Origin of the sequence: Conexibacter sp. DBS9H8 (assembly GCF_023330685.1) — a bacterium.
Classification (GTDB): domain Bacteria; phylum Actinomycetota; class Thermoleophilia; order Solirubrobacterales; family Solirubrobacteraceae; genus Palsa-465.
The window spans coordinates 618,560-732,768 of record NZ_CP097128.1 but is presented as its reverse complement, the minus strand read 5'-3'; the positions used below and the strand labels follow the sequence as shown (position 1 = coordinate 732,768).

General features: G+C 70.0%; 105 protein-coding genes, 3 tRNA genes and 1 pseudogene (2 of these 109 running past the window's edge). 37 read left to right on the top strand and 72 right to left on the bottom strand.

Going from position 1 to position 114,209, the window contains the following annotated elements:
- On the bottom strand, positions 1-818 hold the 5' portion of the coding sequence (locus M3M55_RS03520) for an MFS transporter (protein WP_249011442.1). The gene continues 367 nt to the left of window position 1, outside the view; only the first 818 of its 1,185 coding nucleotides appear in the window; the start codon lies at positions 816-818; its stop codon lies off the left edge, out of view.
- Complete coding sequence (locus M3M55_RS03515) at positions 815-1,600, bottom strand: acyl-ACP thioesterase domain-containing protein (protein ID WP_249011441.1); 786 nt, start codon at positions 1,598-1,600, stop codon at positions 815-817. Before M3M55_RS03515 ends, M3M55_RS03520 begins: the two co-directional genes overlap by 4 nt.
- Before the next feature lie 131 nt (positions 1,601-1,731).
- Between M3M55_RS03515 and M3M55_RS03510 the strand changes: the two genes are divergently transcribed.
- The 5 genes from M3M55_RS03510 to M3M55_RS03490 all read left to right on the top strand — a co-directional run bounded on the left by M3M55_RS03510 (position 1,732) and on the right by M3M55_RS03490 (position 7,853).
- Positions 1,732-2,514, top strand: a complete 783-nt coding sequence (locus M3M55_RS03510) for an SDR family NAD(P)-dependent oxidoreductase (protein ID WP_249011440.1) — start codon at positions 1,732-1,734, stop codon at positions 2,512-2,514.
- A 576-nt stretch (positions 2,515-3,090) separates the two neighbouring features.
- Positions 3,091-4,818: a methylmalonyl-CoA mutase family protein gene (locus M3M55_RS03505; protein WP_249011439.1), complete on the top strand. Its 1,728-nt coding sequence runs from the start codon at positions 3,091-3,093 to the stop codon at positions 4,816-4,818.
- A 10-nt stretch (positions 4,819-4,828) separates the two neighbouring features.
- The gene (locus tag M3M55_RS03500) at positions 4,829-5,254 is read left to right on the top strand and encodes a cobalamin B12-binding domain-containing protein (RefSeq protein ID WP_249011438.1); all 426 of its coding nucleotides are present in this window, start codon (positions 4,829-4,831) and stop codon (positions 5,252-5,254) included.
- Positions 5,251-6,888, top strand: a complete 1,638-nt coding sequence (locus M3M55_RS03495; RefSeq protein ID WP_249011437.1) for an SDR family oxidoreductase — start codon at positions 5,251-5,253, stop codon at positions 6,886-6,888. Before M3M55_RS03500 ends, M3M55_RS03495 begins: the two co-directional genes overlap by 4 nt.
- Positions 6,888-7,853: a zinc-binding dehydrogenase gene (locus M3M55_RS03490; RefSeq protein WP_371878724.1), complete on the top strand. Its 966-nt coding sequence runs from the start codon at positions 6,888-6,890 to the stop codon at positions 7,851-7,853. The genes M3M55_RS03495 and M3M55_RS03490 overlap by 1 nt, the downstream gene beginning before the upstream one ends.
- A gap of 58 nt (positions 7,854-7,911) precedes the next feature.
- Here the strand turns inward: M3M55_RS03490 and M3M55_RS03485 are convergent, their stop codons facing one another.
- The 10 genes from M3M55_RS03485 to M3M55_RS03440 form a co-directional block, all read right to left on the bottom strand.
- Positions 7,912-8,943, bottom strand: a complete 1,032-nt coding sequence (locus tag M3M55_RS03485; RefSeq protein ID WP_256469036.1) for a phosphotransferase family protein — start codon at positions 8,941-8,943, stop codon at positions 7,912-7,914.
- Complete coding sequence (locus M3M55_RS03480; protein ID WP_249011434.1) at positions 8,940-9,347, bottom strand: Zn-ribbon domain-containing OB-fold protein; 408 nt, start codon at positions 9,345-9,347, stop codon at positions 8,940-8,942. Before M3M55_RS03480 ends, M3M55_RS03485 begins: the two co-directional genes overlap by 4 nt.
- Positions 9,344-10,537 carry a hypothetical protein gene (locus M3M55_RS03475; protein ID WP_249011433.1) on the bottom strand — a complete coding sequence of 398 codons (1,194 nt, stop codon included), beginning with the start codon at positions 10,535-10,537 and terminating at the stop codon, positions 9,344-9,346. Before M3M55_RS03475 ends, M3M55_RS03480 begins: the two co-directional genes overlap by 4 nt.
- Entirely contained in the window at positions 10,534-11,835 is a 1,302-nt protein-coding gene (locus tag M3M55_RS03470; RefSeq protein WP_249011432.1) for a CaiB/BaiF CoA-transferase family protein, read from the bottom strand. Before M3M55_RS03470 ends, M3M55_RS03475 begins: the two co-directional genes overlap by 4 nt.
- On the bottom strand, positions 11,774-12,592 hold the full coding sequence (locus M3M55_RS03465; RefSeq protein WP_249011431.1) for an enoyl-CoA hydratase/isomerase family protein: 819 nt from the start codon (positions 12,590-12,592) through the stop codon (positions 11,774-11,776). The genes M3M55_RS03470 and M3M55_RS03465 overlap by 62 nt, the downstream gene beginning before the upstream one ends.
- Positions 12,589-14,253: an AMP-binding protein gene (locus M3M55_RS03460; protein ID WP_249011430.1), complete on the bottom strand. Its 1,665-nt coding sequence runs from the start codon at positions 14,251-14,253 to the stop codon at positions 12,589-12,591. The genes M3M55_RS03465 and M3M55_RS03460 overlap by 4 nt, the downstream gene beginning before the upstream one ends.
- A 118-nt stretch (positions 14,254-14,371) precedes the next feature.
- A complete protein-coding gene (locus M3M55_RS03455; protein WP_249011429.1) occupies positions 14,372-16,297 on the bottom strand; it encodes a GAF domain-containing sensor histidine kinase in 1,926 nt (641 codons plus the stop codon).
- Positions 16,298-16,344: 47 nt separating this feature from the next.
- Positions 16,345-17,064: a response regulator transcription factor gene (locus M3M55_RS03450; protein WP_249011428.1), complete on the bottom strand. Its 720-nt coding sequence runs from the start codon at positions 17,062-17,064 to the stop codon at positions 16,345-16,347.
- A gap of 104 nt (positions 17,065-17,168) precedes the next feature.
- Positions 17,169-17,996 carry an enoyl-CoA hydratase-related protein gene (locus M3M55_RS03445; RefSeq protein WP_249011427.1) on the bottom strand — a complete coding sequence of 276 codons (828 nt, stop codon included), beginning with the start codon at positions 17,994-17,996 and terminating at the stop codon, positions 17,169-17,171.
- 7 nt (positions 17,997-18,003) lie between these two features.
- Entirely contained in the window at positions 18,004-19,227 is a 1,224-nt protein-coding gene (locus M3M55_RS03440) for a CaiB/BaiF CoA-transferase family protein (RefSeq protein WP_249011426.1), read from the bottom strand.
- Positions 19,228-19,360: 133 nt separating this feature from the next.
- On the opposite strand from M3M55_RS03440, the gene M3M55_RS03435 reads away from it, so the two are divergent.
- Positions 19,361-19,954 (top strand): TetR/AcrR family transcriptional regulator, encoded by a 594-nt coding sequence (locus M3M55_RS03435; RefSeq protein WP_249011425.1) that lies wholly within the window; start codon positions 19,361-19,363, stop codon positions 19,952-19,954.
- An 87-nt stretch (positions 19,955-20,041) separates the two neighbouring features.
- Here the strand turns inward: M3M55_RS03435 and M3M55_RS03430 are convergent, their stop codons facing one another.
- From M3M55_RS03430 to M3M55_RS03395, 8 genes are read right to left on the bottom strand one after another with little or no spacing between them, the layout of a single operon-like run.
- Complete coding sequence (locus M3M55_RS03430) at positions 20,042-20,800, bottom strand: SDR family NAD(P)-dependent oxidoreductase (protein ID WP_249011424.1); 759 nt, start codon at positions 20,798-20,800, stop codon at positions 20,042-20,044.
- A gap of 25 nt (positions 20,801-20,825) precedes the next feature.
- Positions 20,826-21,590 (bottom strand): enoyl-CoA hydratase/isomerase family protein, encoded by a 765-nt coding sequence (locus M3M55_RS03425; RefSeq protein ID WP_249011423.1) that lies wholly within the window; start codon positions 21,588-21,590, stop codon positions 20,826-20,828.
- Between the two features lie 35 nt (positions 21,591-21,625).
- On the bottom strand, positions 21,626-23,227 hold the full coding sequence (locus tag M3M55_RS03420) for an acyl-CoA carboxylase subunit beta (protein WP_249011422.1): 1,602 nt from the start codon (positions 23,225-23,227) through the stop codon (positions 21,626-21,628).
- Positions 23,224-23,739 (bottom strand): acetyl-CoA carboxylase biotin carboxyl carrier protein subunit, encoded by a 516-nt coding sequence (locus tag M3M55_RS03415; protein ID WP_249011421.1) that lies wholly within the window; start codon positions 23,737-23,739, stop codon positions 23,224-23,226. The genes M3M55_RS03420 and M3M55_RS03415 overlap by 4 nt, the downstream gene beginning before the upstream one ends.
- A complete protein-coding gene (locus M3M55_RS03410; protein ID WP_249011420.1) occupies positions 23,739-25,217 on the bottom strand; it encodes an acetyl/propionyl/methylcrotonyl-CoA carboxylase subunit alpha in 1,479 nt (492 codons plus the stop codon). The genes M3M55_RS03415 and M3M55_RS03410 overlap by 1 nt, the downstream gene beginning before the upstream one ends.
- Entirely contained in the window at positions 25,214-27,061 is a 1,848-nt protein-coding gene (locus M3M55_RS03405) for an acyclic terpene utilization AtuA family protein (RefSeq protein WP_249011419.1), read from the bottom strand. The genes M3M55_RS03410 and M3M55_RS03405 overlap by 4 nt, the downstream gene beginning before the upstream one ends.
- Positions 27,058-28,155, bottom strand: a complete 1,098-nt coding sequence (locus M3M55_RS03400) for a nitronate monooxygenase family protein (RefSeq protein WP_249011418.1) — start codon at positions 28,153-28,155, stop codon at positions 27,058-27,060. Before M3M55_RS03400 ends, M3M55_RS03405 begins: the two co-directional genes overlap by 4 nt.
- Positions 28,155-29,837, bottom strand: a complete 1,683-nt coding sequence (locus M3M55_RS03395; RefSeq protein WP_249011417.1) for a class I adenylate-forming enzyme family protein — start codon at positions 29,835-29,837, stop codon at positions 28,155-28,157. Before M3M55_RS03395 ends, M3M55_RS03400 begins: the two co-directional genes overlap by 1 nt.
- A gap of 104 nt (positions 29,838-29,941) precedes the next feature.
- On the opposite strand from M3M55_RS03395, the gene M3M55_RS03390 reads away from it, so the two are divergent.
- Complete coding sequence (locus M3M55_RS03390) at positions 29,942-31,627, top strand: class I adenylate-forming enzyme family protein (RefSeq protein WP_249011416.1); 1,686 nt, start codon at positions 29,942-29,944, stop codon at positions 31,625-31,627.
- Positions 31,624-32,418: an enoyl-CoA hydratase/isomerase family protein gene (locus M3M55_RS03385; protein WP_249011415.1), complete on the top strand. Its 795-nt coding sequence runs from the start codon at positions 31,624-31,626 to the stop codon at positions 32,416-32,418. The genes M3M55_RS03390 and M3M55_RS03385 overlap by 4 nt, the downstream gene beginning before the upstream one ends.
- Before the next feature lie 46 nt (positions 32,419-32,464).
- On the opposite strand, the gene M3M55_RS03380 is transcribed toward M3M55_RS03385, so the two are convergent.
- The 4 genes from M3M55_RS03380 to M3M55_RS03365 all read right to left on the bottom strand — a co-directional run bounded on the left by M3M55_RS03380 (position 32,465) and on the right by M3M55_RS03365 (position 37,237).
- On the bottom strand, positions 32,465-33,139 hold the full coding sequence (locus M3M55_RS03380) for an ABC transporter ATP-binding protein (protein WP_249011414.1): 675 nt from the start codon (positions 33,137-33,139) through the stop codon (positions 32,465-32,467).
- Between the two features lie 2 nt (positions 33,140-33,141).
- Complete coding sequence (locus tag M3M55_RS03375; RefSeq protein WP_249011413.1) at positions 33,142-34,920, bottom strand: branched-chain amino acid ABC transporter ATP-binding protein/permease; 1,779 nt, start codon at positions 34,918-34,920, stop codon at positions 33,142-33,144.
- Positions 34,921-35,057: 137 nt separating this feature from the next.
- The gene (locus M3M55_RS03370) at positions 35,058-35,948 is read right to left on the bottom strand and encodes a branched-chain amino acid ABC transporter permease (RefSeq protein WP_249011412.1); all 891 of its coding nucleotides are present in this window, start codon (positions 35,946-35,948) and stop codon (positions 35,058-35,060) included.
- A gap of 74 nt (positions 35,949-36,022) precedes the next feature.
- Positions 36,023-37,237, bottom strand: coding sequence for an ABC transporter substrate-binding protein (locus M3M55_RS03365; protein ID WP_249011411.1), 1,215 nt, complete (start codon positions 37,235-37,237; stop codon positions 36,023-36,025).
- A gap of 1,126 nt (positions 37,238-38,363) precedes the next feature.
- Here M3M55_RS03365 and M3M55_RS03360 point away from each other — a divergent pair.
- The gene (locus tag M3M55_RS03360) at positions 38,364-39,623 is read left to right on the top strand and encodes a CaiB/BaiF CoA-transferase family protein (RefSeq protein ID WP_249011410.1); all 1,260 of its coding nucleotides are present in this window, start codon (positions 38,364-38,366) and stop codon (positions 39,621-39,623) included.
- Between the two features lie 291 nt (positions 39,624-39,914).
- Here the strand turns inward: M3M55_RS03360 and M3M55_RS03355 are convergent.
- From M3M55_RS03355 to M3M55_RS03345, 3 genes are all read right to left on the bottom strand, one after another.
- A tRNA-Val gene (locus tag M3M55_RS03355) sits at positions 39,915-39,987 on the bottom strand.
- Positions 39,988-40,103: 116 nt separating this feature from the next.
- Complete coding sequence (gene gnd / locus M3M55_RS03350; protein WP_249011409.1) at positions 40,104-41,129, bottom strand: phosphogluconate dehydrogenase (NAD(+)-dependent, decarboxylating); 1,026 nt, start codon at positions 41,127-41,129, stop codon at positions 40,104-40,106.
- Between the two features lie 101 nt (positions 41,130-41,230).
- Positions 41,231-42,322, bottom strand: a complete 1,092-nt coding sequence (locus M3M55_RS03345; protein ID WP_249011408.1) for a quinone-dependent dihydroorotate dehydrogenase — start codon at positions 42,320-42,322, stop codon at positions 41,231-41,233.
- A gap of 41 nt (positions 42,323-42,363) precedes the next feature.
- Here M3M55_RS03345 and M3M55_RS03340 point away from each other — a divergent pair, with 41 nt between their 5' ends.
- Positions 42,364-43,266: a fumarylacetoacetate hydrolase family protein gene (locus M3M55_RS03340; RefSeq protein WP_249011407.1), complete on the top strand. Its 903-nt coding sequence runs from the start codon at positions 42,364-42,366 to the stop codon at positions 43,264-43,266.
- 7 nt (positions 43,267-43,273) lie between these two features.
- Positions 43,274-44,107, top strand: coding sequence for an alpha/beta fold hydrolase (locus M3M55_RS03335; RefSeq protein WP_249011406.1), 834 nt, complete (start codon positions 43,274-43,276; stop codon positions 44,105-44,107).
- A gap of 69 nt (positions 44,108-44,176) precedes the next feature.
- Here M3M55_RS03335 and M3M55_RS03330 read toward each other — a convergent pair whose 3' ends face one another.
- Entirely contained in the window at positions 44,177-45,052 is an 876-nt protein-coding gene (locus tag M3M55_RS03330) for an alpha/beta fold hydrolase (RefSeq protein WP_249011405.1), read from the bottom strand.
- A 115-nt stretch (positions 45,053-45,167) separates the two neighbouring features.
- On the opposite strand from M3M55_RS03330, the gene M3M55_RS03325 reads away from it, so the two are divergent.
- Positions 45,168-46,421: an FAD-binding domain-containing protein gene (locus M3M55_RS03325; protein ID WP_249011404.1), complete on the top strand. Its 1,254-nt coding sequence runs from the start codon at positions 45,168-45,170 to the stop codon at positions 46,419-46,421.
- A gap of 41 nt (positions 46,422-46,462) precedes the next feature.
- Here the strand turns inward: M3M55_RS03325 and M3M55_RS03320 are convergent, their stop codons facing one another.
- Both M3M55_RS03320 and M3M55_RS03315 read right to left on the bottom strand, forming a co-directional pair.
- A complete protein-coding gene (locus M3M55_RS03320) occupies positions 46,463-47,296 on the bottom strand; it encodes a carbohydrate kinase family protein (protein WP_249011403.1) in 834 nt (277 codons plus the stop codon).
- The gene (locus M3M55_RS03315) at positions 47,293-47,940 is read right to left on the bottom strand and encodes a YaaA family protein (RefSeq protein ID WP_249011402.1); all 648 of its coding nucleotides are present in this window, start codon (positions 47,938-47,940) and stop codon (positions 47,293-47,295) included. Before M3M55_RS03315 ends, M3M55_RS03320 begins: the two co-directional genes overlap by 4 nt.
- A gap of 316 nt (positions 47,941-48,256) precedes the next feature.
- On the opposite strand from M3M55_RS03315, the gene M3M55_RS03310 reads away from it, so the two are divergent.
- Complete coding sequence (locus M3M55_RS03310; protein WP_249011401.1) at positions 48,257-50,314, top strand: hypothetical protein; 2,058 nt, start codon at positions 48,257-48,259, stop codon at positions 50,312-50,314.
- 52 nt (positions 50,315-50,366) lie between these two features.
- On the opposite strand, the gene M3M55_RS03305 is transcribed toward M3M55_RS03310, so the two are convergent.
- The 5 genes from M3M55_RS03305 to M3M55_RS03285 all read right to left on the bottom strand — a co-directional run bounded on the left by M3M55_RS03305 (position 50,367) and on the right by M3M55_RS03285 (position 54,277).
- The gene (locus M3M55_RS03305; RefSeq protein ID WP_249011400.1) at positions 50,367-50,522 is read right to left on the bottom strand and encodes a hypothetical protein; all 156 of its coding nucleotides are present in this window, start codon (positions 50,520-50,522) and stop codon (positions 50,367-50,369) included.
- 95 nt (positions 50,523-50,617) lie between these two features.
- Positions 50,618-51,964, bottom strand: a complete 1,347-nt coding sequence (locus tag M3M55_RS03300; RefSeq protein WP_249011399.1) for an NAD(P)/FAD-dependent oxidoreductase — start codon at positions 51,962-51,964, stop codon at positions 50,618-50,620.
- On the bottom strand, positions 51,948-52,358 hold the full coding sequence (locus M3M55_RS03295; protein ID WP_249011398.1) for a hypothetical protein: 411 nt from the start codon (positions 52,356-52,358) through the stop codon (positions 51,948-51,950). Before M3M55_RS03295 ends, M3M55_RS03300 begins: the two co-directional genes overlap by 17 nt.
- A 15-nt stretch (positions 52,359-52,373) precedes the next feature.
- On the bottom strand, positions 52,374-52,676 hold the full coding sequence (locus tag M3M55_RS03290; RefSeq protein WP_249011397.1) for a TMEM175 family protein: 303 nt from the start codon (positions 52,674-52,676) through the stop codon (positions 52,374-52,376).
- The gene (locus M3M55_RS03285; RefSeq protein WP_256469068.1) at positions 52,673-54,277 is read right to left on the bottom strand and encodes an MOSC and FAD-binding oxidoreductase domain-containing protein; all 1,605 of its coding nucleotides are present in this window, start codon (positions 54,275-54,277) and stop codon (positions 52,673-52,675) included. The genes M3M55_RS03290 and M3M55_RS03285 overlap by 4 nt, the downstream gene beginning before the upstream one ends.
- A 271-nt stretch (positions 54,278-54,548) precedes the next feature.
- Here M3M55_RS03285 and M3M55_RS03280 point away from each other — a divergent pair, with 271 nt between their 5' ends.
- Together M3M55_RS03280 and M3M55_RS03275 are read left to right on the top strand one after the other, a co-directional pair.
- The gene (locus tag M3M55_RS03280) at positions 54,549-54,785 is read left to right on the top strand and encodes a hypothetical protein (protein ID WP_305883313.1); all 237 of its coding nucleotides are present in this window, start codon (positions 54,549-54,551) and stop codon (positions 54,783-54,785) included.
- Entirely contained in the window at positions 54,782-55,111 is a 330-nt protein-coding gene (locus M3M55_RS03275) for a type II toxin-antitoxin system PemK/MazF family toxin (RefSeq protein ID WP_249011395.1), read from the top strand. Before M3M55_RS03280 ends, M3M55_RS03275 begins: the two co-directional genes overlap by 4 nt.
- A 241-nt stretch (positions 55,112-55,352) precedes the next feature.
- Here the strand turns inward: M3M55_RS03275 and M3M55_RS03270 are convergent.
- Positions 55,353-55,425: transfer RNA gene (locus M3M55_RS03270), tRNA-Glu, on the bottom strand.
- 84 nt (positions 55,426-55,509) lie between these two features.
- Here M3M55_RS03270 and M3M55_RS03265 point away from each other — a divergent pair.
- From M3M55_RS03265 to M3M55_RS03255, 3 genes are all read left to right on the top strand, one after another.
- Positions 55,510-56,202, top strand: a complete 693-nt coding sequence (locus M3M55_RS03265; RefSeq protein ID WP_249011394.1) for an NTP transferase domain-containing protein — start codon at positions 55,510-55,512, stop codon at positions 56,200-56,202.
- A gap of 60 nt (positions 56,203-56,262) precedes the next feature.
- On the top strand, positions 56,263-57,723 hold the full coding sequence (locus M3M55_RS03260; protein ID WP_249011393.1) for a cytosine permease: 1,461 nt from the start codon (positions 56,263-56,265) through the stop codon (positions 57,721-57,723).
- 137 nt (positions 57,724-57,860) lie between these two features.
- A complete protein-coding gene (locus M3M55_RS03255) occupies positions 57,861-58,700 on the top strand; it encodes a G1 family glutamic endopeptidase (RefSeq protein ID WP_249011392.1) in 840 nt (279 codons plus the stop codon).
- 82 nt (positions 58,701-58,782) lie between these two features.
- Here the strand turns inward: M3M55_RS03255 and M3M55_RS03250 are convergent, their stop codons facing one another.
- Positions 58,783-59,613, bottom strand: a complete 831-nt coding sequence (locus tag M3M55_RS03250) for a GNAT family N-acetyltransferase (RefSeq protein WP_249011391.1) — start codon at positions 59,611-59,613, stop codon at positions 58,783-58,785.
- A 40-nt stretch (positions 59,614-59,653) separates the two neighbouring features.
- Between M3M55_RS03250 and M3M55_RS03245 the strand changes: the two genes are divergently transcribed.
- The 3 genes from M3M55_RS03245 (at position 59,654) to M3M55_RS03235 (ending at position 60,827) form a co-directional block, all read left to right on the top strand.
- Positions 59,654-60,076 carry a hypothetical protein gene (locus tag M3M55_RS03245; protein ID WP_249011390.1) on the top strand — a complete coding sequence of 141 codons (423 nt, stop codon included), beginning with the start codon at positions 59,654-59,656 and terminating at the stop codon, positions 60,074-60,076.
- Positions 60,077-60,101: 25 nt separating this feature from the next.
- Complete coding sequence (locus tag M3M55_RS03240) at positions 60,102-60,395, top strand: hypothetical protein (RefSeq protein WP_249011389.1); 294 nt, start codon at positions 60,102-60,104, stop codon at positions 60,393-60,395.
- Positions 60,396-60,473: 78 nt separating this feature from the next.
- Positions 60,474-60,827 (top strand): hypothetical protein, encoded by a 354-nt coding sequence (locus M3M55_RS03235; RefSeq protein ID WP_249011388.1) that lies wholly within the window; start codon positions 60,474-60,476, stop codon positions 60,825-60,827.
- 27 nt (positions 60,828-60,854) lie between these two features.
- Here the strand turns inward: M3M55_RS03235 and def are convergent, their stop codons facing one another.
- Entirely contained in the window at positions 60,855-61,421 is a 567-nt protein-coding gene (gene def / locus M3M55_RS03230; protein WP_249011387.1) for a peptide deformylase, read from the bottom strand.
- Positions 61,422-61,425: 4 nt separating this feature from the next.
- Complete coding sequence (locus M3M55_RS03225; RefSeq protein ID WP_249011386.1) at positions 61,426-62,079, bottom strand: DsbA family oxidoreductase; 654 nt, start codon at positions 62,077-62,079, stop codon at positions 61,426-61,428.
- Positions 62,080-62,107: 28 nt separating this feature from the next.
- On the opposite strand from M3M55_RS03225, the gene M3M55_RS03220 reads away from it, so the two are divergent.
- Together M3M55_RS03220 and M3M55_RS03215 are read left to right on the top strand one after the other, a co-directional pair.
- Entirely contained in the window at positions 62,108-62,341 is a 234-nt protein-coding gene (locus tag M3M55_RS03220) for a hypothetical protein (protein ID WP_249011385.1), read from the top strand.
- Positions 62,338-62,733 (top strand): type II toxin-antitoxin system VapC family toxin, encoded by a 396-nt coding sequence (locus M3M55_RS03215; RefSeq protein ID WP_249011384.1) that lies wholly within the window; start codon positions 62,338-62,340, stop codon positions 62,731-62,733. Before M3M55_RS03220 ends, M3M55_RS03215 begins: the two co-directional genes overlap by 4 nt.
- A gap of 3 nt (positions 62,734-62,736) precedes the next feature.
- On the opposite strand, the gene hutI is transcribed toward M3M55_RS03215, so the two are convergent.
- From hutI to hutH, 4 genes are read right to left on the bottom strand one after another with little or no spacing between them, the layout of a single operon-like run.
- Positions 62,737-63,924: an imidazolonepropionase gene (hutI, locus tag M3M55_RS03210; RefSeq protein ID WP_249011383.1), complete on the bottom strand. Its 1,188-nt coding sequence runs from the start codon at positions 63,922-63,924 to the stop codon at positions 62,737-62,739.
- A 1-nt stretch (position 63,925) separates the two neighbouring features.
- Entirely contained in the window at positions 63,926-65,269 is a 1,344-nt protein-coding gene (locus M3M55_RS03205) for a formimidoylglutamate deiminase (RefSeq protein WP_249011382.1), read from the bottom strand.
- On the bottom strand, positions 65,266-66,930 hold the full coding sequence (gene hutU, locus M3M55_RS03200; RefSeq protein WP_249011381.1) for a urocanate hydratase: 1,665 nt from the start codon (positions 66,928-66,930) through the stop codon (positions 65,266-65,268). Before hutU ends, M3M55_RS03205 begins: the two co-directional genes overlap by 4 nt.
- Before the next feature lie 54 nt (positions 66,931-66,984).
- Positions 66,985-68,538, bottom strand: a complete 1,554-nt coding sequence (gene hutH, locus M3M55_RS03195) for a histidine ammonia-lyase (RefSeq protein WP_249011380.1) — start codon at positions 68,536-68,538, stop codon at positions 66,985-66,987.
- A gap of 84 nt (positions 68,539-68,622) precedes the next feature.
- Here hutH and M3M55_RS03190 point away from each other — a divergent pair, with 84 nt between their 5' ends.
- Both M3M55_RS03190 and M3M55_RS03185 read left to right on the top strand, forming a co-directional pair.
- Positions 68,623-69,468, top strand: coding sequence for an IclR family transcriptional regulator (locus M3M55_RS03190; RefSeq protein WP_249011379.1), 846 nt, complete (start codon positions 68,623-68,625; stop codon positions 69,466-69,468).
- Positions 69,465-70,622: a zinc-binding dehydrogenase gene (locus M3M55_RS03185; RefSeq protein WP_249011378.1), complete on the top strand. Its 1,158-nt coding sequence runs from the start codon at positions 69,465-69,467 to the stop codon at positions 70,620-70,622. The genes M3M55_RS03190 and M3M55_RS03185 overlap by 4 nt, the downstream gene beginning before the upstream one ends.
- An 85-nt stretch (positions 70,623-70,707) precedes the next feature.
- Here M3M55_RS03185 and M3M55_RS03180 read toward each other — a convergent pair whose 3' ends face one another.
- On the bottom strand, positions 70,708-71,892 hold the full coding sequence (locus tag M3M55_RS03180) for an acyl-CoA desaturase (protein ID WP_249011377.1): 1,185 nt from the start codon (positions 71,890-71,892) through the stop codon (positions 70,708-70,710).
- 18 nt (positions 71,893-71,910) lie between these two features.
- Positions 71,911-72,996, bottom strand: coding sequence for a ferredoxin reductase (locus M3M55_RS03175; RefSeq protein ID WP_249011376.1), 1,086 nt, complete (start codon positions 72,994-72,996; stop codon positions 71,911-71,913).
- A gap of 133 nt (positions 72,997-73,129) precedes the next feature.
- Here M3M55_RS03175 and M3M55_RS03170 point away from each other — a divergent pair, with 133 nt between their 5' ends.
- The 3 genes from M3M55_RS03170 to M3M55_RS03160 all read left to right on the top strand — a co-directional run bounded on the left by M3M55_RS03170 (position 73,130) and on the right by M3M55_RS03160 (position 75,008).
- Positions 73,130-74,275, top strand: a complete 1,146-nt coding sequence (locus M3M55_RS03170; protein WP_249011375.1) for a CdaR family transcriptional regulator — start codon at positions 73,130-73,132, stop codon at positions 74,273-74,275.
- A 101-nt stretch (positions 74,276-74,376) separates the two neighbouring features.
- Positions 74,377-74,613: a hypothetical protein gene (locus M3M55_RS03165; RefSeq protein WP_249011374.1), complete on the top strand. Its 237-nt coding sequence runs from the start codon at positions 74,377-74,379 to the stop codon at positions 74,611-74,613.
- Positions 74,610-75,008: a type II toxin-antitoxin system VapC family toxin gene (locus M3M55_RS03160; protein WP_249011373.1), complete on the top strand. Its 399-nt coding sequence runs from the start codon at positions 74,610-74,612 to the stop codon at positions 75,006-75,008. Before M3M55_RS03165 ends, M3M55_RS03160 begins: the two co-directional genes overlap by 4 nt.
- Before the next feature lie 399 nt (positions 75,009-75,407).
- On the opposite strand, the gene M3M55_RS03155 is transcribed toward M3M55_RS03160, so the two are convergent.
- The 5 genes from M3M55_RS03155 to purF all read right to left on the bottom strand — a co-directional run bounded on the left by M3M55_RS03155 (position 75,408) and on the right by purF (position 79,816).
- Positions 75,408-75,480, bottom strand: a tRNA-Lys gene (locus tag M3M55_RS03155).
- 110 nt (positions 75,481-75,590) lie between these two features.
- Positions 75,591-75,998, bottom strand: coding sequence for a Rid family hydrolase (locus M3M55_RS03150; protein WP_249011372.1), 408 nt, complete (start codon positions 75,996-75,998; stop codon positions 75,591-75,593).
- Complete coding sequence (gene purH, locus M3M55_RS03145) at positions 75,995-77,605, bottom strand: bifunctional phosphoribosylaminoimidazolecarboxamide formyltransferase/IMP cyclohydrolase (RefSeq protein WP_249011371.1); 1,611 nt, start codon at positions 77,603-77,605, stop codon at positions 75,995-75,997. Before purH ends, M3M55_RS03150 begins: the two co-directional genes overlap by 4 nt.
- A 129-nt stretch (positions 77,606-77,734) precedes the next feature.
- Positions 77,735-78,346: a phosphoribosylglycinamide formyltransferase gene (purN, locus tag M3M55_RS03140; RefSeq protein WP_249011370.1), complete on the bottom strand. Its 612-nt coding sequence runs from the start codon at positions 78,344-78,346 to the stop codon at positions 77,735-77,737.
- Between the two features lie 6 nt (positions 78,347-78,352).
- Positions 78,353-79,816, bottom strand: coding sequence for an amidophosphoribosyltransferase (purF, locus tag M3M55_RS03135; protein WP_249011369.1), 1,464 nt, complete (start codon positions 79,814-79,816; stop codon positions 78,353-78,355).
- 237 nt (positions 79,817-80,053) lie between these two features.
- Here purF and M3M55_RS03130 point away from each other — a divergent pair, with 237 nt between their 5' ends.
- Both M3M55_RS03130 and M3M55_RS17400 read left to right on the top strand, forming a co-directional pair.
- Positions 80,054-80,992 (top strand): glycosyltransferase family 2 protein, encoded by a 939-nt coding sequence (locus M3M55_RS03130; protein ID WP_249011368.1) that lies wholly within the window; start codon positions 80,054-80,056, stop codon positions 80,990-80,992.
- Between the two features lie 46 nt (positions 80,993-81,038).
- The gene (locus tag M3M55_RS17400; RefSeq protein ID WP_256469035.1) at positions 81,039-81,161 is read left to right on the top strand and encodes a hypothetical protein; all 123 of its coding nucleotides are present in this window, start codon (positions 81,039-81,041) and stop codon (positions 81,159-81,161) included.
- On the opposite strand, the gene purL is transcribed toward M3M55_RS17400, so the two are convergent.
- The 8 genes from purL to M3M55_RS03090 are packed head-to-tail and all read right to left on the bottom strand — an operon-like array spanning position 81,158 to position 89,607.
- Entirely contained in the window at positions 81,158-83,335 is a 2,178-nt protein-coding gene (purL, locus tag M3M55_RS03125; RefSeq protein WP_249011367.1) for a phosphoribosylformylglycinamidine synthase subunit PurL, read from the bottom strand. The genes M3M55_RS17400 and purL overlap by 4 nt on opposite strands.
- A 13-nt stretch (positions 83,336-83,348) precedes the next feature.
- Positions 83,349-84,023, bottom strand: a complete 675-nt coding sequence (gene purQ / locus M3M55_RS03120; RefSeq protein ID WP_249011366.1) for a phosphoribosylformylglycinamidine synthase subunit PurQ — start codon at positions 84,021-84,023, stop codon at positions 83,349-83,351.
- Positions 84,020-84,274 carry a phosphoribosylformylglycinamidine synthase subunit PurS gene (gene purS, locus M3M55_RS03115; protein WP_249011365.1) on the bottom strand — a complete coding sequence of 85 codons (255 nt, stop codon included), beginning with the start codon at positions 84,272-84,274 and terminating at the stop codon, positions 84,020-84,022. The genes purQ and purS overlap by 4 nt, the downstream gene beginning before the upstream one ends.
- A 1-nt stretch (position 84,275) precedes the next feature.
- Positions 84,276-85,244, bottom strand: coding sequence for a phosphoribosylaminoimidazolesuccinocarboxamide synthase (locus M3M55_RS03110; protein ID WP_249011364.1), 969 nt, complete (start codon positions 85,242-85,244; stop codon positions 84,276-84,278).
- Positions 85,241-86,530, bottom strand: a complete 1,290-nt coding sequence (gene purB, locus M3M55_RS03105; RefSeq protein ID WP_249011363.1) for an adenylosuccinate lyase — start codon at positions 86,528-86,530, stop codon at positions 85,241-85,243. Before purB ends, M3M55_RS03110 begins: the two co-directional genes overlap by 4 nt.
- Positions 86,531-86,561: 31 nt before the next feature.
- Complete coding sequence (locus M3M55_RS03100) at positions 86,562-87,941, bottom strand: hypothetical protein (protein ID WP_249011362.1); 1,380 nt, start codon at positions 87,939-87,941, stop codon at positions 86,562-86,564.
- 11 nt (positions 87,942-87,952) lie between these two features.
- Entirely contained in the window at positions 87,953-89,275 is a 1,323-nt protein-coding gene (purD, locus tag M3M55_RS03095) for a phosphoribosylamine--glycine ligase (protein ID WP_249011361.1), read from the bottom strand.
- Between the two features lie 50 nt (positions 89,276-89,325).
- The gene (locus M3M55_RS03090) at positions 89,326-89,607 is read right to left on the bottom strand and encodes a GYD domain-containing protein (RefSeq protein ID WP_249011360.1); all 282 of its coding nucleotides are present in this window, start codon (positions 89,605-89,607) and stop codon (positions 89,326-89,328) included.
- A 48-nt stretch (positions 89,608-89,655) separates the two neighbouring features.
- Here M3M55_RS03090 and M3M55_RS03085 point away from each other — a divergent pair, with 48 nt between their 5' ends.
- On the top strand, positions 89,656-90,261 hold the full coding sequence (locus M3M55_RS03085; RefSeq protein WP_249011359.1) for a hypothetical protein: 606 nt from the start codon (positions 89,656-89,658) through the stop codon (positions 90,259-90,261).
- Positions 90,262-90,350: 89 nt separating this feature from the next.
- Here M3M55_RS03085 and clpB read toward each other — a convergent pair whose 3' ends face one another.
- The 12 genes from clpB to M3M55_RS03025 all read right to left on the bottom strand — a co-directional run bounded on the left by clpB (position 90,351) and on the right by M3M55_RS03025 (position 107,131).
- Complete coding sequence (gene clpB, locus M3M55_RS03080) at positions 90,351-92,915, bottom strand: ATP-dependent chaperone ClpB (protein WP_249011358.1); 2,565 nt, start codon at positions 92,913-92,915, stop codon at positions 90,351-90,353.
- 78 nt (positions 92,916-92,993) lie between these two features.
- Positions 92,994-95,096, bottom strand: a complete 2,103-nt coding sequence (locus tag M3M55_RS03075; RefSeq protein WP_249011357.1) for a hypothetical protein — start codon at positions 95,094-95,096, stop codon at positions 92,994-92,996.
- Positions 95,096-95,857 carry a glycosyltransferase family 2 protein gene (locus M3M55_RS03070; RefSeq protein WP_249011356.1) on the bottom strand — a complete coding sequence of 254 codons (762 nt, stop codon included), beginning with the start codon at positions 95,855-95,857 and terminating at the stop codon, positions 95,096-95,098. The genes M3M55_RS03075 and M3M55_RS03070 overlap by 1 nt, the downstream gene beginning before the upstream one ends.
- 25 nt (positions 95,858-95,882) lie before the next feature.
- Positions 95,883-96,662 carry a class I SAM-dependent methyltransferase gene (locus tag M3M55_RS03065; RefSeq protein WP_249011355.1) on the bottom strand — a complete coding sequence of 260 codons (780 nt, stop codon included), beginning with the start codon at positions 96,660-96,662 and terminating at the stop codon, positions 95,883-95,885.
- 29 nt (positions 96,663-96,691) lie between these two features.
- Positions 96,692-97,681, bottom strand: coding sequence for a class I SAM-dependent methyltransferase (locus tag M3M55_RS03060; protein ID WP_249011354.1), 990 nt, complete (start codon positions 97,679-97,681; stop codon positions 96,692-96,694).
- Positions 97,678-99,885, bottom strand: coding sequence for a protease pro-enzyme activation domain-containing protein (locus M3M55_RS03055; RefSeq protein WP_249011353.1), 2,208 nt, complete (start codon positions 99,883-99,885; stop codon positions 97,678-97,680). The genes M3M55_RS03060 and M3M55_RS03055 overlap by 4 nt, the downstream gene beginning before the upstream one ends.
- A 103-nt stretch (positions 99,886-99,988) precedes the next feature.
- On the bottom strand, positions 99,989-100,432 hold the full coding sequence (locus tag M3M55_RS03050) for a heat shock protein transcriptional repressor HspR (protein ID WP_249011352.1): 444 nt from the start codon (positions 100,430-100,432) through the stop codon (positions 99,989-99,991).
- Positions 100,432-101,604, bottom strand: a complete 1,173-nt coding sequence (gene dnaJ / locus M3M55_RS03045) for a molecular chaperone DnaJ (protein WP_249011351.1) — start codon at positions 101,602-101,604, stop codon at positions 100,432-100,434. Before dnaJ ends, M3M55_RS03050 begins: the two co-directional genes overlap by 1 nt.
- Before the next feature lie 18 nt (positions 101,605-101,622).
- Positions 101,623-102,432, bottom strand: a complete 810-nt coding sequence (grpE, locus tag M3M55_RS03040; RefSeq protein WP_249011350.1) for a nucleotide exchange factor GrpE — start codon at positions 102,430-102,432, stop codon at positions 101,623-101,625.
- 1 nt (position 102,433) lies between these two features.
- Entirely contained in the window at positions 102,434-104,344 is a 1,911-nt protein-coding gene (gene dnaK, locus M3M55_RS03035) for a molecular chaperone DnaK (RefSeq protein ID WP_256469034.1), read from the bottom strand.
- A gap of 1,196 nt (positions 104,345-105,540) precedes the next feature.
- Positions 105,541-106,209, bottom strand: a complete 669-nt coding sequence (gene nth / locus M3M55_RS03030; RefSeq protein ID WP_249011349.1) for an endonuclease III — start codon at positions 106,207-106,209, stop codon at positions 105,541-105,543.
- Positions 106,202-107,131 (bottom strand): PfkB family carbohydrate kinase, encoded by a 930-nt coding sequence (locus tag M3M55_RS03025; RefSeq protein WP_249011348.1) that lies wholly within the window; start codon positions 107,129-107,131, stop codon positions 106,202-106,204. Before M3M55_RS03025 ends, nth begins: the two co-directional genes overlap by 8 nt.
- 31 nt (positions 107,132-107,162) lie before the next feature.
- Between M3M55_RS03025 and M3M55_RS03020 the strand changes: the two genes are divergently transcribed.
- The 6 genes and pseudogenes from M3M55_RS03020 to M3M55_RS02995 all read left to right on the top strand — a co-directional run bounded on the left by M3M55_RS03020 (position 107,163) and on the right by M3M55_RS02995 (position 112,561).
- The gene (locus M3M55_RS03020) at positions 107,163-107,738 is read left to right on the top strand and encodes a CDP-alcohol phosphatidyltransferase family protein (protein WP_249011347.1); all 576 of its coding nucleotides are present in this window, start codon (positions 107,163-107,165) and stop codon (positions 107,736-107,738) included.
- A gap of 199 nt (positions 107,739-107,937) precedes the next feature.
- Positions 107,938-108,990, top strand: a pseudogene (locus M3M55_RS03015) (inositol-3-phosphate synthase); the annotation flags it as partial.
- Between the two features lie 329 nt (positions 108,991-109,319).
- Positions 109,320-111,251 carry a PHP-associated domain-containing protein gene (locus tag M3M55_RS03010; RefSeq protein ID WP_249011345.1) on the top strand — a complete coding sequence of 644 codons (1,932 nt, stop codon included), beginning with the start codon at positions 109,320-109,322 and terminating at the stop codon, positions 111,249-111,251.
- Positions 111,252-111,295: 44 nt separating this feature from the next.
- Entirely contained in the window at positions 111,296-111,901 is a 606-nt protein-coding gene (locus tag M3M55_RS03005) for a uracil-DNA glycosylase family protein (protein ID WP_249011344.1), read from the top strand.
- A gap of 37 nt (positions 111,902-111,938) precedes the next feature.
- A complete protein-coding gene (locus tag M3M55_RS03000; protein WP_249011343.1) occupies positions 111,939-112,169 on the top strand; it encodes a hypothetical protein in 231 nt (76 codons plus the stop codon).
- Complete coding sequence (locus M3M55_RS02995) at positions 112,166-112,561, top strand: TA system VapC family ribonuclease toxin (protein WP_249011342.1); 396 nt, start codon at positions 112,166-112,168, stop codon at positions 112,559-112,561. The genes M3M55_RS03000 and M3M55_RS02995 overlap by 4 nt, the downstream gene beginning before the upstream one ends.
- A gap of 41 nt (positions 112,562-112,602) precedes the next feature.
- Here the strand turns inward: M3M55_RS02995 and M3M55_RS02990 are convergent, their stop codons facing one another.
- Both M3M55_RS02990 and rlmD read right to left on the bottom strand, forming a co-directional pair.
- A complete protein-coding gene (locus M3M55_RS02990) occupies positions 112,603-113,562 on the bottom strand; it encodes a zinc-binding dehydrogenase (protein ID WP_249011341.1) in 960 nt (319 codons plus the stop codon).
- Positions 113,563-113,587: 25 nt separating this feature from the next.
- Positions 113,588-114,209 carry the end of a 23S rRNA (uracil(1939)-C(5))-methyltransferase RlmD gene (gene rlmD, locus M3M55_RS02985; protein WP_249011340.1) on the bottom strand. 770 nt of this gene lie beyond the right edge of the window, so the window shows 622 of its 1,392 coding nt (coding positions 771-1,392); its start codon lies off the right edge, out of view; its stop codon occupies positions 113,588-113,590.

Here is a 114,209-nt window from a genome sequence, read left to right as displayed (position 1 = left end):
GCGGCGTCCCGGCGGGCGACCGGCGGCGGGAACGCGCCACAGCCGATGATGCCGGCGGCGAGCATGCCGGCGAGCATCAGGCCGGCGCTCGTGGAGGAGATGTGGTTGTGATGGAGGATCGGCTGTAGGTAGGTGGAGAGGGCGACGAACACGCCGACGCCGACGAAGGCGAGCCGGGCGAGGGTCTTGGACAGCGGGACCGCCCAGACTGCTCGTAGCTCGGCGACGCCGATCGCCGCCGGAGGACCGTCCTCCGCGGGCGCGTGACGCGCGAGGACACCGGCGAGGATGAGGAAGGCGATGACGCCGATCGCCGCCTGGACGGGCAGCAGCAGGCCGAGGTGGTGGCGTCCCTCCAGCAGCGGCCCCATCGCGAGCGCGACGATCGAGCCGATGAACTGGCCGGCCGATCCGGTGGCGATCCCAGCCGGCCGCTGGCGGGCGGGCAGATATCCGGTGGCGGTCTTGGTGAGCGCGTTGAGAACGAGCGGCTGGGCGACGGCGACGAGCAGCTGCCCGGCGAGCGCCCACGCGTAGTCCTGGTGGACGAGCCGGAGCAGCCCGCCGAGGGCGGTGAGTCCCGCCCCGGTGAGCAGGCTGCCGCGGAACCAGCGGTCGAGGGCGAGCCCGGCGGGCAGCGCCAGGAGGACGTAGAGGAGCGGGAAGACGTTGGCGAGCCAGCCGACGGCCGCCTGGGAGGTGTGGAAGTCACGGGCGACGTCCGTGTCGATCGGCGCGAAGGTGAGCCACAGCATCTGGGTGACCGCGACGACAAGCGCGTAGGCGATCACGACCGCCCACCCCGAGCGGCGCCTCACGCCGGGGCCCCGATCCCGGCTCGGGTGAGGGTGATCGTCGCGAGCAGTCCATCGTGGGGGTCGACGATCATCCGCAACCGCTCACCGGCGCCGAGGTAGCGGACCGGACCCGGCTGGGCGCCGTCCCGGAACTCGAGCTCCGCGTCCAGGCCGTCGGCGGCGCCGGTGCCGCCGAACTCGGCGGCACCGAGGAGCTCCTCCTCCACCGGCTCCCAGTAGGCGGCGTTGTTGACATGGTCGGCCATGTCGGTATCGACCCGGCGGAACCGCCAGTCGAACAGATGGCCGCACGCCTCCGGGGCGGGGTGGCGGTGGCGGAGGCGGTGTGAGACCCGCCGCTGGCGGGAGGCGGGGGTCGTGTAGGTGGCAAGCTCCTCCACGGTGACGTTCGAGGGCCGGCGACTAACCGGGTCCAAGTGGACCCACAGGGAGACCGTGTCGACGTCATGGCGGTCGGGGTCCTCGGCGGGTCCGATCACCGTCCGCCGCTCCGCGACGAGCTTCCCGACCCCGCTGCAGAAGGTCTGCACGAGCCGCGGCTCGTTGATGATCGGGAAGCGCCGCACCCGGATCCGGGTGCGCCGCAGGATCCAGAAGGCCCGGTCAGCGAGCATGGCGTCGGCAACATCGGCGTAGGCGATGTCCTGACACCAGCGGGCGATCGCGTCGAGGCGCATGCGGCCGTCGGGGGCACAGTCGGCAAGCCCCGGCCGCATCATCTGGGCGAACACGCGGCCTCCCGGGGTCGGGGGAGTGAAGTCCTCTTGCGCACTCGAGTTCACGACAGCGCGGAATCTAAAGGGTCGAGGTGATCGAGCACCGACAGAGGCGCCGCCTCGCGGTATCCGCGAACGGCCGGCCGTGGACGGGATGGGGGTTTCGGCTGGTTGGGGGTTCCGGCTATAAGAGATGGATGACGACGATCGTGGATGAACGCCTCCGGGGCGTGCGCGCCCTCGTGACCGGCGCGTCGAGCGGGATCGGGCGTGCGATGGCGCGGGCCCTGGCGGATGCGGGTGCGCGCGTGGCCGTGTCGAGCCGGAGCGAGGACCGAGCCCGCGCGGCGGCTGACGAGGTGGGGGCCAACGCGCTGGCTGTCGCCTTCGACGTGCGGGACGCCAGGGCGGTCGCGGCGGGCGTCGATGCGGTGTATGGGGCGTTCGGGGGCCTCGATCTGCTGGTCAACAACGCCGGGATCGGGATGCGGACGGTGAATCCACAGTTCATGACCGACCCGCAGCCGTTCTGGACGGTCACCGACACCGGCTTTCGCGACGTGCTCGACACGAAGGTGAGCGGAACGTTCCTGGTCAGCCGCACCGTCGTGCCGCGGATGCTCACGGCCGGTGGTGGTCGGGTCGTGACCGTCTCCATGAACGAGTCGACGATGACCCGCCGTGGCTTTGTCCCCTACGGCCCGTCCGGGGCGGCCGTCGAGGCGTTCGCCCGGGTGATGGCCGCCGACCTGGCGGGGACCCCGGTGAGAGCCAACCTCCTCCTTCCCGGGGGTGCGACGGCGACCGGCATGGTGCCCGACGACCTCAGCGAGGATCTGCGTGCCCGGCTGCTGGACCCGTCGGTGATGGGAGAACCGATCGTCTGGCTGGCGTCTCCCGCCGCCGCGGGGGTGCATGACGAGCGGATCGTCGCCCGGGACTTCACCGGCTGGCTGCGCGCCCGCGGACCGGGGGCATGAGCGCCGACGGCATCGCCCACCCACGCGCGACCTGGCAGCGTCGTTGCTTCGCGTGACCTGCGCGGTTGTGGTCAGTCGCGGTCTTCTCCACGGCCGGTCACCGCCGCTGCTCACTCGTGCCGAGACTCCCTCAGACGCGCTCAACGCACAGCCGAAGCTGAGAGATCGCCATTTGCGTCGGTGACCATTCCGACGACCTGGCGACGACGGCTCGAACCGCCGACATGCTCGGGGTAAAGGATCGACCCTGAAGTCGCGCGTTGGTTGCCGTGCTGAATGTGCCGAGCCCACGGTCGATTCCTGCAGATCACACAACGACGCTGCCATTCCAGTTTTGAACTGTCCATGAACTGCCCACGAACGGAGCCGCACCGTAACTGAGCTGCTCCCTTGCGAGACCATTCCCCATATTCCGCCATACCTTTTCGCGTCATCCCCGAGCTGGGGGCGGCGTGCATGCAGGGATCGAAGCGTGAAGCGGGCCAAGACCTCCTGTCAACGGGCGATCAGTGCATCGGGCAACTAGCTGAATCGCCAGTGTCGAGCGAGCAGCCCGATGCCTACCGTTAGCGCACGATGCTCACAGGCACCAACGACGCCCCGAGGATCAAGCGCTGGCTGTCCGACACGGCCGCCGCAGTTGTGGACTCCGCGGCCGAGCGCTGGCTCGATGCCCGCCACAAGCGCTATGGCGAAGCCACCTTCGAATCAACCAACCGATCAGGCGTTGTGGTCCAACCCGCCTACGGTCCCCAGGACCTAGCCGCCAAGCCTGTTGAGGAGCTGGTCATGCCGGGCCAGTTCCCCTACGACCGCAACCTCTACCCAGTCCACTACCAGTACCAGCCGTGGATGGATCTGCAGATCATCGGCTACGGCGTGGCGAGCCAACTGCGCGAACGCATGGACCTACTCAAGGAGGAGGGCGGCGCCCGCGGCTACTTCGGTGGCGAGGCCTACAACATCATCTTTGACATGCCCACCTCGATGGGCATCGATCCGGACTTCCCGGGCGTACAGGGCGCCATCGGCGACACCGGCGTGTCCATCTCGAAGATGTCGGACTTCGAGACGCTGTTCGATGGCAAGGACCTCACGGCCACACACGTGTCGATGGTCTGCAACGCCGGCTCGCCCGGCATCCTCGCGCTGTATCTGGCGGCTGCCCGCAACCGGGGATTCGATCTCACCAAGCTGGGCGGCAACATCACCAACTATATCTGGGACTTCTTCGGTCATTGCGGCGGCATCAACTTCTCACCGCGCGGCAGTTACCGTCTGTGTGCCGACATCGCCGTCTACTGCGCTGGCGTCGCGCCGCGCTTCAACACGTTGACCGTTAGCGAGCACAACATCTGTGAGGCCGGCGCCAATCACGTCCAGGCGGTCGCCTTCTCGATTGCGACGATCATCGCGCTGAATGAGGAGTGCCGCTCCCTTGGGATCGATCTCGACACCGTCGTTCCCCGGTACGGCTTCCACGTACGCTACGGCGAGGACTTCTTCGAGGACATCGCCAAGACGCGAGCGTTGCGGCGGATGTATGCGAAGGTGAACCGCGACCGTTTCGCCTGTGTGAAAGTGGGCTCGCTCCAGGCGCGCATCCACGCCCAAACCGCTGGCTCACTGTTGACCGTGCAGCAGCCGCTGAACAACCTCATGCGTAACGCCTACGGCGCGATGTCCGCCGTACTGAGCGGCGTCAACGGCATGACGATCAACGCCTATGACGAGGCGTTGGGGATCCCCACCGAGGAGGCGGTGACCCTCTCTCTCAGAACGAGCCAGATCCTCGCCGAGGAGACTGGCGTCACCAAGGTCACCGACCCCCTCGGTGGGTCCTTTTACCTCGAGAGACTGACCGATGAGGTGGAACGGGCAGCGATGGCGGTGATTGATGAGATCGATGAGCGCGGCGGCCTGATCGAGTGCATCGAGTCCGGCTGGATGACCGAGCAGGTTGCCCGCTCGGCCTACCGTTGGCGCCAAGAGGTTGAGTCAGGCGCCCGGCCGATGGTCGGCGTCAACACCCACGTCGTGGATGAGGAGCCAAAAGTCCGTGTCTTCCAGCCGGACCCCGAGGCCGCTCGTCTGGCGCTCGAGGATCTGGCCCGCCACCGAACCGAGCGCGACAACGCGGCGACGAGCGCGGCGCTGGAGAAGCTGCGCAGGGCCGGCCACGCGATCCAGGAGGGCCGCGAAATCGGGTCGGTCACCGCTGCGCTGGTCGACGCCGCCCAGATCGGCGCGACGCTCGGAGAGATGCAGACCGTTTTGCACGAAGTCTTCGGCCGCAACAAGTAGGCCAGAGCGCATGTCCACCGATTTTGTCCCCCGCGTCCTGCTCACCAAGAGCTTCATCGACAGCCACGACCGCGCGATCAAGACGATCGCACTGGCGCTGCGCGATGCCGGCTTTGAGGTGATCCTGATCGATTACGAGATGCCAAGCGACGTGGCGCACGTGGCCGTCGATGAGGATGTCGACGTGATCGGCGTCAGCTTCATGTCCGGCGGCCAGGTGTCGGTCACAGAGGCGATCGTTGGCTCCCTGGCTCAAGCCAACCGCGGCGACATCCCGGTCGTGGTCGGCGGGACGATCCGTCCCTTCGATGTTGAGGGCCTGAACTCCGCAGGCGTGCGTGCGATCTTCCGCGGTGGCGAGAGCTTTGAGCGTGTGATTGAGACCTTCCGTGCCCTCGCGCTCAGCACCCGCGCCGAGCGCAATGCCGCCGCATGAGCACAGCCGTGGTGGGCAGTTCGGAGAGTCTGGCCGCATCGCTGGCCGCGATCGCGGCTGGTGATCGCACCGTCCTGGCCCAGGCGATCTCCCGCGCAGAGAACTCGCCCGCGTTGGCCGGATTGATCGATTCCCAGCTTGCCGCCGCCGGTCAACGAGCGCTACGGATCGGCTTGACCGGCCCGCCCGGGGCTGGCAAGTCAACGCTGTTGGGCGCGGTTGTGCCTGAGTTCGTCCGCCGCAACCACACGGTCGGAGTCCTGCTGATCGACCCCTCCAGCGCACGTACGGGCGGTGCCATCCTGGCTGACCGCGTGCGGATGAAACATCGTCCCCACCCCCGCCTCTACGTCCGCTCGATCGGCTCGCGCCTCGGCCACGGCGGGCTGGCCGAGGTGACCGCGACGGCGATCCGGCTGCTGGAGCACTGGGGTGCCGACGTTGTGCTGATTGAGACCGTCGGTGCCGGGCAGAGCGACATTGACGTCTGTGGCCTGGCGGATGTGACGATGGTCAGCGCGCCGCCCGGCCTCGGCGATGAGATGCAGGTGATGAAGGCCGGCCTGATGGAGGTAGCCGACATCTTCGTCGTGACCAAATCCGACCGCCCGGGCGCTCAGGCACTTGCCGCCGGCCTCGCCGATGCAGGCCCTGGTGGTCGCACAGGGACCGACCGCCCCGTGCTGCTGACCAGCGCGACCAGCGGGGACGGGATCGCTGGGCTGGTTGACCTACTCGAACGCCAGGAGCCAACTCCTGTGGGGGGAACGCCAACGGAGACCGCGCCGCTCTCATCGGCTGACCAGTTGGGCCAGCCGAAGTCGGCGCCGGTGGCGCCCCCCCGCCCGGTGCCGGCGGTCCGCCCGTCGGCCCAAGCGCTCACGCCATTCGACCTGACCGGACGGGTGGCGATCGTGACCGGTGCAACCAGCGGCCTGGGGCGCCGCTTTGCCGAGGTGCTGCACGCGGCGGGCGCCAGCGTCGTGCTGACCGGCCGCCGTGCCGACCGCCTGAATGAGCTGACGGCTACGCTCGAGCGGTCGATCGCCGTAGCGGGCGACATCACGAGGGCTGGGGACCGCGAGTCGGTGATCGCCGCCACGCTGAAGCGTTTGGGCCGCATCGACGTGTTGATCAACAACGCCGGCGTATCTGGCGATCCAGTCCCGGCCGAACATCTTCCGGCTGAGCGCTGGACGACGACGATCGACGTGAACCTCTCATCGGTCTTCTCCATGGCCCAACTGGTGGCCACGCCGATGCTGGCTCAGGCCCATGGCAGCATCGTCAACATCACGTCGGTCTTCGGTCTGGTCGCCAACGCGCCGGTGATGGATGCCGCCTACGCAGCCTCGAAGGCCGGGCTGGTGAACCTGACGCGTGAGCTGGCGGTCGAGTGGGCCAAGCGCGGTGTCCGTGTGAATGCCATTGCGCCCGGCTGGTTCCCCTCCGAGATGACCGCCGACATGGTCGATGACGACTCCTCTCAGCGTTACATCCGGCGCTCTTGTCCGATGGAGCGGATGGGTCGCGAGGACGAGCTTGACGGGGTCCTGCTCTTCCTCGCCTCCGATGCCTCCAGCTACTGCACGGGCCAGACGATCGCCGTTGACGGCGGCTGGACGGCACGTTGATGCGCGCCGCCTACCTGGAGCGCTTTGACGCGGAGGACCCGGCCGCCGCGGTCACCGTTGGCGAGCGGCCAACACCCGATCCACCGGCGGGCTGGACCGTCGTCACCGTACGGGGAGCGTCGATCAACCACCACGATGTCTGGTCGGCGCGGGGCCTGTGCATTCGCGAGGAGGCGCTGCCGATGATCCTCGGCACCGACGCCGCAGGCGACGACGCGGACGGCAACGCGGTGATCATCCACGGCGTGATCAACGCCGAGAACTGGCTCGGGCCGCAGGAGCTTGATCCACAGCTGTCGTTGCTGTCAGAGCGCCACCAGGGTGCTCTGGCTGAACAGGTCGTCGTGCCGCGCGCGAACCTGGTGCCCAAGCCACAGGAGCTGAGCTTCGCCGAGGCGTCCTGCCTCCCGACCGCCTGGCTGACGGCCTACCGGATGCTGTTTGTTCAGGCGGCACTGAAGCCCGGCGAGACGGTGCTGATCCAGGGCGCGGCCGGAGGCCTGGCCAGCGCCGCGATCATGCTCGCCAACGCCGCTGGGCTGATCGTCTGGGTGACCGGCCGCTCTGAGGAGAAGCGTGAGTACGCCCGCTCGCTTGGCGCTGACGCGGCCTTTGAGCCGGGCGCGCGGCTGCCGGCACGCGTCGACGCCGTGCTGGACTCGGTCGGGGCCAAAACTGCCGAACACTCGCTGTACTCAGTGCGCAAGGGTGGGACGGTGGTGGTCGCGGGCGGCACGAGCGGCCTGGCGGCCACCTATGACCTGGGCCGGCTGTTCTCCAACAACGTGCGGATCCAGGGCTCGACCATGGGAACGAGGGACGAGCTCATAAAGCTGCTCGCTTTGATGGTCAAGACCGGCATCCGTCCACCGATCAGTGACACGCTGTCCTTGGACGATGTCCCCGTGGGCATCGCTCGCATGAGCTCCGGTGATGTGCGCGGCAAGCTCGTCGTCAGCCTGTAGGGCCCGCTAGCTCAGAAAGAGCGGTGAAGTGGTTCGGCGGCGGCCGATGCCTGCGCTGTCAGGCGGCACCGCGCGCGACCTCGGTCGCGCGGTGGACGAGGCGAGGGACGATCTCACCAAGGTCACCGGCGGTCTCTGCACCATTCGTCGGGTCGGTGAGCCACCGGCGATAGACCCCCTCGATGATGATCGCGATCTTCCAGAACGCGAGCGCGGTGTAATACTCAAGGCCGCTGGCGTCGCGACCCGAGCGTTGGATGTAGCGCTCGATCAGCTCACCGGGCGTCGGGAACCCGACGAGCGACGTGACGGGACTCGGAAACAGACCGGCGGGCATGGAGGCCTCCTCCCAGTAGGCGAGTGCGAGGCCAAGGTCCGCCAAGGGCGGCCCGGTCGTGCACAGCTCCCAGTCGAGCACAGCGGCGACCGAACCGTCGTCGACGACCAGCAGGTTGTCGAGGCGGTAGTCGCCGTGGACGAGCACGTGCTCATCCGTCGACGGCGCCGCCTCGGCGAGCAGCACCGCAAGCTCGTCCACCTCGGGCAGGTCGCGGGTCCGCGATGCCTCCCACTGTCCGTGCCAGCGACGCACCTGACGCGCGATATAGGGTGTCCGCCGTCTCAGCTGTTCGAGACCGGCGAGGTCCAGGTCGACGTGCTGGAGGTCGACCAACGTGTCGATCATCTCCAGGCCCGCTCGCCGCCGTATCTCCGGAGCGAGGAGCTCCGCGGCGTCACGGTCGAGTAGGACATGGCCCGTTACATGCTCCATCAGGTAGAAGGGCGCTCCAGTCACGGCGACATCGCGGCACAGGGCGATCGGCCTGGGGACCTTCTGATCGGCGCGGTGGAGGCCCGCGGTGATCTCGAACTCGCGGGCCATGTCGTGCGCCGTTTCGAGCACGGCCCCGATCGGTGGGCGACGCAGGACGGTGAAGCCCCCGGTGGCGTCCTCCACCCTGAAGGTGAGGTTCGACTGGCCGCCACCGATACGGGTAAACCTCAGGGGCAGAATCAGGCCGGCCTCGGCTGCAAGCCACCGCGTCACCGCGAAGCGGTCAATTCCGGTGCTTGGGTTCCGCACACTCATGGGTGCTCGACGAAGGTCAGGAACGGGAAGCCGTAGGAGTCCTGCGTGAGCTGCCCCACCATACGGAGACCTGGGCTCAGGACAGCGATGTCCTGTGTCCCATCGGCCCCGATCAGCCGCACGCCCTCATCGAGCTCGACCACGAGCGTCGCGTACGGGAGGCCTTCGGCCCACCCGCGGTCGTACGGGAAGTGGGTGACGGTCCAGGAGAAGAGCGTTCCACGTCCCTCCGAGGGGGTCCAGCGATAGTGCGACGAAAAGCAGACCGGACAGAAGTATCGTGGCGGATGCCGGAAGTGTCCGCAGTCGCTGCACTGCTGAATGTGCAGCGTGCCTGAGGCGGCGTGCTCGTAGAACTCGAGGTTCAGCCCCTCGGGCTGAGGGGCACGTGGCTGGATGCTCATCTGGACTCACTCTCCCGCGCAAGGATCGCGATGCTGCCGTCGCCGAGGTCGCCGTAACCGGTGACGACGCCCAGTCCTGCGTCCTTTACTTGCGCGGCTCCGGCCTCATGGCGCAGTTGCCGCACGGCTTCGATGACGTGGTTGAGTCCCCAGGCGTGCCCCTGGGACAGCAAGCCGCCGTGCGTGTTGAGCGGATACCGTCCGCCGAGCTCGATCGAGCCTCCGGCGACAAACTCTGCGGCGCCACCCGGATCGGCCAATCCGAGTGCCTCGAGCTCGAGCAGCACCACGTAGGTGAAACAGTCGTAGATCTGCAGGAAGTCCGCGTCCTGGATCCGCGCGCCGGCCATCGCGAGCGCCCGGGGAGCGGCGTCGTGCAAGCCGAGGCGTAACGGGTCAGACCGATTGATGACGTCATCAGCGGGGAACGGGTGGCCTTCGGCACCGGCCAGGTAGACGACCGGTGCTGCGCGCAGACTCCGCGCTCGCTCCAGCGAGGTCATCACAACAGCCGCGGCACAGTCGGTCTCCAGGCAGCAGTCGAGCTTGCGGAGCGGCTCGGCCACCCAGGGCGACGCGGCGTACTCCTCAAGCGTCAGCTCCCGGCCGCGCATCAGTGCACGCGGGTTGAGCTGTGCGTGCCGGCGACAGGCCAGAGCGACGGCCGCGGCCGCGTCTCCGGAAACGCCGTAGCGCTGCACGTAGTGCATGAGGTAGAGCGCGTACATCTGTGCGGGAGCCCGCAGGCCGTAGGGTACGTAGAAGTCGGGTGTGACCCCAGCGTAGGCGCCCGGGTCCCTCCGCTTGCGCGGCGGCGTCGTCCCCTCACGGCGTCGGAACGCCGAATAGCCGTTCCAGCCAACTGTGATGAGGACGTTCCTGACCAGTCCGGCCGAGATCGCGAGCGCGGCGCTCTGCAACGAGGCAACGGGGCTCGCGCCCCCCATGTGGGAGGTCACCGAGAAGCGAAGCTCGGAGCAGCCTAGGTGGGCGGCAATCTCCTCGGCGGAGGTGAACCCAGGTGGGGGAATGATCCCGTCGATATCGGCAGGCGAGAGTCCGGCGTCCACGATCGCCGTCGTCGAAGCCTCGAGCATCAGCCGGAGCGGGGAGGCATCGCTGCCACGGACGTAATCCGTCTCCCCGATGCCCACGAGCGCCGTGCTACCCGGCCAGGCGAGCGGCGTCATGGCCAAGCAGCTCGCGCGTTGTCTGGGGTTCCGCCGACGGTCCGGGCAAGCTTGAGCTGCTCGATCTCAACCTGCTCGAGACCGATTTCCCGCAGGACCGCATCGGTGTCGGCCCCGACCTCCGGAGCGGGTCCGCTCGGCCCCACCGGGGTGAGACTGAAGTCGACTGGGGTGGCGACCGCGCATCCCGTCACGCTGCGCTCGGGTGACGCACCGACAAAGGCCCCGGACGCCTGTACCTGAGGATCGCTCAGCAGATCCTCGACCGTGTTGACCGGAGACCACCAAACACCATGCTCAGCAAACCGCCGAGCCCACTCCTCCCGCGGCTGCTGCGCAAACAGCGCGTCGAGCAGCGCGATGAGCTCTCCGGCGTTGCGGCGCCGGTCTCGCGGGGAGCCGAAGCGTTCCTCACCCAGTGCCACGGCCCCGTCGCCAATCGCTGCAACAAGGTTCGGCCAGTGGCGTTCAGACTCCGCGCCCATCAGCCAGAACCACTTGCCGTCTCCGGCCGCGTAGGAGTTGAGCAGTGGGTTGGCGGCGTGCGTCCGCGACGGGGAGGGCGCCAGCCGATCAAGACCAAGCCGCGTCGCCACGTCCATGCTGATGCAATAGATCCCGGTGCGCAGCAGCGATGTCGACACAAGCTGCCCTTGGCCGGTGCGCTCGCGGTGCACCAGCCCGCCCATGATCGCGGCCGTGGCGCTGATAGCCGTAACGATGTCGCCAAAGCCACCGGCGAGTGTGGCAGGCGGCTCCCCTTCGGGCGCACAGCGGCCCGCAACTCCGCTCCGTGCGGAGAAGGCTGCGACGTCGAATCCAGGCGCCCCGCTGTCGGGTCCCTCGAGGCCGTAGCCGGTCAGGATCGCGTAGACCAGGTGGGGATGGCGCTCCAGCATGCCCTGGTGGTCCAGCCCGACGCGCTCAAGGAACGCCGGCCGCATGTTGGACACGAAGACGTCTGCGCTCGCGATGATCCGCTCAGCCAGATCGCGTCCGTGCTCGCTGTTGATGTCAAGCGCGACGCTGCGCTTGCCTCGATTGTGCTGGTCGAACGCGGGAGTCCGGGATTCCTTCGAGCCCGACAGGCGTCCGTACAGGTTGCGCATCGGATCCCCTGACAGCGGCTCGATCTTGATCACGTCGGCGCCCCAATCGCTGAGGATGCCACCGGCCGCCGGCCCAGCGAGCCAGAGGCCCATCTCCACCACGCGAATGCCCTTTAGCAACGTCATCTCATCGTCCATGGAAAACGGGAGCTCGCTTTTCCATGAAGGCCCGCGGGCCTTCCTTCGCATCGTCGGTCCGAGCGTTCTCGCGCGTGCATTGGCTCTCGATCTCAAACGCCTCATCGAGCGGTCGACCGTTGGAGCGTACGATCGCCTCTTTGGTTTTGGCCAACGCGACCGGCGCTCCGAGACTGATCTTGTTCGCGAGTTCCTCAGCCACCGCAATCACCTGTTCGGAGGGGACGACGCGATTGACGAGACCGATCCGGAGCGCGTGTTCGGCGCTGATCGGTTCGCCGGTCAGCGCCAACTCCATCGCATTGGCCCACGAGACTTGGCGGGCCAACCGGGCGAGTGATCCGCCGCCGGCGATCAACCCGCGGCGAACCTCGGTCAACGCAAAGCTCGACTCAGTCGAGGCGACACGCACGTCTGTACTCAGCAGAAATTCAGCGCCGCCACCGAAGGCTTGCCCGCGAACCGCCGCGACGATCGGTTTGTAGAACTCGGCACCGCGCAGCAGCGCCTGGTAGAGCAGGCGCCGGTTGGCGGCGACCTTCTCCTCCCACTCATTCTCGGGCTCCCGGGCCCGCATCATGATCGGGATGAGCGTGCCCAGGTCTCCACCGGTGGAGAACGCCTGATCGCCGGCCCCGGTCACGAGCACGACCCTGACGTCTGAGTCCTCGGCGACCCGTTCCCAGATGTCAACGAGGCGCACCACCATCTCGGGGGTCAGCGCGTTGCGCTTCTCGGGGCGGTTGAGCGTGACGTAGGCGATCCCGTCTCGCTGCTCATACAGGACCTGTGGTGCGTCGTGGCTCATCGCCGGTCACCCGCGTTCGCTGGTTGGGGTTGGCGCATCCACTCGAGCAGTCGACGGCGCACGGCCGGATAGTCGGCCTTGCCGCTGGGGCCGCGCTCAACCGATCCGACGAGCATCACGTGCCGTGGCGTCTTGTAACCCGCCAACCGATCTCGCGTGTGCGCGATCAGCATCGCGGCATCGATTGCGGCTCCGGGCACCGTCTGCACGGCTGCCACCACCACCTCACCGAACCGTTCATCCGGTACGCCGATCACAAGCGCGTCAACGACGTCGGGGTGGCCCCTGAGAACTGCCTCGACCTCTTCGGGATAGACCTTCTCACCGGCGGTATTGATGCTCGTCGATCCGCGCCCGAGCAGGGTGATCGTTCCGTCGAGCTCGACCGTCGCGTAGTCGCCCGGGATCGAGCAGCGCCGACCGCGGATCTCCGTGAACACCTCTGCGGTCTTGACCGGGTCCTTGTAGTAGCCCAGCGGCAGGTGCCCGCGCACGGCGAGCCGCCCTACCTGGCCGGACCCCGGCGCCAGTTCCCTGCCGTCGTCACCGATCACAAAGGCGTTCTCGCCAAGACGAAAGCGAGTCTGCCCGGCCGGGCGCTGGCGCGAGGTGATCGAGCGTCCCATGCCGCTGGCCTCGCTGCTGTTGAGCGTGTCGAGGAGCAGCGCGTCTGGGGCGTGTACCAACAGACGCTCCTTGTTCTGGGCCGACCACACCATTCCGGCCGAGGAGACCGCCGTGAGACTGGAGATGTCCCAGCGCTCGGGCTCCGCGTCAAGCGCGTTGACGATCGGCAGGCAGAACGCGTCGCCGACGATGCAGAGCGCGGTGACGCGCTCACGGTCGATCGTGTCGAGCAGCTCGCTGACGACGAAGCTGCGCGAGGTGAGCGTGACGAGCGTGCCACCACGGCTGAGGATCGTCCCCGCAAAGACAAACCCCGTGCCGTGCATCAGCGGCGCGGCGGGAAGCCCTACCGGGGGCGCGGGACGCTGCTCCAGCAGCCGCTGGCGAACGCGGTCAAGATCGGCCTCTGCCGGATCCCGTGCCGTATCGGACACTCTGTAGAGATCGTGCTGACGCCACATGACCCCCTTGGGCCGCCCGGTGGTGCCGCCGGTGTAAATGAGAATGAGGTCATCGCCGGAGCGCTGACGCCTCGGGTCCGTTGCGGCGCCGCCGGCCAGCGGGGCGGAGTCCGTATCTCTGCCGGAGGCGAGCTGCTCATAGTCGGCGGCCCAGCTCGGTCGCGGGTGGGAGCCGTCGTCAACGTGGATCCAGAGACGGATGTCCGGCAAGTGGTTTCGAGCCGCGGCAACGCTCTCGGTCAGTGCACCGCTGAAGACGACGGCTGCCGTATCAGCGTCGCTCCAGAGATAGACGAGCTCGTCCGGCCCATAGCGATAGTTCGTGTTGACCGGCACGAGGGCACACTTGAGGGCGGCGAAGGCGGTCTCGATGTACTCGGGTCCGTTGTAGAGCAGGAGGGACACCTTGTCCTGGGGACCGAGCCCCGCCCCCACGAGGCCCCGGCCCACGCGGTCGGCGCGAGCTGAGAGTTGTGCCCAGGTGCGCCGGGTCGTGCCGTGTATCAGTGCGAGTCGCTCCGGGACGGTCGCCGCCACGGTCTCCCAAACATCAGCAAAATTCCACAGCTCCACGGCAACGACCCTCAACCCTCACGGTGGTAAATGTCCTCACCGCACGCTAGTTGTCACCTCCGGGCGGCCCAACTGGCACAACCGTCAGTCCTCGAGCGATGGCGCGACGTGCGGTCGCTCAGAGCTCGAGCGGAACCGTTAGCTGTACCTGCGTTCCCCTGATACCCGGACCAGCCGTGATGTCGAGAACACCGCCGATCTCGAGCGCAGCCCGACGCATCGAGTTGACACCGTGGCGGCTCGTAAAGCCAGGCCCGTTCGTCCCTTTGCCGTCGTCACGGACACGCAAGCATAACGCGTCAGCGGCCTGATATAGAGTCAGGCCGATGCGGCACTGACCCGCATGCTTGACGGCATTGATGGTCGCCTCGTGTGCGATCCTCACGACACCGTCAGCAACCGAACGTGGTACCTCGGCGACGCTCTCCGGGTCCGGCAGGCTGAGAACGACAGCGACGTGAAACTGGTCATCGACGGCCGCGATCGTGTTCTCCAGGCGGCGGACCAGGTTCTCCTGAGGTCCCGGGTCGCACTCATCTATCACCGCGCGAATCGCAGCCTCGCCGATCGTCAAGAGACCGCGGATCTCCACGAGCCGCCCGCGCTCCTCGTCACATTCGGTAACGTCAGACTCAAGCAGGGAGTCGAGGCCGATCTGCGCCGCGAACATGATCTGGGCGACGTGGTCATGCAGCTCGTCGGCGATCCGCGCTCGCTCACGTGACCGGGTGAGCTCAAGAACCTGGCGCTGATAGCGGTCCGTCGCCCATGCAAGCGCAGCGATATCGGCCAGCCTGCCGAGTGATTCCTCTTCGTCACTTCCAAACGGCATTCCGTTGCGACGCAACAGGGATACGACGGCCACCAGGTCGTTGGAGAACAACACCGGCGCATGGGCTGCCGCCCAGCCGGGGTCACCGACATCATGCGGATACGCCCCCGCGGCGCGCATCGACATGTTCTGGGCGGCCTTGAGGAAGGCTTGCTCCAGCTCCGCATCGACGCTCGCCCCACGCCACAGAACCGGCGCGGCCGTTCGGCGGCTCAATACCGCGAGCGCCGACCCAGTCGTCGCCCCGAGCTCGCGAAGTGCCGGCCCCAGACAGTCCTCAACGCTCTTGCCCGAGGCAACATCAGTCGCCGCCTGAGCCAGGATTCGCTCCATCCGCTGACTCCGGCGGATCTTCTCGATCGACAGCGCAAACTGCACCGTGGTTGCGATCCGCGGGGCCAGCCGCTCGAGCGCAACAACATCCGCAACGGTGAACGGAGCTGGCTTGTTCGCGACCATCAGAACGCCCACCCGTCGGGCGCCGACCGTCAAGGGGACCGCGAGCACGCGGCGCAATCGGAAGACGTCGACATACTGCTGATGCAGACTCGGGTCAGACGATGCGTCGTTGGTCATGTACGGCTGATCGGTCGCGAAGACCCGCGAGGTCAGGCTGTGGGGGTTTGTCGGCGGACCCGAGATCGAGTCGCTCAACGCGCGGTCTGACGTTCCGAACGCACCAGGCAACGCGCGGAGAATCGAACGCTCACCATCCCACACCACAAGACAACCAGCCGTGACACCGAGCAGCTCCGAGGCGCCGCGGGCAACAGTGGGGGTCAACCGACCAATCGCGTCCGGCAGCGACGGCAGCGCGTCCAGTTCGCTGAGCCAGCCGCCGCCGGTACCGGCTCGCTCGGAATCGACGGCGCCGCAGCCCGGCTTGCACAGCACGAGAGCGATCTGACGGGCGAGAGCTTGAGTATGCTCACTGCGCATGTCTGGCCTGTGGGACCGATCGGGGGGGCCGGCCAGCACGTAAAGGGTTCCGACCGGCTCGCTGTCAGTGAATGTGAGCGGGACGACTTGGATCGAGGCTTCCCGCAACCCCCAGCGGTCAGAACTGTTCGCGAGGCGGGTGAACGCGTCCGGCTGCGCGAGGAGTTCCTCTCTCCGCGGTCCTTCACAGGCGACCAACACCAGTGGGCTTTCGCGCTCATCGACGACAATGACCGCCTCTGCGGCGAGTTGACGCGCACCGAAATCCGCCACGCCACGGAGCTCTGAGCTCAGCCGGCGCCTCACGCGTTCGGCGAGCATCAGCGGGCGGACTGGGCGGTGGCCTCTTCTTCGGGTGAGGAGATCACTCCCCTCCGGAGACATTGGACGATCATCTCCGTTTTGGAATCGGTCCCGAACTTCACCTTCAGCTTCTGAATGTGAAAGCGGACCGTCGATTCGGAGATCATCATCTTCAGCGCGATCTTGCGGTACGTCAGGCCCTGCGCGAGCAGTTCCAGTACCCGAGCCTGCTGTGGAGTGAGTGTCTCGCTGTCGGAACGTCGCTCCACAATCCCGGCCAGGTGCTTGACGATTCGGGGCGCGTTGGCGGACTCACCGTCTGGCTGCCCCGTCCAGAGCCGATCGAGGGTTGCGCGCAGCTCGGGCAGGCCCGCGGACTTCGTGACGTACGCCCATGCGCCCGCTTCCATGGCGCTGCGAACAGCAGCTTCGTTCAGGTATGCGCTCAGCGCGATGACCGTGACCCTCGGCAGCAGTACGCGCAGCTGGCGGCACGCGTCATCTCCCGGCATGTCCGGTAGATGCATGTCGAGGATCACGACATCGGGCAGCACCCGACGCGCCAGCGCTCTGGCATCGCCACCAGTGTGCGCAACCCCAACGACGATGAAGCGCTCGTCACGCTCAATCGCCGTTCGCAGCCCCTCGGTGACCACCTCGTGATCATCGACGATCATCACCTTCATCTGTTCTACCCCGCTGGAGATGCCAGACGGGAACAGCGTTGCAATCGTCATCTCTCCTCCTCAGCACTCCTCAACCGAGCTGGGTCAGAAGCGGCGGGTTCTCTCTCACGAAGCAGCATACATACCCTTACGCATGCATGCGAAGAAGCTGCCGGTCAGATCGCTGCCCCGAAGCGAGGGGGCCGCTTCTCAATCAACGCCCTCACCCCTTCCTCATAGTCCGGGCGGCCCATGAGACGACCGATCAGGGCTTTGCTGTCGTTAACCGACGCCGCCGGATCGTGCCGAAGCATGTCGTCATAGAGCTGCCGCTTGGTGACTGTAACCGCCTCCGGTGAGTTGGCCGCCAGACGACGCGCGTAGTCGTACACTCGGCCCTCGAACTCATCGGGCTCGAACACGCCATTGAAGAACCCCATTTCGCCGAGCTCCTCGGCCAGCAGGATCCGGCCGCTGAGCAGCACGTCGGCAGCGTGAGTGAGCCCGATCAGGCGCGGCAGGGCCCAGGAGAGTCCATACTCGGCCGGCATCGCCAGCTTTGCCGTGGCGGTCGTCACCTTGGCGCCCATCAGCCCGAACCGGATGTCAGAGAAGGCCGCCATCGCCATCGCCACACCAGCGCAGGCCCCGTTCACTGCGCAGATGAGCGGTAACCGTAGCCCTAGTTGCCAGACTACGTCGGCGTCGAATTCGGGGCGCACACCGCCTCCAGGTCGGTCAACGTCGTGGCTCAGACCCGGATCAAATCCGTCCCCGCCGACGTATGTCTCAAGTGCCTTGGCGTCCGCCCCGACACAGAATGTGGAGCCAGTGCCGGTCAAGACCGCAACTCGGACCGCGGGATCAGCATCAAGCTGAGCCATGATCCAGCGGTATTCAGTGTGCATCCGCGCAGTCCAGGAGTTCCGCCGCTCGGGGCGATGGAGCCAGACTGTTGCGATCCCGTCCGCATCGACTTCATATCGGGTGACTTTGAGTTCCATGTCGCAGTCAGATCACGCCGTGGGAGGCGAGCTCGGCGCATTCATTCACGCTCATTCCTAACCAGCGACCGAATACGTCAATGTTGTCCTGCCCGAGCGTGGGCGCTGACCGCCAGACATTGCCCGGATTGCGGATCAGCTTGGGTACGACCCCCTGCATGCGGATTGGTCCGAGAACCGCATCGTCAACCGTGACGATGTCCTCACGCTCAGCGTAGATCGGGTCATTGACGATGTCCGCCATGCTGAAGATCCGGTCTCCGGTGACGCTGTGGGCACGCATCGCGTCGAGGCACTCCTGCGCGGTGCGGGCAGACACCCATTGCCTCAGCGCGAGATCGATCTCGTCGGCCCCGGCCCTCTGGGCCTCCCAGGTTTGGTAGTCGGACTCGTCGAGACCGGCCATGCGGACGACGTTCAGCACCGATCGTAGAGTCGCCGACGTGATGGTGATCCATGTGTCATCAGCGGTGAGGTACGTGTTGACGACGGCCGCCGGAGCGTTTGCGAGGCGGTTGCCGGACCGCTCCGGCGTCCTGCCGAGTTGGTCGTAGTAGATGACCTGCCAGTCGGCGAGGCGGAAGAGCGACTCGAAGAGAGCGAGGTCGATGTGCTCGCCGTCGAACTCAGGGTCGGCGTCACGTTGATGGAGCGCCGACATGGCGGCGAAGGCGGCCATCAGCGCAGTCGTGGCGTCTCCTTGTGAGAATCCGGCGTGGACAGGCGGGTGCTCCGGGTAGCCCGTGATGTAGACGGTGCCGCTACGAGCCTCTCCGACCTTCCCGAATCCTGGATCGTCAGCCCGCGAAGTCGTCGATCCGAACCCTGAGATCTGAACGAAGATGAGCTTCGGATTGATGGCGTGCAGCGTCGCGAAATCGAGACGCCACTTCTGCACCGTGGAGGAGCGCATCGTTACGATCACGATGTCGGCCTGCGCCACAAGCCCGTGAGCGATCTCCTGAGCCTTCGGCTCGTGGAGGTTAAGCGTGACCGAGCGCTTGTTGCGGGCGGCAGCCTTCCACCACAGCGCCTCACCGTCCTTGGTCGGTCCAGTATTGCGGTGCGGGTCGCCGACACCCGGCGGCTCGACGTGAATGACCTCCGCGCCCAGATCCGCCATCAGCGTTCCCGCGAGAGGACCAGCGATGATCTGAGCGAATTCGACCACGCGCAGCCCACGCAGGGGTCCCGTCGGAGCCGGTTCGGCGTCGCGCGTCAAATCGGGCATGCACCTACGGTAGGCGGCCGCGTGGTCACCGCGCACTGGCGCTTACGCTAGTCGCAGCCAACGGCATACGTGCGAGTCTGTATGAAGGTATCCTCGGTCCGATGCGGCTCCAGACGAGTTCGAGTTGACGGCAATGAGCGCCCCGACCACTCGCGTCGCTGCTGGCAAGGAGACCCAGCGTCGACTCTTGGACGCAGCGATCTCACGCCTCGCCGAGCGCGGCCCGGATGCCAGCTTCGATGCGATCGCGGCGGATGTCGGCGTGACCCGCGGTGCGTTGTACCACCACTTCGGCTCCAAGGAGGGACTTGTCGAGGAGGTCTTCAAGGAGGCGGTCAGACGGCACGCCGAGCAGGTGATCACCGCCAGCGACTCCGGCTCCGGGAGAGAACGTCTGCATGGGCTGGTCGCCGAGTCTGCACGGCTCTACGGATCCGCGACGCCCTTCTACCGCCTGCTCCTGCGCCTGCACGTCGAGGCGGGCACCTCGCGCCCGCATCTGGCGCCGATCGCACGGCGTGTGCAAGCGAGCCAGCGCAAATACATGATCGATCTTGTCGCCACGGGTCAGGATGACGGCTCGATTCGTTCCGACGTGAAAGCGACTGCGCTCGGGCAGGCGATCAACGCCGCCCTGCAGGGTTTCCTGATCCAGCAGATCGAACCCGTTCACGCTCAGCGCAAAGCCGCAGAGGAGTTCGGGGAACTACTTGAGGTCATCCTGTAGCAGACTCGCTCCGCCGAGCGGTCGATGCCGCACACCGGCGAAAGCGACCAGAGTTGCTCTGATCGCCGCGTCGCAGCGTCGCTTCCATCAGCCGACCGCGAAGCCGCCGTCGACGACCAGTGTCTCTCCGGTGATGTAGCTCGACGCGGGACTGGCGAGGAAGAGGACGGCGGCGGCGAGCTCGTCGGGCTCTCCGATTCGGCGTAGCGCGGCGCGCTGGACGAGCAGATCGATCGACTCGAGATGGGCGTCGGTCAGCTCGGTCGCGAAATAGCCCGGTGCGACGGCATTGACGCGGATGCCCCGGCGCTGGCTCCACTCGTGAGCGAGATCGCGCGTCAACCCGAGCATGCCGCTCTTGCTCGCCGCGTACGCGGCCTGGGGCGAACCGGCCGTCGTCAGCGCCAACATGCTCGCGACGTTGACGATCGAGCCACCGTCGGTCATCGCCTGGGCAGCGGCGCACGCCATCCAGTGAGCGCCACTCAGATTGACGTCGAGCACACGCTGAAAGTCAGCGCGGTCCTGCTTGAGCGCAGGCACAATCTCGCCGATCCCGGCATTGTTGACGACAATGTCGACGCGTCCGAGCTCTCCGACCGTCTCGGCGACGAGTCGTCGGCACTGTTCAGCATCCGCAACGTCGACTTGGGCGACGAGGCCGCGGCGACCGGTCGCCTCGACCAGCGCACGGGTCCGCCTGAGACCCTGAAGACGACGGGCGCCGAGTGCGACGTCAGCCCCCGCCTCCGCCAGAGTCCGCGCGATCGCAACCCCCAACCCCGAGGACGCACCGGTCACGATGGCAACCTTGCCGTCCAACCGGAACTTGTCTAACACGGACATCGCGTGAAGCCTGTCCAGCGCTGTCTCAGCGCCCTTGCCACACCGGCTTGCGCTTCTCACGAAATGCCCGTGGCCCCTCCTGACCGTCCTCACTGAGGTAGACGTGTTTCCAGAGCTCATCAGCGTGGTCAAGGCCCTCCAACCAGCCGAGCGACGCGGAGTCATAGACCATGCGTTTGCCGGCCCGCACCGAGAGCGGGGCGTTGTCGGCAATCGACCGAGCCATCTCCTCGGCGGCGGTGAGCAACTGGTCGTGGGGAACCACGCGATTGATGAAGCCGAGCTCATACATGCGCTGAGCGCTGAGCGGCGCAGCCGTGGTCAGCAGCTCGAGCGCGATCCGCGGGCCCACCAGCCTGCCCAGTGGCGCTGCCCACGGCGCTCCACGTCCGACCTTCGGTTCGGAGATCGCGTAGGTGGCGTGATCAGCGGACACGACGAGGTCGACCATCTGAGCGATCCGGAAGCCGCCGGCGAACGCGTGGCCGTTGACGGCCGCGATGATCGGCTTGTCGGTCATCAGCGTCCGGTTGAACTCGATGAACAGATCCTTGGGCGGTACCCGCATGGCGGTCTCGGCCATCTCCTTGAGATCCGCGCCGGCACAGAAGGCCTTCTCGCCGGCTCCGGTGATGATCAGCACGGTCGCTGAGTCATCGGAGGCAAACGCTCGGCACGCGTCTGCGAAGCCGTCACGGGCCGCCTTGTTGAGTGCGTTGCGCGCTTCTGGCCGGTTGATGGTGAGCCACGCGATTGATTCGCGTACGTCGTAGATGATCTCGTCCGCCATGTTCTCTCCTCTGGTCGATCGGCCTTCGGCGCGGGTCAGATCCGGAGCACGCCGCCGGGCGTGCGCTGGATCGGTGCATTCAGCGAGGCCGACAGAGCCATCGCAAGGGTGTTCCGTGTCTCCACCGGATCGATCAGACCGTCGTCGCGGAGTTCTGAGGTGAGGTGGTAAGGATGAGACGTGCGTTCGTAGTACTCCCAGACGTCCTCGTGGATCTGGGTCAGCTCAGCCTCGGTCGCCTCACGGCCCTGCTCACGTCTGAGGTTGGCCACCCGCACCTCACTGAGCGTCTTCACCGCCTGCTCGGCGCCCATGATCGAGGAGCGCGAGTTGGGCCAGGCGAAGAGGAACCGCGGGTCCCAGGCCGGGCCGGTCATCGCGTAATTGCCGGCACCTTGGGACGCGTGCACGTAGACCGAGAACTTCGGCACAGTCACGTTGGCCTGGACCATCAGCATCTTTGCGCCGTCCTTGGTGATCCCACCGCGCTCGTACTCGCGTCCGACCATGAATCCGGTGATGTTGTGCAAGAAGATCAGCGGCGTGCCGTCGCGATCACACAGCTGCATGAACTGTGTTGCCTTGTTGGCAGCCTCACTGAAGAGCACGCCGTTGTTGCCGAGGATCCCCACCTTCATCCCCTGGAGGTAGGCCCAGCCGGTCACCATCGTCTCGCCGTAGGCCGGTTTGAACTCAAGGAACAAGCTGCCGTCGACGATGCGGGCAATGACCTCACGCATGTCGAACTGCTTCTTGATGTCGCCGGGAATGATCCCGTAGAGCTCGTCAGGATCGTAGTAGGGAGGCTCCGGATCGCGCCGGTCGATCGCAAGCTTCGACGGACGGGTCCAGGTGCCGACGATCTCGCGACAGAGTTCGAGTCCTTCCTCCTCATCGTCGACCGCATAGTCGGCGGTACCGGAGACGGAGGTATGCATATCGGCACCGCCGAGCTCATCGGCGCTGACGTCCTCTCCAGTCGCAGCCTTCACGAGCGGCGGACCGCCGAGGAAGACAAAGCCGGTCCCGCGGACCATGATCGACTGATCACACAGCGTCGGGAGATAGGCCCCACCCGCGGTCGACGGTCCGAGCACAAGCGCGAGCTGAGGAATTCCGGCCCCGCTCATCAGGCACTGAGCCCGGTAGGTGTAACCGCCGAGTGCGTAGATCTCGTCGCCGAGTGGCAGGTAGGCCCCGCCGGAGTCGACGAGGTTGACGACGGGCAGGTGGTTCGCCAGCGCGATCTCCTGGGCGCGGACGATCTTCTTCGTCGACAATGGATACCACGAGCCGCCCTTCAGCGAGCTATCCCCGGCGGTGATCATGACCTCGCGTCCGCTGACCACGCCGATGCCGGTGACGATCAAGGCCTGGGGCGCCTCACCGCCATAGGCGTGCATCGCCGCGAGAGGTGACAGTTCGAGAAACGGGGAGCCGGGATCCAACAGCAGCTCAAGTCGCCGCCGTACCGTCAGCTTGTTGCGCTCGGCCAGACGGGCGAGCGCTCGGGCCGGCCGGTCATACCGCGCTGTGTGAATCTTCTCGCGGAGATCCGCAGCAAGCGCGAGGTTGGTCTCGCGGTTGCGTCGGTAGGCATCCGTACTTGTGTCGATCCGAGAGGCGATGCGCCTCATGGCTGAGCTCCTTGGTCTGCTTCCAGCGACTGGAGTTGGACAAGCCACGCACCGCGGTCGAAGGTGTCGCCGACCCGAAGGTGGACACGCTCGATGACACCGTCCCGCCCCGCGACGATCTCACTCTGCATCTTCATGCTCTCGATCACCAGCAGGACTTGACCGACGGCGACAGGCTCTCCGACGCTGGCGGCGACGCTGATGACCATGCCCGGCATCGGTGCGGTAATCACGTCCGCGGCGTGAGCGTCAGCGCCCGACCGTTCGGACGGGTCGGTCACCTGCGCTTGCCACACTCGGCCGAAGGCGTGGATGAACACGGTGTCGCGGTCGACGACCAGCCAGATCCGCTCTGTACGGTCGTCGAGTTGGATCTCAAAGCCACCGCCAACCGGAAGAAGCTGCCCAACGTACTCCCGGCCGTCGATCCACAGCCGGGCAGGCCCGGCCCCGAGCCGGGTGAGTGCGACGTCGCGCGCCGGACCTTCGTCAAGAGAGATCTGCAGTGACATCAGGGCCTCCATTCGCCGAGTGAGGCGAGCGGCTCAGCAAGGGTGTGACGGCGTTCGTAGCGGGGGCTGGCCAGCGCGGCAGCAGCGATCAGCAAACGCTGTTGCTCCTCGGTCGCCGGCCTGTGTTCGCAAACCTCCGGGTGGTCGTCAAGGAATGCGGTGTCAATCTCGCCGGCAGCGAAGGCGGGATGGGCGAGGACACGCTCGAGGAAACTCGTGTTGGTGACGGTCCCGAGTAGCACCGTCTCTGACAGCGCCCTGCGTGTGCTCTCGATGGCGTCTGCCCGCGTGGTGCCGTAGCCGATCACCTTGGCGACCATCGGGTCGAACGCCGCCGTGACCGCCTCGCCCTCGCGCACTCCGTGATCCACTCGCACGCCGGCGCCGCTCGGAAAGCGTACAAGATTGAGCCGACCAGTTGCCGGAATGAAGCCCGCCTCGACATCCTCGGCGTAGATCCGACATTCGATCGCATGACAACCGATCCGGATGTCGTCCTGACCGAACCCGAGCGGCTCACCACCCGCGATCCGCAGCTGCTCGGCCACGATGTCGATCCCCGTGACGAGCTCGGTGACCGGGTGCTCGACCTGTAGCCGAGTGTTCATCTCGAGGAAGTAGAAGTTGGCCTCTCTGTCGGCCACCATCTCGACAGTGCCGGCCGACACGTAGCCGACCGATCGTGCCAGGGCGACCGCCCGGTCGCCCATCGCGACGCGCACCTCCGGCGTGATCAACGGAGAGGGAGCCTCCTCAACGACCTTCTGGTAGCGCCGTTGGATCGAACATTCCCGTTCGCCCAAGGCGAGGACGGTCCCGTGCGTGTCGGCGAGCACCTGAACCTCGATGTGGCGCGGCTTCTCGATGTAGCGCTCCAGGAAGACGCGTCCATCACCGAAGGCGGCCTTGGCCTCCTGAGATGCGCGCACGAAAGCATCGCGGCAGCCGTCGCTGTCATGAGCGATGCGCATGCCCTTGCCGCCACCGCCGGCGCTCGCCTTGAGCAGGACGGGGTAGCCGATCCGTTCGCCTTCAGCGACGGCCTCCTCGGCGTCTGACAGCGCGTGCTTGGATCCGGGCAGCGTCGGGACGCCGGCGGCCTGGGCGAGACGCTTGGCCTCGATCTTGTCGCCCATCGCCCGGATCGCCGAGGGGGGAGGACCGATGAAGGTGATGCCGGCATCCCCGACGGCTCGGGCGAAGTCTGCGTTTTCCGCGAGAAATCCGAAGCCGGGATGGATCGCGTCAGCGCCGGTTCGGAGTGCGGCCTCGATCATCGCCTCACCGTTGAGATACGCCGAGACCGGCGGCTCGCCGAACACCTCGACTGCCTTATCGGCCTCGCGTGCGGCGAGCCCGTGGCGCTCCATCGCGTGGTAGGCGACAACGCTCGGAATTCCAAGCTCCCGCAATGTCCGAATGATGCGAACGGTGACCTCGCCGCGGTTGGCGATCAGTACCTTGCCCGGGAGGGTCATGACGTCACCGCCACAAGCTCCGGGTGCGCCGGCCAATCCCAATCTCGCGGCACCTCGATCCCGACAGTCAGCAGCATCGCCGCATACGACTTGCCCTGGGGGTCGTAGCGGAGCGTCGAGGTCCCGCCCGTCCCGCCGAGGACATCGTCGAGCAGAAAGTTGAGGGCGTTGAGGCCGGGAAGCTCCCAGCAGCGGACCGCGCTCGGTGAGTAGTGGGCGAAGAATTGGGCCACGCGCTCAACCGTCAGCTGTTCCCGGATGACCGGCAAGAACTCAGGCCGCCGGGCGATCACACCGATGTTCGCCCGGTCACCCTTGTCACCGCTGCGCGCCCACGCCAGCGCCCGCAACGGAACCTCAACACGATCGGCTGCGGGACCGCCGCCGGCGGCAGCCGAACTCGCGCTCTCATCCGGGACCGGTCCCAGGACCAGAGCGACCGTTGGGGTTTCGACGGGCGGACCGGCGACGCCCGGGGCAACAGCGACGGTTCGGGACTCACCTGCGATGCGTACCGTGACGGGCGTGGTCGCCTTGTCGACCAGCAGGTGAAGAACTCGAAACACCGGCGCAACCCGCGGGCGCCCGGCGAACACCCCGGTCATCCCCTGAGCCACGAGCCCGAAGGCCGCGAACTCCTGAGCGAAGATCTCCAGCGCGGCCTTATCGGGGTGCCGCACGCCGATCTTGAGCACAGCCCCGGTCGCGACCTCGGCTGCGGCGTGCGGAGCGAGCACCTTGCCGTCCCCGATGACCTCAATCGAGGCTTCGGCCAGAGGGGCGAAGCCATCGTGTTCCAGCAACCGTCCGGCACGCGTGACCATCGCCTCGCCGGCGCGATGGGCTCGGGCCACCGCGTCGAGGCCCGCGAACATGGCGGTTGCCATCGCCCGATAACTGTCTGAGTGGGTGGCCGTGACTTTGTAGGTCGTGGTCGGGGCCGAGCCGCGCGCACCGGAGACACGTACCTGATCCGGACCGATCTGCTCGAGGTGAACCTCCCGCCAATCACACACGACGTCGGGCATGACATAGGCCCCGGGGTCTCCGATCTCATAGAGGACTTGTTCGGAGACCGTGCCGACCGAGACGAGACCTCCCGTGTCCGGCGGCTTGCTGATCACAGCCGTGCCGTCGGGATCGACGTCGGCGATCGGATAACCGAGGTTGTCCCAACCGGGGACGGCCCACCAGTCGGTGTGGATGCCGCCGGTGGCTTGAGGGCCGCACTCGATGATGTGACCCACCAGGCTCCCTGCGGCCAGCCGGTCATAGTCGTCGTCGGACCAACCGAACTCGTACATCAGCGGTCCGAGCACGACCGCAGCGTCGGCGCAGCGTCCCGTCACGACAATGTCCGCGCCGGCCGCGAGCGCCTCGGCGATGGGACGAGCACCAAGGTACGCATTCATCGTGCTGACGGCCCCGGGGATCGACTCTCCGGTGAACATGTCATGGGGATCCGCAGCCAGGATTTCGTCCAGACGCGGCATCAGGTCATCTCCTTCAACTGAGGCAACGCGCAGCGAGACACCTGCCTCGCGGGCGGCCCGCTCAAGCGCCTCGGCGCAGGCGTCCGCGTTGAGCGCGCCCGCGTTCGTGATCACCTTGATCCCCCTGGCCTCGATCTCCGGGAGGATCGCCGCCAGCGTCCGGACCGCGTCGGCGACATAGCCGGTCGCCGGATCCTTGGCCCGTGCGCGTGCCAACAGGGCCATGGTGATCTCCGCCAGGTAGTCAGAGACCAGATAGTCGATCCGCTCGGACCGGAGCACCTGCTCGGCCGCGCGCGGGGTGTCCCCCCAGAAGGCCGCCCAAGCCGCGAAGCGCAGGCTCGTCTTCATGATGGCGCCCTCGTCCTTGTCCTGGGATCTGACTCCGGCCGGCCCGTCCCACCGAACAGGCCGGAGAGCCGCTCCAGCAGAGCGGCGGTCTCGGCAACGACCCCGGGTACAAATTCCGCCACATGAATGAGGTCGCCGATCCCGCTGGCCACCTGACCGCAGGGCATGATCCCGTGAGTCACGTCGCCGTCACGCTGGGCGATGATCAACCGGTCGTCCTTCCATGCGGTGAGTTCGCTCTCAGTCATTGCCTCGGAACCGACGAACGACAGCAGCTCACTCAGCCCGTCGCTGGCCAATCCGCGTGAGGGACCGAAGACGGCGGGGAAGACCACATCCTCGCCCTCCTGCATGGCGAGCACCCGCTGCGCGTAGGCGTCATCCCAATCAGGGTTGTCGCAGCTGGCCACGAAGCGGGTCCCCATCGCCACCGCGTCCGCGCCGAGCGCGAGCGCCGCCAGGATGCCGCGAGCATCCCGGATGCCGCCAGCGATCACAACCGGCACGTCGACAGCCTCGGTCACGTTCGCCCCGAGCACTATCGTGTGAACCGGGCGGGCGTGGGTGTGCCCTCCGGCTTCATAGCCGGATGCGATGATGACGTCGACGCCATCGCGCTCGGCGCGGATCGCCTGGCGAGTGCCACCCACTTTGTGCGCGTGGATGAGGCCGCTGTCAGCGATCGCACGGCGGACCACCCCGGGAGGGCCGGCCGAGGTGGTGATCACCCGCAGCCGCTGGGCGATCGCGGAATCGCGTAACGCGTCGATGACGCAGCCGACGTAAGCGGCGCTGAACGGCAGCAACTCCGGAGGCTCAGCCCCCTTAGCGGTGCCGACGGGAATGTTGACCGCCAGCGTCCCGTCCGTCAGTTCACATGCCTGCTCGATGTAGGCGCGTAGGTCTCGTACCCCCTGCGCACCGGCGGTCATCCCTGGCATGCTGATCGTCCCGAGACCTCCGGCGTTAGTGACGGCGGCCGCCAACTGAACGGTCTTGTAGGGACCCAATCCCTCCTGGATGATCGGATGCTCGATCCCCAGCAACTCCGTGACGCGCGTCGTGATCCGCGGCCCAGGGCCGCCGTCGGTCATCACCGCTGACCGTCCTGGGCCAGATCCGCGGCACCTGACGTGGTTGGCAGACCGCGCAACTCGGTCAGCGTCGTGACCCCGTTGGCGTCGGGCACAGTGATGCCCTCCAGTTGGCGACGCATCTCCCCCTGCCACTTCGACCGCTTGGCCACCGTACGGGGCACCGCCTCGACGAATACGTAGAGACGTGGTCGTTTCCAGCGCTCGATCGTCCCGAGGCAGTGAGCGTCCAGCATGTCCCGTGCCGCGCCGTCGTCGAAGGTGCCATCAAGCACGACAAAGGCTGCTGGGACCTCGCCGAAGCGCTCATGCGCGACTCCGATGCATGCCGCGTCAAACACTTTCGGGTGGGCGAGGAGCGCGTCATCCACCTCGATCAGCGACAACTTCTCCCCGCCACTGTTGATGACGTCATCCGCGCGACCGCGGACGTAGTACCAACCCTCGGCGTCGCGGTACGCGACATCACGGGTATGCAGGAACCCCTCCGCGTCGATCGACTGAGCCGTCCGCTCCGGGTCGTTGAAGTACCCGGGTGACACGACGTCCCCACGGATGCAGACTTCGCCCTCGACGTCGCCGCCGGTCAGCGCCGCACCCGTGAGGGCGTCGGCAAGCTTCACCTCGCAGAACTCCTTGTTCGGCCGACCGGAGGACCCAGCAGGCACTGTCGCCTGATCGCCGTAATAAAGAGAGGGTCCGAGCACGCAGACCGGCATCGCTTCGGTCAGTCCATACATGTTCGCCAGCCTCACTCCCTTGCCGGTCAACGCGTCCTCGACGTCGGGCGGGACCGGCTCCCCGGCGATGTAGGCGCTCACGCCACTGAGATCGAGGTCCGCCCAGGCCGGGTGGCGCATCAGGTCTCGCACCATCGTCGGAATGATCCAGTACATCCAGTTGGGTCGATGTTCGCGGAAGATTCGTACGACGCGATCGACATCCCAACCATCGCACCAGACCACCGTGCCGCCCGCCATGGCCAGGCGCACCGAATCGTGAATCCCACCGCTGTGGAACATGCCCACCAGCGACAAGTTGCGTGTGCTGCTCGTGATACCGGCCAGAAACACCGACCCCCAGCAGGAGTTGTTCAGCGTCCCGTGGGTGAACGTCACACCCTTGGCTACTCCCGAGGTGCCTGACGTAAAGTTGACTGCCGCTGCATCAGAGGTCGCCCGCGGGGCGATGCGTCGCTCGTCAGAGCATTCGGCGGCAAGCCACTCGAGGCTGGCAAACCGCGGGTGTGTCCCGCGACTCACATAGATCCTGCTCAGCGCCGTCTTTGACTCCAGCAACTCGGCGATAGCGACGAACTCGGGATCGACGATGAGGGTCGTTGCACGGCTTCGCTGTACATCCGAGACGTATTTAGAGGGCACCTGACGAGGGTTGAGCCCGCTGAAGACGGCGCCGATCCCAATCGTCCCCCAGAAGGCGGCAACGTGGCGATGGTGGTCGCGCATCAGCGTCAGGACGATCTCGTCCTCCGTGACGGCCGCATGCTCTCCCAGCACGTTCCCGATCCGGTTCGACATCGCGCGCAAATGGGTGTAGTCCGTCTCGGCGCCGTCGCCATCGATGACCGCCGCCTTCTCTGGGTACTCCCATGACGCCCGTTCGAGCCACCATCTGAGATTCATCGACGCATCTTCCCTCGACCGCACACGACCAAGTTTCACAACCGTTTGCCGGTACGCCGACGTTAGCGGCAGCCGGTCACGCCGTGACCTGACGGAAACGCCAGTTGCCCGCGCGTCCGCGCGGTGGGAGACTCACGATCAGCGTGACCTTTGACGTTGATTCACTCCACAACCGGCGAGCCGACAACCGGTGGGACAGAATGGCCGTCGGTGACGTGCTTGAGCGGATCTCGCACAGTACCCCGGACAAGGTCGCGTTCATTGCCGCGCCCGAGGCGTTAGCGGATCCGCGCTTTCAGCGGCTGTCGTACGCCGATGCGGACCGCGTCGCCAACGGTGTCGCCAACGCGCTGCTGGCACTTGGGCTCAACCGCTCTGACCGTGTCGCGATGCTCTGTGAGAACTCAGTCGAGGCGTACCTCAGCAAGCTCGGGATCGCTAAGGCCGGGCTTGTCGCGGCGCCCATCAACCCGATGATGACCAACGATGTTGCTGAGGCGATGCTGGCACACGTCGAGGCCAGTGTCGCCATCGTGGACGGCGACCTCTGGCCGGGCGCTGTTAGCGCCTTCACGTCGGCGGGCGTCGCACCCGTCGCCACGATCCGGGCGGGAGGCTCCGCGGTCGTCCCCGGAACGACGGACTTCTTTGACTTCACCGCCTCCGATGCGGAGTCCGAACCGGACGTCCGGATCCATGGCGACGACATCTGGGAGATCATCCTCACCTCGGGGACCACGGCACTGCCAAAGGCCGTAATGATCTCCCACACTTACTCCTACACTGCCGCACTCGGCCACGCGCTCTCTTACACTCGTGGGCTTCAGTTCGAGTCCGACTTCCGCACGTGCACGTTCCTCCCGGTTATCTACCACGTTGGCGACCATGCCTCTGTGTTGTCAAGCCTCCTATGTGGCGGCAGTGTCGTGTTCGGGCGCAAGCCGACCGGCGCGGCGACCGCACGAGCGGTCACGCGCGAGCAGGTCACGTGCCTTTGGGCGGGTTCGCCTCAGTTTCTGGCGGATCTCGTCCGCGACGTCGACGCTGATCCGATGGCCTATGACCTCCGTAGCCTCACGACCATCGTCTACGGCTGGTCAACGCCCGCACCGGGTCTCGTCAAAAGCATCGAGCGGGTGTGTGGCGACGTCAGCATGATCGGGCTGTTCGGACAGACCGAGGCGATCGCCTGTCACCGCTTCTCACCCAGTCGCTGGCCGGAGAAGTTTCTGCGCACAGCCCCGGAGGTCAACCACATTGGCCTACCAATCGGGCTGCTTGGAGCCACGATCGTCGATGAGGACGGCGAACCATTGCGCGACCGGCCCGGGCAGGCCGGCGAGGCCGTGTACCGCTCTCCCGCCATGACATCTGGATACTTCCGCAACCCGGAGGCAACCGAGGCGGCCTTCCGCGGTGGCTGGTTCCACAGCGGGGACAGTTGCATGTTCGATGAGCAAGGACTGCGAATCATGGTGGATCGCTACAAGGACATCGTCAAGTCCGGAGGCGAGAACGTCTCGACCCTGCGCGTCGAGGCGGTTCTCCTCCAACATCCCAGTGTCAACTCCGTCGGAGTCATCGGCCTGCCCGACGATCGCTGGGGCGAGGCGGTGACGGCCGTCGTGACGGCGACCGCGGGCCACGTTGTCGATGAAGCCGCCGTGATCGCTTTCTGCCGGGAGCGTCTGGCGGGCTTCGAAACGCCCAAACGTATCGTGGTGCTCGAGGAGATGCCGGTCACCGTCGGCGGCAAGGTGCTCAAATACCGTCTACGCCAGATGCTGACCGAGACCCCCACGCCGCCGCCCGCGGCTGGCACCGCATGAGCGGGACCGCTTCCAGCCCCGACATCAGCTATGCCGCAGCGGACGGGGTCTGTCGGATCGTGATCAACCGTCCGGAGGTCCACAACGCCTTCCGCGAGCAGACGATCCATGAGCTGATCGAGGCCTTCGACCGTGCCGACGCCAACTCGGAGGTCCGCGTCATCGTACTCAGCGGAGCCGGACAGCAAGCGTTTAGCACCGGTGGTGAGGTGGACATGGAAGGCGAGTTCACACCAGATGAAGGGCGCAGGATGGCGCGTCTCCTGATGCGTCTTGCTGAGGCTATGCGGGGCACCGGTAAGCCGACGATCGCCAAGATCAGCGGCTGGTGTGTCGGCGGTGGCAACGAGCTCAACCTGTTCTGCGATTTCTCGATCGCCGCCGAGTCCGCCCGCTTCGCCCACACTGATGCCCGCCTCGGCAACTCGCCGATCTGGTTCGGGACTCAGCTGATGAATCGGCTCGTCGGGGAGAAGCTCGCCAAGGAAATCATCATGCTGGGTGAAACCTACACTGCGACTGAGGCGGCGCGTATCGGGTGGATCAATCGGGCGGTTCCTGACGACGAGCTCGACGCGGTCGTCCAGAGCTGGTGCGAGCGGCTGCTCAGCCACAGCCCACAGTCGATGCGTCTGACCAAGACCTCGATCAACGCCGATAACGACGCGGTGCTCGCGTCGGTCCGCCAGGGCTTCGAAGCGCTCACCTATATCTACGGGACAGCCGAGTTCCACGAGGGGACGCGAGCCTTCCTCGAAAAGCGGCGGCCCAGGTTCCGGCCCGAGGGCTGAGCACGCGCGCTTGTGCGCGCATCCAGGACGTCGTCAGCCCGACGCGTCAGACGTGCACAGACCCGCGGCCCTCAACACGGCCGCTCTCGATCTCCAGGGTGTTCGAGGTGATCCCGGTGAGCCACTCAAGGTTCTGCTCGGCGATGAGAATGCACAGTCCGCCCTGGCGCATTTTGGCGATCGCCTCAAACGCGGTGGCGGCCGCCTCCGGCGCCAGACCGGCCGAGGGCTCATCAAGCAGCAGTAGCACAGGTCGCGACACGAGCGCTGTGGCCAGAGCGAGCATCTGGCGCTGGCCACCGCTCAGATAACCGGCCTTGCGATCAGCCATCTGGAGGAGCACCGGGAAGGTCTCCCAGACCTCCTCGAGGTCCAGCGGCGATAAGCCACGCCGCTTGGCGAGCGCAGCACCGAGCGTGATGTTCTCGAGAATCGTCAGATCGCCGAACACCGGCGCCCCCTCACGCACGAGCGAGAGCCCGCGGCGGGTGATCTCGTGCGGCGGGCGCCCGGTCACGTTGGCACCACTGAACTCGATGGCACCCGCGACCTTCTCATGCACCCCCGCCAGGCTACGCAGCAACGTCGACTTACCGGCCCCGTTGCGGCCGATGATCCCGAGGCCCTCACCGGACCCAATCTCGAACCCGACATCCCAGAGCACCTGAGAGCGGCCGTACCACGCACGCAGCGCCGTCACTTTGAGTACCGGCTTCGTCATGGTCAGACGCTTACCGTCGCACGACGCAGATGACGCTGTAACGCTGGAGGCAGGTTGTCTTCATCGACGTCCGAGAAGAACGCCTCCACCTTGCCGGCGCGCAGCAGGATGATGTCGTCGCAGGTGCTGAGCACAAAGCGCGCGTTGTGCTCGACGAGGAGGATCGCCTCACCGGTCTGCCGCACATCCTTAAGCACCTGGGACAGCGAATCGATTTCATCGTCGTTGAGGCCCGCGGCCGGCTCGTCAAGACAGATCAGGTCGGCCGAACTGGCGATCGCCCTGGCCACCTCGACGATCCGGCGCATGCCGAGCGACAGAGTGTCGGTCTCCTGATCGATCTGCTCTGCGGAGAGGCCCATCTCCTCACAGATGCGCACCGCCGCCTCGCGACGCACCCGGTCGGCGCGCCGAGCGATGAACGGGAGCAGAATCGCCCGCGCCGGACCGACGCACGAGCGATACAGCAGTCCAACTTCGACGTTCTCGCGCACGGTCAGTTCGCCAACCACCTGGGGCACCTGAAAGGTCCGGGCACAGCCGAGCCGGGCCACCTGCGAGGCAACCATGCCGGTCGTCGGCCGGCCCTTGATCAGCACCTGGCCGGAGTCGGGACGCAGAAACCCCGAAATGATGTTCACCAAGGTCGTCTTTCCCGATCCGTTCTCACCCATCAACGCGACGATCCGACCGGTCCCGACGGTGAAGCCCGCGCCGTCGACCGCACGGTTGCCACCGAAGGACTTGACGATGTCACGAACCTCCAGCACTACCGCTGTATCGTTCTCCGCCTGACCGGCTGCGCTGGCATCCTGACGCGCGCGGCGTAACTCGACCAGCGGATTGAGCTCGGGCGTGACCGGTCCAGCGCTGAGGATACGCCGACGCCGCGTGGCGGCGGCGCTCCCGCTGTTGCGCGAGAGAAAGCGGCCGAAACCACCCGGGAGAACGATCAACGCAAGGGTCAGCAGGGCCCCGAGCCCGAGCGTGTTGTACTGACTGAAGGGGCCGACAAGCTGGCTGTAGCCCTCCAACAGCCCAGCGCCGATGATCGGTCCCGCGATGGACCCGGGACGGACGAGTTGGACCCCGGCGAACAGAATGAGTGTCAGCGACAGTCCGAACACCGACGAGGTCAGCGACTCGCTGAAGTACGCAAGCGCCCAGCCCGCGAGCGCTGCGGGAATAGCCGAGACGACGTACACCGTCAACTTGGTTCTCGTGATGTTGACCCCGGCCGAGGCCAGCGAATGAGGGGCGTCTCGGAGGTAGCGGAGCCTGATGCCCCATCCGGACACGACAAGATTGCGGACGATCAGGGCCGAAACCGCGGCGACAGCAACCGCGATCTCAAAAGGCAGGACCGTGAAGTCAGATGAGCCGGGCTGGGCAAACGGCGAGATCCCGATCAGTCCGCCGGTGCCTCCGCTGATGTTGCTCGTCAGCAGGACGAGATCCGGGAAGACGAGGACAGAGAAGAAAGAGAGAATCCCGAGGTAGAGACCTCGGACCCGAAGTCCGGAGATGCTGATGATCAGCTGCCAGATGATCGCGGCGACGATCGCCAGCGGCAACGTCTCGATCGGCGACCAGTTGTGCATGCTGCTCAAGATGCCGGAGACATATGCCGCCATACCGATCACGGTGGCCTGACACAGCAGGAATTCCCCTGCGTAGCCGACCGCGAGGTTGAGGCCGCTGGCGGCACCGATGTAGATCAGGACCAATTCCAGCTGAAAGAGAACGTAACCGCCCGTGATGAAGGGGACAAGCAGCGCCATGATTAGGACAGCGAGAGCGACCCCCCAGTTGACGCCAGGCCGCTGCTTGGCTGACAACAGGGCGCGCAGAGCATTGCCGCGAACGGCGGGTGGCGTGGGGGTCGGAGGCTGGACGGTGGGCTCAGGCATGATCGAACTCAGAGTGCTCGGGCGGCCGTCGTACCAAACAGGCCCTGGGGCCGCACGAGCAGGACCAACACGATTGCCGCAAGCAGGATCGGATCGACGTAGGCCGACTGCATGTACAACGGCACGATCCCGACAACGAGGCCGACGGCGATGCTGCCGCCGATGGCACCACGGAAACTGCCAAAGCCGCCGATTGCCAACGCGGCGAATGCAGGAATCACCAGCCCAGAACCCGTGGTTGCCGACGCCGAGGTGATCGGAGTGAGGAGGTAGCCGGCGAACATCGCCAGCAGGCCTGACACCCCGAACACACAGGTGGTCATCAATCCGACGTTCAGGCCGAGGAGCCTAACCCCCTCACTGTCGAGCTGGGTCGCGCGCAGATTCCGACCGGTACTGGTTCGGCGGAAGACGAACTCGGAGACGATGGTCAGCACCACGATCGCGCCAAACATCACAACATAGGCCGGGTTGATCGCGACGCCGTCGACGATCAACGGGTTCGCGGATACGTAGCCGGGCACGTTCAGTGTATTGCTCCCGAACAGCAGCCCGACCGTGGCATCGATGGCGATCGACAGTCCGATCGAGGCGAGCAGGACGACCAGGCCGATGTTCGTCGTCCTGCCCTCGAACGGCCGGCGCGCGATAACGTCAAGTGCCGCACCGGCGATCAGACCACCGATGCACACGAGCACTCCGACGAGGAGCATCGGAAGATGAGCGTCGGCACTGAGGACGTAGGTCAAGACTCCACCGATGGACACGAGCGACTCCAGCGCGAAGATAAAGTACCCGGTGGATGCGACGATGAGGGTGAAGCTGACTGCGACGAGCGCGTACGCACTCCCCAGACCAATTCCCGATGCGATGCCGACACCGAGTGTTGTGAGATTCATGTGTTAGCACTCATTTGCATGGGAATTGGTCTGTGATCGTGGTCGTTGGCTCTCGTCAGCTATCCAGGACTGGCCTAATACTTGAACGGATACGTGCCGAGGTACATCCCGTCCACCAGAGGGCTGACCTTGGCCACGCCATAGAACCCTTGTGATAGCGGTCCGCTCGCAGGGGCGTGATTGGTCGCCGTGAACTCTGGCGCCTTGGTGCGGTAGGACCAGAAATCCGTCCCCGGGTAATTCGAGGCAGATCCGATGCCCTGGATCGCCGTAGCGGCCGCCTTCGGATCGAGTGACCCGGCCTTGGTAAAGCCGTAGTTGGCCAACTCCAGAGTGTCGGCGGCAAGGCCAACGACCATCATGCTCGCGATTGGGCCGTACTTGGTAACGCGACTGACCAGCGGCTGCAGCACGGCCGGAGCGGTCGCGCCGGTGCGGATGCCGACTGCGTAGCAGAGGCAGGTCAGCTGCTTCTGTACGGGAGCAGGCACAAGCTGGGCAACCGGGGCGGTAAACACGGTCGGCGTCCCGAGCACGGGGACGGTGTAGTCGACTGCCTGCATGCCCTTCATCACTACGCCGATCGTGGCGCCGGCCGCCCAGGTGAGAACCGTCTGGGCGCCGCTGCCCTTGAGGGCCTGGACCTCAGCCGAGATGTCGGTGGCGGTCGGACTGAAGGACTGGGAGCCGACGACCGTCAGTCCGGCCGCCTTTGCGTCAGTCGTGACGGTCTGGGTGAAATACGTCCCTGCCGCGTCGTTGGTGGCGAGGATCCCGACCTTGGTATAGCCGTGCTGCTTGGCATAGGCAATCAGCGGTGGGACCTGCGCACCCGCTGGGGGGTTGAGTGAAAAGTCGAGCGGATACTTGCTGGCGTCGCTGCACTCCGCGCTCCCGCAGATGTTGACCGACAAGATGTTCTTGGTCAGAGGCAACTGCGTGGCACCGTAAATCACGTCCGGCTCGAACATGTTCAGTGAGTTGGAGCTGATCAGCTCCTGGGTCGCGGAGATCGCGGTCTGCGGGTTGGACGCATCATCGACGGCGACGATCTTGACCGGGTGCCCCAGAATGCCGCCCTTGGCGTTGATGATGCTGGCTTCCGCCTTGAGTGCATGGACGATGTCGAGGCCCGCTGCTCCGTATACCCCTGTCAGGGGCTGAACGGTCCCGACCACAAAGTCCGACTTCCCGCCTGAACCGCCGCTGCTCTTCCCCGAGCCGCTCGAACTGGCGCTAGTACCGCTATTGCCGGCGCCACATGCCGCCAACGTGATTGCGGCGAGCACACAGCCCGCCAATATCGCGACCCAGCGCGTGGATCGCCTCTTATTGTGTCGATCCTGTTTCATGATGTACCTATTCCTCTCCTCAGTCCGGGATCCCCAGCGCATGCGCGCTGTTGAGCCTCAGATGGCTGTGTCTTCGGGGGCCTGTGACGCCCTACAGTCACCGAGCCGCCACGGGTTCCGAAGACGAGCTTTCCCGTCGAGCATGGCTAGCGCAGCACCCACCAGCAACTATCCGAAGCGCTAGTTTCGCTGAAGGCGGGCGACCGAGCCAGTGCTCGCTATTCGCCATTGGTAGAGCCACCCCAGCGACAGCGTCGAGCTTGTGTCCAGCCCGGCCGCGGTCTCAGACGCGATCGCCGACGCGTGTACCGCCGCCGGCGTCGAGCGCATCCTGAACACCACTGTTAATCGGCCCGATCACAGGGCGATCGATGTCGTCTCGGTCGCGTCGGCCCGCGTGGTTATCCCAGTTCCCAGCGGCCGAGGCGCTCCACACGACCGTGACCGCGCTCGGGCAGCCGCACCAGGCCGGAATCGTCGGATCGATCCCCCACCTCTGCGGGGTGCCGGCGTCTCAACCGCCTTCACGGGGAGTCCGTTGGTCATCGTCCTGACTACCTGAGATCTCAAGTGGCCTCCCATGGGCGCCTTGCGCTCGGCCTCGGCACTCACGTGGCGTCCACAACGCGTGCTCATACGAAACCCCGGCGCGACGGGTCGGAACCATGGCTGCACAAGCCGATCGGCGCGTTGGGTCACATCTGGGAGGGGTCCAGAGCGAGCACGCTCTGTCGTTCCACGGGGAGTTCTACGACCTCGGCCTGTCGCCGATGCAGCGCCAGACGCGATCGAGGATCCGCACATCCGATGTACGTTGCAGATGTGCGGCCTTATATGTTTCGCCTCGTCGGCGAGTTCGCCGACGCCATCCATGTCCGACTCCTTGTCCGCACTCGGAGACCTGAGAGAGGTCGCGCCTCCCGCACTACCCATGGCGTCCGCGATCCCTGGCGACGTGCTGGAGGCCCTCGCCATCGTGCTGGCAACCAACTGGGAGGCGGCGGGCTGCCGAGCAGCCGCCGGACAATCGTGACTAGCGCAATGGTCAGTCGCCGTCTGCTCAATGCTGGCTTCTAATCAACTCCATGCGAATCAGTCACGCTGCATGACCTTCCCGCCTGATTTTGCGCCCCTTCGCGGCATCCGTATTGTCGAGCTTTGCACGAATATCGCCGGGCCGTTTGGGGCGATGATCCTGGCGCAACTCGGCGCTGACGTGATCAAGATCGAGTCTCCGACCGGCGATGACTCTCGCCACTATGCGTCACCCCTCAACGACGTCAGCGTCGTTCACCGCTACGTGAATGCGGGCAAGCGGAGCTTAGTGCTCGACCTCAAGAGCCAGAAGGGTCAAGAGGCAGCGCTACGACTGATCGGCACCGCAAACGTCCTGTTACAGAGCATGCGTCCCGGTACACTGGAGCGCCTCGGGCTCGGCAAGGAGGCGACTCGCGAGATCAATCCGTCGCTGCTGTATTACGACGTCAACGGCTTTGGCGCCGGTGCCGTCGGAGCAACTCTCCCTGGCTATGACCCGTTGGTGCAGGCCTTCACCGGGATCATGGAGATGACCGGACACGACGGCTCTCCTCCCACACGATGCGCACCCTCGGTGATTGATCTCGGCACCGGCCAGTGGATCGCGCTGGGCGTGGTGGCAGCGCTGATGGCCCGCCATGCCGGCCAGCCGGTTGAGGAGATCGAAACGGCGTTGGTCGACACAGGCTTCAATCTGGCTGCATACCAGGCCACGAGCGCGTATGTGACGGGTGTTCGCCCGCCGCGAGCCGGCTCGGGAAACCCGATTGCGGCGCCGTACGAGTGTTACGAGACCCAGGACGGCTATCTGCTCATCGCGGCGGCCAACCAGCGGCTGTGGCTGGGAGTTACGCGCGCTTTGGACGCTCCGGAGCTCGCGGACGATCCCCGCTTTCTCTCCGTCGCTGAGCGGAGCGGCAACCGACAGGAACTCGCCCACGAGCTGAGTGACCGCCTGCGGACTCGGCCGACCGAGGACTGGCTGCCGGTGTTCGCCCGTGAGCGCGTCCCCGTCGGACGGGTCCTCGGGCTCGAGCAGGCGATCAAGACCAACGTCGCGGGCGAGCGCCGCACGATGTTGGACTCTGACGGCGTGCCGTTGGTCCGCCTACCCTGGCTGATCGACGATCGTGAGATTCCGTGGCAGCGACCGGCGCCGGACCTGGGGGCGCACACCGAGGCGGTGTTGCGCGACCTCGGTTACGACGGCCAAGAGCTGGCAGAGCTCAGTGGCGCCGTGACTTGCGCGTCGCTCTCTTCCTCATCGACGTCGCGGGCCACGTGAGCGGAGACGTGACCGGCGCGCCTCAGCTTCACCAACAACGACAAGCTCGATGGACGGCCCAACCGACGAGGTTCAGGCGCAGAAGAGCGTGGGCTCGCTATGACCGGCGAGCACGTCGAAGGCAGAGTCCGCGCGGAGAAGCGGGGGGCGCGCGGATCGCGTCGGCCGCGATAAGGCAGTCGATCAGCATGGCGACGGTGGCGCCACCGCGTCGGCAGACCCGGTGGCGCGTGCCCGAAGTGTCGACGAGAACGAACCGGCTCGGTCGCGACACGCGGCGGAATGAGTGAGTGGGCGATGACGGACTCGAACCGCCGACATCCTCGGTGTAAACGAGGCGCTCTACCAGCTGAGCTAATCGCCCGGACCGGGCAAGGGTAGTCGGCGGGCCCTGGCCGGCGGCGCGGCCGCTCCGGTCCGCTCGCGGCGGGACCCGAACCCGACCGGGACCGGGCCGGGAGCCGGGGACCGCCGCGGCCGTCAGCTGGAGGCGGGCTTCTCCGCGTGGCCGCCGAACTGCTTGCGCATCGCCGACAGCAGCTTGTTCGCGTACTCGGCGTTGCCGCGGGAGCTGAAGCGCGCATACAGGGCGGCGGTGAGGACGTCTGCGGGGACACCCTCGTCGATGGCGGCGTGGATCGTCCAGCGGCCCTCACCCGAATCGGACACGCGACCGCCGAACTCCTCCAGCTCGGGGGATTCGACGAGGGCGGCGGCGGTGAGGTCCAGCAGCCAGGAGGCGATCACCGATCCACGGCGCCACACCTCGGCGACGGCGGGCAGGTCGAGGTCATAGTGGTAGAGCTCGGTCGCGTTGGCGATCGGGGCCGTCTCCGCGTCCTGCTCCTGGGTCTGGGCGCCGAAGCCGGCGTGCTTGAGGATGTTGAGACCCTCCGCGTAAGCGGCCATGATCCCGTACTCGATCCCGTTGTGGACCATCTTGACGAAGTGGCCCGCACCGGCCGGGCCGCAGTGCAGGTACCCCTGCTCCTCCTGGAGCAGCTCACCGTCACGGCCGGGGGTGCGCTCGATGTCGCCCGCCCCCGGGGCGAGCGTCTTGAACACCGGGTCGAGCAGGCTCACCGCCGCCTCGGTGCCGCCGATCATCAGGCAGTAGCCGCGTTCGAGCCCGAACACGCCGCCGGAGGTGCCGACGTCGACGTAGTGGATCCCGCGCGGCTCGAGACGACCCGCGCGGGCGAGGTCGTCGTGGTAGTGGCTGTTGCCGCCGTCGATGAGCACGTCACCGGGGTCGACGAAGCGGGCGAGCTCGTCCAGGGTCTCATCCGTGAACGCCGCGGGGACCATCACCCACACCGCCCGCGGCGGGCTCAGCTTCGCGACGAGGTCCTCGAGGCTGTCGGCCGGCGTCGCGCCGGTCTCCTTGGCGAGGGCGCCGACCGCGTCCGCGGAGACGTCGTAGACGACGAGCTCGTGCCCGTCCTTGACCAGGCGCCGCACCATGTTGGCGCCCATCCGACCGAGACCGACCATCGCAAGCTGCATGAGAGTCACCCTACCTGAGCGCACCTGTCGGCGTGTGTCCTCGGCCTGAACGGCCGGCCGCGGTGCGCGTGAGGACCCGGTGGCGCGGAGACGGGCGCGAGTCAGGCGGCGATCCCGACGAGCTCGCCCAGAGAGCTCACCCCGGCGGCACGGAGCCGGCCGGCAAGGCCGTGGTTGACCCGGGCCGGCCAGGCCGGACCGCCGTAGACAAAGCCGGTGTAGACCTGCACGAGCGTCGCGCCGGCGAGGATCCGCGCCCACACGTCCTCGGCCCCGGTGACCCCGCCGACCGAGACGATCACCGTGCCCGACCCCGCGAGCGCCCGATGGAGGCGGGCAAGCACCGCCAGGGACCGGGTCATCAGCGGCGCGCCGGACACCCCACCGCCGGTGAAGCCGGCGGCCACCGCTCGGCCGGCCGGCGAGAGGACGCCCCGGTCGACGGTCGTGTTCGTGGCGATCACCCCGGCGAGGCCCTCCCGGTGGGCGAGCTCGGCGACGGCGTCGACATCCGCGTCCGCCAGATCGGGGCTGATCTTGACGAGCAGCGGGACCGCGCCGGCGACGGCACGGACGGCGGTGATGAGCGGCGCGAGCCCGGCGGCCCGTTCGAGGTCCCGCAGCCCTGGCGTGTTGGGGGAGGAGACGTTGAGAACGAGGTAGTCCGCCAGCGGTGCGAGCCGACCGGCGACCGCGGCGTAGTCGTCGGCGGCTGCGGCCATCGGGGTGTCCCGGTTCTTGGCCAGGTTGATCCCGAGGATCGGGCCCGCCGTCCCCGCCGTCGGGGCCGCCCGGCCCGGGAGCCGGGCGGCGACCGCCTCGGCGCCGTCACTGGGGAAGCCCATCGCGTTGATCAACGCGCGGTCGGCGGGGATGCGGGCGATCCGCGGGCGCGGGTTGCCGGGTTGGGGCCGCGGGGTGACCGTGCCGACCTCCACGGACCCGAAGCCGAGAGCGCCGAGGGCGGCGTGGAAGGTCGCGTCCTTGTCGAGGCCGGCGGCGACCCCGAGCGGGGAGGCGAACCGGAGCCCGAAGGCGTCGACGGCGATCTCGGAGGGGATCGTCAGGGCGGCGCCGAGCCGGCGGATCGGGGCGGGCGCGGCGGCGATCCGCAGGCCGGCGCTCGTCCAGTGGTGGGCGGCCTCGGCGGGGATCCGGACGAGCACGTGGTCGTAGAGGCGCTGGTAGATCACGCGGGGCTGAGGCTAGTGGCTTGCACTACTCTGGTCCGGCGATGTCTCAGATCCGCCGCCGTTTCACCGGCGCCCAGACGCTGCAGGTGGAAACCCGCCCTGACCCGGAGGCGCCCTGGAAGCCGGTCAGCCACCTCGTCGCCCTCGGGTATGAGTCGCCGTACACGCCGGGCTGGGAGGTTCGCCACGCGATCGGCTACGGCGGCCGGCCCGGCGCGCCCGTGCTGCCCTTCCAGCCGCTGTCGGTGCGCCACTTCTACGGTTCTGAGCAGGCGGTGCTCGAGGCCGCCTACCTGCAGGTCAAGCGGCTCATGCCGCCGTTGACGAGCGCGTGGGAGACCTTCCTCGGGGCCGCCCGGGAGCGCCTGGGCCCGCTCGCCCAGGCGCGGACCGCGACGACCCAGACGGCCTACCGGCTCAACCACCCGCTCGCGGTCGTCCCGACCGGCAGCCCGCTGTCGGTCCCCGCCGGGGCGCGCGGACTCGAATACGAGCCGCGACTCGGGTTCGTGATCGCCCGCGAGCTTGCCGACGCGACCCCGGAGGAGGCGCTCGGCGCGATCGCCGCGTTCATCCTCACCTGCGAGTTCTCTGCCGGTGAGGGGTCAGACGGCCGCGCCGGGGCGCTCCCGAGCACGCCGACCGCACCGAGTTCGCTCGCCCAGATCGCCGTCAGCGCCGCGGAGCTGCGCGAGGCCTGGTCGCAGCTGACCGGGACGGTCGCCGTCAACGGCAGCGTCATCGCGCGGACGAGCGCAGCGAACTCGACGATCGACCTCGGGGAGCTGCTCGCGACCGCGTCGGCCGGCCAGCGGCTGCTGCCCGGCGAGTTCTTCAGCATCGACGCGCTCGCCGCCGCCGAGCCGGTACCCGCCCTGCGTCCCGGGGATGAGCTGATCATCGACGTGCCGACCCTCGGCCGGCTCGAGCACACGATCAGCTGAGCCGCGGATGGGTGAGCTCTCCCCCGCCCTCTACCGCGCCGGCTCCGGGGAGCCGGTCGTCCTCCTGCACGGGTTCACCGGGCACTGGCGGCACTGGCGGCCGGTGCTCGCCGACCTCGTCGCCCGCTACGAGGTGATCGCCCCCGCGCTGTCGGGCCACCAGGGCGGGCCCGCCTATCCGGCCGGGATCGGGCTGGACCGGCTCGCCGACGCCGGGGACTCGCTCGAGCAGCACCTCGACGAGCTTGGGGTCCACAGCGCCCACCTGATCGGCAACTCGATGGGTGGCGCGCTCGCCCTCGAGCTCGCCAAACGCGGCCGGGCCCGCAGCGTCGTCGCGTTCTCTCCGGGCGGCGGGTGGGAGATCGGCGGCCCCGAGCCCGCCCGGATCGCCGACTTCTTCGCCCGGCAGATGCGGATGATCCGCGCCTCTCAGGGCCAGGTCCGCCGGGTGATGGCCCGGCCCGGCGCCCGCCGGCTCGCCCTGCGCGACATCATGCGCCACGGCGAGCTCGTCAACCCTGCGGAGGCGGCCGCGCTCAGCCTCGACCCGCTCGCCTGCACGGTCGTGGACGACGTGCTCGCCAGCCTGCGGGCCGGGCACGCCCACGTCGAGGACCTGCACACGATCGCCGCCCCAACCCTGATCGCCTGGGCCGAGCACGATCGGATCCTGCCGCTCGCGGGGTGCGCGACCCGGTTCCGGCGGGAGATCCCCGGCGTCCGCTTCGAGATTCTGCCCGGCGTCGGGCACGTCCCGATGTGGGACGACCCCATCGGCGTGACCGCGACGATCTGCCGCTGGGTCGACGCCCACACCGGCGCCGCCCTCACCGCCTGAACCGCCCCCACCGCCTGGGAACGGCCGTCCTCACCCCCTGGACCGCTGCGCCGGCCGGGCCGGGGCCGCTCACAGGCCGGCGAGGAACCTCCGGTAGTCGGCGACGCAGCGCCGCGGCGCCTCGAACATCGGCATGTGCCCGAGGTCGTCATAGACGGTGAGCGTGCTTCTCGGGATGCCGTCGGCCCACACCCGGGCGGCGCTCACGTCGATGAGCTGATCGTGGCGGCCCCAGGCGACCCAGGTCGGGGCGGCGATCTCGCTGAGATGGTCGTCGAGGGCGTCGTGGCCGTGGAAGTCGGCGATGATCTCCGCAAGCTCGGGACGGCGGCGGACGTAGTCGGCGGCGATCGCGGCCCGGATCAGCGCGGGGACGTACGGGGCCCGGTGCATCGTCATCGCGTAGAAGGGGCCAAAGCCGGCCGGGTCGTCGAACAGGAACGGGTTCTCGCCGCGGGCGAGCATCTCCTCGAGCGGGCTCGCGGTCGGTGAGCTCACCCCGGCGGCGTCGATCAGGCCGAGGCTGCGCACCCGGTCGGGTGCGCGGCGGGCGAGGGTCGCGGCGATGAACCCGCCCATCGAGTTGCCGATCACGTGGACGCGGTCGATCCCGAGGACGTCGAGGAATGCGACGAGGCGGTCCGCCTGGGCGGGGGCGGAATAGCCCGCACCGGCACGGAACGCGGTACGTCCGTGCCCGGCGAGGTCGGGGATGAGAACGTGGCGGTCACGCAGGCCGGCGGCGAACCGGCCCCACACGTCACGGTCGGCGCTGAAGCCGTGGAGCATCAGCACCGTCTCGGGCGCGCCGGCGCCGCCCTCGTCGTAGGTGACCGAGAGGCCGTCGACGTCGACCCGGTGGGTGGCGAGACCGGCGGCGCGGCGCGTCGCGGCGCCGGCGAGGGCGAGCAGTCGCGCGCCGGTGTCTGCGGGAAGGAGGGGCATCTCTGGCATTTTCCCGCCTGGGTGAGCGAGTTGCCTCAGCCGGTGAGCTGCGGCTCGAGCGGAGCGACCGTGCGACGGGCGGCCGGGGTCATCCCGACCTGGCATCGTCGGGACGGTGCGCTTCCCGGACCGGCTCGATCTGCCCCCCACAGGGGATCCCGACGGCGTCCGCGCCTGGACGGCCCGCACGCTCGGGGATCTCGCCCGCGAGGGCCCCGACGGGGTCGCCGCCTCACCGCGCTTCCGGGGCGGCCAGCGGGCCGCCCACACCGCGCTCGCCGGGTTGGACCTGACCGGGTACGCGGCGCGCCGCAACGAGGTGCTGCCGCTCAGCGCACGGGGAGCGAGCGGCCTCTCCCCGTATGTGCGCCACGGGCTCCTCCCGCTGCCGGCGCTGTGGCGGGCGGTGGCCGGTGCGCCGGCCCGGGACCGGGACCGCTTCCGGGAGGAACTGCTCTGGCAGGAGTACGCCCGGCACCTGTACGCCCGGCTCGGCCCGGCGACCACCCGCCCGCTGCGGTATGAGCCGGCCAGCGCCGACCCCGGCTGGACCGAGCCGTGGCCGGAGACGATGGCCTGCGTGCGGGCGGCGCTGGAGGAGCTGAGCGCCGACGGCTGGCTCGTCAACCAGGTGCGGATGTGGCTGAGCTCGCAGTGGACCGTCCGGGCGGGGGCGGACTGGCGGACGGGGGAGGACCGCTTCTTCGCCGACCTGCTCGACGGCTCACGGGCGGCCAACCGGCTCGGCTGGCAGTGGACGGTCGGGGCGGGGACCGGCAAGCCCTACGGGTTCAGCCGCTGGCAGGTCACCAGGCGGGCGCCCGCGCTGTGTGGGCGCTGTGCGCTCGCCGAACGCTGCCCGATCGAGGCGTGGCCGGCGGCGGCGGCGGGTCCTCGTCTCAGTGACCCCGACCCGCGACTCCGACACGACCCGGATGTCGCGCATACCGCGGGACCGGTCACGGTCGCGCGCGAGCCACGGGACCCCGAGTGGGTGTGGCTGACCGCCGAATCTCTGGGAGACGACGACCCGGCCCTGAGGACGCACCCCGAGCGTCCGGCGGTGTTCGTCTTCGACGCCCCGCTGCTGGCGCGCCTGGGCCTGTCGGGCAAGCGGCTCGTGTTTCTCGCCGAGTGCCTTGCCGACCTCGCCGCGCGCCGCGAGCTCGTCCTCCTCCGCGGTGACCCGGTGGCGCTGCTCTCCGGGCACGCGCTGGCGGTCACCTTCGCGCCGGTCCCCGGCTTCCGCCGCCGGGCCGCGGGGCTCGCCCCGGTGGCACTGTTTCCGTGGCCGTGGCTCGTGCGGCCGGACGCGGGGACGGTCAGCTCCTTCAGTGCGTGGCGGCGGCGGGTGCGAGTGCCAAAATGAGACCCGCCGGCGGGGCGGGTGTCGCCGGCCAGAGGTGGGGCTCAGCCGCCGAGCCGAGCGGCGAGGATCGCCTGGACGACGCCCGTCGCCGTCCGAGTCGCCTCCGGGGGGTCCTCGCCGCGGTCGCGGGCGATCGCGTAGGCGGTGGAGAACGCATCACCCGCGCCGGTCGCCTCGACCGGGATCACGCGCGCGGGGCTGACGTGGATGACCGTTCCGTCCCAGTACAGCGTCGCGCCGCCGCTGCCGGCGGTGACGAGGACCTCCGGGACGCCGAGCCGGGCCGCCGTCGCGGCGCTGAAGGGGTCCGGGGCGGCGAGGATCGCCGCCTCCTCCACCGACAGTTTCAACACGCTGAGGTGGTCGAGCAGACCGGCGGGGACACGGGCCTCGAGGACGAGCGGTCCGATCGTGGCGCCGCGGACGAGGCCCTGACCGTCATAGGAGACGATGTGCCCACGGGCGGCGAGCGTCGCCAGCAGGTCGGTTGCCACGTCACCCCCCAGGAGCGGAGCGAAATGCACCCAGCGCGTCGGAACCGCGAGGTCGGCGAGGTCCGCCGCCCGCCAGGTGTGTCCGGTCGCGAGCACGCCGAAGCTGCGATCGTCCCCGGCGCTGGTGATGTCGAAGTGGATTGTCTGCGCGGCAGCGTGACAGACGACAGCGAGTCCCTCCGGGGCGCCACGGAAGGCGGCGCCGATCAGGCCGGCGTCCCCGCCCGCGCAGCTGTAGTGGATCGCCCCGCCCGCGGTGAGGGCGCGGTAGGCGGGCAGGGCATAGACGGGCGCGCCGCCCGCCTGCCAGGCCGACCCGTTGATCCGGTCCAGACAGGCGTTGGCGATCAGCGTCAGCCCGGGGGCGAAGGAGCGACTCACGCCGATGACTCGATCACGTCACAGAACCCGGGGAAGAGCTCGACCCGGAGCCCGGCGGCGGTGAGGATCTCGGCGACCTCACCGGCCCGCTCGGCGCCCCCGGCGGCGAGGACGATCCGGGCAACCTCACCGCGGACGCGCTTGACCATGTGGGTGATCACGCGGCGGGTCCCGTCGGGCGCCTCACTGAAGCCGCGGACGACGAGCCGCTCGGCGCGACGGGGCGACCAGGCGGCCGCGTAGGACCCCGAGCGCAGGTCGAGCACGAGCCCACGGTCCGGAAGCGCCGCGGCGAGCGGGGCCCGCCAGTGCGCGGCGAGCCCGGGCAGGCCGGGCAGCTTGGCTCCCATGTCGAGCCGGTAGGCGGGCACCCGATCCCCGGGGCGCAGCACGCCCCACAGCGCGCTGGCGATCAGCACCCCGTCCCAGGGCAGGTCGGCGAGGCCGAGGGCGCCGTAGAGGACACCGGTGTACAGCTCGGCCGCCGGGACGGCGGGGGTGCGCGTGAGAGCGGGATCGAGGGCGTCGATGAGCCGGCGGCGCGGCTCGGTCAGCCGCGCCGGGTACGCGAGCGTGGAGAGCCCCAGCCGCCGGCCTCGCGCCGGGGCGGCCATCGTCTTGGACGGGGGAAGCAGGACGAGCACACGCGGAGGCTATCCGGCCGCCGTGGGGGCGGCCGAGGCGCGTGGCGCGACCGGTGCGGTCCGGCGCGGCCCGCTCGAGGCCGCCGTTCGCTGCTGCTGCATCACCGGTACGCCGCCTGAGGACACCCCGACGCCCTCCGAGCGCGCGGCCTCGCCACCGGAGCACGCTTGGCAGTTGACAGCAGACCGCGCTCAACCTAGCGTCTCGACGTGCGGTCCGGACGCCATCTCTCGGGGTACAGGCGCCCCGGCCTCCGGGGGACCGGCGGGAGTGGGGTCCGGGACGCCGCCTGAGAGCAACAGAGAGGGAACGAGGATGCGACGGTCGGTGTCGGTGGTGGTGACGGTGGTGCTGCTCCTGGGTGCCGCCATCGGTGGTGTGCTCGCCCAGGCGAGCGGTGCCCGTGGCCTCAAAACGGCGGCGAGCCGTGCGCCGCAGCGAGGCCGCCTGCTCGACGCGAACATGCGCACCCCGGCACGCAGGCACATGCAGATCAACCCGTCCGGCTGGATCACGAGCCCGAACTGGCCAAAGGGCCGTCCCGTCGGACACGTCCGCAACGCGTATCCCGCGATCGCCGCACGGAACGCGGCCCGGGCGTCCGAGGTGCTGCGAGTCGGCCGTTTTCACGGGATCCCCGGGCAGTTCTCGACGATTCAGGCTGCCCTCGACGCCGCCCATCCCGGTGACGTGATCCTGATCGGCCCGGGCGACTACAAGACGACGTCTGTCAGCTTCCCCGCCGGATCCGGCGGGCAATTTCCCGCCGCCGATCCCGTCACCACCCCGAACCTGACCATCCGCGGAATGAACCGCAACGGCGTGATCATCGACGACACGACCGCCGGCCCGCCGTGCAACAACATCACCGCCGACCAGAACTTCGGACCGTCCACCCCGACGGGGCCGGCCGGCCTCAACGGCCTGATGGTCTACAAGGCCGACAACGTCAGCATCGAGAACCTCACCGCCTGCAACTTCCCCGGGGGTTCGGGCGCGGACGGGAACACCGGCAACGGGATCTGGTGGAACGGCGGCGCCAACAGCCAGAAGATCGGCGGCTGGGGCTACTACGGGGCCTACATCACCGGCACGACGCTCTACTACGCGAACGAGACCTCCGCCGCCCAGTACGGCATCTTCTCCAGCAACTGGGACGGCGGCATGTGGGATCACGTGTACGCCTCCAACATGAACGACTCGGGTCTCTACATCGGGGCCTGTCAGCAACAGTGCAACCAGGTCGTCAATGACGCGTGGTCGGAGTTCAGCGCGCTCGGATACTCGGGAACGAACTCCGGAGGGAACCTGGTGATCGAGAACTCCCAGTGGGACAACAACGAGGATGGCTTCGACACCAACAGCCAGAACGCTGACGAGCCGTCGCCCCAGAACGGGGCCTGCCCCAACAACGGGATCAGCCCGATCACCCACACGCACTCCTGCTGGGTGTTCATGGACAACTGGAGCCACGACAACAACAACGCGAGCGCCCCAGCGGCCGGGTCGGCCGCGGCCGGGCCGGTCGGCACGGGGATGACGCTATCGGGCGGGCGCAACGACACCGTGATGAACAACTACTTCGAGAACAACAACGCGTGGGGTAACGCGTTCGTCCCCTACCCGGACAGCGGCCCGCCCTGCACCGGCGGCACCGGCGGCCAGACGCCGGGCGCGCTGTGCATCTTCGACGAGTACGGGGACGCGCTGATCGGCAACTACTACAAGCACAACGGCTCCTATGGCAACCCGACCAACGGGGACTTCGGGTTCACCAACTTCGAGCCGAACGAGCCGACCGACTGCTTCGCTCACAACACGGACGCCAGCGGGAAGTGGACGAGCTCACCATCGGGCCTGCAGCAGCAGTTCCCCACCTGTAACGGCAAGCCCGTCGCCACCCCCGAGGACAGCACCCCCCAGGGAGCGGAGTTCACCGCTCAGGTGGCCTGCGATTCGGGAATCGGCCTGGCCGCAGGCCAGTCGCTGCCCTGCCCGCCCGGGTCCCACTACCCGAAGATCACCACGCCGGTCCTGCACGAACTCCCCGCCGCCTCGGAGCTCGTGACGATGCCCGACCCCTGTGGCGGGGTGCCCGCAAACCCGTGGTGCAGCCACACGGTGACCCGAGTGGCGCGCTGTGTCGGCCCGCGGGTCCAGATCGCGCTGTCCCACGCGGTCGGGGAGCGGATCACCTCGGTGACCGTGACGCGCAACGGCCGTCGGCTCCGACTGCGCCGGCGTGGCAACCGCCTCACCGGGGTCCCGCTGGGGGCCGGCCGGCGCCCCGTCCGCGTGCAGGTGACCGAGCGGATGATCGTCGGCCACCACCGGGAGTCGGTCAGCTTCACGCGGATCTACCGCCGCTGCTGAGGGTGAGCCCGGAGGCAGCGGGTGCCGCACACGGCCGGCACCCGCTCTGGCCTCAGGAGGACTTCGACAGCGTGACCTTGACGGCGCTGTCGTTGTCGCCGTCGTGGTCCGGGACGCCGGCGGGCTCGGCCGCCTCCGGCTTGGCGGCGGCTGCCGCCGCCTGGGCCGCGAGGATCATGTTCTGACCGCCGATCGGTGAAACGCTCATACTGGCTCCTTCGTTGGGACGTCACACCGGGTAGTCGGTCAGCCGAGTCGATCCGCGAGCGGACATGAAGCAACTCTCACACTACCTCCGACCCGTCACAAATCGAGCTGCTCGATGGCCTTGAGGTACGCCTCGGTGTAGGTGGGGAACTGGGCGACGGTGTCACTGAGCACGTCGATGCCGGCGCGGGTCTTGATCGCGAGGGTGGCGTAGTGGATCCATTCCCCGGCGAGCGGGCCGACGGCCCAGGCGCCGATCAGGGTGCGGCTGTCGCGGTCGGCGATGATGCCGAGTTCGCCGCCGGGGTCCTTCTGGTAGGTCCAGGGTCGGGCGATCGCGTCGGCGAGCGCGACGGTTGCGGTCCTGACGGCGATCCCGCGTTCGGTGGCCTGATCGGCGCTCAGGCCGACGGCGGCGACCTCCGGGTCGCAGAAGACGACGCGCGGGATGGCGCTGTAGTCGGCCCGGGCGGCCCGGCCGGCGATGTCTGCGCAGGTGATGCGCCCCTGGTACATGCCGACATGGGTGAAGGGCATCACCCCGGTGACGTCGCCGATCGCCCAGACGCCGTCGGTGACACGACAGCGCTCATCAATCGGGATTCCCCTCGGGTCGGGCGTGATCCCGATCGTCTCCAGCCCGATGTCGTTGACGCGCGGGGCACGGCCGGTGGCGATCAGCACCTCGGTGGCGCTGAGGGTCTGGCCGTCGGCGAGCGTGAGGGTGCGCCGGCCCGCACCGGCGCTCGCCGACACGACACTGGCCCCGAGGTGCAGGGCGATCCCCTCGGAGCGGAGCTGCTCGGCGATCAGCTCGCCGACACGGGGGTCCTCACGGGGCAGCAGCCGCTCGGCGGCCTGGATCAGGGTGACGTCGGTCCCGATGCGACGCAGGAACTGACCGAGTTCGATCCCGACCGGCCCGCCGCCGAGGATGAGGATGCTGTCGGGGATCTCCTGGATGGTCGTCGCCTCACGGTTGGTCCAGTACCCGGCCTCGGCGAGGCCGGGGATGTCGGGGATCCGCGCGTCACTTCCGGTGGCGATCACGACCCGTCTCGTCTCAAGCAGCTCCCCCGCGACCTCGACCCGGCCGGGACCGGCGTGCCGGCCATCACCCTTGTAGACACGCACCCCGTCCCGCTCATAGCCGGTCACCTGCGCGCTGTCGTCGAGGTGGCGGATCATGAAGTCGCGGTACGCGGCGACCTCGGGCCAGCGCTGGTCCGGGGCGGAGGTGCCCGCGGTCCGCTCGGCCTCACCCCGGACCTCAGCGGGCCGCAGCAGGGTCTTGGACGGAATGCAGGCCCAGTACCCGCACTCCCCGCCGATCAGTTCACGCTCCACGAGTGCCGTGTTCAACCCGTCACGGTTGAGCCGCGACGCCGCAACCTCACCCACCGGGCCCGCGCCGATCACGATCGCATCACATTGCCCGCTCATCTGTCATGCACCTTTTGGTTGTTGGGTTGCACCCGACGTCCGGCTTGACGTGCAGCACGAGCGCGGCACAGATGAAGACGAAGCCGACCCACGGCCGGAGTGTCGCGGCGACGATGGCAAGCCCGAACAGGCTGAGGGCCACCAGTGATCGCCGGCGTGCGGTGCGGCGGACCGGTCGGGGGACCTGGGCGGCGCTTGTGAGGATCCGGTGTTCGAGGACGTTGAAGACGCTGGCCGCGCAGAGGAAGAGGCCGGCGTAGACGATCGTCGGCACGGAGGCCATGCGCGTCCGGGCGAGCCACGCTGTCGCGAAGGGCAGCAGGGACACGAGCAGGAGATGGAGAAAGTTCGTCCAGATGAGCCCGAGTGACGGGTGATCGACAAACCGCGTCACGTGGTGATGGTTGATCTAGATGATCGCGATGAACACGTAGCTGACGAGGTAGCTGATGACCATCGGCCAGAGCGCGAGGAGGGCGGAGAGGTCAGGCGAACGGGGCGGACGCAGCTGCAGGACCATGATCGTGACGATCACCGCGAAGACGGCGTCGGAGTAGGCCCAGGCGCGATCCTCGGTTCGCGCCGGCGCGGCCCCGCCGGCCCCGTCCCGGTTCTCATCCGACGTGGCTGCGAGGGTCGCGTCCGTGCTCATGCGCAGCCCGGGCGGATGAGACTGCGCGTCGATCGCCCGGGCGCTTGGGGATCGCCTCACAGCTCGAGCGCGAGGTCGGAGGTCGGCGCCGCACAGCACAGCAGGACCTGGCGCTCGCCCGGGGGTTGCAGGGGGGCGGTGAGGTAGGTGACGGTGCCGCTGAGCACCTCGCTCGCACAGGCGTGACAGACGCCGTTGCGACAGCCGAAGCGAGCCGGCACGTCACATGCCTCGGCGAGCTCGAGCAGGCTGCCGTAGGCGGGATCCCAGCGCACGGTGAGGTTGCTGTAGGTGAAGCTGACGCGGGGTCCGGTCCCGCGGTCCGGATCGGGGAGATGGGGGACGGAGCGGTGGGCCAGGCCCGGTGGCAGCGGGGTGGGACGCGCGCTGAAGCGCTCGGTGAAGATCTGTCCCGGCGGCGTTCCCTCGGCCGTGATCCCGGCGGCGAGCGCGTCCATGAACGGCTCGGGTCCGCACAGGTAGAAGTCGGCATCGACGGGGACGCCGGCCCGCCCCAGAGATGCACCGGAGATCCGCCCGACCAGGTCACCCCTGTTTGCCGCGACGGGGTGCCCGGGCTCGGGGCGGCTGTAGCTCACGAGCCGGTGTGAGCGCGGCAGCCGCGCCAGCAGCTCATCGACCTCGGCGGCGAAGGCCTGCTCGGAGCGATCCCGCGCCCCGTGCACCCACCAGACCTCGCGCGGATCCGCCCCCCCGGCGAGCGCCTCGAGCATCGCGAGCACCGGGGTGATGCCGACGCCGACGCTCAGCAGGACAACGGGCCGCTCCCCGATGTGCAGCCGAAAGTCACCCCGAGGGGCGGCCGCCATGACGCGGTCACCCTCGCACAGCTGATCGTGGAGAAAGCCGCTGGCCCGGCCACCGGGGAGGCGCCGGACGCTGATCCGGTACCCCTGCGGGCCCGCCAGGCGCGACAGCGAGTAGCTGCGGATCACGGGCGCTTCGGTATCGCCCCCGGGGAGCAGCGACAGCGCGAGATACTGCCCGGCCTCACTGCGCGGGGTCGGTGCGTCGGCCGCGAGGGGGCACAGAAGGAACGAGGTGATGGTGTCGCTCTCGGGTTGGACAGCGACGACCTCCAGAGGCTGGAAGCCCTCCCACGCGGGGGCGGGCGCGCTGGTCGGCGCAGAGGACAGCGTCGCGAACGAATCTCGCCAGCCGGCGCTGAGCGCGGGTACCCGTAGAACCCGGCGGAGCGTCTGCTCTGACTTGTCTGGGAGATACAGCAGCGCGTCGCAGTCGGCGACGCTCACCCGCTCGGGTCCGAGGGCGACCCGTTCGATCAGCTGACCGTTCTGCACCCGGCCCTCGACGAGCACCCGCAGGTAGAAGCCGGGGCGGCGGTGGGCGACCAGGAGGGACGGCATGTCCGCCACGTTCATTCGGATCCCGATGCGAAAGCACGTCACGCGCGGTTGGGTGACCTCGAAGATCGCCTCGCCGATGCGGTAGCGATCACCGATGCAGACCTCCTCGTCGCTCAGTCCCTCGACGGTGAAGTTCTCGCCGAACTGACCGGGCTCGAAGTCGTCGCGGCCGAGATGCTCAGCCCAGTACCGGTAGGAGTCGAGCTGGTAGACGAACACGGCGCGATGCTCGCCGCCGTGCCCGGCCTTGTCGGCCTGCTGCGCGCCTTTCAGCGCGCTCAGCGGCCCGCGAACGCGTCGGGGAGCTGCAGGGGATCGGCGTCCACCGGCCGGATGACAAGGGTCGGGAAGCGCTCGCCCGCGCCCAGTGGGTTCATCATGAGATCTCCTCTGGCAGTGCTCGTTTCCCCCTTAGCGCCCACGACCACCCGCTTTCTTACCGCGTGACCGCCCCGAGGACCCCAGGACACCCCCCGTCACGCCCTGTCGGAACCGGCGAACCCGCTGCACCTCCGGCCTGTTCGTCTGGTGGCATACTCATGGCATGGCGCGCATACGTCTGAGTACGACGGTCGATTCCGCGCTGCTGGCGAGCGTCCGGGCGCTGCGATCCGGTGCCACCGATGCGGCGCTGGTCGATGAAGCGCTCGCGGCACTGCTGGCGCAGCATCGCGCCGCGGAGCTGGATGCGAGCTACGCCGCGTATGAACGCCACCCGCTCGAGGAGCCCGACGCCTGGGGGGATCTCGCTTCGTTCCGTCGCGCGGCCGCCGCATCATGAGCGCGATTCCGGCTCGCGGTGAGCTGTGGTGGTGTGAACTGCCTGAGACCGGTCGACGCCCCGTCGTCGTCCTCTCACGCGATGCCGCGATTCCCCGGCTCGGCCGCGCGCTCATCGCACCGTGCACGACGACGATCCGCTCGTTACCGAGCGAGGTGATCCTGGAGCGGGGCGAAGACCCCGTCCCGCGACGGTCAGCGGTCAACCTGGACTCGGTGGAGAGCGTCTCCCTCGGTGTGCTCGTCGAACGACTTGGTCGACTCGCCGACATCCGGATGCGCGAGATCTGCGCCGCCCTCGCCGTCGCGATCGACTGTCAACCCTGACGCAGACCGACCGGCTCAACGACACCGCGAGATCGGCTGGCCGGCCGGCCCGTACGAGCGGCCGAGAGCTCGGCGAGCCCGGATGCGCCGGGCTCGATCTCGCCTCAGGCGGCGGAATCGACGCGAAGTTCCTCGTAGCGCGTGGCGAACTGAGCGAAGAACACGCGGCGCTCAAGCGCTTCGGCAGCCTCATCGAGTCGATGACCAGCGCCCGGGAACCGCTTAACCGATTTGCAGGGAGTACCCCCAGCCGGGCTCGAACCGGCGATCTCCTGCGTGAAAGGCAGGCGTCCTAACCACTAGACCATGGGGGCGTGGGGTCCGATTCTAGGTGCCCGCTCACGGGCCTTGGCAGGCGCGCGACACCACCCCCGGCGAGGAGGGGAGAATCGACGGGGATGTCGAGCCCCCTGCCACCCGCCGCCCCGGCCCGGGATGCCGTCGGGATCGTGCTCGCCGCCGGCGCCGGGCGGCGCTTCGGCGGGGCCAAGCAGGTGGCCGAGCTCGGCGGACGGCCGCTGATCAGCTGGCCGATCGCGGCACTGCGGGCCGGCGGCCTGTCCGACATCATCGTCGTCCTCGGCGCCCACGCCGACCGTGTCCGGGCCGTCCTCAGCGGAGTGGAGGTCGTCGAGGTGACCGACTGGTCTGAGGGGATGAGCGCGTCCCTACGGGCCGGGGTGAGCGCCGCCGCGGGCCGCGGGGCCGAACGGGCCATCGTCGCCCTCGCCGACCAGCCCCATCTCAGCGGCGCCGCGGTCGCACGGGTCCTCGCCGCCTCCCGGGAGGGGCACCCGGTCTGCCGCGCCCGTTACGGTACTATCGCCGGCCACCCGGTCGCCCTCAGCCAGGCCACCTTCGCCGCCGTCGCCGAACTGCGGGGGGACATGGGCGCCCGGGGTCTCACGCAGTGGACGCCCCGGGACGTCGACTGCACCGGACTGGGGGCGACGACCGACATCGACACGCCCGAGGACCTGGCCGCGACCGCACCCGGGACCACGTCCCCGCCGCGCGCTCGGTCCGACGCGACGACGCTCCCGCCGTCCGGCCCTCCGGGCGCCCGTCCGTCCGCCCCTCCGGGACAATGAGCCCTGGCCGGCGGGCACGGCCAGCACCCTTTTCGCTTCTGACCCTGGGGGATTCGCCACGTGAACGCAGTCATCGCATCTGAGGCCGGAGCCGGCCCCGGCGGCCCGATCGGGGAGGAGCCGACCTTCGAGTCGCGCGGGATCGACTACATCCCCGCCGCGGACCGGCGCGGCCGGCCGATCGATCTTGCCTGGATGTGGGCGGGCGCCCTCTTCAACGTCGAGTACGTCGTCTACGGGGCGACGCTGATCGTCGGGTTCGGCCTGCGGTTCTGGCAGGCGGCGGTGGTGATCCTCGTCGGCAACCTCTCCTACCTGATCACCGGGATCGGCTCCCTGCCCGGCCCGCGGGCCGGCACGGCGGGGTTCACGATCAACCGCGCGCCGTTCGGACCCAACGGCGCGCGCGTGGTCGCCTCCTTCAACTGGCTCACCCAGGTCGGCTTTGAGGTGCTCGGCCTGTACCTCGTCGTCTCCGCCGGCCAGGCAATCCTCGGCCAGCTCGGGGTGCGCTCCTCCACCGAACTGAAGATCGCCCTGATTGTCGGCGCCGCGGCGATCCAGCTGCTGCTGCCGCTGCTCGGCCACGGCACGATGATGCGGGTGCTGCGCTGGCTGGCGATCCCGTTCGCGCTGCTATTCGTCCTCCTGGCGATCCTCACCGTCGGCAAGGCCCACCTCGGCGCCGGGCACGACGCGAGCTGGGCGGCGATGATGGGCGGCCTTGCCTTCATGTTCTCCACGGGCGGTTATGGCTGGCCGATGAACGCCTCCGACTATTCCCGCTACCTGCCCGCCGACTCGAGCCGGCGCCAGATCGTCGGCTCGGTGTTCCTCGGCAGCTTTCTTCCGGCGAGCCTGTGTCTGCTGCTCGGGGCGGCGGTCGCCACCGCCGTCGCCTCCGCGACCGACCCGATCGCCGGGCTCCCCAAGGCGTTCCCCGGCTGGTTCCTGCTCCCGTACCTGATCGTCGTCGTCGTGCAGCTGTTTGCGATCAACAGCCTCGACCTCTACACGTCCGGGCTCACCCTGCAGTCGATCCTCCCGCGGATCCGGCGCTGGCAGTGCGTGCTGCTCGACACCGTCCTCGCCGGCGGCCTGACCGCCGTCACCGTGTTCTCGGCCGGCTTCTACACCGACGTCACCGACTTCACCCTGTTCATCCTCATCTGGATCGCCCCGTGGGTCGCGATCTACCTCGTCGACTTCTTCCTCCGCCGCGGCCGCTATGACCGTGACGGGCTGATGGCGACCGCCCGGGGGATCTACTACCGCCGCGGCGGGGTGCACTGGCCGGGGATCGTCGCGCTCGTCGTCGGTGCTCTCGCGGCCGCCTCCTGGCTCAACGCCTACCCGGCCTGGACGTCGGCGCCGCTGTCGAAGGCGACCGGCGGGTCGGACTTCTCGACGTTCATGGGCGCGCTGTTCGGCGGAGGCCTCTACTGGCTGCTGACCCGCCGGTCCGTGCCGGCCGAGGCCGAACGGTCACGGATGGACGAGCCCCCCTCACCCCCAGGCTGAACGGGACCGCCGGCGCACGCCGGGGTGTAGGGTACAGGCGGACAGGGTCGGGAGGCCCTCGGTCACCGCGGGCACCGGCCGGGAGGGTCGCCCCGGGGCGAGGACGACACCGGCAGGGTCCAAACACGGGAGACGACATGACATTCCGGACACGGTTCGGCGGTGCCCTCGCGGTCGCCGGCGCCAGCCTCACCCTCACCGCGGCGGCCGCCGCCACCACCCCGCCGGTGAACGGCGGTTTCCTGCCCGCCCACGCCGGGGAGACGATTCCCGCCCACGGCGGAACGGCGACGTCACTGAACTGGTCGGGGTACGCGGTGACCCCGACCGGCGGCGGCGTCACCCAGGTCAACACGGATTTCACCGTCCCGACCGCGAACCCCCTCATCCCCGGCTTTGCCGCCACGTGGGCGGGCATCGGCGGGTACTCCAGCCAGGACCTCATCCAGGCCGGGGTGACCGAGAACTCGCTCGTCGGCGGCCTGCTCACCGGGGCGACCTACCAGGCGTGGTACGAGCTGCTGCCCGCCTCTGAGACGCCGATCAGCGGCTGCACCGGTGACCCGAGCTGCACCGTTCAGCCCGGCGACAACGTCAGCGTCCACATCACCCAGGGCGCGAGCGCCGGCCAGTGGCAGATCAGCCTGACCGACGCGGGCCACTGGAGCTGGTCCAAAACGGTCAGCTACGCGTCCACCGAATCGTCGGCCGAGTGGATCCTCGAAGCCCCGAGGGTGGTCACCCAGACCCCGCTCGCCGACGTCGGGACGGTGCACTTCGGCTCCGGCTCGTCCTTTGGCGTCAACGGCGCCAGCCCGGTCCCGATCGCCGCGGGTAACCCGACCGCCCTCGACATCTCACCCTCACCGTTCGCCCTTCCCGGCGGGATCGGTGATGAGGCGACCGTCTCCCCGCTTGCCGCCGACGGCGCGTCCTTCAACGCCTGCGCCTACGCGCTCAGCTGCCCGGCACCCTGATCGCGCCGGGCCCGCCACGCCTCACCCGGGGTCCCGTCCCGCTGGACGGGACCCCGGCCACCGCGCTCACCCCGGCGCCGCGTCAGTGCAGCTCGTAGTAGTCCTCGGTGCTGACGCGGCGGAATCCGGTCGCCGTATAGAGAGACAGGGCGCGCTCATTGTCGACGGCGACCTGCAGACCGACGCGGTCACAGCCACCGCCCAGGAGTGTCGCGCAGAACCGGCCAAGGACGTCCCGCCCGATCCCGCGGCCGCGGTGGGCCGGGTCGATCGCGAACCCGAAGATCGACCCCTCAGGACCGTGGCGGGCGAGCCGGGCGGTGCCGACGGGCTCCCCCGCACGACAGACGATTACCGTCTCCACGTCCTCTCGGTGCAGGGGGGTGAGCATCCCCTCCGGCGGCGGACCGAAGCCGGCGGTGAGGATCGTCGCGAGCGCGTCCCGGTCCGCCGCGGTCGCCGCCCGGACGGTGATCCGTGGGTCGGGCGGCCGCAGGTCCGGGAGGCCGTCGAGGCGCATCGTGTGTTCGCTGTGCTCGAGCCGGGAGGGCAGGCCGGTGCGGAAGGCGACGCCGGAGGCCGACGCGCGGGGAACGATCAGCAGGTGGCGGGTGAGTCCGCGCTCGGTGGCGAGCGCGCGGCCGTGGGTGAGCAGGGCGGTGGCGATCCCGCTGCGACGGTGCTCGGGGGCGACCATGCCGCACAGCTCGACGTCCGCCTCGGCGCCGAAGGCATAGAGGCCGAGGAAGCCGGCGATCGCCCCGTCCTCACGGGCGACGAGGCTCGCGGCGGTGCGGGCCTGCTCGAGGTCGGCCCACTCGAGCTTGAGGGTGACCCCGTCGGTCGCCCGGATGCGACGGTCGAGCTCGCGGAGGAGGTCGAGTTCGCTGAGATCGAGCTCGTCGATGACCACGCCGGGCACGCTAGCGCCCGAGGCGGTAGCGTGCCGGGGCATGAGTGGTTCGTGGCGGTGGCAGTCGAGCGTGGCGGTCGGGGTGGCCGCGTCGATGCGGTCGATGGCCGGCCCGGCGGTGCTCGCCCTCCGCGGCCGCGTCCCCGCCCCGGTCCGGCCGTGGCTGATCGCCGCCGGGGTGGGTGAGCTCGCCCTCGACAAGTGGTCGGGCGCGCCGGACCGAATCAGGCCGCCCGCGTGGGTGGGGCGGGTGATCGTCGGCGGCTTGACGGCCGGGAACGTCGCCGGCTGGCGGGGGGCGCTGAGCGGGGGCGCCGCCGCCGGGGCGGCCACCTACCTCACCTGGTGGGTGCGGGGCCAGGCCGGCCGACTGAGCGGCCGGCCTGACGTCGTCGTCGCCGCCGTCGAGGATGTCTGCTGCTACGGACTGATGGGATGGGCGACCGGCCCCTCCCGCGACTGACCGCCCCGGTCGGGGCGGACCGCTGATGGCCGCCGGCCATCCGCTGTGGTGGGAGATCCGCCGGGCCCAGTCGACCAAGCCGGCGACCTACAGCTGCCCGCTGTGTGGCGGGCGGCTTCCGGCACTGTCAGAGCACATGCTCCTGTTCCCCGAGGGTGATCACTCCCGCCGCCGGCACGCCCACAGTGCCTGTGTCCTCGCCGCCCGCCGGGAGGGCCGCCTGCCCACCCGGCAGGAGGCGACCGCCGCTGCTCGGGGCGACGCGAACCGGCCCGCCCGGCCCTGGTATCTGCGCTGGCGGGACCGCGGCGGAAGCTGACGCGAGCCTGACGGCGGGGCCTATGCTCAAGGTGGAGTGCCTCCGCTGCCGACACCCAAGGCGAGAACGGGGGGAGTGATGACGACGGCGATCCGCTGGTTCCTCATCATCGCCCCCGCGGTGGCCGGCGTCGTGTTGATGATCTTCGGGACGGCGGGGACGATCTCGACCGCCTTCGGGGTGACCCTGATCGTGATCGCGCTGATGCTGTGGCTGTGGAACTGGTTCATCCGCATGTCGTTCCTGGAGACGCTCGCGCCGAGGCCGCACCCGCCGGCCGCCGCCGACCCGCCCGAGGACGTCGCATCGGTCCCTCCGGGCCTGCCGCGGACGGAGCGCCCACGCCGGGCTGCCGCACCGCGACCTCAGTCCCCCGCCCGGCCGCCGCACACCCCGCCGCGGCTGACCCGGCGGCCGCGGCGGCCATCCTGAGGCCACTCGCACGGGGTGGGGCCCACCTCAGGGCGACTCGATCTCGGCGACGTGGCGGAGGAAGGCGTCGCGTTGATAGCGATTCCAGTGCTCCCAGGTGGTGAGGGTGCGGGGGTCGGCGCGGTCGAGGAAGAGGATCCCGTTGAGGTGGTCGACCTCGTGCTGGAAGGTGCCGGCGCTGAGGCCGCGCTGGATCTCCTCGTGGACGGCGCCGTCCCGGTCGAGGTAGCGCACCCGGACGGTAAGGAAGCGGTCAAGGGTTCCACGCAGGTCGGGGACGGACAGGCACCCCTCATTGATCCAGGTCGTCTCCGGCCCGACCGGCTCGATCACCGGGTTGACCATGACGGTGAGGGGGATCTCCGGCTTGTAGGGGTAACGCGGGTGGTTGGGGCGGACCTCGGCGACGGCGATCCTGACCGTCTCGGCGATCTGGTTGGCCGCCAGGCCGGCCCCGCCGGCGGCGCGCATCGTGTCGATGAGGTCGTCGATCAGGCGTTGGAGGTCAGCGGAGGCGAGCTCCGCGGCGGTCACCTCACGTGCGCGCTCGCGCAGGACCGGGTGCCCGACGGTGACGATCGGGCGGACGGCCATCGGGTCAGGGCGCCGGCGTGGCGGCGCGCTCGCTCCAGCCGTGGCGCAGCAGTTCGCGCAGGTGCTCGGGCGGCTGGGCCCCGGAGATCGCGAACCGGCGGTCGACGACGAACATCGGCACCCCGGTGATCCCGAGCTCGCGCGCGGTCGCCTCGTCGGCGCGGACCTCGGCGCTGAAGCGATCGGAGTCGAGGGTGGCGCGAACCTCCGCCTCAGGGATACCCACCTCGACACCCGCGGCGACGAGCGTGTTGGGGTCGGCGATCAGCTCACCGTCACAGAAGCGCCCCCGGAACAGCCGCTCCTTCATCGCCGCCTCGAGACCGTACGCGCGGGCGAGGTGGACGAGGCGGTGGCCGTCAAAGGTCGAGCCCAGGCGGGCCCGGTCGAGGTGGTACTCAAGCCCGGCCGCGGCCGCCGTCTCTCTGACGCGCGCCTCCGCGGCCCGGGCCTGCTCGGGCGTGAGGCCGTACTTGCGCCCGATGATCTCGACGCTCGGACCCGGCACCTCCGGCGGCGTGCTCGGGTCGAGCTCATAGGAGCGCCAGCGGACGTTGACCTCCTCGGCGTGCTCGAACCCGGCGAGCGCGGCCTCGAAGTAGCGCTTGCCGATGTAGCACCAGGGACAGGCGATGTCAGACCAGATCTCAACGTTCATACGTAGCGTATGGTAGCCTACGACGCGCATGGGAACGCTCATTCAGATCCGTGACGTCCGGGAGGAGGTGCACCGCACGCTGAAGGCGCGCGCCGCGCGTGAGGGCGTCTCACTGTCGGAGTACCTGCGCTGCGAGCTCGAGCGGGTCGCCGCCACACCGACCCCCGCGGAGTTGCTCGCCCGCCTCCAGTCCCGTGACCCGGTGATACCGGCCGAGAGCGCCGCTGACGCGCTCGCGGCGATCCGCGACGACCGGCCGTGATCGTCCTCGACGCGTCCGCCGCGCTGGACGGGCTGCTCAACCCCGCCGGACATCCGCGAATCGCCACGCTGCTGGCAGGTTCGGCCGAGCCCCTGGCCGCCCCCGACCTGATCGATGTCGAGGTGATGAGCGTGCTGCGCCGGTGGGAGCGCGGTGCGGAGATCTCCCCCGGCCGGGCGCGGGAGACCCTGGACGATCTCGCCGTCCTGCCGGTCATGCGCTACCCCGCCCGGACCATCACCGATGGGGCCTGGGAGCTCCGCCACAACCTCAGCGCCTACGACGCCCACTACGTCGCCCTCGCCCGGGCGCTCTCGGCCACGCTGCTCACCACCGACACGGGGATGGCGGACGCGGCCCGCCGCGCTCGCGTCGCGGTCCTGGCGCTCTGAGGGTCAGTCGATCGCCGAGGGCCACCGGGTGCCGTCCTTGAACACCGCGGCAATCAGCGGCACCCCGGGCCGGTAGGCGAGGTGGAGATGGCTCGGCGCCTCCAGCAGCGCGGCGTCGGCCCGGGCGCCGATCCCGAGGTGGCCGATATCGCGGCGTTGCAGGGCGGCGGCGCCGCCGGCGGTGGCCGACCACAGCGCCTGATCGACGGTCATGCCCATCTCCCGCACGGCGACGGCGATGCTGAAGGGGATGTTCGTCGAGTAGGCCGTCCCCGGGTTGCAGTCGGCGGCGAGGGCGATCCTCACCCCGGCCTCAAGCAGCGGGCGGGCGTCCGGGTAGGGTGCGCGGGTGGAGAACTCGGCGACGGGCAGCAGCGTGGCGACGGTGTCCGAGTCGGCGAGGGCGGCGATGTCGGCGGCGTCGAGGTGGCTGCAGTGGTCGGCGGAGGCGGCCCCCAGCTCGACGGCGAGCTGGACGCCGGGGCCGGGGCCGAGCTGGTTGGCATGGACGCGGACACCGAGCCCGCGGTCCCGGCCCGCCTGAAGGATCACCCGGGACTGGTCGGCGTCGAAGGCCCCCCGCTCACAGAACACGTCGATCCAGCGGGCGTGGGGGGCGCAGGCGGAGAGCATCTCCCCGCAGACGAGGGCGACGTACTCCTCAGGCCGGTCGCGGTATTCGGGGGCGACGACGTGGCCGCCGAGGAAGGTGACCTCCTCGGTGTGGGCGCCGGCGATCTGCAGGCTGCGGCGCTCGTCCTCGACCGTCAACCCGTAGCCGGACTTGCACTCGATCGTCGTCGTGCCGGAGCGGCCGGCCTCCGCGATCAGCCGGGCGACGTTCGCATCGAGCTCGGCGTCGCCGGCCGCGCGGGTCGCGGCGACGGTCGTCTCGATCCCCCCGGCGTGGTAGGGCACACCGGCCATCCGAGCGGCGAACTCGCCCGCCCGGTCCCCGGCGAAGACGAGGTGGGCGTGGGAGTCGACAAAGCCGGGGATGAGCGCGCGGCCACCCGCGTCGACGCGCTCGTCCGCGGCGGCCTCGGGGAGGGCCGCCCGCGGGCCCGCCCAGGCGACGACCCCGTCGGCGAAGACGATCGCCGCGTCCTCGATCAGCCCGAGCGGGCCGGGCCCGAGCTCGGGGTCGTTGGTGACGAGAACGCCGACGTGGTCGATGAGCAGGCTGGCCACCTCAGGCCTCCAGCGCGGCGATCGCCTCGGCGAGGGCGCCGGCGACGTCGGGGAGGAGCTGGTGGCGGCCGTCGGCGACGACGGTCCGCCCGCCGACGATCACCTCCGCCACGTCAGGGGCCCCGGCCGCGAAGATCACCGACTCCAGCAGCGTGTCCGGCCGCGCGCCGGCGAGGCGGACCGAGTCGAGCCCGACGGCGATCAGGTCCGCCGGGGCGCCCGGCGCGATCTGACCCGCCTCCGGCCAGCCGAGGCAGGTATGCCCGGCGACCGTCGCCGCGGAGAGGAGCTCCGCCGCGCTGAAGTGACCGCGGCTGTGGCGGGCGAGCCGCTCGCCGAGCTCGAGTGCGCGGGTCTCCTCGAAGCCGTCGATGATCGCGTGGGAGTCGCTGCCGAGGGCGAGTGGCGCCCCCGCGGAGGCGAGTGCCCGGGCCGGTCCGATCCCGTCGGCGAGGTCGCGTTCGGTGCTCGGGCACAGGCAGACGGTTGTCCGGGTGCCGCCGAGGGTCCCGATGTCCTCGGGACTGAGGTGGGTGGCGTGGACCGCGCATGAGCGCGGTCCCAGGGCGCCGTGGTCCTCCAGCAACGCGGTGGGGGTGCGCCCGTGCGCGGCGAGGCAGGCGTCGTTCTCGGCCGTCTGCTCGGAGAGGTGGAAGTGGAGCGGGACCCCGCGCTCACGCGCCCAGGTCGCGACCGCGGCGAGCTGGTCGGCGGGGACTGCGCGGACGGAGTGGATCGCCGCCCCGACCCGCGCGTGGGCGGCGCCGGTCAGCCCAGCCGCCCGGGCGGCCCAGCCCTCCACATCCCCGTCACCGAAGCGCCGCTGTGCCCCCTCAAGCGGGCGGCCGAAGCCACCCGCGAGATAGCAGGTGTCGAGCAGCGTGATCCGGATTCCCGCGTCGTGGGCGGCGGCGATGAGCACCTCCCCCATCACGTTCGCCTCGCCGTACCGTGCGCCGTCGCGGTCGTGGTGGAGGTAGTGGAACTCCCCGACGCAGGTGATCCCGGCGAGGGCCATCTCCGCGTACGTCGCCCGGGCGAGGGCGTAGTAGCGCTCGGGGTCCAGCGCGCCGGCGACGGCGTACATGTCCTCCCGCCAGGTCCAGAAGCTCCCCCCGCCGCGGTGGCTGTGGCCGCGCAGGGCGCGGTGGAAGGCGTGGGAGTGAGCGTTGGCCAGGCCCGGCAGGACGAGGCCGGGCAGCCGAACCGCGTCGGGCGGGCAGTCGACGCCGGTGCTCACCTCGGAGATGACACCGGCGTCGGTGGCGATGAGCACGAGCTCGGCGGCTCGGTGGCCGCCGAGCCAGGCATACTCGGCAAAGAAGCGCCGGGCGCCCGCGCTCACGCGCCCTCCCGCATCGGCACCCGTACCCCGCGCTCGGTGGCGACCTCGGCGGCCCGCCCGTAACCGGCGTCGACGTGGCGGATCACCCCCATCCCCGGGTCGTTGGAGAGGACACGGGCGAGCTTCTCAGCGGCGAGGGGGGTGCCGTCGGCGACGCTCACCTGGCCGGCGTGGATCGACCGGCCGATCCCCACCCCGCCGCCGTGGTGGATCGACACCCAGGAGGCGCCTGAGGCGACGTTGACCATCGCGTTGAGCAGCGGCCAGTCGGCGATCGCGTCCGAGCCGTCGGCCATCGCCTCGGTCTCCCGGTAGGGGGAGGCGACCGACCCGCAGTCGAGGTGGTCGCGGCCGATCACGATCGGGGCGGCCAGCTCCCCGGAGGCGACCATCTCGTTGAAGCGCAGACCGGCGCGGTCACGCTCGCCCATACCGAGCCAGCAGATCCGTGCGGGCAGGCCCTGGAAGTGGACGCGCTCGCCGGCCATGCGGATCCAGCGGGCGAGGATCTCGTTGTCCGGGAACAGTTCGAGGATCGCCCGGTCGGTCGCGGCGATATCGGCCGGGTCCCCCGACAGGGCGGCCCAGCGGAACGGACCCTTGCCCTCACAGAAGAGCGGACGGATGTAGGCGGGCACGAAGCCTGGGAAGGCAAAGGCGTCCGAGTAGCCGCCGAGCTGTGCCTCAGGCCGGATCGAGTTGCCGTAGTCGAATACCTCGGCGCCCCTCTTCTGGAAGCCGACCATCGCCTCGACGTGGGCGGCCATCGACGCCCGGGCGCGGGCGATGAAGTCCTCGGGGTCGCGGCGGGCCTGCTGCGCCCACAGCTCGACGGGCACCCCGGCGGGCAGGTAGGCGAGCGGATCATGGGCGGAGGTCTGGTCGGTGACGATGTCGATCGGCGCGTCGCGGGCGAGCAGTTCGGGGAACACCTCCGCACAGTTGCCCTGCAGGCCGATCGAGATCGCCTGACCGTGGTCACGGGCGTGCTCGGCGCGGGTGAGGGCGTCATCGACGCTCGAGGCGAGCACGTCGAGGTAGCGGTGCGCGAGGCGGCGCTGAATACGGGTCGGGTCGACGTCGACGCAGATGGCGATGCCGTCGTTCATCGTCACGGCCAGCGGCTGGGCCCCGCCCATGCCGCCCAGCCCGCCGGTGAGGGTGATCGTCCCGCGCAGCGAGCCGCCGAACCGCTTGGCCGCAACCGCGGCGAAGGTCTCATAGGTCCCCTGGAGGATCCCCTGGGTGCCGATGTAGATCCACGACCCCGCGGTCATCTGCCCGTACATGGTCAGGCCGAGCGCCTCGAGGCGACGGAACTCCTCCCAGGTCGCCCACTCCCCGACGAGGTTGGCGTTGGCGATCAGCACGCGCGGGGCCCACTCGTGGGTCGCCATCACCCCGACGGGGCGGCCGGACTGGACGAGCAGGGTCTCATCGGACTTGAGGGTGCGCAGGGTCCGCTCGATCGCCGCGAGGGAGTCCCAGTCCCGGGCCGCCTTGCCGGTGCCGCCGTAGACGACGAGGTCCTGGGGTCGTTCGGCGACCTCCGGGTCGAGGTTGTTGTGGAGCATGCGCAGGGCGGCCTCCTGGGGCCAGCCGAGGGTCTCCAGCGTGGTGCCGCGCGCGGCGCGGACGGTGCGGTGGGCGGTGGATGCCATGGCGGGTCTCCTCAGGCGGGCGGGTCGGCGGGGCGCAAGTCGGCAGGTCGGTCGCTAGTGGAGAGGGCCGGTGACGGCTTCGGCGGCGCGGCGGACCGCACCGCTGAGAATGAGCTCACGGGCAGCCTCGATCTCGGGGGCGAGGAAGCGGTCCGGGCCGGGCCCCGCGGCGTGCTCACGGAGGACGGCGATGACCGCGGCGGCGGCCGGCCCGGGCACCAACGGGGCCCGCAGGTCAATCCCGCGGGCGGCGGTGAGCAGCTCGACCGCGAGCACGCGGGCGAGACCGTCGAGCGCCCGGCGCAGCTTGCGCCCGGCCGCCCACCCCATCGAGACGTGGTCCTCCTGCATCGCCGAGGACGGGATCGAGTCGACGCTCGCGGGGGCGGCGAGGCGCTTGAGCTCGGAGACGATCGCCGCCTGGGTGTACTGGGCGATCATGTGCCCGGAGTCGAGCCCCGGGTTGTCGGCGAGGAAGGGGGGCAGACCGTGGCTGCGGGCGGGGTCGAGGAAACGGTCGGTGCGCCGTTCGGCGATGGAGGCGACGTCGGCGACGACGATGGCGAGGAAGTCGAGGACGTAGGCGACCGGGGCACCGTGGAAGTTGCCGTTGGATTCGACCCGCCCGTCGCGGGTGACGACCGGGTTGTCGACGGCGGCGGCGAGCTCGTACTCGGCGGTGCGGCGGGCATGGTCGACGGTGTCGCGGGCGCCGCCGATCACCGCGGGGGCACAGCGCAGGGAGTAGGCGTCCTGGACGCGGGTGTCATCGGGTCCGCGGTGGCTCGCGACGATCGGGGAGTCGGCGAGCAGCCGACGGAGATTCTCCGCGGACCGGGCCTGGCCGGGGTGGGGCCGCAGCGCGTGCAGGTCGGCGGCGAAGACGCGGTCGGTGCCGAGCAGCCCCTCGACGCTGAGGGCCGCGCAGAGATCGGCGACGCACAGCAGCTCGTCGAGGTCGGCGATCGCGAGGAGGAGCATCCCGAGCATCCCGTCGGTCCCGTTGATGAGCGCGAGCCCCTCCTTCTCCTGCAGCTCGACCGGGGACAGGCCCGCGGCGGCGAGCGCCTCGGCGGCGGGGCGGCGCTGTGCGTCACGGTCGCGGACCTCGCCCTCGCCCATCAGGGCGAGGGCACAGTGGGCCAGCGGCGCGAGATCCCCCGAGCAGCCGAGCGAGCCGTACTCGTGCACGACCGGCGTGATGGCGTGGTTGAGCAGTTCGGCGTAGGCGCGGGCGGTGACCAGACGTACGCCGGTGCGTCCGGTCGCGAGGGTGGAGAGGCGCAGGAGCATCAGCGCCCGCACGACCTCGGTCTCGACCTCTGAGCCCGAGCCGGCGGCGTGGCTGCGGATGAGGTTGCGCTGCAGTTGGGTGCGATCCGCTGCCGGGATCGGCCGGTTGGCGAGCGCGCCGAAGCCGGTCGAGATCCCGTAGTGGGGCTGTGTGTCCCCGGCGAGGGCGTCGACGATCGCGCGGCTCGCGGCGATCGCCGCCTCGGCGTCCTCGCTGAGGCGGACGGTCGCGTGATCGCGGGCGACGGCGACCACCTGGGCGTAGGTGAGCGGGCCGGTGCCGACCGCGACGATGCTGGGGAGGGTGTGGCTCATGGGGTGGATCCGATTCAAGCCCTCCGGGCACCGTGTCATCAAGGCGGGTGCGTCGGGTTGTGTCCCAGATCTGGGACAGTGTCGGTGGACGTGCCCTCCGCCGCCCCCCGATCACCCTCCGACGTCCCGGCGGTCCGTCACGCCCTCGGGGTTCTGATGCTGCTGTCCCGGCATGCGGCGCCGATGCCGGCCGCGGCGATCGCACGCGCGCTCGGGGTGCCGCGCTCGAGTGCCTACCGGATCCTCGGGGTCCTCGAGGAGCTCGGGTTCGTGACCCACCTCGAGGCCGAGCACCGCTACGCCCTCGGGGTGGCCGCCTTCGAGCTCGGCTTCGCCTACTCCCGCCAGGAGCCCCTCGGCTGGCTCGGGCGGGGCGCGCTGTCCCGGCTCGTCGACGCGACCGGCCACCACGGCCATTTCGCGATCCTCCACGGCCGGGACGTCCTCTACGTGATCGAGGAGCGCGCCCCGGGACGGCCGAGCCTCGTCACCGAGGTCGGCGTGCGCCTGCCCGCCCACCTCACCGCAAGCGGGCTGGCGATGCTCGCCGCGCTGCCCGCTGCGCAGCTGGCCGCGCTCTACCCCGCCCGGCACGTCTTCGAGACCCGCCACGGGCGGGGACCTCGCTCCGTGTCCGCGCTGCGGACCCTGTTGGGTGAGGTCCGGGAGTCCGGGTTCGCGGTGGAGGAGGCCAGCGTCACCCCCGGCCTCGCCTCGGTCGCCTGCGCGGTGTGCGACCACGGCGGCCACCCGGTCGCCGCCGTCGCCCTCACCTTCCCCAGCCATGCCGTGGACGGTCCGTGTCGGGAGGCGTTGGCCGTCCAGGTCGCCGCGGCGGCGGCAGCCGTGTCCCGGAACCTCGGTGGATCGGCCGAGCGCGCCGCGGGCGCTCGCACCGGCGTGGACACGCGGATAGGGTTGGTCCGATGAGGACCGTCATCTGTGAGCAGGCCGAGCTGAGCGTCCAGGAGCGGCCCGTCCCCGAGCCGGGACCGGGCCAGGTGCTGATCGAGGTGAGCCGCTGTGGGATCTGTGGCTCCGATCTCCACGCCCGCCACCACGCCGACCGACTCGCCGACGTGACCGCGGAGATGGGCTATGACGGCGCGATACGCTCCGATCAGGCGGTCACCCTCGGGCATGAGTTCTCCGGGACGATCGTCGAGCACGGCCCGCGCAGCCGGCGGTTCTCGCCGGCCGGGACGCCGGTGACGGTCTTCCCGCTCCTGCGTGAGGGCTCTGCGGTGCACCTCACCGGACTGTCCGCCCACGCGCCCGGTGGGTACGCCGAGTACGTGCTCGCCGAGGAGTCGCTCGCCTTCCCGGTCCCCAACGGGCTCAGCTCTGATACCGCCGCGCTCACCGAGCCGATGGCCGTCGCCTGGCACGCCGTTCGGCGCGGTGAGGTGGGCAGGCGTGACGTCGCGGTCGTGATCGGCTGCGGTCCCGTCGGGCTCGCGGTCATCTGCATGCTCAAGGCCCACGGGGTGCGCCACGTGATCGCCTCTGACCTGTCACCCGGCCGGCGGGCGCTCGCGGTGCGCTGCGGCGCGGATATGGTCGTCGACCCGCGGGAGCAGTCCCCGTTCACGGGTGGGCACGGCCACCTCACCGACGCCCCGTCGATGCTCCGGCTCGCCGTCGACGGCATGGACAGGCTGCGGCGGATCCCGCTGCTGCCCTGGTCAGAGGTCTACCGGACCGCCGAGCGGCTCGGCGCGACGACCCCCAAACGGCCGGTCATCTTCGAGTGCGTCGGCGTGCCGGGCATGATCGACCAGGTCATCACGGGCGCGCCGATCTACTCGCGCGTCGTCGTCGTCGGCGTCTGCATGGAGGACGACCGGATCCGCCCGATGATGGCGATCAACAAGGAGCTCGACCTGCGCTTCGTGCTCGGTTACACGCCGCTGGAGTTTCGGGACACGCTGGCGATGCTTGCCGAGGGAAAGGTCGACCCGACGCCGCTCATCACCGCGACGGTCGGTCTGGATGAGGTGGCCGACGCCTTCAGCGCGCTCGGGGACCCGGAGTCGCACGCGAAGATCCTCATCGACCCGAAGCGCCGCGAGCCCGGTCTCTGATCCCCCGTGAGCGCGGGGGCGGACAGCCACCCGGAAACGCCCCGCACGATCACGCCCCCGGACCGCCTCTGGGCGCGTCCGGCGCTCAGGCCGCGGCGGCAACCGGCTCTCGTCGCGGAGCGGGGGCGACGGTCCGGGCCAGCCGCGTGACCGTGGCCAGCGGCTGTTCGGTGACCTCGTCGAGGAATCCGTTGGGGAGGGAGAGGCGGATCACCTTGGACCAGGCGGAGGCGACCTGGCGGGGCAGTGACCCCGTCGTGTAGGTGAGGCCGTAGCGGGCGAAGATGTCCTCGATCTTCGGGGCGATCTCCTTGTAGCGGTTGCTCGGCAGGTCGGGGAAGAGGTGGTGCTCGATCTGGAAGGAGAGGTTCCCGGCCATCAGGTGCAGGAGATCTGAGCCGCTGATGTTCGCCGAGCCGAGCATCTGGCGCAGGTACCACTCACCGCGGGTCTCCCCCTCGATCGAGCGGCGGCTGAAGGTCTCGACCCCCTCGGGGAAGTGACCGCACATGATCACCGAGTGCGTCCACAGGTTCCGCAGGAGGTTGGCGGTGAGGTTCGCCACCAGGGTGGTCGGCGCCGAGGGCCCCGACAGCAGCGGGTGGACGACGTAATCCTTCTTCACCTGCGCCTTGATCTTGGTGAGCACCTGGGCGGCGCGTGCCCGGAACTCGGGATCGCGGCGCCGGCGCTTGGTGAGGTTGAGGCCGAGCTCGAGGTCGTAGGCGGCGATGCCGTACTCGAAGAAGCAGGCGTTGATCAGGTTCCACAGCGGCTGGGCGAGATAGAAGGGCCGCCAGCGCTGGTCCTCGTCGACGCGCATGATCCCGTAGCCGAGGTCGTTGTCGCGTCCGATCACGTTCGTGTAGGTGTGATGGAGCTCGTTGTGGGAGTGCTTCCACTGCGCAGCCGGGCTCGCGTTGTCCCACTCCCAGCTCGTCGAGTGGATCGCCGGGTCGCGCATCCAGTCCCACTGTCCGTGCATGACGTTGTGGCCGATCTCCATGTTCTCGAGGATCTTCGCGATCGTGAGACCGGCGGTGCCAGCCAGCCAGGCGGGCGGCAGCAGCGAGGCGAGCAGAACCGCGCGGGAGCCGAGCTCGAGCGTGCGCTGGGTCTTGATGAGGCCGCGGATGTAGGCGGCGTCACGCTCGCCGCGGGAGGCGATGATCTGCTCGCGGATCGCGTCGAGCTCGACCCCGAGGTTCTCGATGTCCTCGGCGCTGAGGTGGGCGACGGGGTTGATCGCCTTCTTCTGCAGAACGGTCACGGGGTCTCCTCAAGGGGGTCAGAGGTCGATGCGACAGGGGCCGGCGGCGGCACTGATGCAGGTCTGGATCTGGACGTTGTCGCCCGGTGCGGCGTGGGTGAGCGCACCGCTGCGGAGGTCCCGGACGGTGCCCTCGGCCAGCGGCACGACACAACCAAAGCAGATCCCCATCCGGCATCCGCTCGGCATTAGGACACCGGCGCCCTCACCGACGCTCAGCAGCGGGACATCCCCCGGCCCCTGCACGGTCGTGCCCTGCCGGGTGAAGGTGACGCTTCCTCCCGCGCCGGTGGCGAGGATCGTGGGCCGGAACCGTTCGGTGTGCAGCCGGTCGGCGATGCCGGCGGTGTCGTAGAAGGATTCGAGGGTGGCGAGCAGGCCGGCGGGACCGCAGGCCCACGCCTCCCGTTCGCGCAGATCCGGGACCAGAGCACTGAGCCGCTCGGTGCTGAGCAGCCCGTCGGTGTCGTCGTGATGCTCGATCAGCTCGAGGCGGCCCGCCCGGGCGAGCGCGCGCAGCTCACCCCCGAAGATCACGTCCTCGCGGCGGGGTGCCGCGTGCACGTGGATGACGTCGTCCAGTTCGTCGAGGTGGCTGCGCAGCATCCCCATCACCGGCGTGATGCCACTGCCCGCGGTGATGAAGAGGAGTTTTGCCGGCCGCCGCAGCGGCAGGGTGAAGTCGCCGGTGGGCGGATCGAGCCCGACGATCATCCCCGGGCGGGCCCGGCGGACGAGATGGCTGCTCACCACCCCGTCGGCGATCGCCTTGACGGTGATCGACACGGTCGCGCCGGTGGCGGGCGGCGAGGTGAGCGAGTAGGCCCGCCACAGGCGGACGCCGTCGACGTCGACGCCAATGCGGATGTACTGGCCCGGACGGTGCTCGACCCAGCCCCGACCGGGCCGGATCACGAGCGTGACGGCGTCCCGGGTCTCCGGGTGGACGGACTCGATCCGGCCACGCAGGACGCTGCCGTGCAGCGGCGCGATCAGGTCGAGGTAGTCCTGGGGCAGGAGCGGCGTGGCGACGGCGTCGGCGACACGACGGACGTGGCCTCCCAGCCGCCTCAGCGGTCCCCGTCCCGGTGTCGTGACCGTCATGGTGGTAAGCATGGCTACATTTGAGCCTAAAATCTCGGCCAATCACGGTGAACCTCCTCCCGTGTTTCATCCACTGCGAACAAATCCGGGCTTGGAGCACATGATCGACGCAGAATTTCGGCTGTCCCCCACGGTGGCGAGGCAACTGCAGGCGCAGGTGCCGCGGATGGCCGAGCGGGTGCTCGCCGCGATCGTCAGCGAGGTGCCGCTGTATGCGGACCCGTTCCGGGGCGGCTTGGGGGTGAACATCGAAGGTGCCATCCGCGCGGCGCTGGAGGGCTTTCTCGCCCTCGCCGAGAGCTCGGAGGCGACACGGCGCCATCCCGACCGGGAGCGGGTCCACGACGCCGCCTACGCGTTGGGACAGGGTGAGGCCCGCGCGGGCCGGCCGATCGACGCGCTCACCGCCGCCTACGGGGTCGGCGCCCGTGCCGCCTGGCGAGACCTCGGCGGCGCGGCGATCGATGCCGGCCTCTCCTCCACGGAGGTCGCACGGCTCGCTGAGCTCGTCTTCAGCTTCATCAATGACATCTCGGTGCGCAGCATCAACGGTCACGCCGACGCACTCGCCTCCCGCGGCCAGATCCGCCAGCGCCGGCGGGAACGGCTCTGCCTCAAGCTGATCGAGGGCGCGGCCGAGGAGGAGCTCCGCGCCGCCGCAGAGCTCGCCGAGTGGCCGCCCCCGCGACGTCTCTGCGCGCTCCTGCTCGACCAGGAGGACGCTGATGCGCTCATCACCGAGCTCGACCCGGAAACGTTGCGTCCCGGCGAGGACCTTCCCGGCGTCGAGACCGGCCGCACCGTACTGCTCGTTCCCGCGTCGCGGGAGGCTGACCGCGGCGCCCTGAGCGGCGCCCTGATCGGCGCCCTCCACGGTCGTCGGGCCGTCGTCGGACCCGCGACCGCCTGGTCGGCGGTCCGCGCCTCCCACCTGCGCGTGCTCGCCTGCGCCCGGCTGGAGGTTGCCGACAGCCCGGGGCCGGTCGACTCTGAGGCGCACCTACTCGAGCTCGTCCTCGGCGCGGACCCCGCCGCGTTGGCGGACCTGCGCCGGCGCGTCCTCGCCCCGTTGGAGACGGTGAGCGCGACCGCGGCGGAGAAGCTCATCGCCACCCTGCGGGCCTGGCTCCTGCACCAGGGCCGCCGCGACGACGTCGCCCGCGCACTGTTCGTCCACCCCCAGACGGTCCGCTACCGGATGGGGCAGCTGCGCGACCTGTTCGGGGAGGCCCTCAGCGATCCCCGACAGGTCCTCGAGCTCACCGTCGCGCTCGCCTGAGCCGCCCTGCCCAGCTGAGGTGGTCCGTGGTCACACTCCGGACGAGGTCGCAGAGCCGCCACTGCTGGCATATCGGCAGCGATGCAGCTAGAGTACAGGCAATGTCTGTGGCGATCACCGTTCGCAACGTGCCCGACGACGTCCGTGACGAGCTCGCCGCACGGGCCGCACGGGCCGGCAAGTCGCTGCAGGAGTACCTGCGAGCGATGCTGGTCGACGCAGCCGAACGCCCACCGGTCGGCGATGTCATCGCCCGGGCCCGGGCGAGGGTCGACGCGACCGGGGCGTGCGTGGAAGCGGGTGCGATCCTCGCAGCCCTTGACGCCGACCGACGGTGACCCGACGAGTCGTCTGCGATGCCTCGGCGATTGTCGCCGTGCTGCTGGACAGTGGGCCGGATGGTCGCTGGGCGACAAGCGCATTGAGTGATGCAGACCTGCTGGCGCCGAGCCTGATCAGCTTCGAGGCTGCCAATGTCTTGCGCCGCCATGAGTTAGCCGGCCTGGTCAGCCCAGACCAGACGGCGCAAGCCCACGTCGATCTGCTCGACCTCACGATCGAGCTGTGGCCTCATGAGCTGCTCGCGAAGCGGGCATGGGAGCTGCGGCACAACCTCTCGATCTACGACGCCAGCTACGTCGCCCTCGCGGAAGCCACCAACACCGCCCTCGTGACGCTGGACAAGCGCATCGCCGGCGCCCCCGGACTGCGATGCGCCGTCACCACCCCGTGAGCACCCCGAAGGCTGAGCTCTCGGACCGCCTCGGCAAGCCCAACAGGCTGCGGCGGTCCGAGACCTCCTCGACGTACTGAAAGACCGAGCTGCGCGGCGGCTCATGGGTGGCGTAGGCCCGCCGCCGCAGGTGCTCCGTCTCCAGGCTGTTCATTCCTGATCTCGCCGCGAAGATCAAGGGCGGCCACACGATCAGGACGCAGCTCAACCCCCGGGCGGTACTCCGCACGCTGCTAGCCCGCTTCAAAACGCTCCCAACCACACTGACGGTCAGACTGCTCTCCCACGGCCACCACAGCACACTCCTGAACAGAACAGAAACGATCAAACACTAACGCCCAAAGCCCCCCAGACAGACCCCAACCACCCACTCCCCCGAGCGCCTCCAGAGCCCCTCAGTGCCGCCGGTCGGGCTCGAACCGACGCGCTTCGGATTAAAAGTCCGCTGCTCTACCGACTGAGCTACGGCGGCGTGGCCTCACATGATGACGCACCCGCACCCGCACCCGCACCCGCACCCGCACCCGCACCCGCACCCGCACCCGCACCCGCACCCGCATCCCGCGGGAGCAGCCGGCGGGCTCAGGCGGCGGGAGGGCCCACCGGGGCGTAGGCGGTCGCCTCGATCTCGACGAGCATCCGCGGGTCGATCAGGGCGGCGACACCGACGAGGGTGAGGAGCGGTCGAATCTCGCCAAAACACTCGGAGAAGGCGCGGCCGACCTCATCTGCGCGAGTGACGTCGGTGACGTAGGCACGGGTGGAGATGACGTCTTCGGGCCGGGCACCGAGTCGCGCGAGCTCGCGGGTGAGCTTGGCGAGGATCTCGACCGCCTGCTCATAGGGGGTGACCCCGATGACGAAACCGAGCGGGTCAACGGACGTCGTGCCGCCAACCATGATGAGGTCGCCGGCCCGCACGACCCGGCTGAATCCGTAGCGCTCCTCATAGGGTGAGGGGGGTTCCCCACCGAGGCGGTCGACGGTCAATGCCGGAGGTGCCTTCGGCCGGTGAAGACCATCACGGCGCCCGCCCGGTCGACCTCCTCGACCATGCCGAGGTCGGCGTCGATGCCACCGGGTTGAATGATCGCCTCACAGCCCGCCGCGAGCAGCGGAGCGAGCGCGTCGAGGCCGCCGATCGGCGCATCCGCGGCGACGGCGGCACCGGAGGGGACCCGCGGAGATCCGTCCTCCCCGGTCGCGAGCGCGGCGAGGGCGAGCGCGACCGCGTTGCCCTGACTCGCCTGGCCGGCACCGATTGCGAGCGTCGCTCCAGCGGTTGCGATCACGATCGCGTGGGAGCGCACGTGCTTGGCAACCGTCCAGGCGAAGCTGAGCGCCGCCCACTCGGCGTCTGTCGGGCGGCGCTGGGAGACGACGTGCATCACGTCGGGAGTCTCCATCTCAACGTCGCGGTCCTGAACGAGCAGGCCGCCGCGAACCTGCCGGGTGGCGATCTCCAGATGCAGCGCCGGGACCCGGCGCTCCTGGTTCTCGAGAACCCGTAGCCCGGGGGCGGCGAGCAGCCGCTCCAGCGCCGAGTCGTCATAGCCGTGGGCGAAGACGAGCTCGACGCCGGCGAGGTCGAGCGCGGAGGCGAGCTCGGCGTCGACGTGACCGTTGAAGCCGAGCATGCCGCCGGGCGGCGCCACAGATCGGACCATCGCGTAGGCGTCGACGAGGGTCGGCGCCGTGGCGACCGCGCAGGGCAGATCCTCACTGACGGCGACGCAGACCGGGCCGCTGAACTCCTCCAGCAGGGTCCGGGCGGTGTCGAGGTCGCGGAGGTTTGCGTGGCTGAGTGCGCTCCCGCCACGCTGAGCGACCATCGACAGCAGATGGGTTCGCGAGCCGACCTGGCTGTAGTAGGCGGCTCGCTGGTGGGGGTTCTCCCCGTGCGGAAGCTCGAGCGACTTCTCAAAGGCGCGGATGATCTGGGTGGGGAACGTCGCGTTCTCACGCTCCTGGAACCAGCGGGTGATCGCCACGTCATACCGGGCGGTGTAGGCGAACGCCTCGGCGGCAAGGGTCCGGCGCGTGTCGAGGGAGAGGCGGCGCTCACCCGCACGGAGCTCCTCCAGGATCGCGTCATAGGCCTCCGGACTCGTCACCGGGGCGCTGAAGGCGAAGTTCTTAGCGGCGGCACGGATCATCGTCGGACCGCCGATGTCGATGTTCTCGATCACCTCAGCGTCCGCCACTCCGCGAATCGCAGCGGTCCGTTCAAACGGGTAGAGGTTGACCGCGACGAGATCGACCGGCTCGACGTCATGCTCGACCGCGGCGGAGACGTGCTCGGGGTTGGAGCGGACCGCGAGCAGGCTCGCGTACAGGCGGGGGTTGAGTGTCTTCACGCGCCCGTCCATGATCTCGGGGAACCCGGTGAGATCGGTGATCGAGCGGACGGGGATGCCGGCGGCCGCGATCGCGGTCGCCGTTCCGCCGGTGGAGACGACCTCGATGCCGAGGTCGGCGAGGCCGCGGGCGAACTCGACGATCCCGGTCTTGTTGGAGACCGACAGGAGAGCCCGCGTGATCTGAACCTCACCGGGTTCGGCGGAGGCGAGCCGGTCACGGGTGGAAGACGTACTCATACAGCGGCGACTCTACCGGCCCACCGCCGGCGCCGGGCCGACTGGACGGGCCCCCGGCGCGAGCTCCGCTCGCGCCCGCGGCCTCCGAGCCCGATCAGCCCGGTGAGCGCCGCCGGCCACTCCGCACGGTCACTGCTCGAGCACGACCCGGCGCGGGTGCGCCGGGTCCCGGCGCACCCGCCCGTCCGCGAAGGCGCGCACCGCCGCGGGCAGCAGCGCGTGCTCGATCGGCGCGAGCGCGGCCTGGACCTCAGCCCGGGTACGGGCCTCGGGCAGGGCGACCGTCTGTTGGAGCAGGATCGCGCCCGAATCGACTCCGGCGTCAACGAGGTGGACGGTCACCCCGAACACCTTGACCCCGTAGTCGAGGGCCTGCCCGACCGCGTCGAGCCCTGGGAACGCGGGCAGCAGAGCGGGGTGGACGTTGATCACCCGGTCCGGGAAGGCGCCGAGGAACGCCGGCGAGACGAGCTGCATGTAGCCGGCGAGGACGACGAGCTCGGCACCAGCCTCAGTCAGCCATCCGGCCATCGCGCGGTCGCGGGCCGCACGGTCACCGCCATGCTCGGCCCGGGGGAACACGCGACTGGGAATGCCGGCGGCGGCAGCCCGGGCGAGCGCGGGCGCCTCCGGCCGGTCAGACGCGACCGCAACGATCGCCAGTCCGTCACGGCCGTGCAGCTGGTCGATGAGCGCCTGGAGGTTCGTGCCGGCGCCGGAGGCGAGGACCGCGACGTTCACGGAACGCTACCGGAGCACCGGCAGCTCGACGGCCTCGAGCGCGAACTTTCCGGTCGCCTCCTCCGTCCCCGGCAGCGGATAGCTGCCGGTGAAGCAGGCATCACAGTGGTGGGCGGCGTCCCCGCCGACAGCCTCATACACCCCGGCGAGGGAGAGGTAGTGCAACGAGTCGGCGCCGAGGAGCTCGGCCACGTCGGCGACGCTGCGGTTGTGGGCGACCATCTCCTCGCGGGTCGACATGTCGATCCCGTAGTGGCAGGGATGTTTGATCGGTGGGCTGGAGATGCGCAGGTGGATCTCCGCCGCGCCGGCATCCCGCAGCATCGCGACGATCTGCGGCATCGTGTTGCCGCGCACGATCGAGTCGTCGACGACGACCAGGCGCCGACCGGCGACGACCTCGGGGAGCGGGTTGAACTTGAGGCGCAGGCCGTTGCGACGCAGCTGCTGTCCCGGCTGGATGAACGTGCGCGCAACGTAGCGGTTCTTGATGAAGCCGTCGTCCTGGGGAAGGTTGGCGGCACGCGCGAGGCCACGGGCGGCGGCGTTTCCCGAGTCGGGGATGGCGATCACGAGATCCGCGTCGACCGGCGCCTCGCGCCAGAGGATCTCCCCCATCCGGCCACGGGTCGTCTGCAGCCGCTGGCCGGACATCCGCGAGTCCGGGCGGGCGAAGTAGATGTACTCGAACAGGCAGAACGCACGCCGTCCGGCCCCGTTGACGATTCGGGAGCGAAGTCCGCGCCGGTCGAGAACGACCATCTCCCCCGGCTCGACATCCCGCACGAAGCGGGCACCGAGCAGGTCAAAGGCGCAGGTCTCCGACGCCACGCAGTAGATCGGCTGCCCACCGTCGACGTCGATCACCCCGATCGACAGCGGGCGCAGACCGTGCGGGTCACGGAAGGCGACGACACGGTCATCGGTCATCAGGACGGTCGAGAAGGCGCCCTGCAGGCGGGGCATCACCTCCGTCACGGCGTCCTCGATGTCCTCGGCGCGGCTGCGGGAGAGCAGCGCGGCGATGATCTCCGAGTCCGAAGTCGAGCGGAAGGCGACCCGGTCGCCCCGCAGCTCGGAGTGGAGCTCGACCGCATTGATCAGATTGCCGTTGTGGGCGAGCGCGAGCGCGCGCCGGTCGTCGCGGATGATCGGCTGGGTGTTCTCCCAGTGGGAGGAGCCCGTCGTCGAATAACGGACATGGCCGATCGCGAGGTTGCCGACGAGGGAACGGAGCACGTGCTCAGCCTTGAAGACCTGGGAGACGAGCCCCTGCTCACGGAAGGCGACGATCTGGCCGTGCTCGGGCGCCGTGGCGATCCCGGCGGACTCCTGGCCGCGATGCTGAAGGGCATAGAGACCGAAGTAGGTGAGCCGGGCGACGTCGACGTCCTGGCCCTCGGGGGCGTAGATGCCGAAGACACCGCACTCGTCGCGCGGTCCATCGCGGTGATCATCAGGGGGGCGCATGGGGGGGCTCGCACGCCGGCGGACGACGGCGGCTACCCTATGAGGCTATCAGCGGCCCACGGCAGCGCCCGGACAGCGGGGCGGGTGCGGAAAACTACGGATTGAGGTTGCGGGCCGGTCCACCGAGGCCTGTGGCGGACCCGCGAAAGAAATGACGTGGTTCCCCGTGGGAGCGAACACTCCGTTTTCTGATCATTTGGTCATCAGGCAACCGCCTTGGCAGACAGGGGATCGACCATGACCACCACCTTCGCCCGCACCCACCCGCACCGAGGACGGACCACGAACCCGACCGTGAGCGTCGTGGTACCCGCCCTCAACGAGGAGGAGTCGATCGGCTGGGTGATCGACAACATCCCCGGCTGGGTGTCGGAGGTCGTACTCGTCGACGGGCTCTCCATCGACGGCACCGAACTCGTCGTCAGCGATCACCGGCCTGACGTCGTCGTCGTCCACCAACACGCGCGCGGCAAGGGCGCCGCCCTCCGGGCCGGGTTCGCGGCCGCATCCGGCGACATCATTGTCATGATCGACGCGGACGGATCAACGGATCCGCGAGAGATGGGCCGGTTCGTCGACGCGCTCGTTGACGGCGCCGACTTCGTCAAGGGCTCGCGCAATCTCAGCGGCGGCGGGTCGATCGACTTCACCCTCCTGCGCCACCTTGGCAACCTCGGGTTCGTGTGGGCAGCCAATCTCCTCTTCGGGACCCGCTTCTCGGACCTCTGCTACGGCTACTGTGCCTTCTGGCGGTCCGACCTGGACCGCCTCGCGCTCACCGCGGACGGCTTTGAGATTGAGATGGAGCTGATCTGCTCGGCGATCAAGGCGGGACTGGTGATCGCCGAAGTGCCCTCGATGGAGCTCGAGCGCCGAGCCGGCGAGTCGAACCTCAACGCCTGGAAGGACGGCAAGCGGGTCCTCAAGACGCTGCTCACGGAGCGGACCACGCCACTGGAGCGTCGTGATCACAGCCGTGGGGCGCTCATGATCGTCGCGACCGCGAAGCCCGCCCACGGCAGTACGGCATGGCGGCCGGCCGGTTCGCCCGCCGCCGCACTCGAGATCGACGAGACGACCGAACTGATGACCGTGCTCGTCGCCCACAACGCGAACGTGACCCCCGAGCTCCTGCCGGCCCGCGTCACCCAGACGGTCGGCGCCCTCAGCGCCTGATCAGGCGCACCGGCCGCCGGCGGGCCGTCAGACTTCAACGTCCCCCATGAAGATGCTGGTGGCGGGCCCGCACGGGCCCGCCACCGACATTTCCGGGGTGCACGCCCGCGCGACCGCCGTTCCCTCACCCCCGGGGGCGACCGATACGGTCGCCGGCCACACGCACTAGCCCGGCCCGACCCCCTCGCCGAGGGCGACGGCGAGCGAGCCGACGTGGGCGGCCGTGAGCTCACTGAGGTCGAGCTCGAGCAGCCCTGCGATCACCAACCGCTCCCTGCCGACGGTGCCGAGCACCGCCAGCCCATCCCGGCCGCTGAGCTGCGCCGCCGGCCCGGAGACGATGAACGCGGTCCCGAGGTCCTCACCGAAGGGGTCGAGGCCGTCGGGCAGGGTGACCTCCGCGCCGACGCCGCCTGCGAGAACGCACTCGGCGAGCGCGGTGGCGATGCCGCCCTCCGCGATGTCGTGGGCACTGTGGAAGACCCCCGAGCGGACCCCGTCGCGGATGAGGGCGTGGGTCGCCGCGAGCCCGCCGAGGTCCTTGGTCGGCAGTTCGCCCTCCGGGGCGAGCCCGTGGAGCTTGGCGATCTCCGAGCCGTCCCGGGAGGGGTGGAAGCGGCCGGCGAGAGCGATGACGTCACCGGCCTGAAGGAACCCGGTCCGACCCGCCCGCTCGGGGTCCGGCAGCAGGCCGACCATGCCGACGACCGGGGTCGGCAGGATCGGGCCGTCCGGTGACTCGTTGTAGAGGCTGACGTTGCCTCCGACGACGGGAACGCCGAGGGTCTCACAGGCGCCGGCGAGCCCGTCGACGGCTTCTGCGAGCTGCCAGGCGACGTGCGGCTTCTCCGGGTTGCCGAAGTTGAGGCAGTTGGTCAGCCCGAGGGGCTCGGCACCGGCACAGGCGAGGTTGGCCGCACACTCATAGACCGCCTCGGCGGCCCCGGCCCGCGGATTGACCGCGACCCGGCGGCCGTTGCCGTCGATCGCGACGGCGATCGCGGCGCCGTTGTCGAGGACGAGGACGGCGCTGTCGCCCTCCGCGGGCCGGCGCACCGTGCGCGAGCCGACGACCGGGTCGTACTGGGTGAAGACGGGGGCACGCGAGGCGAGGTTCGCGCAGGCGAGCAGGGCCAGCAGGGTCTCCCCGGCGCTCGCTGACGGGTCGAGTCGTCGCGCCGGGGCCGGATAGAGCCCGCGCGGTGGCGCCTCGGGGGCGAGGTCATAGCGTGGACAGTCGTCGACGAGCAGGGAGACGGGCAGCTCGCCGACGACCCGGCCGTGGCGAAGGACGCGGAAGGCGCCGACCCCGCCGGCCGGCTCGGTCACCTGTCCGATCGGGGTGGCGAGCACCTCCCAGCGCTCACACACCTCGAGGACGGCGGCGACCCGGGCGGGCTCGACGACACACAGCATCCGCTCCTGGGATTCGGAGACCATGATCTCGAACGGCTCCATGTCCGTTTCGCGGAGGGGGACCGAGGCGACGTCGATGTCGATGCCGACGCCGCCCTTGGCCGCCATCTCAGAGGCGGCGCTCGTCAGCCCGGCCGCGCCGAGGTCCTGGAGGGATGCGAGCAGCCCCAGGTCGAGCAGCTCCAGGCAGCACTCGAGCAGCTTCTTCTCCGCGAACGGGTCCCCGATCTGGACGGTCGGGCGCTTGGCGTCCTCGCCGCCGGACAGCTCGGCGCTCGCGAGCACGGAGGCACCGCCGATCCCGTCCCGGCCGGTGAGCGCCCCGAGCAGGACGAGCGAGTTGGACACCCCGACGGCGGCGCTCGAGGTGAGGCGCTCGTGGGGTGCGAGCCCGACGGCCATCACGTTGATCAGGCAGTTCTGCTCATACTCGGCCTCGAAGTAGATCTCCCCCCCGACCGTCGGCACGCCGATCGAGTTGCCGTAGTGGCCGATCCCGGCGACCGCGCGCTCGAGCAGGTAGCGCGACCGGGCCGAGTCGGCGATCTCACCGAAGCGCAGCGAGTCGAGCAGCGCGATCGGCCGCGCCCCGAGCGCGAACACGTCACGGAGGATCCCGCCGACCCCGGTGGCCGCGCCCTGGAAGGGCTCGACCGCGGACGGGTGGTTGTGGGACTCGACCTTGAAGGCGACGGCGAGGCCGCCGCCGACGTCGACGGCGCCGGCGTTCTCCCCCGGGCCGACGAGCACGTGAGGCCCGTCCGTCGGAAGCCTGCCCAGAAGTCGGCGCGAGTGCTTGTAGGCGCAGTGCTCGGACCACATCAGGCTCAGCATCGCCAGCTCGACGGGGCCCGGCTCGCGGCCGAGCCCGGCGAGGATGAGCGCGTACTCGTGGTCGCTGAGACCGAGTTCGGTGTGGGTGGCCATGGTCGTGATCGCCTCAGCCGGCCGGGGTGGCAGGGGTCGACGCGGACGCCCGAAGGTGGGCGGCGATGGAGGCGAAGATCGTCAGACCGTCCGCGGAACCGCCACAGAGCGGGTCGACGGCATGCTCGGGGTGGGGCATCAGGCCGAGCACGTTCCCGGCCGCGTTGCGGACCCCGGCGATGTCGTCCTGGGACCCGTTCGGATTCTCCCCGGGGGCGTACTTGAACACGACGTCGACCGGGTCGGGGCTGTAGTAGCGCCCGGTCGTGTGCTTGACCGGGACCGACAGGGTGAGCGGGCAGGCGTTGGTGAAGGCGCACTCGGGATCGACGACCGAGAGGCGCACCTGGCGAAAGAGGAAGCGCAGTGACGGGTTGGGCAGAAGCGCGCCGGGCAGCAGCCCCGCCTCACAGAGGATCTGGAAGCCGTTGCAGATGCCGAGCACGATCCCGCCCGCCGCGGCGAACTCGGTCACCGACTCCATCACCGGGGCGAAGCGAGCGATCGCCCCGGTGCGGAGATAGTCCCCGTAGGAGAACCCTCCGGGGACGATCACCGCGTCGACACCGCGCAGGTCGCGGTCGTGGTGGGGGAGGATCTCCGCCTCCACCCCGTCGAGGCGGCCGACGGCGCCGGCGGCATCGCGCTCGTCACAGGTGCCGGGGAAGCGCAGGATCCCGAACTTCACGCCGACGGCTCTCCGGCGGAAGCGGACGCAAGCTCGATGACCTCGTACTCCTCGATCAGCGGGTTGGCGAGCAGCCGCTCACACATCCCCGCCACCTCGGCGATGTCCTCGACGTCGAGCTCGATCAGTCGGCCGACGTGGACGTTGGCGGCGCCCGTGAACCCGAGTTGGGGCAGCGCCCGCTCGACCGCCTGGCCCTGCGGGTCGAGGATGCCCGCCTTGGGGCGGATGAGAACACGGGCGCGCGGCACGTCAGGCCTCCGGGGAGTCGGGGTGATTGAAACGGTCAGGGACGACGCTTGCGGTCTCGGCACCCGGGGCGCCGAGACCGACGCGCGCCGGATCGGCGCGCGTGGCGGTGAGCCAGTCCGAGAACGGCGTGTCGGTGAGCCGCACCCACGCCTCCTGATAACGGGCTGCGGTCGCCGCGACGATGTCAGCGGGGATCGCCGGGGCGGGCGGGCGCTTGTCCCAGCCGGTGGCGGTCGCCCAGTCGCGCACGTACTGCTTGTCGAAGCTTGCCTGGGGGCGGCCTGGCGCGTACTCGGCGGCGGGCCAGAACCGGCTCGAGTCGGGGGTGCAGACCTCATCGGCGAGGGTGAGCACTCCGTCGGCGTCGAGGCCGAACTCGAACTTCGTGTCGGCGAGGATGATCCCGCGCTGCGCGGCGTGTCCGGCCGCGAGGCGGTAGAGCTCCAGTGCCCGCTCGCGCAGCTGCGCGGCGAGGTCCGCAGAGCCGATCAGCGCGGCCGCAGCGCCGAAGTCGATCGCCTCATCGTGACCGGCGGCCGCCTTCGTCGACGGGGTGAAGATCGGTTCGGGCAGGCGGTCGGACTCCTCCATCCCGGCCGGCAGCGCGATTCCCGACACCTGGCCGGTGGCCTGATAGTCACGCCAGCCGCTGCCGCTGAGGTAGCCGCGCACGACCGCTTCGACGGGCAGCATCGCCAGCTTCTTGACGACCATCGCCCGGCCGCGAACCGCGTCGGGCACCCCGTCGAGAACCGACAGGAGATGGTGGGGCACGATCGCGCCGGCCCGCTCGAGCCAGAAGGCGGTGAGGCCGGTCAGCACCGCGCCCTTGCCCGGGATCGGGGTCGGGTGGACGACGTCATAGGTGGAGATGCGGTCGGTGGCGACGAGCAGCAGCCGGTCGGACAGGTCATAGACGTCGCGTACCTTGCCCGCGCTGAGGAGGGGCAGGTCGCTGAGCGCGCTCACGGCACGATCCTATCGAGGCGCCCGACGATCTCCTGGGCGTAACGGACATACGGGGCGTAGGAGAAGATCGCGTCGAGGTCGAGGCCCTCACAGGCCGGCCCGCCCTCTCCGTCGGCCAGCAGCGTGCGCAGATGGACGCGGGTGTCGAAGGCGCGCTGGGTGAGGGCCTGGGTGATCCGGTAGGCCTCATCGCGGCTGAGCCCGCGGGTTTCCACGAGGGTGAGCAGCAGCCGCTGGGAGAAGATCGCGCCGTGGGTGAGCTCGAGGTTCTCCGCCATCGCCGCCGGGTTGATCTCGAGGCCGCGGATGAGCCTGAGCATCCGCCGCTGCATGTGGTCGAACAGGGTCGTCGCGTCCGGGAGGATGATCCGCTCGACGCTCGAGTGGGAGATGTCGCGCTCGTGCCACAGCGCGACGTTCTCCAGGGCCGCGGTCGCGTCGGCCCGGAGGACGCGGGCGAGCCCTGTGATCTGCTCGGCGGCGATCGGGTTGCGCTTGTGCGGCATCGCCGAGGAGCCCTTCTGGCCGGGCCGGAACGGCTCACGCGCCTCCGACAGCTCGGTGCGGGCGAGGTGGCGGATCTCGGTGGCGAGGCGCTCGAGGCCGGTGCCGGCGAGGGCGATCGCCTCGAGCAGCGCGGCGTGCCGATCCCGCGGGACGACCTGGGTGGAGACCGGCTCGGCGGTGAGACCGAGCCGGGCGAGTACCCGGGCCTCAAAGGCCGGGGAGGTCGCGGCGTAGGTGCCGACGGCGCCCGACAGGGCGCCGACCGCCACCTCCGCGAAGGCCCGCTCGAGCCGCTCGAGGTTGCGGTGGGCCTCGAAGGCGAACCCGGCGAGCTTGATCCCGAAGCTCGTCGGCTCGGCGTGGATGCCGTGGGTACGCCCGACACAGAGGGTGTCGACGTGGGCGCGGGCCTGTTCGGCGAGGGCGGTGACGAGGGCCCGGGCGTCGGGCAGGATCAGCTCCCCGGCGGCCCGCAGCTGCAGGGCGAGGCCCGTGTCGAGCACGTCAGAGGAGGTGAGCCCGTAGTGGATCCAGCGGCCGGCCGGGCCGGCGGAGGCGGCGAGCACGTCGACGAGCGCGGCCGTGTCGTGGTCGGTGACGCGCTCGCGCTCGAGCACCGCCTCCACGGTGAAGCTGGCCGCCCGGATCGCGACCATCTCCGCATCCGTCGGGCCGTCCATCTCCTCACAGGCGGCGACCTCAACCTGGCGGATCGCCTCAAAGCGGGCGTGATCGGACCACAGGTCGCCGAATTCCGGGCGGGTGTAGCGAGCGATCATCGGCCCCGAGCTTAGAAGGCGCTCGGGGCCCTCAGCCGACGCTCACTCGCGCGGTTGTGCGGGTCAGCTCGGCGAGGCGCGAACCGAGCGGGTAGATGACGGTGTCGACGAGACTGAACTGCCGGGCCCGGACGAGCACCCGCCGGACCGGGGCGCTCAGCTGGGCGGTGAGGGTCTCCCGGGCGCCGGCCGGGAGACTGAAGTGGGCAAACAGCAGCGACAGCCGACCGTGAGGCCCGCCGTACTGGGGAGTGAACGGCGCCTGAGTGAGAATGAGGACGTCTCCGTGGCAGCTCCCCGCCTCAGGGAGGCAGCTGACCGTCGCACTCACCCGGCCGGCCGCGGTGATCCCCGGCGGGCCGATCAGGGAGGCGGGGGCGGCGACCCGGAAGGTGCGGGTCACCCGGGTGACCCGGTTGACGACGTTGGCCTGGCCGATCGCGACGGTGTAGATCCCAAGCGCGAGAGTCCGCCGCCAGCGCAGCGACCAGCTCGTCGCGGTCCGGGCGACGACGGCCCGGCCGATCGGGCGGCCGGCAGCGCGGCGGCCCCTGTAGAGGGTGACGGTGACGTGCGGGCTGTCACCGTAGGCAGCACCGGCGCTGCCGGAGAAACGGACCGCGCTCTGGGGTTCGCTCGCTCCCGGCCTGGGAGTGGTGAGCCTCAGCACCGCATGTGCGGTGGTGATGGCGAAGGTGACCGGCCGGCTGAAGTTCGGCCCGGAGGCGAGCTGCTGGCCGGCGACCGCCGTGTAGGTGCCGACCGCGAGACCGGGGCGCACCTGCACGCTGAAGCTGCCGTCGGCCGCGACGGTGCCCGGCAGCATCGCCAGTGGCGTCGAGTCGGTGCCCGAACCGGACCAGAGGATGATGTCGACGCTCTGCCCGGCTCCGGGTTGGGTCGACGCGGTGCCGGTGAGGGTCGGCGCAGGCGTCGTGATCGGCGCCGGCGGGGCGGTGAGGGTCACCTGTGGCGGGGCGCTGAAGATCTGGAAGGTGACCGGCGCGCTCGTCGCGAGACCGCTGCTCGTGGCGGTCTCGGACGCCGTCGCGGTGTAGGTGCCGTCGGGGAGGCCGACGGCGGTCACCGTGTAGGCGCCCGAATGCACGTCGGCGCTGAGCACCTCGACGGGCAGCGCGCCGGCGCTGGTGCCTGCGTAGACGTCAACGGTGACCTGACCGGAGGCGGCCGGAGCGTTCTGCGCAGCCCCGGCGAAGGTCGGCTGGGCGTCGATGATCAGGCCGCCGTTTGCGGGGGTGGTGAGCGTCACCGGATCCGACGCGCTCGCCGACCCCGACCCGGCGGCCCGCGACCCGGCGGCGGCGGCCGGTGGCCGCGCGAGGCCGGAGCCGGCGAGAAGGCCGAGCAGCGCGAGCGAGACGAGCCAGAGAGAGGCGGACCGGCGGCGCATCTCGCGGCAGGCTAGCGGGCGACCGAGCCGGTCGACCCGGTTGGCGGCCCGGCTGGACCGTGGCCGCTCGACGCGGCCGCGGCGGCGATGTCGGTTCGCATCTGCGCCCCGGGAAAGCTGACGGCCGCCGCGCCGGCGTAGGCGAGCGTGCGCGCGGCGGCGAGATCGTCCCCGAGGGCGGTGAGATTGAGCACTCGGCCGCCGTCGGTGAGCACGCTCCCGTCCGCCTCGCGGCGGGTGCCCGCGTGGGTGAGATGCACCCCGTCAGGGAGCGCGTCGAGCCCGTCGATCACCACCGGCGGACCGCCCGACTCCGGGTAGCCGGCGGAGGCGAGGACGACGGTGACGGCGGGACGGGGATCCCACTCGAGGCTCACCCCCGCCAGCCCGCCGGGGACCGACGCGGCGAGCATCAGCTCGAGCAGGTCGCTGCGCAGCCGCGGCAGGATCGCCTGGGTCTCCGGGTCGCCGAAGCGGACGTTGAACTCGATCACCTGCGGGCCGTCGGCGGTCAGCATCAGCCCGGCGTAGAGGAGTCCGTGGAATGGGCTGCCACGGCGGGCGAGTTCGTCGAGGACGGGCTGGTGCACGCGCGCGCAGATCGACGCGGCCGCGGCCGCGTCGATCCGTCCCAGCGGCGAGTAGGCGCCCATCCCGCCGGTGTTGGGACCCGCGTCCCCGTCCCCGATCCGCTTGTAGTCCTGAGCGGAGGCGAGCGGCAGCGCCGAGACCCCGTCACAGAGGGCGAACAGCGAACACTCCTCCCCCTCGAGGTACTCCTCGACGACGACCCGCGTCGTGCCGAAGCGGTGCTCGATCAGGAAGCTCTCCAGCGCCGCCCGCGCCTCGGCGGCATCGCCGGCGATGACGACCCCCTTGCCGGCGGCGAGCCCATCGGCCTTGATCACCGCCGGGAACCGGTCACCGATCGCCGCGAGCCCGGCGGCGACGGTCTCGACGACGGTGTGAGCGCCCGTCGGGACCCCGGCGGCGGCGAGCACGTCCTTGCAGAACGCCTTGGAGCCCTCGAGGCGAGCAGCCGCGGCGGTCGGTCCGAAGCAGGCGATCCCGGCCGCCGCCAGCGCGTCGACGACCCCGTTGGCGAGCGGCGCCTCCGGCCCGATCACGACGAGCTCGGCCTCGAGTTCGCCGGCGAGGGTGACGATCCCCGGCACGTCGGCGGCGGGCACCGGATGGACGGTGGCGATCCCCGCGATCCCCGGGTTGCCGGGCGCGGCGTGCAGCTGGGGCCGCCGCGGGGAGCGAGCGAGGGCGTCAAGGATCGCGTGCTCACGGCCGCCGGAGCCGACCACGAGCACGACCGGGCCGCTCACGGGCAGCGGGTTCGCCGCACGCGGCGGGTCGAGGCGGCTCTCACCGGCGGTCAGAGGAGGGAGATGAAGGCATCGATGGGGACAGCCGGCAGCGTCTCATAGCGACCGGTGCCGCGGGCGCTCAGCTCAACCGAGACACGCATGATCGTCGCCTCATCCGGGGCCTCGATCACGTTGACGAAGTCACAGCGACCCATGGTCGCCCATTGGGCGATGACCTTCGCCCCGAGCTGTTCGACCTCACGGTTGACCTCTTTGATCCGGTCCGGGTTGTTGCGCAGCGTCTGCACGCCCTCGGGGGTGAGGGTGGTGAGCATGATGTAGGTGGGCACGGTGCCTCCTCTCCGTCGACGGGTGGCTCACTTGTACCATTTCCGGCCGTGCTGCACGTGACGGTCTCCCCCGCCCCCGGCCCACGGCTCGCCGTTCTGCACGCCTGCGAGCTCGTCGGAGACCGGGTCAACCTGAGCGGCAGCGGCTTTGCCCCGGACGCACCCTTCGACCTCGCCATCGACGGCGTCGACTTCGGCCAGAGCCTGACCGCCAGGACCGGCGACTTCTTCACCGCCGTCCTCCCCGGAGGCCTGCCCGCCGGGGTCGCCCAGAGCGCCGACACGGCAACGGCAACGGACGGATCGGTGACCGCGAGTGCGCAGTTCACGGTCACCCGCCCCACGGGAGCGCTGTTCACCGCCGGTGCCGGGTCCTCCCCGCGCCGCCGCGTCACGTTCGAGGCCTGGGATTTCGCTCCGTCCGGCCCGGAGGTCCGCCTCTACCTGCACTACCTCGCCCCGTCCGGTCGGGCGGCCGCCACCGTCGCGCTCGGGGAGAGCCGGGGCCAGTGCGGTGCCCTGATCGCGCCGGGCCGGCCGCTGTTTCCCTTCCGGCCCACGTCCGGCACCTGGACGCTGCTGATCGACACCGTCGCCGGGCCGACGGACCGACCGCCCGGACGGGTCGCCCGGCTGCGCGTCAGCGTCGGCTAGGGAGCACCGCAGCCGGCGCGAGGATTCGCAGGGCCGGTGCGCCGTGGGCTGTGAGTGGTCCACGGTGGACCACTCACAGCAGGGGCCGCTCACAGTGACGCGGGCACCCCGGCGCGCGCGAGGACGATCTCGCCGTCGGCGGCGGTCACCTCGACGTGGTCACCAGGCCGGAAGCGGCCCTCGAGGATCGCCAGGGCGAGCGGATCCACGAGCCGCTTCTGGATCACCCGCTTGAGCGGCCGGGCGCCGTAGATCGGGTCATAGCCGAGGTTGCCCAGCAGCGTCGCGGCGTCCGCGTCGAGGGTGAGGGTGATCTCCCGCGCCTCGGCGACGCGGCGGATCACCCGGTCGACCTGGAGCTCGACGATCTCGGCAATCTGGTCGCGGCGCAGCGGAGCGAACTCGACGATGTCGTCGAGGCGGTTGATGAACTCGGGCCGGAAGTGACCCTCCGCCCCAGCCCGGCCGCCCGGGATGTTCGAGGTCATGATCAGCACGGTGTTCTTGAACGACACGGTGCGTCCCTGGCCGTCGGTGAGGCGGCCGTCGTCGAGGACCTGCAGGAGCGTGTTGAACACGTCCGGATGGGCCTTCTCGACCTCGTCGAGGAGGATCACGCTGTAGGGGCGCCGCCGCACCGCCTCGGTGAGCTGGCCGCCCTCGTCGTAGCCGACATATCCGGGCGGGGCGCCGATCAGGCGGCTGACGGCGTGCTTCTCCATGTACTCGGACATGTCGATGCGGACCATCGCGTCCTGGGTGTCGAACATGAACTCCGCGAGCGCCCGGGCGAGCTCGGTCTTGCCGACCCCGGTCGGCCCGAGAAACAGGAACGAGCCGATCGGGCGGTCCGGGTCCTGCAGGCCCGCCCGGGAGCGGCGCAGCGCAGAGGCGACCGCGTCGACGGCCTCGTCCTGGCCGATCACCCGGCGGTGGAGGCGCTCCTCCATGTGGACGAGCTTCTCGATCTCCCCCTCAAGCAGGCGGCTGACCGGCACGCCCGTCCACTTGGCGACGATCTCCGCAACGTCCTCGGCGTCAACGTAGTCCTTGAGGTACTTCGAGCCGCTCGCGGTCGCCGCCTCCTCGGCGTCCTCGGCCGCCCCGAGCGCCTTCTCCAGTTCGGGGATCGTCCCGTAGCGCAGCTCGGCGGCGCGAGCGAGATCCCCGGCCCGCTGGGCCTTCTCGAGCTCGATCCGGGCGTTGTCGAGCTGCTCACGCAGCGTCTGGGCGGCCCCGATCGTCTCCTTCTCACGCTGCCACTCGGCGGTCATCGCCCCCGACCGCTCCCGCTCCTCGGCGAGCAGGCGCTCGAGCTGCTCGCGGCGCGCGACCGTTCCCGGGTCGGCGTCGTCCTTGAGCGACTCGAGCTCGATCTCCAGCTGCATGATGTGGCGATCGACCTCATCGATCTCGGTCGGCTTGGAGTCGTTCTCCATCCGGATCCGGCTCGCCGCCTCATCGACGAGGTCGATCGCCTTGTCAGGGAGGAAGCGGTCGGCGATATAGCGGTCCGACAGCGTCGCGGCGGCGACGAGGGCGGAGTCCTGGATCTTGACGTTGTGGTGGAGCTGGTAGCGGTCCTTGAGCCCGCGGAGGATCGCGATCGTGTCCTCGACGGTCGGCTCGCCGACGTACACGGTCTGGAAGCGACGCTCGAGCGCGGGGTCCTTCTCAATGTGCTTGCGGTACTCGTCGAGGGTGGTCGCCCCGACGGCGCGCAGCTCCCCGCGGGCGAGCATCGGCTTGAGCATGTTGCCGGCGTCCATCGCCCCCTCTCCGCCGCCGGCGCCGACGATCGTGTGCAGCTCGTCGATGAACAGGATGATGCTGCCCCGCGCCTGGGTGACCTCCTTGAGGACCGCCTTGAGCCGGTCCTCGAACTCGCCCCGGTACTTGGCACCAGCGACCATCGCGGCGATGTCGAGGGCGATCACGCGCCGGTCCCGCAGGCTCTCGGGAACGTCCCCGGAGACGATCCGCTGGGCGAGCCCCTCGACGATCGCCGTCTTGCCGACGCCGGGCTCGCCGATCAGCACCGGGTTGTTCTTCGTCCGCCGGCTCAGCACCTGGATCACGCGGCGGATCTCCTCGTCGCGGCCGATCACCGGGTCAAGCCGCCCCTGGGCGGCCGCCTCGGTCAGGTCCTGCCCGTACTTCTGCAGCGACTGGAAGGTGTCCTCGGGGTTCTGGCCGGTCACCTGCTGGCCGTTGCGCACCTCGAGGACGGCCCGGGCGAGCGGGTCGTGCCCGGCGCCGACGGAGCGCAGGACGTCCCCGGCCGTCGATGGGTCGGCGGCAAGGGCAAGCAGAAGATGGTCGGTCGAGATGTAGCTGTCGCCGAGCTGGCGCATCTCCTGCTCGGCGGCGCCGAGGACGCGGATCAGGTCACTGGAGCCGCCGGTCGGCTCACCGCCGGACGCCTGGGCGCTGAGGCGGGGCAGACGGTCCAGCGCGGGAGCGAGCGTCGCAGAGACCGCGGCGGGGTCGACCCCGAGCTTGCGCAGGACGGGGATGACGATGCCGTCGGCCTGGTCGAGCAGGGCGGCGAGCAGGTGCTCGGGGGTCGTCTGGGGGTTCTGGCGCTGGGAGGCGAGCGCCTGGGCGGCGCTGAGGGCCTCCTGTGCCTTGATCGTGAAGCGGTCGGGGTGCATGGGGGATCCTCGGGTCGGGCGGGTCCGGCAGGGTCGGTTAACCTCAGCTGGACAAAATCTTAGTCGTTCTGACTGAGATTATGACAGGTTGGCGAGGGTCTGCCAAGGCGCGTAGACGGCGTACTGGCCGTCATCGAAGGCGGGCGGGCGGCGGGCGAGGCACGCCTCGGCGCTCCCGTAGGGGGCGATCCGCGCGAGGATGCCGCTGCGGGCCGCCGGCGGGGTGATCGCGAGCACGATCCAGTGCCGGCGTCCAATCGCCGCGACACGCGCACAGCTCGCATCGACCGGGATCAGCGAGAGCCGGTGCTGGAGCCGGTCCCCGGCGAGGGGAGCGAGGCCGGTCTTGGTCGTCGCGACCGGGGCGTCGGTGGCCGTGTAAGCCGGCTGGGTGTCGAGGAAGGCGCTCACCGCCGTCGCGAAGTCGGTGCTGACGGCCGCGTGGCGGAGGCTGAAGTGGCGGGAGCCGACCGTGAGTCCGACCGTGAACAGCGCAGCGAGCGCCACTCCGGTGAGCAGGGAGAACACGACCGGGACGGGGCGGGGCGCGGGCCCGGGCGCCGGTTGGGAGTCGGCGTCCGGGCGGGCGAGGCGGGCAGACGACGAGCGGCCCCTCACGCGGGCGCGGGCGCGGGCGCCGAGGACGACGCTGAGCAGCAATCCGGTCCCGAGCCCCGGCCACAGCCAGCCGTCGAAGGCCAGGCTGAAGTGGGCGGGAAGGTCCGAGCTGAGATCCCAGACGAGTGCGCCGGCGAGCACGAGCCGCGCGAGCCAGGCGATCGGCGGCCGGGGGTCGGCGGCGGCGAGGGCGAGGGCGAGGGTGCCGGCGGCGATGACGGGGAACAGGTACCGCAGCGTCGAGCCGACGACGGCGACGAGCACGCCCCCATGGCGGGGCAGGCCCGTGACCGGGCCGAGGGCGTACTCGAGTGCCCCGAGGATCACGATCAGGCCGGCGGCGCCGATCCGCACGTAGCGGCGTGGCAGGTGCAGGCGTCGGAGGCCCGCGAGCAGTCCGAGGGCGGCGAGAAACCCGGCGAGGATCAGCGGCACCGACCCCGACAGGGCCGCGACGTAGGCGCCGAGATGGTCGAACAGCGTCGGGCCAAGGCTGGCGAGCAGCGGCGTGTGCAGGTAGGCGATGATCGCCGGCTCGGGGGCTCCGCCCGGAAAGGAGGAGAACGGCCACAGCGGCGAGCCGTGCTGGACCCAGTTGCGCAGGTACCAGATCGCGCCCGTGGCCAGGGCGAGCAGGACGGCCGCGACGAGCGGGCGCCAGGACCGGGCGAGCTCGCGGCGTTGGCGAACCGCGGCGACGAGGAGGATGCCGACGCTGTAGGTGAGCACCGTCGTCTTGGTGCCGAGCGCGAGACCGGCACAGACGACGGCCGCCGCGAGGAGGCCGGGGTGCCGGCGCGCCGCCAGCGCGAGGGCGACGGTGCAGACCATCCACGCGGTCGCCTCCAGGTCGGTGCCCGGCTGCACCCACGCCTGAGTGATCAGCGGAACGAGCGCGAGCGCGGCAAGCGCGAGGACGCGCAGCCCGGCGGGGACCTCCAGCTCGGCGAGCGTGAGCCAGCCGGCGCCGAGCAGCAGGCCGACGTTGGCGACCGTCAGCACGAGCGCGGGCGCGAACCCGTGGGCGATGCCGGTCGCCCAGGCGAGCAGGACCTCCTCGGTGATCGGATAGTTGCCGACCGGCAGCCCGTAGAAGAGGGACTGCACCGCCCCGGTGTGCCCGGACTGGACGAAACCGATCACCTCCGGCAGGTGGTAGGTGACCGCGTCCTGGCCGAGGACCGGCCGGTGCAGTTGGATGAGCAGGACGGCGGCGAGGCCGCCGCCCGCGGCGCCGAGCCCAAGGCGGGCCGGCCAGCTCGCTGCCGCCCACGATGTGGCCGCCTCACTGAGGAGGCCGACCCCGGGACGGGGCGTGAGTACCACCGTCACCGCCGCGGTGAGGACCGCAGCGAGGGTGAGCGCGACCGGGCTGCCACCGAGGCCGGCAAGGCCGAGGCCGAGCGCCTCGGCGACGGCGCCGGCCGCGGCGAGGGCGACGGCCGCGATGACGCGGGGCAGGCCGGCCGGTGCGAGGCCGGAGGCGATCCGCAGCGCGGCCACGCCGAGGCCGAGACTCGCGAGCACGAGCAGCGCGCTGTCGGCCAGCGTGGTGGCGACCATCAGGGCTGGAATTTGCGCGAGGGCCAGATGCGGTGGCGGTGGAGCACGAGTCGCACCCCGATCCACAGCGTCTTGAGGCCGTAGACGATCGAGGGCCGGAGCGAGATCGAAGAGGCGTCGGCGAAGTAGCGGGAGTTGGCCGGAACCTCGGTGATCCGCAGGCCGAAGGCCGAGGCCTGCATCAGCACCTCGGAGTCGAAGACGAAGTCGATCGAGTTGCGCAAGAACGGGATCGTCAGCAGAAAGTCACGGGAGTAGGCGCGGTAGCCGGTGTGCAACTCGGTCGCGTGAATGCCCATCAACCGGTTCTCGATCGCCGTCAGCGTCCGGTTGGCGAGGTATTTGTACAGCGGCATCCCGCCCGCCCGCGCCGCGCCCGGTTCGGCGAGCCGGGAGCCGAGGACCATGTCCGCCTCCCCGGCGAGGATCGGCGCGATCAGGTCGGGGATGAGCGCGGGCTCGTACTGCCCGTCCGGGTGCAGCATCACGACGACATCCGCGCCACGGCGCAGCGCCTCGAGGTAGCAGGTCTTCTGGTTGCCGCCGTAACCGACGTTGTGGGGATGCCAGATGAAGTGGAGCGGCAGCGACCGCGCAACGTCCGCGGTCGCGTCGGTCGAGTTGTCGTCGACGAGGATCACCTCGCTCACCACCTCCCGCGGGATCGCGTGAAAGGTCCGCTCGAGCGTCCGCGCGGCGTTCATCGCCGGCATCACGACGATCACGTTCGCCGAGGCAGTCGCTGGGGGGGTGTCAGTCATCGGCGCCTCACTCCGGGGCGGGAGGCTAGAGGACTTCGGGCGAGCGATCACAGACGGCGACGAGATCGAGCGCGCTCGCGAGGGTCCGGTCATCCCCGGCGCGGAGGGTGAAGTCCTCGGGGGTGATCGCCTCGGCCCCAGGGAGCGCGAGCGCCCGGCTACGCGAGAGCCGCCAGTCATAGAGGCGCTGGCGCAGGCCGCGCGGGATCCGCCGGCGCAGGCCGAGCGGGTCGAGGGCGAGGAGCCGGTCGAGCTCGGCGTGCTCGGTGTCGACGAGGCACAGGTAGCGCTGGGACCCGAACAGGCCCGACAGCGACACCCGGTCAAACGGGGCACAGAGGGCGCGCAGGGCCGCAGCGTCGAACTCGATGTAGTGGTAGGGGTCGATGATCTCGTCGGGCCGGCCGAAGGTGAGCCGGTTGGGGGTGACGAAGATCGCCCGGCCGCCGGGCACGAGCACGCGACGAACCTCGGCGATCACCCGTTCGGGGTCGGGGACGTGCTCGATCGAGTGGACCGAGAAGACCGAGCTGAAGCTTCCGTCGGGGAACGGGAGGGCGCGCATGTCCGCGACGACGGTGTCGCGCTCCTGTCCGGCGAGCACTTCGGCGGCGATGTCGGTGCCGACCGTCTCCCGTGGGGCGAGCTCACGGTAGGAGTGGCCGGTCCCGCAACCGAGGTCGAGCACCCGGCCGGGGCCGAGCAGCGCCCCGGCGAGCCGGTAGGCGGCGACGTGACGCTGGTAGGTCGGGTTGAACCCGCCCGCGGAGGTGACGACCCGCTCGCCGGTCACCGTCTCAGGCATCCTCGGCCACCCCGATCACCATCACCGCGTCAGTGTGCCGGTTGTCGGCCGGCGGCGCGTCGTCGCGCCTGGATGAACACGCTGCCGCCGTGACCGGTGAGGACCTCTCCGGCGCTGGCGAGGGCGGCGGCCGGGCTGAGCAGCACGGCGGCGGCGAGCGTGCGCCCCCGCTGCCGCGAGGTCAAGGCCGCCGTCCGCGCCGTCGGCTGGCGGATCGCGTCGTAGAGGTCGGGCCGGCCGGGAAGGGCGGCGAGGATCCCGTGCAGCCAGCCGAACAGCACCTGGCCGCCGCGCCAGTGGCTGACCCGTTCCACCTCGAGCCCGAGCCCGCTGAGGGCGTCGGTGAGGGCGGCTGCGCTGAGGTGGGTGAGGTGGCGGGGCAGGTCGAGCGCGAGCCAGCGGTCCGCGAGGATCCGCGCCTGCCAGCTGTCCCGGTTGGGAACGGCGATCAGGAGGACCCCGCCGGGGGCAAGCAGTCCGGCGGCGTGGGCGAGCGCGCCAGCCGGGTCGCGGAGATGCTCGAGCGAGTGCCACATGACGATCGCCGCCCATTCGCCCGCCCGCGAATCGAAATCGGCCAGCTCCGCGGCGACGATCGGGCGGGTGCCCATGGGCGCGGACGGTCCGCCCCGCTCGAGCCCGACAGCCTCCCGGCCGCGACGCAGGAGCGCCGCCACGAGGGTGCCGTCGCCGGCGCCGACGTCGAGCACCGGGCCGGGCGGGGCGACGGCGTCGATCCGGCGGGCAAGGCGTCCGCGGGTAGCGGCGAGGAGGCGATCCCCACCGGCACCGAAGCGGCCCTCCGCCGGCCGGTAGCTGCCGGCGTAGGCGGCGGCGAGCTCACGGTCGTCGGGGACCGGAAAGGTGGTCGCGCTGCCACAGGCGGCACACGCGATCAGGCGGGGACCGGCGGGGCGGGCGGGTCCGCCGCAGAAGCCGCAGCGCAGCTGCGCCGCATCGTTGGCGGGTGCCGACGCGACCTCGCCGCTCACCCGCGCCGAGGCGGCCCCGTCGCTCACCCGAGCAGGGTCACCGGCACGGCGGAGGTACGCCGCTCGATGTTGCCCGCCGCGTCGACGATCGCTCCCACCACCGTCGCACGGATGCGCCGGCGCTGTTTGAGGGCGACCCGCAGCCGTCTCAGCTCGGGCGGCGACAGGGGGATCCGGAGACGGCGACCGGCGGCGGCGGCAAGGTGAGCGAGGCCGGAGTAGAAGGTCACCGGACGGGACCGGCCGATCTGAATGTGGGCGATGGCGCCGATCACGCAGCGGCCACTGCAGCGGACCTCATCGACCAGTGCGCGCTGGCGAAGCGGGCGTTGGGGGGTCGGGACGGTCTGGGAGACGTCGACGATCGCCGGCTCGCTCGCGAGCGCAGCGGCGGCGAGCCCGGCGAGGTTGACGCTCCCCCAACCGGACGCCTCGTCGTACCCAGGGCCGGCGTTGCAGCAGCCGAGCGGTTGATGGTCGGCCTGGATGAACGGGCCGACGTCATTGGAGCCGACGGTGACGTCGGAAAACACCTGCGCGGCCGTGGACGGGGTCTCGCCGAGCCGGTAGAGCAGCGGGTTGAGCAGGCCGAGGCTCTGCTGCCTGTGCTCGCGCAGGAGCTGATCGATGAGAGCGACCCCCCCGGCCATCAGCGGAGTCGACGCGCTCGTGCCCCCGACGGCCTGCCACGGGTCGAGCTGCCCGTTGAGCGGGGAGATGCAGTCGGACTGAGCGCTGCAGTAGACGTCGTAGCCGGGCGCGATGTCGGCGAGCAGCGCCACATCCGGGACCGCACGACGGTTCTCGCGGACCACCCCGGACTGATAGCGCGGGCGGGTGAAGACGCTCGAGAAGCCTCCGCCTCCGGCCGACCCGGGCTGGGAGGCGTCGTCGTTCCAGACCGGCTGGCTGACGATCTGGTTGGCCGGGTTGAGATGGATGTTCGTACCACCGACGGCGGTGACGAACGGTGAGGAGGCTGGATAGTTGACCGCCAGTTCAGGGATCGGGGTGCCTCCGGGGGAGTTCGAGTTCGTGCAGTCGGCCGAACCGGTGTCGCCGGTGGCGGCGAGCACGCTGATGCCGCTCGCGGCCGCCTCCTCAAACGCCGCCTCCGCGTTGCGCAGCCCGGCGAGACCGATCGCCGAGCGGACCTGCGCTTCACACAGACCAAGGGAGGCGGAGATGACCTCCGGCTTGTAGCCGCTGTTCTGCAGTGGAGCAGTGAAGGACTCGAGGACGCTCGCGATCGAGGGCGAGCTCTCATAGACGTCGATCTGGGAGAGGTCCGGGGCGGCCGCGTCGAGCACCTCGAGGTCGAGAGTTGCCTCGCCCCCCGGGGGCAGGCCGGTCGCCGCTACCTGCCGGCTGACCCGGAAGGCGACGATGGGGGGGACGTGGAGACCGAAGCAGTGAGCGAAGTTGGTGATATCGGAGGAACGGAAGCCGTCGATCTCGATCAGCGCGACGCGCTCCCCTTGCCCGAGCGTGCCGGTTGCCTGCACTCCGGAGAACCCGTAGGCAGTGAGGTACTCGTTCGGGGTGAATCCGCCGACGATCGTGGCAGCGGGACAACCTGAGGCGGTACCGGAGGCGGGCGAGTACCCCGAGCCGGTCGCCTGCGCGGGATGGGCGACGGGGGCGCGCAGGGAGGTGAACGCGTCGTGGAACGCGCCGGCGGGAGCGGTCCACGACGAGGTCAAGCCGCTCACCCGTGTCCAGGGCGGGGCGGCGTGGGTGAAGGCGGGGGCGAGCTGAAGGGGCTGGCTGTCGAGGCCGATCACGCCGCTCACCGCGCCGGCGAGGGCAGCGGGCAGACGCGGCACGGTGGTGGGGGCGGTGAACGCGCCCGTCCGGGCTCCGCGCCGGATCAGGCGCGTGCGAAACAGCGTCGCGGCGGTGGCAGCGGGCAGGCGCGCGTCGATGAACAGCCCGGTGGCGTCAACGCGGACGCGACTGGCGCCGTGGCTGCGCAGGTAGCGAACGACCCGCGCCTCGGCGGCCGGGGACGCGCCGAAGTGGCGCGCGAGCCAGGCGATCGAGCGGTAGTGACGGTAGTCGGGTGAGCCGGGCGTGGACACGGCGGCGGCGAACGCGGCGAGACCCGCCGTGTTGACACGCAGCGGGAGCACGATCGCCAGCCGCGCGCGGGGGGCGGCGGCGGCATCCGCGGGCGTGAGGGCGAGCGCGGCGGCGATCAGCGCGATCAGGGCGAGGGGGCGGGGGCTCAAGGTCATCACCGACTTAACGGGGAAACAGGGTGACAGTCGCGGACGGGACCCCGCAGGGCTCGACCGACGCTGAAGCGACATTGTCGCGCCTGGGCGCGGCAGGTCAGGATTGCCCGCGCCCGCGGTCGGCGCGACGCACGAGCGCTCCGGCTCGCACGTAGGGCACGATCTCAGCCCGGAGCTCACGCCGCAGCGCCTCGAGCCGTTGCACCTCAGACTTGAGATTCTCGGCGCGACGCTCGAGCGCCTGGACCTTGCGGGTCATCGAGTCGAGCTGCGCCTCGAGCTCGAGGACCCTCTCGACCCCGGCGAGGTTGAGCCCGAGCTCGGCGGTCATCGCCTGGATCCGCTTGAGCTGCTCGACGTCGGCGTGAGAGTAGAGCCGCGTCCCCTTGGGTGAGCGCTTGGGCTCGATCAGACCCCGGGCCTCGTACATACGCAGGGTCTGGGGGTGCATGTCGGCGAGCTCGGCCGCGACGGAGATCATGAACACCCCGCGGTCGGAATCGACCTCCACGCGGGTCGTGCGGACGCGGCGGGTCGCCATCAGGCGACCTCCTCGGTGTGCGGTCGCGACTCGGGGCCCTCTCGGCTGACCCCGGCATCCTTGAACAGCTGGGCGCGCGGATCCCCGGGGCTGACGGCGGCGAGCCGGTCGACGGCGGCCGCCTGCTCGGGCGTGAGCGTCGTCGGGATGTCGATGATGAACCGGTAGTGGAGGTCGCCGTTGCCCTTCCCGGCCCCGCGCGGTGGACCCTCGCCACGGAGCCGCTGGACGGTGCCGTGAGCGGTTCCGCGCGGCACCCGCAGCCGCTTGCTGCCCTTGAGCGTCGGCACCTCGATGACGGCGCCGAGCATCGCCTCGTGGGGAGCGAGGGGAACCTCGACCTCGAGGTTCTCGCCGACGCGCTTGAACACCGGGGAGGACGTGACGCGGCAGATGACGTACAGATCCCCGGGCGGCGCTCCGCGCAGTCCCGGATCGCCCTTGCCGGCGAGCTTGATCCGCGTTCCGTCCTTGACGCCGGGGGGAATGTTGACCCGCAGCCGCTTGATCGACCGTTGCGCACCGGTCCCCGCGCACGTCGGACACGGATCGTCGATGACCGTCCCCGAGCCGCCACAGTTCGAGCACGGCTGGGAGATCGAGAAGATCCCCTGGCTCTGTGCCTCGACGCCGCGACCGCCACAGACCGGGCAGACCCGCGGGCTCGTCCCCGGCTTGGCGCCGGTGCCATGGCAGGTCGGGCACGCGTGGGAGGTCGGGACCGCCAGCGGGACTTGGGTGCCGTGGATCGCTTGGTCGAAACTGAGGTGCACCTCGGTCTCCAGGTCGCGCCCGCGGGCCTCCGGGGCGCGCTGGGCCGCGCCGCTGCGAGCTCCCGCCCCGGGGCCGCCGACCCCCCCGGCGCCGCTGAACAGGTTGGAGAGGATGTCGGAGAAACCACCGATGTTGGAGGCATCGAACCCCTGCCCGAAGTTCTGGGTGAACCCGCCGAGGGGCCCGTTGGTCCGGTCATAGGCCTTGCGCTTGTCCGCGTCCGACAGCACGTCATGGGCCTGGGAGATCTGCTTGAACTTCTCCTCCGCCGCCTTGTCCCCCGGGTTGCGGTCCGGGTGGTACTGGCGGGCGAGCTTTCGGTAGGCCTTCTTGATCTCGTCCTCGGTGGCGTTCTTGGAGACGCCGAGAACCTTGTAGTAGTCGGGTGGGCCGGCCATCAGCGTTCTCGCCTTCTCCTAGGCGGCCACGAGCACGCGGGCGGGTCGCAGGACGGTGTCCGCGAGCCGGTAACCCTGCTGGTAAACCTCGATCACGGTCCCCGCCTCGATCCCCTCTCGTGAGTGCTGGGCGACCGCCTCATGGAGCTGGGGGTCGAAGCTCTCACCCGCCGGGGAGTACGCCTCGATGCCCGCTCGGGCGAGCGCGCCGAGGAGATCGCTGTGCACGAGCTTGATCCCCTCCAACAGCGGATCTTCAGCCGGGGCGTGGGTGATTGCCCGCTCGAGGTTGTCCAGCGCCGGCAGCAGCTCCTTGACGAGCTTGAGCACCCCACGTTCGGCCGCGAGCGCCGCATCCCGGGCCGCCCGTTTGCGGTAGTTGTCAAAGTCGGCCTTGGTCCGCTGGGCGAGACCGAGGTACTCCTCGGCCCGGGCGGTCGCGGCGGCGAGCTCATCGACCTCCGTCCGTCCGTCGCCGCCGGGCTCCGGAGCGGTCGCCCCATGGAGGTCGGCGGCGGCCGCCGGGGGGCCGCCGGCGTCGGTTCCGGACGCGTCGGCACCGACACCCGTCGGGCCGGAGGCCCCACCCGCTGCGTCGTCACCCACCCCCGCCGGACCGGGGGCCTGCCCCGCCGGACCGGGGGCCTGCCCCGCCGGATTGGGGGCCTGCCCCGCCGGACCGGGGGGCGTGTCTACCCCAGCCGCCGGATCAGGGGCCGTGCCGGCCTCGGCGCCGGGTGACGGCTCCTCGGGGGCGGAGGCCGCCGGGTCGGCGGCGGACCCGGGGTCCGCCGCCGCTGGCCTGGGCTCGTGGCGATGCGCGCTCACGTCAGTGGCCCTCGTCCACCACTTCCGCGTCCACGACGTCCTCCTCCGCGGAGGCGCCGTTGGCGCTGGGGGCCTCGCCGTCGAAGTTCGGGACGCCGCCACCGGCCTCGGCTGCCTTCTGATAGAGGGCCTCGGAGATCTTGTGGAAGGCCGCGTTGAGCTCGTCCTTCTTCGCGTTGATCGCCGCCGGGTCCTCGGATGTGAGGCTGTCGCGGACCGCCTTGATCGCCTCCTGGATCTCCGCCTTGGCGGCCTCATCGACGCTCTCACCGAGGTCGACGAGCTGGCGCTCGGCCTGGTAGGCGGCGTGCTCTGCCTCATTACGAGCCTCGGCGACCTCGCGCTGGCGCTTGTCGTCCTCCGCGTGGGCCTCCGCGTCGGTGACCATCTTCTTGATCTCCTCATCGGAGAGGCCCGAGCCGGAGCGGATCTCGATCTTCTGCTCCTTGCCCGTGCCGAGGTCCTTGGCCGACACGTTGAGGATGCCGTTCGCGTCGATGTCGAAGGCGACCTCGATCTGGGGGACGCCGCGCGGGGCCGGCGGGATGCCGGTGAGCTGGAACTTGCCAAGCGACTTGTTGTAGGTCGCCATCTCCCGCTCGCCCTGGAGGACGTGGATCTCCACGCTCGGCTGGTTGTCCTCGGCGGTGGAGAAGACCTCCCCCTTGCGGGTCGGGATCGTCGTGTTGCGCTCGATCAGCTTCGTCATCACCCCGCCCTTGGTTTCGATCCCGAGGGTCAGCGGGGTGACGTCGAGCAGGAGCACGTCCTTGACGTCCCCGGCGAGCACGCCCGCCTGGATCGCGGCGCCGATCGCGACGACTTCGTCGGGGTTCACGCCCCGGTGCGGGTCCTTGCCCGTGAGCGCCTTGACCTTCTCCTGGACCGCGGGCATCCGGGTCATGCCGCCGACCATCACGACGTGGTCGATGCTCGCCGCGCCCTTGTCCTTGGCGTCGTCGAGGGCCTGGCGCACTGGGGCGACGAGGCGGTCCAGCAGCTTGGCCGCAAGCTCGTTGAGCTTGGCCCGCGTCAGGCGGGTGTCCAGGTGCTTGGGCCCGGAGGCGTCGGCGGTGATGAACGGCAGGTTGATCTGGGTCTCCTGGGTGGTGGAGAGTTCGATCTTGGCCTTCTCCGCCGCCTCATAGAGGCGCTGGAGGGCCATCGGGTCGGCGGACAGGTCGATCCCCTGGTCGCGCTTGAACTCGGCGACGAGCCAGTCGACGACCGCCTTGTCAAAGTTGTCCCCACCGAGGTGGTTGTCGCCAGCGGTCGCCTTCACCTCGAAGACGCCGTCACCGATCTCCAGGACGGAGACGTCGAAGGTCCCGCCACCGAGGTCGAAGACGAGGATCGTCTGGTCGGCCTGCTTGTCGAGGCCGTAGGCGAGCGAGGCCGCCGTCGGCTCGTTGATGATCCGCTTCACCTCGAGACCGGCGATCGTGCCGGCATCCTTGGTCGCCTGGCGCTGATCGTCGTTGAAGTACGCCGGGACGGTGATAACCGCGGAGTCGACGGTTTCGCCGAGGTAGGCCTCCGCATCCGCCTTGAGCTTGGCGAGGATCATCGCCGAGACCTCCTGGGGGGAGTACTGCTTGTCCCCGACGTCGACGCGGACGTCACCGTTGGGACCGCTGGCGACCTTGTAGGGGACGATCGCCTCCTCATCCCGGACCTCGGCCTCCTTGCGACCCATGAACCGCTTGATCGAGAAGATCGTGTTCTGCGGGTTGGTCACCGCCTGGCGGCGGGCGACGGTCCCGACGAGGCGCTCACCGCTGGAGGTGAAGGCCACGACCGACGGAGTGGTGCGGCCGCCCTCGGCGTTCTCGATCACCGTCGGGTCGCCTCCCTCGAGCACGGCCATGCAGCTGTTGGTCGTCCCGAGGTCGATTCCGATTGTTTTGCCCATCGTGTCGTAGCTCCTCGTGCGTAGGTCGCAGATATCTCGCTGTCCATGGTATCCGGCTGAGCGCCAGGGATACCTGAAATCTCAGTCGCAGACTAGCAGATTTATCGGCGGGGTCGTCCCCGGGGCTGGCCGCTGGGCTGCGCCGGCGGCGCGGGGGCGCGGGGGCGCACGTCCGCCCGTGGCGGCTGTTCCTCGGGCTCGCAGCGATCGCGGTCGCCGTCGACCGCCGTCGTGGACCCGAGCTCGTTCCCGCGGACTCCTCGAGCTCCCGGTGAACAGAAACCCGCCGCCAACGGTGGGGCGGTGTGTGCCTGGCCATCATCGAGCTTCCCTGAACACCGATTCAGGATGGCCATTCGGCCCGCCGGTACGACCTGTGACGCCCCGGCCGTCACGGGATCGGGCCAGCGAGGGCGCAGATTCGTCGATATGACGAAAAATCGACCTCGGTGGGGACGGACGGCCCGGTGGGGACGGACGGCCCGGTGGGGACGGACGGCTCGGTGGGGACGGACGGCCGGTGTACCTGGTCTGTGAGCAGCGCGACAGCAGGACGCCGACGGTCGCGATCGACCACCCTCGCGGCCTGATGGCGACTGCGATCGGCACGTCTGTCTTGACGAGCCCGCCTGGCACGCTGGCCGGGGAGCCGCCTCAAGCGCGGCCCGGACCGTCGCGACCGCCCGACCGCACGCATCGACCTCACCGGCGGGCTCAGCCACGGCGACCTCATTGCCTACCGTGCCGAGGACGATCGCTGGCCGTTGGTTCACTGCGGCAAAACCCGCCTGCCAGATCCCGGCCCAGCTGACATGTCCACGTCACAGTCGGGCTGTGGGCTCCGGCTCGTCTTCGACGACACCGGTCTCCGGATCGTCCCTGGAGCCCTCGGGCTGCGGCACCCCGAGCCGGCGACAGCCACCCCCTCCAGCGCGTACGCGCGCCGCCCGACGTCTTCAGGGCACCGCCCACCAGGGCACTCGTCGATTCCGCACGCCTGCGCGGCCTGCGACGCCGACGCCCCCCTCTCGCCACTGCCCTCCGTCGATTCCACAGCACTGCGGGCACCGCTCATCACCCATTGTTGTGGGACGATCGGTACCGGATGACGAGCGGGTCGTCCCCCGATCAGGCCGGCGGCTCAGGCAGCGACCACGACCAACACCGGCCGCGCGCTCCCCAGCGGATCGGTCCGCTCAGCCAACCCCAACCCGCGGACACATCCGCGCGAGAGCGCACTCCCGACAGCGCGGGGCGCGCGCGGCACAGGTCCGGCGGCCGTGGCGGAGCAGGTTGAGGTGCAACTCGAGCTCCTGCCCGGCCGGGGTCAGCGCGCGCATGCGATCGTGCTGCTCACTGAAGGACGAGCGGGGCCGGAGCAGGCCGAGGCGGGTCCCGACCCGGGAGACGTGGGTGTCGACGGGAATGTCGGCCATCCCGTAGGCGAACAGCAGGACACAGGCGGCGGTCTTGGGCCCGACCCCGGGCAGGCCGCACAGGTAGGCCTGAGCGTCGGCGAGCGGCTCCCGGGCGAGCCAGCCGAGCTCGAGTCGCCCCGGCTCCGGACCGCTCGCGCCGACGGCGGCGAGGATCGCCTGGATACGGACAGACTTGACCCGCGAGATCCCCCCGCGGCGGATCGCCCGCTCGACCTCCTCGACCGGCGCATCCCGGACCGCCTCCCAGGTCCCGAAGCGGTCGCGCAGGCCGAGGTAGGCGACGTCCCGGTTGCGGTCGTTGGTCGACTGGGAGAGGACGGTGAGGATCAGCTCGGCGAGTCCGTCCCCGTGCGCCGGAGCGCACGGGATGCCGTAGACCTCGCGCAGGCGGTCGCGGACGGCGGCTACCCGGCGGCGCTCAGTCAACCGCGCCCCAGCGTTCGCACGCCTCCGTGCCGGCGCGAACGGCGTCCCGCAGCCCGGCGGCGATCACCGGCTCATAGAACCCGCTCGCGGCAAGGCGAGCGATCAGGACGGCGGTCATCGCGTCCCCGGCCCCGATGCTCGAGCGCATCTCCGCCACCGGCATCCCGGGCACATCGGCGCGGATCCGGCCGCGCAGGATCGCTCCGGCCGCCCCGAGGGAGACGACGACGTTCGCCGCGCCTGCCTTGCGGAGGGCAAGCGCCGCTCGTTCCACATCCCGCTCGCCGGTCATCAGTTCCGCCTCCTGCGCGTTGGCGCGGACGAGCAGCGCGCCGGGCACGCAGGCGTTCGCGCTCGCGGCCGCGTCGGCCCGGCTCGACCAACGGTGCAGGCGCAGGTTGGGATCGAAGATGACCGGACGCTCGTGCGCGAGCGCCGCAGCCCGCGCGCGCATCGTCACCTCCCGCTCGGCGGCACTGACGAGGGTGTTGGAGGAGATGAACAGCGCGCCGTGCTCGCTGACGGCTGCCTCGACATCCGCGCCGAGGGCTTCCACCACCGTCCCGACCGACTCTGCGTAGATGCTGTAGGCGGCCTCGCCGTCGGGCCCGACGCTGACGAGGGCCATCGGGGTCTGTAGACCATGGATGAGCCGGAAGCGGAACGTGTCGACGCCGTCGCGGTGGAGGGTCTCCGCCAGCCAGCGCCCCCAGTCATCGGCGCCCGCCCCGCCCGCCAGCGCCGTCTGGGCGCCCTCACGGGCGGCGAGGCGGGCGACGTTCGCGACGGCCCCGCCGAAGTGGGGGACGAAGCTGTCAGCGTCTGTGAGCGCGTTCACCGGCCGCTCGCAGATGAGGTCGACGAGCGCCTCCCCGAGGCACAGCACGCTGCGTGGTGCCGGGGTGGGAGTCTCGGTGCTCATTGGCGTGGAAGTTATCCTCGCCCGCGACGCCATGTCTTCCCCCACCCTCAAGGAGCGCCTGATCGCGGCGCCGATCACGCCGAACGCGATCAGCCTCACCGGCCTGGCGCTCAACCTGTTGGCGGCCGGGCTCGTGGTCGATCGCCTCTGGTTCCTCGCCGGGCTCGCGTTCATCATCGGCTCGATCTGCGACACGCTCGACGGCAGCTACAGCCGGATGTCCGGAAAGGGGACGCCCTTCGGCGCGTTCCTCGATTCGACGCTCGATCGTGTCGAGGAGGGGATCGTCCTCGCAACGATCGCCGCCTCATTCGCCAGCCGGCACGACCCGACCGCCGTCGCGGCGGTCGTCGCCGCCGTCCTCTTCAGCCTGATGGTCTCCTACACCCGCGCCCGCGCCGAGGCCCTCGGCGTGCAGTGCAAGGTCGGCATCGCCGACCGGCCGGTCCGGGTGGTGATCATCTCGATCGGGCTCGTCTTCGCCCGCGGCGCCTCCCTCGGGAACTTCAGCCTGCTGGCGGCGGCGATCTACACGCTCGCGGGCTTGACGATCATCACCACCCTGCAACGGGTGCTCCACGTCCGCCGTCAGCTGCGCGCGCTGTAACGAACCCGCCCGCGTGGCCTACCTACACTGATCTCCCTCGGGGTCGGCCGCGCACCCCTGCCTGTGAGAGCCGCGGCCCCATCCCCCGTGGGCACCCCCTCTTCCAAGGAGCAACTCGACAGTGACACCGAGCAACGGCCGTCTCGCCGCCACCGACAAGGCCGCCACCAACGGCGGCGCCCGTTACCAGCAGGGCAAGGTGCGGGTCGCCATCATCGGGGTGGGGAACTGCGCGAGTTCGTTCGTCCAGGGGGTGCAGTACTACCGCGGCGCGCGGGCCAACCAGGCGGTTCCCGGCCTGATGCACGTCGACCTCGGCGGCTACCACGTGCGCGACATCGAGTTCTCGGCCGCCTTCGACATCGACGCGGACAAGGTCGGCAAGGACCTGTCTGAGGCGATCTTCTCCGGCCAGAACAACACGATCCGGTTCATGGACGAGGTTCCCGCTCTCAACGTGCCCGTTCACCGCGGGATGACCCATGACGGTCTCGGCAAGTATCTGAAGGAGAAGATCACCAAGGCCCCCGGGGAGACCGCAGACATCGTCTCGATCCTCAAGGAGACGCGCACCGACGTCGTCGTCTCCTACCTCCCGGTCGGTTCCGAGCAGGCGACCAAGTGGTACGTCGAGCAGGTGCTCGAGGCGGGCTGTGGCTTTGTCAACTGCATCCCCGTGTTCATCGCCAGCGAGGACTACTGGAACAAGCGGTTCAAGAAGGCCGGGCTGCCGATCATCGGAGATGACATCAAGTCCCAGGTCGGGGCGACGATCGTTCACCGCTCCCTCGCCCGGCTCTTTCACGACCGCGGCGTCAAGCTGCTGCGCACCAGCCAGCTCAACGTCGGGGGCAACATGGACTTCTACAACATGCTCGAGCGCGAGCGCCTCGAGTCCAAGAAGATCTCGAAGACGAACGCAGTGACGTCAATCATGGGCCACACCCTGCCCAAGGACGATGTCTACATCGGCCCGTCCGACTACGTGCCGTGGTTGACGGACCGCAAGTGGGCCCACATCCGTCTCGAGGGCCAGTCCTTCGGTGACGTTCCGCTGACGATCGAGGCCAAGCTCGAGGTCTGGGACTCCCCCAACAGCGCGGGAATCGTCATTGACGCGGTCCGTTGCTGCAAGCTCGCCCTCAACCACGGGATCGCCGGGCAGCTCGATGGCCCGAGCTCGTACTTCATGAAGTCGCCGCACAACCAGCGGCCCGATGATGAGGCGCGCAAGCTCACCGAGACGTTCATCGCCAGGCACGCCCGCACCACGGTCGTCGCGGCCACCCGGGGCGCCGCCGCCAAGACGACCGCCGCCAAGGCGACCGCCGCCAAGACGACCGCCGCCAAGACGGTCACCGCGACAGGTGCCACGCAGGCGAAGGCCGCCGCCACGAAGGCGAAGGCGACCCCCGCCAAGGCAAAGGCGACCGCCGCCAAGACGAAGGCCGCCGCCGCCAAGACGAAGGCGACCGCCGCCCCGGCGGGCACGCCCGCGGGCGTGCCGAACACCCCCAGCCGCTGAGCCGATCTCAGGCCGGGTCGCCCCGGCGGATGCGGGGCGACCCTACACTCGGCGGTGTGCCGGACGCGCGGCCACTGACGATCGCCCAGGTCAGCCCCTTCACCCTCGAGGCCGGGAGTGACGTCGGGGATCAGGCCGCCGGTCTCGCCCGCGCCCTGTCCGCGCGCGGCCACCGCAGCCTGCTCGTCGCCCCGTCGACGAACGCGGCACTCGTCCGGGAGACGCGCCGGCGGCTCAGCAGCGACCCCGAGGGCCTGCTCGCCGAGGCGGACGGCGCAGTCGTCACGCTCGCGGTCGGTGAGGTGCTCGCCTTCTCCCCGACCCGGCGACGGGCCGACTCGCTGCCCCTCGACGTCTCCCGCACAGTCGAGGAGGTGATGACGACGATCGCGCTCGATGTCGTCCACGTCCACGAGCCGTTCGCCCCGAGTACCGCCTCGACCGCGCTGCGCCACTCCCACGCCCTCAACGTCGCCACCTTCCATGAACCGACAGAGCGCGTGCTCTCCACCCAGCTCGCCCGGCCGCTGTCAGAGCTCCTGCTGAGCCGGCTCGACGCCCGCCTGGCGAGCTTCGTCGCCACTCGCGACCTGCTCGCCCGCACGTTCCCGGGGGAGTACCGGATCCTCGCTCCGGGGGTGGCTGCCCCGCCGCGCCCGGATCTGGCCGGTCCGCGGACGCCGACCCGCGGCCCCGGCCGTCCGCTGCAGATTGTCGTCGTCGCGGAGGAGGAGCGAGCGGCGCTGCGGCTGATCCTGCGCGCACTGCGGGGCCTGCCCGAGCAGGGCTGGGAGGCGACGGTGTGGTCCGCGCGCGCGGTCGGCGCACCGGCGACACTGAGCCGCGCGCTCCGGGAGAGGATCGCCTTCATCGGCCCCCGGGAGGCGAGCTGGACCGAGACGGTCGCTGACGCCGACCTCGTCGTGCTCGGCTCCGTCGGGCACCGCAGCGCGCCGTTCGTCCTCGTCCACGCGCTCGCCGCCGGCGTGCCGGCGATCGTTCCGCGCCTGGCTGTCTATGAGGAGCTGATCGGAGAGAGCCGCTGCGGGATCCCGTATGAGCCGGGGGACGTCGAAACCCTCACGCTGCGCCTCGCCGGGCTCATCACCGATGCCGACCGGCGCCGGGGGCTCGCGGAGGCGGCCGCGAGCGCCGGGGCCACCCTCACCTTCGACCGCCTCGCCACAGAGGTGGAGGATGTCTACGCCGGCCTCGTCGCGCGGCGCTTTGACCGGCGCCCGCGCCCTTCGGCCGGCGTCCGTGCCGCGATCGCCGCGCGCGAACTGATCGACGTCGACCTGCACATGCACACCGACCACTCCTACGACTGCGCGACCCCGGTGGAGGTGCTGCTGGCCACCGCCCGCGAGCGGGGGCTCGGTGCGATCGCGGTCACCGAGCACAACGAGATCTCGGGCGCGCTGGCGGCCGCCGCGGCGGCGGACGGAATCAAGGTGATCGTCGGTGAGGAGGTCAAGACCGCCACCGAGGGCGAGGTGATCGGTCTGTTCATCTCCGAGAAGATCGAGCGTGGGATGACCCTCGCGGAGACGGTGGCGGAGATCAAGCGCCAGGGCGGACTCGTTTACGTCCCCCACCCGTTCGACCGCATGCACGCCGTTCCCGACTACCGCCACCTGCTCGAGGTGCTCGACGACGTCGACCTGATCGAGGTGTTCAACCCGCGGGTGGCGATCCCCGAGTTCAACGCCGAAGCGGTCCGGTTTGCCGCCAAGTACCGGATCCCGGCCGGGGCCGGATCGGACGCGCACGTGCCCCAGGGCCTCGGTTCGGTGCGGATCCGGATGCACGACTTCAACGGGCCGGAGGAATTTCTCGAGTCGCTCCGCGGGGCGGAGGTGATCCGGACACCCGCCTCCCTGATCTACGTTCAGACGTTGAAGTTCCTGCAAACGAAGGCATTGCCCGAGCCCGCCCGGCGTGTCTCCCGCGAGCGCCAGCTGCGCCGGGTGGCCCGCAAGTCCTGATGCAGGGCAAGGGAGTCACCCCGCCGGCGTCTAATCCCGCCCCAGTGCCGGCGACCGACGATGAGATCCGTGAGAAGTACCTGGAGCGGGCGATCCGTGAGCTCAACCGCCTCACTCAGGAGTTACAGGAGTGCCGGGAGTGCCCCCGCGGCCAGCTCCTTCCGGTGCTCGGCTCCGGTCACCCCCAGGCGGACATCCTCATGGTCAAGCATGCCCCGCGGCCGAGTGAGATCGAGGAGGGCGTCGCCTTCTACGGTCGCAGCGGCACCGCGTTGATGAAATCGCTCAAGCGGCTCGACATCGACCCGCTCGCCGTGTACGGGACCGTGTGCGTCAAGTGCCCCGTGCTCGACCCGGTGATGGCCGACCCCGCCTGCGTGCACCGGCTCGTCGAGGAGTTGACGATCGTCGCCCCGCGGATCGTCGTCGTGATGGGGCCTGAGGCTCTCGCCGTGCTCAACGACCTCGACCTTCCTGCCCGGCACGACCTCACCGACACCGTCGGGACGATCCAGCGGCTCACGCCCGCGATCGACGCGCTGTATGTCCCCAACATCGACGACTCACTCGACGAGGAGGGAGCCAAGCGGCGCTTCTGGAACGCGTTCCGGGTGCTCGGGCAGTGGTGGGAGGAACTGCCCCCGTACTGACGTTCTGCATCAGTCCTGATGTAGGTATGATGCGGATGTGCGCACGACCGTCGACCTTCCGCCCGCCGTTCACCGGCGGGCACTCGAGCTCGCACAGCAGCGACACCAGTCACTCTCGACCGTCCTCGCCGATCTCACCGTGCGGGGCCTCGCCGCCCTTGGCGAGCCGCCCCGGATCACGACGGACCCCGACAGCGGCTTGCCCCTCCTTCGGCTCGGCCACCGCGTGAGCGCGGCCGACGTCGCTGACGCGCTCGATGAGCCGTGAGCGCGAGCCACCTGCTCGACGCCAACGCGCTGATCGCACTGGTGCTCGCCGACCACGAGCACCACGAGCGGGCGGGGGCCTGGATGGCGACCGTCGATCGCGTCGCTCTGTGTCCGATCGTCGAGGGCGCCCTGATCCGGTTCCTCATCCGCGTCGGCGAGAGCCACGCCACCGCGACGGCCGTCCTCAGGGAGCTGTACGCCTCGCCCCGCTGCGCGTTCTGGCCTGACTCGATCTCCCACACCTCCGCCGATCTCGGCCATGTCCTGGGCCACCGCCAGGTCACCGACGCCTACCTCACATCACTGGCCGCCGCCCATGACGCGCGACTGGCGACCTTCGATCGCGCCCTCGCCGGAACCTTCCCCAACCGGGTCGACCTGATCCCGTAGGCGATCCCCGCGCCGGCCACCCGGGCCGTCGGCCGACGCCGTCAGCGGGGCTGATCGCCGGCGGGAAGCAGGACGACCTTGCCGAGCTTCCCGCCCGCGCTGAAACGGTCGTAGGCGTCTGCGACCCGGTCGAGCGGGTAGGTGGCGGCGACGGGGACCGTGAGGACCCCGTCGCCGAGGAGCGGCATCACGCTGCGCTCGAGGGCGCGGGCGAGGAGGGCTTTCTCCTCGAGCGGGCGGGCGCGCAACGTGCTCGCGAGGATCCGCCCGCGCCGGTACATCAGCACGCCGAGGTTGAGAGTCGCCTCCGCCCCGGCGCCGATCCCGATCACGACGATCCGGCCCCACGGGGCGAGGGAAGCGACGTCGGCGGGCAGATTCGGAGCGCCGACGAGCTCGAGGATGACGTCGAAGGGACCGTGCGCGGAGAAGTCGTCGGGGGCGTGGACGGTCGCCCCGAGCTTGGCGACCGCGTCCCGGTGGTCGGGGTTGCGGACCGTGGCGTGCACCTCGGCCCGGAAGGCGGCGGCGAGCTGGACCGCCGCGGTGCCGACGCCGCCGGCGGCGCCGTGGATGAGCACCCGCTCCCCGGCCTGGAGCCCCGCCTGACCGCAGAGCGCGTCATAGGCGGTGCTGTAGGCCTCCGGGGCGCCGCCGGCGGCGACCCAGGCGAGTTGGCCGGGGACGGGCATCACGAGCCGCTCATGGATCGTCACGAGCTCGGCCTGGGCCCCGCCTCCCGTGATCGCACAGACCCGGTCGCCGGGCCCGAAGCGCGCGGCGCCCGGCCCGCACTCGAGCACCTCACCGGAGAACTCGAGCCCGGGAATGTCCGGCGGAAAGCCGGGCGGGGCAGGGTAGCGGCCCTGGCGCTGGGCCATGTCCGCCCCGTTGAGCCCGGCGGCCCGCACCTGCACGAGGATCTCACCGGCCCCGGGCCGAGGGTCGGGATGCTCGCTGACGGTGATCGAGTGGTCGGGATGGAGAGTGACGGCACGCATCGCGTGAGTGTGCTCGAGCTGGGGCTCAGCCGCGGCGTTCGAGCTGGGCCACGCACTCGACGTGCGGGGTCTGGGGGAACATGTCGACGGGACGGACCTTGGTCAGGGTGTAGCCGGCCTCCACGAGCTGAGCAGCATTCGGGGCGAGCGTCGTCGGGTTGCAGGAGACGTAGACGATGCGCCGCGGGGCGGTCTCGATGATCCGGCGGACGATCTTGGGGGACAGCCCCGCGCGCGGTGGGTCGACGACGAGTACGTCAGGACGGCCGGCCCGCTCGTTGAGGTCGCGGAGGACGAGGCGCACGTCCCCGGCGCTGAAGCGGGCGTTGTCGATCTCATTGGCGAGCGCCGCCGCGGCGGCGTCTTCCACCGCGGCGGGGATGATCTCCAGGCCCCAGACCTCGGCCGCCCGTGGGGCCATCATCAGCCCAATCGTGCCGATCCCGCAGTAGAGGTCATAGACCCGCTCAAAGCCGGTCAGCTGGGCGTACTCGATCGCGAGTCCGTAGAGGCGCTCGGCCATCTCGGTGTTCGTCTGAAAGAACGCCTCCGGGGAGATCGCCAGCTCGAGGCCGCCGAGTGCTTCGGGGAGCTTGGGCGAACCCTTGAGCAGGTCGGTGATCCCGCCCTGGGTCGTTTCGGCGAGC

Coding starts and splice junctions, on each gene's coding strand:
- M3M55_RS03510 (WP_249011440.1), top strand. CDS start 1,732: ATGACGACGATCGTGGATGAACGCCTCCGGGGCGTGCGCGCCCTCGTG.
- M3M55_RS03505 (WP_249011439.1), top strand. CDS start 3,091: ATGCTCACAGGCACCAACGACGCCCCGAGGATCAAGCGCTGGCTGTCC.
- M3M55_RS03500 (WP_249011438.1), top strand. CDS start 4,829: ATGTCCACCGATTTTGTCCCCCGCGTCCTGCTCACCAAGAGCTTCATC.
- M3M55_RS03495 (WP_249011437.1), top strand. CDS start 5,251: ATGAGCACAGCCGTGGTGGGCAGTTCGGAGAGTCTGGCCGCATCGCTG.
- M3M55_RS03490 (WP_371878724.1), top strand. CDS start 6,888: ATGCGCGCCGCCTACCTGGAGCGCTTTGACGCGGAGGACCCGGCCGCC.
- M3M55_RS03485 (WP_256469036.1), bottom strand. CDS start 8,943: ATGAGTGTGCGGAACCCAAGCACCGGAATTGACCGCTTCGCGGTGACG.
- M3M55_RS03480 (WP_249011434.1), bottom strand. CDS start 9,347: ATGAGCATCCAGCCACGTGCCCCTCAGCCCGAGGGGCTGAACCTCGAG.
- M3M55_RS03475 (WP_249011433.1), bottom strand. CDS start 10,537: ATGACGCCGCTCGCCTGGCCGGGTAGCACGGCGCTCGTGGGCATCGGG.
- M3M55_RS03470 (WP_249011432.1), bottom strand. CDS start 11,835: ATGCGAAGGAAGGCCCGCGGGCCTTCATGGAAAAGCGAGCTCCCGTTT.
- M3M55_RS03465 (WP_249011431.1), bottom strand. CDS start 12,592: ATGAGCCACGACGCACCACAGGTCCTGTATGAGCAGCGAGACGGGATC.
- M3M55_RS03450 (WP_249011428.1), bottom strand. CDS start 17,064: ATGACGATTGCAACGCTGTTCCCGTCTGGCATCTCCAGCGGGGTAGAA.
- M3M55_RS03445 (WP_249011427.1), bottom strand. CDS start 17,996: ATGGAACTCAAAGTCACCCGATATGAAGTCGATGCGGACGGGATCGCA.
- M3M55_RS03440 (WP_249011426.1), bottom strand. CDS start 19,227: ATGCCCGATTTGACGCGCGACGCCGAACCGGCTCCGACGGGACCCCTG.
- M3M55_RS03435 (WP_249011425.1), top strand. CDS start 19,361: ATGAGCGCCCCGACCACTCGCGTCGCTGCTGGCAAGGAGACCCAGCGT.
- M3M55_RS03430 (WP_249011424.1), bottom strand. CDS start 20,800: ATGTCCGTGTTAGACAAGTTCCGGTTGGACGGCAAGGTTGCCATCGTG.
- M3M55_RS03425 (WP_249011423.1), bottom strand. CDS start 21,590: ATGGCGGACGAGATCATCTACGACGTACGCGAATCAATCGCGTGGCTC.
- M3M55_RS03420 (WP_249011422.1), bottom strand. CDS start 23,227: ATGAGGCGCATCGCCTCTCGGATCGACACAAGTACGGATGCCTACCGA.
- M3M55_RS03415 (WP_249011421.1), bottom strand. CDS start 23,739: ATGTCACTGCAGATCTCTCTTGACGAAGGTCCGGCGCGCGACGTCGCA.
- M3M55_RS03410 (WP_249011420.1), bottom strand. CDS start 25,217: ATGACCCTCCCGGGCAAGGTACTGATCGCCAACCGCGGCGAGGTCACC.
- M3M55_RS03405 (WP_249011419.1), bottom strand. CDS start 27,061: ATGAAGACGAGCCTGCGCTTCGCGGCTTGGGCGGCCTTCTGGGGGGAC.
- M3M55_RS03400 (WP_249011418.1), bottom strand. CDS start 28,155: ATGACCGACGGCGGCCCTGGGCCGCGGATCACGACGCGCGTCACGGAG.
- M3M55_RS03385 (WP_249011415.1), top strand. CDS start 31,624: ATGAGCGGGACCGCTTCCAGCCCCGACATCAGCTATGCCGCAGCGGAC.
- M3M55_RS03380 (WP_249011414.1), bottom strand. CDS start 33,139: ATGACGAAGCCGGTACTCAAAGTGACGGCGCTGCGTGCGTGGTACGGC.
- M3M55_RS03375 (WP_249011413.1), bottom strand. CDS start 34,920: ATGGCGCTGCTTGTCCCCTTCATCACGGGCGGTTACGTTCTCTTTCAG.
- M3M55_RS03370 (WP_249011412.1), bottom strand. CDS start 35,948: ATGAATCTCACAACACTCGGTGTCGGCATCGCATCGGGAATTGGTCTG.
- M3M55_RS03360 (WP_249011410.1), top strand. CDS start 38,364: ATGCTGGCTTCTAATCAACTCCATGCGAATCAGTCACGCTGCATGACC.
- gnd (WP_249011409.1), bottom strand. CDS start 41,129: ATGCAGCTTGCGATGGTCGGTCTCGGTCGGATGGGCGCCAACATGGTG.
- M3M55_RS03340 (WP_249011407.1), top strand. CDS start 42,364: ATGTCTCAGATCCGCCGCCGTTTCACCGGCGCCCAGACGCTGCAGGTG.
- M3M55_RS03335 (WP_249011406.1), top strand. CDS start 43,274: ATGGGTGAGCTCTCCCCCGCCCTCTACCGCGCCGGCTCCGGGGAGCCG.
- M3M55_RS03330 (WP_249011405.1), bottom strand. CDS start 45,052: ATGCCCCTCCTTCCCGCAGACACCGGCGCGCGACTGCTCGCCCTCGCC.
- M3M55_RS03310 (WP_249011401.1), top strand. CDS start 48,257: ATGCGACGGTCGGTGTCGGTGGTGGTGACGGTGGTGCTGCTCCTGGGT.
- M3M55_RS03305 (WP_249011400.1), bottom strand. CDS start 50,522: ATGAGCGTTTCACCGATCGGCGGTCAGAACATGATCCTCGCGGCCCAG.
- M3M55_RS03300 (WP_249011399.1), bottom strand. CDS start 51,964: ATGAGCGGGCAATGTGATGCGATCGTGATCGGCGCGGGCCCGGTGGGT.
- M3M55_RS03280 (WP_305883313.1), top strand. CDS start 54,549: ATGGCGCGCATACGTCTGAGTACGACGGTCGATTCCGCGCTGCTGGCG.
- M3M55_RS03275 (WP_249011395.1), top strand. CDS start 54,782: ATGAGCGCGATTCCGGCTCGCGGTGAGCTGTGGTGGTGTGAACTGCCT.
- M3M55_RS03265 (WP_249011394.1), top strand. CDS start 55,510: ATGTCGAGCCCCCTGCCACCCGCCGCCCCGGCCCGGGATGCCGTCGGG.
- M3M55_RS03255 (WP_249011392.1), top strand. CDS start 57,861: ATGACATTCCGGACACGGTTCGGCGGTGCCCTCGCGGTCGCCGGCGCC.
- M3M55_RS03245 (WP_249011390.1), top strand. CDS start 59,654: ATGAGTGGTTCGTGGCGGTGGCAGTCGAGCGTGGCGGTCGGGGTGGCC.
- M3M55_RS03240 (WP_249011389.1), top strand. CDS start 60,102: ATGGCCGCCGGCCATCCGCTGTGGTGGGAGATCCGCCGGGCCCAGTCG.
- M3M55_RS03235 (WP_249011388.1), top strand. CDS start 60,474: ATGACGACGGCGATCCGCTGGTTCCTCATCATCGCCCCCGCGGTGGCC.
- def (WP_249011387.1), bottom strand. CDS start 61,421: ATGGCCGTCCGCCCGATCGTCACCGTCGGGCACCCGGTCCTGCGCGAG.
- M3M55_RS03225 (WP_249011386.1), bottom strand. CDS start 62,079: ATGAACGTTGAGATCTGGTCTGACATCGCCTGTCCCTGGTGCTACATC.
- M3M55_RS03220 (WP_249011385.1), top strand. CDS start 62,108: ATGGGAACGCTCATTCAGATCCGTGACGTCCGGGAGGAGGTGCACCGC.
- hutU (WP_249011381.1), bottom strand. CDS start 66,930: ATGGCATCCACCGCCCACCGCACCGTCCGCGCCGCGCGCGGCACCACG.
- hutH (WP_249011380.1), bottom strand. CDS start 68,538: ATGAGCCACACCCTCCCCAGCATCGTCGCGGTCGGCACCGGCCCGCTC.
- M3M55_RS03185 (WP_249011378.1), top strand. CDS start 69,465: ATGAGGACCGTCATCTGTGAGCAGGCCGAGCTGAGCGTCCAGGAGCGG.
- M3M55_RS03175 (WP_249011376.1), bottom strand. CDS start 72,996: ATGACGGTCACGACACCGGGACGGGGACCGCTGAGGCGGCTGGGAGGC.
- M3M55_RS03165 (WP_249011374.1), top strand. CDS start 74,377: ATGTCTGTGGCGATCACCGTTCGCAACGTGCCCGACGACGTCCGTGAC.
- purH (WP_249011371.1), bottom strand. CDS start 77,605: ATGAGTACGTCTTCCACCCGTGACCGGCTCGCCTCCGCCGAACCCGGT.
- purF (WP_249011369.1), bottom strand. CDS start 79,816: ATGCGCCCCCCTGATGATCACCGCGATGGACCGCGCGACGAGTGCGGT.
- M3M55_RS03130 (WP_249011368.1), top strand. CDS start 80,054: ATGACCACCACCTTCGCCCGCACCCACCCGCACCGAGGACGGACCACG.
- M3M55_RS17400 (WP_256469035.1), top strand. CDS start 81,039: ATGAAGATGCTGGTGGCGGGCCCGCACGGGCCCGCCACCGACATTTCC.
- purL (WP_249011367.1), bottom strand. CDS start 83,335: ATGGCCACCCACACCGAACTCGGTCTCAGCGACCACGAGTACGCGCTC.
- purB (WP_249011363.1), bottom strand. CDS start 86,530: ATGATCGCTCGCTACACCCGCCCGGAATTCGGCGACCTGTGGTCCGAT.
- M3M55_RS03100 (WP_249011362.1), bottom strand. CDS start 87,941: ATGCGCCGCCGGTCCGCCTCTCTCTGGCTCGTCTCGCTCGCGCTGCTC.
- clpB (WP_249011358.1), bottom strand. CDS start 92,915: ATGCACCCCGACCGCTTCACGATCAAGGCACAGGAGGCCCTCAGCGCC.
- M3M55_RS03075 (WP_249011357.1), bottom strand. CDS start 95,096: ATGGTCGCCACCACGCTGGCCGACAGCGCGCTGCTCGTGCTCGCGAGT.
- M3M55_RS03070 (WP_249011356.1), bottom strand. CDS start 95,857: ATGACTGACACCCCCCCAGCGACTGCCTCGGCGAACGTGATCGTCGTG.
- M3M55_RS03065 (WP_249011355.1), bottom strand. CDS start 96,662: ATGCCTGAGACGGTGACCGGCGAGCGGGTCGTCACCTCCGCGGGCGGG.
- M3M55_RS03050 (WP_249011352.1), bottom strand. CDS start 100,432: ATGGCGACCCGCCGCGTCCGCACGACCCGCGTGGAGGTCGATTCCGAC.
- dnaJ (WP_249011351.1), bottom strand. CDS start 101,604: ATGGCCGGCCCACCCGACTACTACAAGGTTCTCGGCGTCTCCAAGAAC.
- dnaK (WP_256469034.1), bottom strand. CDS start 104,344: ATGGGCAAAACAATCGGAATCGACCTCGGGACGACCAACAGCTGCATG.
- M3M55_RS03025 (WP_249011348.1), bottom strand. CDS start 107,131: ATGAGCACCGAGACTCCCACCCCGGCACCACGCAGCGTGCTGTGCCTC.
- M3M55_RS03020 (WP_249011347.1), top strand. CDS start 107,163: ATGTCTTCCCCCACCCTCAAGGAGCGCCTGATCGCGGCGCCGATCACG.
- M3M55_RS02990 (WP_249011341.1), bottom strand. CDS start 113,562: ATGCGTGCCGTCACTCTCCATCCCGACCACTCGATCACCGTCAGCGAG.